The following is a 115343-nucleotide window of genomic DNA, read 5'->3' on the forward strand; positions in this document are numbered from 1 at the left end:
TAGATCCTTACGCGTGGAAAGCGCCTGACCGAATTTAATGAAAATAGGCCCCAACTCTTCCAAAGCAAGACGAATGCGTTCGCCGCGAGGTGCTTTGGAGCGTGAACGCCAGTTCCACGGCAGGATGCCGTTGATAAGCGTGAACCATTCGTATTTCGTGTTGGCAAACAGTAAATGGTCTATACGGTAATAGGTTAAGACGCGATTGATTTTAATCAGTCGTTTGAACTGTTTGAAAGGTGTTTTGATAAAAGAAAGCATACGAAAAGTTTATTTTGGGGTTGAATGGATTAGCGCATCGACTCTTGCAGACAGAGCGTCAACGTCATCGGCAAGGTCTTCCACTTCCTGATTGAAGTGACAAACTTGGAGTTTGGTCGGTAGCAGGTTGATTTCAAATTGCAGGTATTCTTTCAGCGTGACGCCAGCTTTCTGCTTTGCCGCTTTGAAGTTTTGCTTGGTACTGCGTGCAGTTTGGCTGATGTTGAAAGCGATGAAGTCTCCAGTGAAATGGGAAAGTTGTTCTTCCCAGTCGATGTCGATGGTGTAGAGCGCTGCCAGGAACGCGGAACCAAGAGGGCTTTCTGTTTCTGTGGTACGGCGTAGCCAGTCAACCAAGGTGGTTTTGATATGTGTATCGGCACTGCCCATTAAATGAGCCTGCACGGTGAAGTGCCCCAACCTGGTAGATTTTTCATCTTTTGCCGCATCCAGTTGGTAAATGATAAAGAAGGTCAATTTCAAGTCGGTGAAAGTCAGCTGGATCACTTTTTCATCCAGCATTTGAAAGCCGATGCCCTGCATTTCATCCATGGCGACCGATTGGTTCAAGATGGTTTCAAAAATCTTGGCAAGCGTGGTGGATGTCCATTGCTTGGTCGCATCGATACCTTGTGTGTTGTCTTGCAGGTTTTCCGTGCTCATGTGTGTGACCTCTTCAATATTTCCAGCCGCGATGGAGTGCGACAATACCTTCACTCATGTTCAAGTATTCAGCTTTATCGAAGCCGGCATCCAGCATCATTTGTTTTAAGGTTTCCTGGTCAGGATGCATACGAATGGATTCGGCAAGATATTGGTAACTGGCTTCATCCTTGGCGATCCATTTCCCCATTTTAGGCAGAATATTGAAGGAATAGAAGTCATAAGCTTTCGCCATCATCGGTTGTGTGACTTTAGAAAATTCCAATACCATCATTTGCCCACCGGGCTTCAGCACACGGTAGATTTCTGCCAAAGCCTTATCTTTGTTGGTGACGTTACGTAGACCGAAAGCCATGGTGACAAGGTCGAAAGTGTTGTCTGGAAAAGTCAGGGCTTCGGCATTGGTGATGGCATATTCGACATTGCCGATAATGCCTTCGTTGGTTAAGCGATCACGGCCGACACGCACCATGTTTTCGTTGATGTCTGCCAGCACAACTTTACCGCTTTTACCGACACGTTTTGCAAAGGCTTTGGTGAGGTCGCCGGTGCCGCCAGCCAAATCTAGAACGGTTTTGCCGGGGCGAATGCCGCTTAGTTCGATGGTATGTTTTTTCCACAGGCGATGGACGCCGAAAGACATGACATCGTTCATTAAATCATAGTTTTCTGCAACGGAGTCGAACACGCCTTTGACGTGTTTGACCTTTTCCTCAAGAGGCACTTTGCTGAAGCCGAAATCAATGGTGCGTTCCGATTGAGAGCTGTTAGTGTTGTTCATAAGTTTTGCCTCTAAGTGTTTTTACAGCAAGTCTGAAACATGGGTTTCCATGTCTGGATGCTTATGCCCGGCGGCAAGCAGTTTTTGTAAATAAGTCTGCCAATAGCTATCGTAGTTTTTGCCTAGGTCGTAAAGGGTTTCCCAGCTGTAAATACCGGTATCATGCCCATCGTCAAAATGCAGTTTGACGGCATAGTTGCCTACCGGCGTAATGGCGTCGATATTGACGTTTTGTTTGCCGACTTGCAAGACTTCCTGCCCCGGGCCATGTCCTGTCACTTCCGCCGACTGCGAATAGACGCGCAAGTATTCGCACGGCAGTTCAAACGTCTCGCCAGTGTTGAAGGTGATGACCAACTTGCGAGATTTTTGCTGCAGTTTGATTTCTATCGGCTGATGCATTGGCGCTACTGGTTTCTATTGAGTCGTAATACCGGACATTCTATAGGATATATTGCGACAAGTCTTGGTCTTGTGCCAAGTCGCCCAAACGCGCTTCAACGAAATCTCGGTCAATCATGATTTGCTGACCATTGTTGTCCGGCGCATTAAAGGAAACTTCTTCCAATAAATGTTCCATAACGGTATGTAAACGACGCGCACCGATGTTTTCGGTGGTTTCATTCACTTGGAAAGCGATTTCCGCCAAACGCTGAATGCCGGATTCGGAAAACTCGATGTTCACCCCTTCGGTCTGTAGCAAAGCAATCGCCTGTTTTGTCAGTGCGGCTTTAGGTTCCGTCAGGATGCGGACGAAGTCTTCCACTTTCAAAGATTGCAATTCAACGCGAATCGGCAAGCGCCCTTGCAGTTCAGGAATCAAATCGGATGGCTTTGACAAATGGAATGCGCCGGATGCAATGAACAGAATATGATCTGTTTTCACCATGCCGTATTTTGTAGAAACGGTTGACCCCTCAATCAAAGGTAACAGGTCTCTTTGAACCCCTTCGCGAGAGACATCACCGCCTGAACCGCTTTCATGACGCTTGGCAACTTTATCAATTTCGTCGATGAAGACGATGCCTTGCTGTTCAACACTTTCTACCGCTTTGGCTTTAATGTCTTCCAAATCAATCAGGTGTGAAGCCGCTTCTTCGGTAAGGATACGCATGGCTTGTTTAATGGGCAGTTTGCGCTTTTGTTTTTTGCCTCGGTTCATGCCTTCGAGCATGTCCTGAAGTTGGCTAGTCATTTCTTCCATACCTGGCGCGCCCATGATTTCTACATGAGGAGAGCGGGCTTCCAAGTCGATTTCTATTTCTTTGTCATTTAGCTCACCTTCGCGCAAACGCTTGCGGAACTTTTGACGGGTTTCTGCCATATTGTCATAGCTTTCAGATTCGTGTCCGCGAGCTGGGGGCAACAAGGTGTCCAGAATTTGGTTTTCGGCAATGTCGGCAGCTTGGCTTTGAACACATACCATTTCTTGTTCGCGAACCATCTTGACGGCACTTTCAACCAAGTCTTTGATAATGGAATCCACTTCGCGACCAACATAGCCGACTTCCGTGTATTTGGTTGCTTCAACCTTGATAAAAGGCGCATTCGCCAGTTTTGCAAGGCGACGAGCGATTTCGGTTTTACCGACACCCGTCGGTCCAATCATCAGGATGTTTTTCGGAGTCACTTCCTGACGAAGCTCTTCCGAAAGTTGCGAGCGTCTCCAACGATTACGCAATGCGATGGCGACGGATTTCTTGGCATCATTTTGCCCGATAATGTGGTGATCTAACTCATGGACGATTTCTTTTGGTGTCATCATTTTGCTTGAAGCTTCCTTCATTCATTATCTTGAGGTTGATTTATGCTTAGCCATCGTTGGCAACCGACATCTGTAGACTCAGTTTGCAGAAGTCATTTAGTTTGGCGTTATTATAAAGGAAATTGACGGCAAACGGACAGTTGCTGTGATGGTTGAATTTATTCGTGACGCAGAGCGTCTATCGGGTTCAGCCTTGCCGCATTTCTTGCCGGAAAATAACCGAAAACCACGCCCACCATTGCTGAAAACGCAAAGGCGATACCCATCATGTCGAAGTCAAGTATGTAGGGCACTGACATGACGTGGCTCAGTCCGGCGGAGGCGAGAATGGCGAGAATGATACCGATAATTCCTCCCAAAGAGGAGAGCACTACGGCCTCAACCAAAAACTGTAACAACACCTCTCTTTCCAGTGCGCCGATTGCCATACGAATACCAATTTCCCGAGTACGTTCCGTCACCGAAACGAGCATGATGTTCATAATACCGATTCCACCCACAATCAAACTAACGGCGGCAACCGCGCCCAACAGCATGGTCATGACTTTGGTACTGCCGGTCAATGCCTTGGTGATTTCACGGGTATCCAGTACAGAGAAGTCGTTTTTTTCACGGTCGCTCAGGTGACGGCGGTCTCTTAGTAGAAGCGTGATCGCACGGTTGACGACACCGGTATCAATATTCGGTTTGACCGAGATGCGAATCATTTTGACATCCTGGTCGCCAATCAAACGTCGTTGCACGGTTTTGATGGGCATGACAATGGTGTCGTCCTGATCGTTCCCCATCATGGATTGGCCTTTAGAATCAAGCACGCCGATGATATGGCAGGAAAAAGTCTTCAAACGGATATTCTGACCCACGACGGATTCGGGTGAACGAAGGTCTGGAAACAACTGCTTGATAATGGTTTGTCCAATAATACAGCTGGTTTTGCCAGCCTTGAGTTCCGCATTGGAGAAAAAGCGTCCAGACGACAGCGTCCAGTTACCGGTGGTGAAATAGTCGTTGTCACTACCCACGACAGTTGTTGTCCAGTTGTTGTTGCCGAACACTGCGGTGACACTGGCGGTGGCTGTCGGCGCGACAGCGATGATGGAACTGACATCCTGTTTAATGGCTTTGACGTCATCCATCGTGAAGGCTTTGGCATTGGAGTTGCCTCGTCCCGGGCCAAAGTGTTGTCCGGGTCTAACCATTAAAAGATTGCTTCCCAAGGTGGAAATCTCTTTAGCGATTTTTGCTGTGGCACCATTACCGACGGTTACCATGGTCACCACCGCCGCAACACCGATAATGATGCCGAGCATGGTAAGAATTGAGCGCATCAGGTTGCGGCGGATTTCGCGGATGGCGAGTAAAAAGGCATTCCAAATCATCCGGCGCGCTCCGATTGTGGCATATCTGTTTCCACCAAACCGTCTACAAAATGAATCAGGCGGGAAGCGTAGGCTGCCATTTCCGATTCATGTGTCACCATGATAACGGTGATGCCCAACTCCTGATTCAGTTGAGTGAGAAGCTCCATAATCTCTTTGCTGCGTTGGGTGTCCAAGTTTCCTGTTGGTTCATCTGCCAATAGAACTTTTGGGTGCGTGACGAGTGCTCGGGCAATGGCAACACGCTGTTGTTGCCCACCTGATAGCTCGCTTGGCGCGTGGTTTTCCCAACCATCAAGTCCCACCAATGCCAGTGCTTTGCGGGCTTCTTCACGGCGCTCCGCTGTTTTCATGCCTCGATAAAGTAATGGCAACTCGACATTCTCTATAGCGGAAGTCCGTGCTAACAGGTTGAAGCCCTGAAACACAAAACCCAAGTAATGGCGGCGCAAAATAGCGCGTTGGTCATGGGTTAAGGTTTCAACGGCGACGCCCTGAAAGTAGTAGTGTCCAGAAGTTGGGGTGTCAAGGCAGCCGAGAGTATTCATCACCGTGGACTTGCCCGAACCACTGGGACCCATGATGGCAACAAACTCACCTGCGTCAATCTGAAAATTCACGCCTTTCAATGCGGTGAAAGCGGAAGCGCCTTGTCCGTAGGTTTTGGTGATGTTTTCAAAGGCGATTAGAGGCGCTTCTTTGCCGGAAGTCTGCTCTAAAGGTTCGGCGGCTGTCATTTTAAGCGTACCTCTGCCCCAATGATGACTTTGTCTCCGGGTTTTAAATCTCCCTCTAGAACTTCAACGCGATTGCCGTTGGATTCGCCAGGTTTGATTAGAACCGGTACGGGTTGTTTGTTGACCAGTTTCCAAACGCGTGCATAGCCCTTTTTCACTTTTTCAGCTTTGATGTTTAGGCTATGTCGGATGCGGCCTGGCCCCGGCATTAAAGAGTCCATGATGCTGGTCGATTTGGCCTTTGTGGCGTCGCCCAATATTTCAGGTGTAAAGCGCGTGGCGGCAACGGGAACTGTCAGCACATCGCGCTTTTCCTTGACTAGAATTTCAGCGGTGGCGGTCATGCCAGGGCGTAGTTTCAAGTCAGGGTTGTTGACTTCCAATAGCGTGGTATAAGTGACAACGCCATCCGTGGTTTGTGCGCCGAAACGTACTTGCTTAATGACGGCAGGGAACAAACGATTCGGGTAAGCGTCAACGGTAAAAGTCGCTTTTTGACCTGCTTTTACCTGACCAACATCGGCCTCATCGACATCGACTTGCAGTTCCATATTGGTCAGATCTTGAGCGAGTGTAAACAGCACCGGCGCAGACATGGCAGCGGCAACGGTTTGCCCCGGTTCGATGGAGCGAACCAGTACCACACCATCAATCGGTGAAATGATTTTGGTTTTGGATAAGTCGGTCAGGTTTTGGTCAAGATTAGCCTGAGCCTGTTCGACTTTTGCGATAGCTGTGTTTTTGGCGGCGATGGCGCGTTTCTCAGCGGCTTCAGCAGAAATGAAATCCGCCTGAGAAGGTAGTTTGCCGTTGGTGAGTTTACGCACATGTTCCAAGCGTTTAAGTTGCGCATCCGACTCTTCAAGTGTCGCTTGTGCCTCAATGACACCCGCTTTGGCGACGGCCAAGGCGGCTTTGGTTTGCAATACTTGTGCATTAATCTTGTCGGTATTCAGTTGTGCCAACAGTTGGCCTTTTTTCACTTGGTCGTTGTAGTCGACAAAAACCTTGTCGATGGTACCGGAAAGTTCACTCCCGACATCTACTTCATTCGTCGGTTGTAGAGTTCCGGTTGCTGAAACCGTCGCTAGAATATCGGCTTTTTTCACTTCATCGGTTTTGAAAATGGGGGCATTGGCTTGTGCCGGCATCCACCAACGCCAGCCAAGAAAAAGGACGCCTGCTAATAATAAAACGGGAATCAATACCTTGAGGTAGCGGTGGTGTTTTTTATCGCCCTGTTTGAGTAGTTGTTCAAACTCAGTTTGGGAGGAGGCTTTGTTGTCTTGATTCATGACGATGTTCCAGTTGATGTGGTTGGTTGCGGTGCTTGAGTGTCCGCATCGTTTACCGTTTTATTCTGTGTTGTTTGTTGAATCGCCCAGTTGCCGGAAATGGCTTTGGACAAGGTGATCAGTTTTGCCAACTCAGTCGCCTTGGCCTGAATGCTTTGTTGTTTCAGCGTGAGCTGTGTGCGCTGAGCATTCAAGACATCGGTAAAGCTGGTTTGACCCGCTTGGTATTGCATCAAGGCCAGTTTCTCTTCATTTTTTGAGGCATCCAGGGCTCGGTTTAACGCTGCATAGCTTTCCCGGCTGTTATAAAGCCCAGCAAGCGCGTTTTCCGTTTCCTGTAGGGCGCTCAACACCGTTTTCTTATAGCTGTACATGGCCTGTTTTTCTTGCTCGGTTTGGATGTCCACTTGCGCATCCAATGCGCCGCCGTCAAACAAGGTGTGGCTGACTGCCGCGCTTAAAGTGGTGATCAGGGTGTCAGTGTCCAAGAGTTTTCCTAAGGTTGCGGAAGTCAGTCCCAGAGAACCGCCCAAAGTGAAGGAAGGCCAGCGATTCGCTTTTGCAGAATCTGTTTTGGACATCGCCACCAACACATTTTGTTCGGCAGCTCTGACATCTGGACGTTGTCTCAAAACCTCAGTTGGAATGGGTAAAAACACCGTTTTTGGAGAGCTGGGCAGATCGGCGATTTTGGTCAAGCTTGGGGGTAAGTTTTCCGGTGTACGCCCCAACAGGATTGCCAGTTGGTTTTGGGTTTCGAGGATGTTTTGTTTCAGTGTGGGTACTGATGCGGCAGTTTGCTCGTAGCTGCGTTTTGCTTGCTCGACATCCAGCTCGGTGACCATACCTGCCTGATGTTGCCATTGCGTTAATTGCAGGGTTTCCAACCAACTTTTCAGAGAAGCCTGTGTGACATTTAATTGTGCCTGATAGCCTCGCAGAGCAACATAATTGGTGGCGACTTCTGCACTTAGGCTGACCAAAACGTCTGCATAACTGGCTTCGGCAGCTTTGACCTTTGCTTCGGCGGCGGCAAGCGCATGCTGTTGTGTGCCGAAAATGTCAGGTTCCCAACTGGCATCCAGTACCGCAGAATAGGTATCTGTTGTGGCATCGGTACTTTTCAGATAAGTGCTTTTCGCGCTACCGCCGATGGTCACTTTCGGCAATAACCCTGCTCTGGCCTGTACTCGGTAAGCTCTGGATTCACGAATGACCGATTCCGCCGACAGAACGTCAGGGTTAGCTTTAATCGCTTCGTTGATCAGTTGGTTGAGATCCTTGTCATGCAGTTCCTGCCACCAGGGAGTCGCTTGCTTTTGGCTTTGCATTTGAGCGACTTGCTGGCTCCATTGCTTAGGAAAAGTTTGCTTGGGGAAAGAACGTGTTTCTATCGTGGAGCAGCTCGAAAGGACGGGAACCACTATGACAAAAATTAGCCAAAAATACCGCATTTAGTTCTCCGTGTGATTTTCATTGATACGAATGAAACAGCAAAAGTCTTCGTTTTTTAGGCGATAAAAATAGTAGTTACACCTGTTCAGGCTAGGGTTTAGAGGGTGTTTGGTTTATCATAAACGAAATCGGCCGAGTGAAGCAGTGTAAAATCTTGGCAATAGTATGAAAGTTTTTAAGAGGACAATTATGGGCGCTAAGCTCCACTTCAGCAAAATGCATGGACTTGGAAACGACTTTATGGTGATTGATGCCATTGCTCAGGACGTTTCATTGTCTGCAGAACAAATTCGAGGATGGGCGGATCGACACTTTGGCGTGGGGTTCGATCAGTTATTATTGGTTGAAGCAACCGATACCGACGGGGTGGATTTTCGTTACCGCATTTTCAATGCGGATGGTTCCGAGGTACAGCAGTGCGGTAACGGGGCACGTTGTTTTGCGAAGTTTGTGTATGACAAAGGGTTGACCGATAAAACCGAGATTACAGTCGAGACGGCTTCGGGAGTGATTGTGCTTTATATCACTGAAAACGGAGAAGTAAGAGTCAACATGGGGGCGCCGAACTTCGCACCCAACAGCTTGCCTTTTGCGGTACCGGGTGAGTCTGATGTCTACCAGTTGGAAGTAGATGGTGAGTTTTACCAGATCGGTGCAGTCTCTATGGGTAACCCGCATGCGGTTTTGCGTGTCACCGATTTGGGAGCAGCCCCGGTAGCAGAGTTAGGGGCGAAAATAGAATCCCATGCCCATTTCCCGGAAAGGGTGAATGTCGGTTTTGCGGAGCGCATTGATTCAAACCATATTAAGTTGCGCGTCTATGAACGTGGCGCAGCTGAAACGCTTGCTTGCGGGACAGGGGCTTGTGCCGCCATGGTGACTTTGCGTAAGCTGGGAGAAGTGGCCGACGAGGTGAAGGTTTCTTTAGCGGGTGGTGATTTGACCATCGCCTGGGATGGCGATGCGTCGCATCCTGTTTGGATGACTGGGCCGGCGGTGATGGTGTTTGATGCCGAAATAGCGTTATAAGCCGTTTTGGGCTGCTTTTATTAAACTAAAAATTTGAATAATAAAATAGAGTGTGTACTGGGGAGAGGTGTAAGTGTCGAGTTTAATCAATGATATCCATGCGGAAGATGTGGCGAATTATTTGAATCAAAACCGCCAGTTTTTTCATGTGTTTCCGAATTTGCTGGATGAACTCAGCTTACCTCACCCGAAGACCGGACAAGAGATCTCTTTGCTGGAACGCCAAGTTTACCAATTGCGTGAGCAGCGCGATCGTTTGCAAGTCGAGATAGCGACCCTAAAAGATATTGCAGGTGAGAACGGTAAACTACTGCACAATGTCTATACACTGTCCAATGCCTTGTTGTCGGCACAAAGCGAACAGGATGCCGTAGATGTCGTTTATCGAGTGATGCAAGAGACTTTTCAGGTAGAGTTTGTCTCCTTAATGTCTTGGGAACTGCCAAACCAAAGCTTGAAAGGTATGAATCAATTAGGCATCAGTCAGCAATGGGCGGAAACCCTTAAATCAACTTTAAGAGTCGGGCGTCCTGCTTGTGGTTTAGTAGAAAACGAGTGGCAAAAAGGTTTGTTCGCTACCTCTGAAAAAATGGAATCGGTTTGCGTGATTCCACTTGGTAACCATCGCATTTGGGGCGTGTTGGCGCTGGGAAGCCCGGTTGATCGTTTCAAACCGGACCTTGGGACTTACTTTTTGGAAGTCATGGGGGAGATGATTACCCAGCGCTTACAGCGTTTGTTTTAACGCTAATCAAAGAAGCGGGTGAAGTCATTCACCGCTTCGCGCTCTGTTCGGTAACTGTTGACCGGATGTTCTTTATCTTCATAGCCGAGTGCCATCCCACCCAGTAAGATCATGTCATTGTCATAACCAAGATGCTGCTTGATGATGGTAGGATACTCTCCCAGAGCGCCTTGTGGACAAGTCGCCAATCCCTTTTCAACTGCCAGTAGCATAATGTTCTGCGCGAACATACCATAGTCGAAATAAGATCCAGTTTCCAAGCTGGGGTCCATAAAGAAGAACAAACTCACCGGCGCGTCAAAAGAGCGATAGTTTGCAGCCCATTGTGCAAGTCTTGCAGCTTTGTCTTCGCGTTCTATCTTTAAGGCGTTATAAAGAGCCACTCCCGTTGTCACACGTCTTTGCTTGAAAGGTGCGACCCAATTTTTCGGATAGTATTGATAGTCCATTTGTCCGGTTTCGCCAGCCTCGAATGCCGCCACCATTTTGTTTTGTAGTTGGGTTTTGGTTTCGCCTGAAACCACCGCGACTTGCCATGGTTGGGTATTGACGCCGGAAGGTGCGAAACGCGCATCATCCAGAATGTCATGAATAAGTTTTTCTTCAACAGAGGTTGGTAAAAACGCGCGTACCGAGTGGCGTTGTCTGATGGCGTCTGAAACGGAAGTTGAAGCAGATGTCATAAAATCTCCTGAGTAGTGTTGAAAATACAGTGGCGTAATTATCGCGTTTTTGCGGCAATAATTGCATTAAAATAGTCTTAATGTTTTTTCGAGAATGACCGTCTAGATGAGCAAAAAACAATTCAGCGAGTTTGTCGCGGAGTTAACGCGCCTTAACCGTTCACCGGAAACGATAGCGAATTACGAGCGGGATATGGTCGCTTTTTTGCGTTTCTTTCAAGGGGATTTTCTTGCGGAAGAAATTGAAAATGCTTTGCATGATTATCGGCAATTTCTCGATGACTTTCACGGCTGGCAGTCAGTGTCGGTGGAAGCCATTCAGGCGTTTGTCGCCAGCAGAATGGAAGCCGGTATTCATCCTCGAACACTGTCACGAAACCTATCGGCTTTGCGAACTTTTTATCAATTTCTCATTGAACATAATTGGGCATTCGCCAACCCGGCGAAAAGTGTCAAAGCGCCTAAACAGCCCAAGCCTTTACCCAAAAGTCTCGATATTGATTTAACCCAACAACTGCTTGAACAACCTTTAAAGACTTGGCAAGACATTCGAGATCAGGCGATGTTCGAGTGTCTGTATTCCGCAGGATTGCGTGTTTCCGAGCTGGCGGACTTGGACTTGTCCCCCGGATTGGATCAGATGAATGAGGGCTGGGTAAAAGTTTTGGGAAAAGGCAGCAAAGAAAGAATCTCGCCTCTTGGCGGCAAAGCGATTGCGGCATTGCAACGCTGGTTGTCGATTCGAGGTGAGCATGCCAAGAGCGATGAACAAGCGGTTTTCGTTAATAAATTTGGCAATAGGTTGAGTGTCAGAAGTATCCAGCAACACTTGGATCAACGCACTTTACAGGCGGGGTTGCCGACCAAAATGTCCCCTCATAGATTGCGCCATGCCTGTGCAACGCATGTGTTAGAATCTAGCGGAGATTTAAGAGCCGTACAGGACTTGCTAGGGCACGCCAATTTGTCGACAACGCAAATCTACACCAAGTTGGATTTGCAGCACCTGGCAAAAGTTTACGATACGGCGCATCCGCGAGCAAAAAAGCGCGGACAGACCGAATAAACAATCGAATGAATATTGTGAGAAAAACATGAGTGAACAAACTTTTCACGGAACCACGATTTTATGTGCCAAACGTGCAGGCAAAATGGTTATCGGCGGTGATGGTCAAGTCACCTTAGGACATGTTGTGATGAAAGGCAACGCTCGTAAGGTTCGTCGTCTTCACAATGGCAAGATACTGGCGGGGTTTGCGGGTGCCACGGCTGATGCTTTTACCCTGTTTGAACGCTTCGAAGGCAAATTGCAAAGCCATAATGGACAATTGATGCGTGCGGCCGTTGAGATGGCGAAAGACTGGCGTACCGATCGTGCGTTACGCAAGCTTGAAGCGATGATGCTGGTGGCGGATGAAGAAAACATGTTGCTGATTTCCGGTACGGGAGATGTTATCGAACCGGCACATGATTTTATTGCCATCGGTTCTGGCGGTAACTATGCCCACTCTGCGGCACAAGCCCTGATGGAAAACACAGAATTAAGTGCGCGTGATATTGTTGAGAAATCACTCAATATTGCCGCCGATTTATGCATTTACACCAACCATAACTTAACAATTGAAGAGCTATCTAAATAAGCTCAGCACTAAGGGGATTAGAATGGAACATCCAAAGCAAGATTCAGCGCAGCCAAGTGAAGAGTTGATTTGCGTACCTGCCAACCGTTCAAGAGCGGAAGACTGGTTTGAATCGTTTTTGTGGAACAGCCGGTTCATTGTCTTGTTCGCGGTTGTTGCCAGTTTGCTGATGGCATTTGGTATTTTTTATGTGACCTCAATTGATGTTTACTATACCTTGTCGCATCTGAGTCATTATGCACAGTTAGATGATGCTGCCAGAGCAGATTTGAAAGCGAAGACCGTTGCCCATGTGGTCGGTTCGGTAGATGGCTTCCTGTTGGGAACCATTATGCTGATTTTCTCTTTGGGTCTATATGAGTTGTTTATCTCAAAAATTGACGCAGCGGAAGGCAATAAAACGTCCAGTAAGATTTTAATGATTCATTCTTTGGATGATCTGAAAGACAAGCTGGCGAAAGTGATTCTGATGATTTTGGTGGTGATGTTCTTTGAACAGGCATTGTTCCTGAAACCAACGGCACCACTTGAGTTGCTTTATTACTCCTTGGCAATTATGCTGGTTGCCTTGGCGCTGTATCTTTCGCACAAAGCCTACCAGCACTGATTTCTCATAAAATCTGCCAGGTTGGGGTATCTGTACCTAACCCCAACCTGGCAGATTTTTTATTTTCTAGGCTTTCGAAACCGATAGTTGGCGGCGGATAAAAAGGTTGTTGGCAATCAATGCACTGATGACCAGCAGGGCGCCAATGACTTCATAGTGCGTAAAGCTGTGACCTTGTAATACGCCAACGGTAAAAGCGGTAATCGGCACTAGATTGATAAACAGCACACCGTTTACCGGGCCGACAGCTTTAATCCCCGCATTCCAGCTTAAGACGGCAATCACCGCGCCTAGAATGATCAGATAGGCAAATTCCCAGCCTAGATTAGAAACCACATTTATGGAAGGAATTTGCGTAATGCCTACCGGTATTAATGCCAGTGTTATCGCTAAAATGGATAGCGTCCCCAAAGCACAGCTTAAGGTGGTGTAACGCAGTGCCGACCAGCTTGGGAACTGGCTGGCTCCTAAAGTGTAGATGACCCAGCAAAGTGCACCGGTTAGTAACATCAGGTCGCCGGATGCTTCGCCATTTTGTAAAGCTTTGGCGGGGTTGCCGTTGGTGACCACTAGGAATACTCCGCTAAAAGCAATCGCTACCGTCATTAAGGTAAATCCAGCAGGTCGCTTTCCGCTTTTTAACCAGGTAATCAGGACGGTAATCATTGGCATCATTGCCATGATAATAGCGGCATGTTCCGGTTGCGAAAAGCCCAGACCAACAAAGGCAAGGATATTGAATCCAGCAAAGCCAATGGTGCCGTATAGCCATAGCTTGAGTGTATTTTCCTCAAGTTTTAGCGCGTTGTTCCCCTCTAGAAAAGCAAGAATCACCAGTAGCATCAATGCGCCTAAGCCATAGCGAATCGCAGTGGTCGTAATGCCGTCAACCGAGGGCAGTATCAGTTCTGCGACCGGGAACATACCGCCCCAAATCACAGGGGCAGTAATCAGTAATCCCAGGCCGATCAGGTAGTTAGATTGGTTCATAATAGACACTCCGTCGTAAATATGTATCGTTCAGGTTGCTATTGTAAATGTTTCCAATTTTTTTATAATCTAGGTAAATTGAATAATATTGTTTCTATATGTTTAGTAATAAAGATAAGACCTTACCTTCGTTGATTGCCATGGTCGCCTTTGCGCGTGTTGTTGAGGCGGGGAGTTTTACTGCCGCTGCACGAGACTTAGGGCTGTCCACGCCGGTAGTTAGTAAGCGGGTGGCATCACTTGAGCATGAACTTGGCACCCGCTTGTTGCATAGAACTACCCGCAAGCTCAGCCTGACCGAAGCGGGTTCGGCACTTTATCAGCATTGTGTCAGATTGATTGAAGAAGCCAAAATGGCGGAAATGGCTGTAGCGCGTTTAAATGAAGCGCCTCGGGGCTTATTGCGGATTACGGCACCGTTCAGTTTCGGCTCAAATCAAATAGCGCCGGCAATTCCCGAATTCTTAGAACGTTATCCGGAAGTTAGTGTTGAAATGGTGCTGAGTGATCGCATTATCGATTTGGCTGAAGATGGATTTGATTTGGCAGTACGTCAAACCGATGACCCTCAGCCCAACTTGGTCGCCAAACGTTTGACCTCCACCCGCAAACTGATCTGTGCTTCTCCCGAGTACTGGCGTAAGCATGGAAAACCGCTCAAACCAGCAGACTTAGAAAGTCACAACTGCATTCTATATGGTTCTTTGTCTAGCAACAGCGAGTGGGTTTTTAATAGCAAGGAAAGGGAAGAGCGAGTCAGAGTGAAAGGAAATTTCGTAGTCAATGGTCCAGAAGCACTTCGCGAAGCCGCAGTTGGAGGATTAGGAGTGATTCGCTTGACTTCCATTGCTATCTTGCAGGAAGTTAAGGCGGGGCGGCTGGAAACAGCTCTAGATGAATATGCTTCCGCTGATACCGACATCTACCTGATGTATTTACCGAACCGGTACTTATCCAAGAAAACCCGGGTGTTTATTGACTTCTACATGGAGTGGTACGCAAAGCGTAACCCTAAAACGCTTTGCTTATAGCAAGCGCAACAACCCCAACCTGGCAGATTTTAGTCCGTTTGCGGTGCTTTCCACCATTTCACAATCGTGAAACATAATCATGTCGCCAACAGAAACATTACCCAGTGCGGTCACATGTAAGATCTCCGTTAAGGCAAAATAGCCAACCATGCTAAAAGGCTATCCATTAACCCAAAAAATAATTTACACATTTCAGCTTTCTCATAAAGTTAAGGCAAGTGGTGCCAGAATCGAACCGGATAAGAACTAAGTTTCTATCTTGGAACACTTATTGCGAACCACTCCATCGCTTGCACATTTATTTATAAGCCGAGAGTTCTATGATTCATCTAGCCTTATAGAAAATCATCTATCATCCTGAGAAAAGTATTCATCATATTGAGTGGCCAAATTTACTTGACCACAATAAAGTTGTGATTAGTAATTCGGCTCTAGTCGGTTACAATACTTTTTTCTATGCGGATCCTCCTTATTGGGTTGTGATTAGCAGTTCGGCTCTAGTCGGTTACAATGTGGCGCATTGATTCTTGGTCAACTTGAAGGTTGTGATTAGCAGTTCGGCTCTAGTCGGTTACAATGCGACAGGTTTTGCAATCTACGACATGATTGTTGTGATTAGCAGTTCGGCTCTAGTCGGTTACAATGTGGCGCATTGATTCTTGGTCAACTTGAAGGTTGTGATTAGCAGTTCGGCTCTAGTCGGTTACAATGCCTAGCTAAACAACAATAGATTTCTTTCAGTTGTGATTAGCAGTTCGGCTCTAGTCGGTTACAATTAAACGGTTACATTTCCAGCATCAGGGAAGGTTGTGATTAGCAGTTCGGCTCTAGTCGGTTACAATATCTTTGGTCTCCATGTGAAGGCCATCGAAGTTGTGATTAGCAGTTCGGCTCTAGTCGGTTACAATTATGCTCACTTAGATTCAGAGCATTTAAGAGTTGTGATTAGCAGTTCGGCTCTAGTCGGTTACAATCCATTATCTGATCAGGCGCGCACTGATATGGTTGTGATTAGCAGTTCGGCTCTAGTCGGTTACAATGGTGTTGAATACGAAGTCACTGCAGAAACAGTTGTGATTAGCAGTTCGGCTCTAGTCGGTTACAATTTTTCCCATTGCTTTTACGCTTTCCAATATGTTGTGATTAGCAGTTCGGCTCTAGTCGGTTACAATAAAACTTCATACATAGCCAAAGCCATACAGTTGTGATTAGCAGTTCGGCTCTAGTCGGTTACAATTGACGGTTTTTATTGGTATCGAGCATTCTAGTTGTGATTAGCAGTTCGGCTCTAGTCGGTTACAATTGAACATAAGTAAGATTGAACTCGCTTCATGTTGTGATTAGCAGTTCGGCTCTAGTCGGTTACAATGCTTTCCTTATCTAAAGCAGGGCTTGGAGAGTTGTGATTAGCAGTTCGGCTCTAGTCGGTTACAATTGGATACTTGCCCACGCCAACTGCCGGAGAGTTGTGATTAGCAGTTCGGCTCTAGTCGGTTACAATAAAGGAAAAATTTGGGGCCTTCAACTAATAGTTGTGATTAGCAGTTCGGCTCTAGTCGGTTACAATATTGGATTTGCAACCTACTGAAAAAGTTAAGAAAAGTGGTGTTTTCAGCTCAGAAAAACTGGAGTTGTTCTGGCGCTTTTTCAGTGGGTTTGCGAATTTTTCCATAAAAAGTTTGTACTTTTGAAAACTGTTTGTCGGTAAGGGTGAGTATTCTGACCTCGCCATCGTCAGGCAATGCGCCTTTGGTTCTATTGATATGCACTTGTGCATTTTCATCAGTGCCGCAGTGTCTGGCATAGACTGAATATTGCATCATTATAAACCCATCTGTGATCAGTTGCTTTCTAAACTGAGTGTAGGCACGCCGTGCCGCTTTGGTATCGGTTGGTAAATCAAACATAACGACTATCCACATACTATCCAGTCCTCCAAACACCATATCGTGCCTCCTGAAAATTATGATTTATAGGATGCGTTCAGGAAAAATCGGGTCGTGAGTATTGCCAAGCAATATGTGTTCCTTAATGCTGTTGGCATAGGTAGATAAGGCATTGATAAAAGGTGATTTTTTGTTTTGGGAAAGGCAGTTTTGATTTAGAAAGGAGAGAATATCGGCTTTAAAGGCTTGGGTTGGATGTGGCGTTTCGTCTGTTGGTAATGACTTTATCCAATTCACGACTTGCGTATCGACCCAGGGGCGTAAGGGTTCCATTAAGTCGTCTGCCAAGCAATAGGCGTTATATTGGTTTTGGTGGTTGATGCCGAGTGAAGGATGTAGCCCGGTGCCGACCAAGGCGCGCGCGGTGGCAGCGCGGGCAATGGCATAGCCGTAGTTGAGCAGAGCGTTGATTTCTTCACCATCAGGGTCACGTTTGAATGGGGCTTGAAAGATGTGTTTCCAGTAGTATTGTGCGGCTTGTGCTTCGATATTGGTGGGATCACCGTTTTTGACTTTTTCAACCAATCTTGTCAGAGCCTGAGTGGGTTTGTTTTCAAGTTCTAGACTGGTGATTTGTTCTTGTATTTTTCTTTTGACGACCAGCTTCCAGAGTTTGCCCTTTCTGGCTTCGGAAAAGTTGGCTTGGGCATCAATGATTTTGCTGTGCAGGCTGTGACCTGAAAGAGGGAGATGAAGCCCTGTGGGTAGGTGTTTTTGGTCGGTGGTAATGAGCGCGACTTTATTTTGTGCCAAGGCATTGATAATGCCTTGGGTGAGTAAAATTTGCGGGTGATCTATGACGACAAAGCCTATGTCTTCGATGGGAATACTGGCAATAATTTCTTTGTCTCTTTCCAGCACCAGTTGTTTTTGCTGTAAGTGCAAATAGGTGGGGTCGCCGATAAAAAGCGTTCGCTTAATCATAAGCGTTTCCCTAGACGATTAATGCTTACTTTTTGCATTTGATAGTCTTTGATGAGTGTTGGTACGGCTTTTCTAATAACCGAGTTATTTTTTTCGGTAGTGGCGTCAGTGTGTAACCTTAGAGTTAATGCTGCGGAGGATTTGTCTCGTTCAAGTTTTTGCACTCGGTATATTTGAAGAGTTTCATCAATAGTAAGTTCAACCATATCATTAATGGCTAGCGTCATGATGAGGTTGTCTGTGTCGCTACCTGTTATCTTGTGAAGTCGCACTTTTTCAGCCTGTTTAAACATCGGCGTGACAGTGGCTTTGATCTTGCCATTCTCTTGTTGATAGATGGCGACATGGTGCATATTGCCATAAGGGATATATTTAAACGTTTTGCCAAAACGGTCCTTGGCGGCGTATTGGTTTTGTTCGACTTGTTCGCGTGTGGCTTTTGAGCGCTGTACTCTAATGCGGTAGATGCGGTTGCCATTGGGATGGAAAACAGGGTTGTCCGGTGCAAAAGCTTGTTTGGCGTTTTGGTTGTGTGCGTTAAAGTGGGCTAGCACCGTGTCTTTAATAACGGGGTCGATAATGCTGTCGATTTGTTTTTCGGTTTTGAAATTTTCCTCATTTAATGCTTTCCGATAAACGGTGCCAATGCCTTCAATAAACCCTGAACCTGTGTCCTCGTGAAGTGCGTCGTAGAGTTTGTTGCGTACGTCATGAGAGACAATCATCTCGTCTAGAATATGCTGGGTTTGTTGTTGAATATTATCTAAAGGCGAGTCCAGGTGCAGGTCTCTCCACTCTAGCTTTTGGTGTTTTTCGACTTCTTTGGCGAGTGAGACAAGGGTTCGGTAAAGTTTGTGATCGACCAATGCCGTGACAATGGCATCAATGGTATGGTGACGATGGTCTTTACGTTCTTTGTGGTCGTCTTTTGAGCCAAGTAAGTGGTTGAGTCCCCACATATGTCGCAGCTTGGCGGTGAGGATGCCTTTGCTGACCTCAACTCTGCAACCCAGTTGTTTAACATAGTGGAAAACTTCACGGCTAAGGTAGCGGGTGTCGTTAAGTTGTGAGCTGATCATGCCTTCGATTTCATCAGTGGTTTTTGTGAGGAAACGATTTTTCTTGGCAGTGATGGCATGTTTGTTTTCTTTATCTATCGCAAGCATATTGGCGACAAGTTGTTCCCATTTGATGGGTTGACTCGCCCAAGCTCCATAGGGGGGGCGATTGCCTTTTTCGCGATTGGTGTCGGTAAAGCATAGCACTTTGTTCATATAGCTGTCGTCAAGTGATTGTGAGTAAGGCAGAATATGGTCGATTTCGGTTTCTGCGGAAAACACTTGTTGAAGACTGATGCTTTTTAGGCTGTAAGGGCAACGGCATCCTTGTTCTTTCCAAAGGCGATAACGAAGTTTGTCGTCTTTAGATGGGTATTTTCTTAAACCAAGGTGAGGGGAGGATTGTCGAGTAATGTCATATTGCTCTTCGGCTTCTTTGTTTTTTTGCAGATTGTCTCGGTTGACTTTATTCACCCTTGTCTTGTCTTTGTTAGATAGGGTAAGATCTCTTGCCATTTCTATGCGAATAATGTCTGGTTTGCCATAAGTGGCGATGATGGCATTTATCAACTTGCGGGCTTCATGAAGCCCTTTGTTGACAATAGGGTTGCGTAGGTTTGGCGGTGCTGGCAGTTTGTCAAATACAGTTATCTCTTTTGTTTCATAGCCATAACCTGCTGCAATTCTGGCATCAGAATAGATATGCCCTTGTTTTAAAAAGGGCAGCAGTTTGTTGATGGCTTTTAGGCTTAGATCGCTATGCCCTGGTTCAAACTCTTCTGAGGCTAGGTAAATGGCCTGTTGAAGGGGTAATCTCCAATAATTCACTAGACGGTTTTTGAGTGTGGTTTTCTTTTTAATGGTGAGCAAGTCTTCAATCAGTTGTCTTTGCTGTTGTTCCGATAACTGTTGCCAAGTGTCACCAATAATTTGCTGAATGGCGTACCCTGTGCGGTTGCCAACCAGGTCTTTGGTGCCGGATTTTTCTAGATTAAAAAGATAACTTTTTTCCAGCCCCAATAATTTACGCGCTTGCGGCCAAGTCAGTCTGGTTTTGGTTTCCAGTGTATCGGCAAGCTTTTGTTTTTGTTCCATTGAGAGTGAAACATCGCTTTGGGTGTAGGGTTCAAAGTAGGTTAAGTGATTGATGTCTTGCCAGTAGCGAAACTGTTGGAACTCTAAGCGTGCTTTAGCACATCGGTATCGATTGGGCTCCAGTGAACATTTACCGATACGCCCTTTTTTGAGTTTTAAAGGACGTTGGAAAAATAAAATATGCTCTACTTTAGACCAAAAATCATCACTCAAATCAAAGTGTTGTTTTTGTATGGATTGAACCAGCTCAAATTCTTCTTGGTACATTTTTCTATCGGTACGTAGCAGTCCGCCTTGGTGCTGGCGGTTACGTTTGCACTGGTGTTCCGGTCTTTGTGATAAATATTCGCCAAGCGTTCTGGCGCCGGATTTTTTGATTTGATTTCGGAGTTCCGAAATGTCTTTTTTGAAGGCGGTTTCTTCAGCATCGTCGGATTGATCTAATTCGGGTAGTAAATCTTGGGCATCCGGGTCATCCAGCAAATCGCCCATAAAAATTTTACGGTTGCTCAAAAACCCTCTACGAGCTGAAAGATGATATAAAACGCGACCCAATTCATGATGTGTTAGTGTAGTGTCTAAAGCTTTGGCTCGGAGTTGATATGGATCGCCAATTAAGTTGAGTTCTTGCTCACGGGATTGAGAATCTAGGTTGGCTTGTGTGGGTAAAAGATGGTGTTCAATGAGTAGGTTAAGTAATTTCTTTCGCCGTCTGGCTCTGCGTTGAATCAGGCGTCTTGCAAGGCGAGCATTTCTTCGAGCAACATTTTTAGGGGTGGGGGTTTTGTCTTCAACTGCTTTGATAAATATACGACTACCAGCGTCAATGAGCTTGGTTGGGTCACCTTGTGAATCGGATTCCAGTAAAGCCCAACCAATAGAGTTGGTTCCCAAGTCTAATGCCAGAGTTGTCTTCATACCATCCTCATGCTTGTTTTTATTTTCGTTATTCGCTTATAATCCAGAACAGTCTTGTAACCGACTAGAGCCTGAATTAGTTTTGCTTTTCATACCAAGAAAGTTTACTTTCGCAGGCACTTGCCTTTTATGGCAACCTCACGCGCTCACATTGGGCGCGTTTTCGTTTATGCCCCACCTCTACTCTTTTTGAGCGGCGAGTTCTTTGATTCCATTCTGCTCTAAGCTATTTTACGGAAGCCCGGTCTTTAAGCAATTTTTCATTTACCCTAAAACGCCAGATGAGTGATGAAAATTTGCCAGGTTGGGGGAGGCGTCATAGCACCAACCTGGCAGATTTTAGCTAATCACCTTGCTGCGTATTTGGTAGCCAAGCAGAAGTTTTTCCCGTGAGGTAATAGACGGTTAAACCAATCCATTCACGCCAGGCAGGTTCTAAAGTTTTAAGGTGATCAAAAAAATCGAAGTCCCAGCTACGGATGCTAGCGCTATTAGAGCGGAAATCAACCGGGTAGGGGATGACATGGAGACCAAATTTTCGTGCAATACCGACAGCGCGAGGCATATGAAAGGCGGAAGTTACCAATAAATAGGTGCCATCAGGTTTCGGTAAGAGTTGTTTGGTGTATTTGAAGTTTTCGTAGGTGTTTCTGGAGTTGGGTTCAATAATCAGTCTTTTTGGAGAAATCCCCATGATGGTCAGTAACTGCTTAGCGAGAGAAGCTTCGGTTCCCATATGCTGTAGTTTGATTTGACCGCTACCGCCGGTAAATATGACAGGGGCATTTGGATAGTGGTCGGCTAGCAGTTTTGTACCAAAATAACGGTCTGCACCATTGCCCACTTCAGGATGATGCCAACTTAAGGTTCGCGGTAAATCTTCTCCGCCGCCCAGCACAATAATGCCGTCAATATTTTTGGGAAGTTCAGCGATGGTCGGGACGGGAAAGCGTTTTTCCAACGGGCGAATGAGATAATCCCCAACGGGGTAACCCAGTACGATAAAAGCAATAATGGCATCAATGACCAATAGTCGTTTTGCCAGAGACCGAAATCCCATCACCAGTAGCAAAGTACCGAGAATAAAGCCGAAAATGATAAGGTTTCCTGGGCTTAAAAATGCCCACGCCAGCTTTGAAAGTACGAAGAAAGCTTGATCCAAAGGTCAGCTCCTATGAAAGTGAAAATTAGCTTTTTTCAGCGAAAACGGTTTGATTCCGTCCTTGCTCTTTTGCAAGGTAAACAGCAGTATCCGCGCTCTTTATTAAGACATCAAAATCCGCGTTTAAACATGGAAGACAGGAAATTCCCATACTAAACGTCATGGGGGTGACGCCAATGTCTTCCCATGCTGCCGCCTGAAAACTTGCGTGCAGCTTTGTGGAGATTTGTTTTGCCTGCTCGACGGTGGTGTTTGGGAAAATAATAACGAATTCCTCACCTCCCCAACGGTAAATCAAATCGGTTGAGCGTAATGTCTTTTGAAAACGTTCAGACACGAAAACGAGTACATCGTCTCCTTTTTGGTGTCCGAACAGGTCATTGATGCTTTTGAAGTGATCCAAGTCGATGATTGCCAAGCAAAGTGGTTGTTGGTTGCGTTTGCTTAAGGCGACTTGCAATCTTGCCTGTTTTTCCCCCTCACGGCGATTTGGTAGGTTGGTGAGGACATCATTTGCCGCCAGCGCTTCTAATTGGAATTGCATGAATTTCTGGTCGGTAATGTTTTGTACCATACCCACGGCATGAGTTGGGTTGCCTTGTTCATCACGTCTGTATACCTTGCCGCGGTCGTGTACCCATATGTAATGCCCATTGCGGTTTTGTAAGCGGTATTCGGCATCGTATTTCGCGCGCAAGCCATGAATATGTTCGTTGAGGACTTTGATGACATGCGTTCTGTCATCCGGGTGGACGTTTTCAGACCAAGTCGTGATATGCGGATCCATTTCATCTGGCCCGTAACCGAGTAGGGTTTTCAATTGTTGACTGAAAAAGACTTTACCAGTGCAGATCTCCCATTCCCAAATACCATCACTGGCTTCATTCAATGCAAACCAGATGCTTTGGTTGTGGGTGATGATTTCCTGTTCGATCGTGACACGTTTGTTTACATTTCTAGCAACGGAAAGGAAATAGTCTTCATTGTTGAACTCAAAGTGTGTGGTGACAACCTCTACCGAGATTTCGCCGCCGGATTTATGGACATGTCTGCCGATAAAAGTGTATGGGGATTGATTACGAATGACTTGAGCGATTTCCTGCCATTGAGGCATGCCGGCCATGTCTTTTTGAAGGCTTAGAACCGAGTGGTGGAGCACTTCATCGCGCTCAAAGCCAAGCTCCTGATGGGCTGCTTTATTGCACCAAACGATATTTGATGTTTCAGGGTCAATCAAATAGACGCCATCAGCGACATATTCAAATAGCACGTCCAATTGAGGCAATTTATCTGCCGTAATTTCTTCCATGCCTTCCTCGGTTAACAGCGTTTTTAAGCGCCAAACAAAATTAGAAATAAGGTGCCATTTCGTATCAATTTGCTCCCCATTATAAACTTAACAATATTGCCGTGTGTACAAAACTCGACATAATTTGTTGATTTGCTTCAAGGAAATAAACATTTGATATTACAACAAGAAATATTTTTTCTAGGGGGAGACTTTAAAACAAAAAAAACACCCATATTAGTTGAAGTAACAAACCATATATTTTGTAGGAGTTTTTCATGATTGATAAGTTTACCTCACATTTTCAGTCGATCTTGTCACAAGCGCAATCGCTTGCGGTGAGAGGTGGGCAACAATTTATCGAACCGATGCATATTTTGGCAGCTTTGTTACAAGAGCCAGGTCATTTGCTTCAGTTAGCAGGGATAAATGTTGCACAACTAAAAACAACGGTTGAGCAAAAAGTAGCAGGTTTACCGAAGGTTTCCGGTACTGGCGGCGATGTCCAATTGTCGCAAAACGCGGGACGTGTGCTCAACCTAATGGATCAGCTGGCGCAGAAAAAGGGCGACACTTATATTGCCAGTGAACTGTTCTATCTGGCAGCACTGCAGTCTAACGATGCGGTGAAAGAGGTTTTAAAACAAGCGGGTGCCACAGAACAAAATATCGAAGCGGCTATTCAGCAGGTAAGAGGAGGCGAGAGCGTGCAAGATCAAAATGCAGAAGAAAACAGACAGGCGTTGGATAAATATACCTTGGATTTAACGGCACGTGCGGAAGCCGGCAAGTTAGATCCTGTTATTGGACGTGATGATGAAATCCGTCGTGCCATTCAAGTGCTACAACGCCGTACCAAAAACAACCCGGTGCTAATCGGTGAGCCTGGAGTAGGTAAGACCGCGATTGTCGAAGGCTTGGCACAACGTATTGTTAACGGAGAAGTGCCAGAAGGGCTTAAAAACAAACGTCTGCTGTCTCTGGACTTAGCAGGCTTACTGGCGGGCGCCAAATACCGCGGTGAATTTGAAGAACGTTTGAAAGCCCTGTTGAAAGACTTGGAAAAACAAGAAGGCTCGGTCATTCTGTTTATCGACGAAATTCACACCATGGTCGGTGCCGGAAAAACCGAAGGTTCAATGGATGCCGGTAACATGTTGAAACCTGCGTTGGCGCGTGGTGAACTTCACTGTATCGGAGCGACCACTTTGGACGAGTACCGTGAAAATATCGAGAAAGATGCCGCATTGGAGCGTCGTTTCCAAAAAGTGCTGGTGGATGAGCCGACGGAAGAAGATACCATTGCCATTTTGCGTGGTCTGAAAGAGCGTTATGAAGTGCACCATGGGGTGGCGATTAGTGACCCTGCGATTATCGCAGCGGCGCATTTGTCTCAGCGTTATATCACGGATCGTCAGTTGCCGGATAAGGCAATCGATTTGATTGACGAGGCGGCATCGCGTATTCGTATGGAAATCGACTCCAAGCCGGAAGAGATGGATAGGCTTGATCGTCGTCTGATTCAATTGAAAATCGAACGTGAAGCCTTGAAAAAAGAGAAAGATGAAGCGACCAAAAAACGTTTGGTTGAGCTGAACGAGCGTATTTCCGAAATGGAAAAAGAGTACGCGGATTTAGAAGAAATCTGGAAAAAAGACAAGGCCGCCTTGCAAGGTGCGAAACAGTTCAAAGAAGAATTGGACAGAGCACGTATCGATATGGAAGCGGCACGTCGTGAAGGAAACTTGGCGAAAATGTCCGAGTTGCAATATGGCGTGATTCCTGACTTGGAAGCCAAAATTCAGGCTGCCGAAGCGGCGGAAAATGAAAATGCCGATGGCGAAATGCATCTGTTGCGTAACAAAGTAACAGAAGAAGAAATCGCCGAGGTGGTTGCCCGTTGGACGGGTATTCCGGTTTCCCGTATGTTGGAAGGTGAGCGCGACAAGTTGTTGCGCATGGAAGAAGCGATTGGTGCCAAAGTCATTGGACAGCAAGAAGCGCTTAAAGCGGTGTCGGATGCCATTCGTCGTTCGCGTGCCGGGTTGTCTGATCCGAATCGCCCGAATGGTTCTTTCCTGTTCCTTGGGCCAACAGGGGTTGGTAAAACCGAGTTGACCAAAGCCTTGGCGGATTTCCTATTCGATACGCAGGATGCCATTGTGCGCTTGGATATGTCTGAGTTCATGGAGAAACATTCTGTTGCGCGTTTGATTGGTGCACCTCCAGGGTATGTCGGCTATGAGCAAGGGGGCTATTTGACTGAAGCGGTTCGCCGCAAACCTTACTCCGTGATTTTGTTGGATGAGGTGGAAAAAGCGCATCCTGATGTCTTCAATATCTTGTTGCAGGTGTTGGATGATGGGCGTTTGACCGATGGTCAGGGGCGCACGGTGGACTTCAAGAACACGGTGATTGTCATGACCTCGAACTTGGGTTCACATATCATTCAGGAAAAAGCGGCGACAGCCACTTACGAAGAGATGAAGCAGGATGTCATGGAAGTGGTCGGTGGTCATTTCCGTCCTGAGTTCATCAACCGTATCGATGATATCGTGGTGTTCCATCCGTTGAACCAGGCTCAGATTCGTTCGATTGCCAATATTCAGCTGAACCATTTGCGTCGCCGTTTGGCAGACAACGATTTGCAGCTTGAAGTGGCGGAAAATGTCTTGGATTTGATTGGCGAAGCCGGTTTCGATCCAGTATATGGCGCAAGGCCTTTGAAACGTTCTGTACAGCAAATGGTGGAAAACCCATTGGCACAACGCTTGTTGAAAGGCGAGTTTGCACCAGGCGACACAATCCATATCGGATTAACGGATGGTGTTATAGACTTTCACTAAAAAACGGTTAAAACCCGCCGGTGCGTTGTTGGGAGAACTTGGCAATAGTGAGTCTATGGCCTGCGCTCTCCCGCCTAGCCCTGGCGAGTTTTTCCTCGTTTTTATCTGCCGGTTAATCCGCCAGTGCGTTGTTGGGAGAACTTGGCAATAGTGAGTCTATGACCAGTGCTCTCCCGCCTAGCTCGGGTCAGTTTTTCGTCGTTTTTGTCTAAGTTTTTAGTTGTTTAATGCATTTAACCCGCAAGCCTGACTGGCTTAGCGGGTTTTTTTATGCCCAAAATACGCGTTCTATGACAGGATTAAATATTCCCGCTTTATGTTTGAGCTGTTTTTGATTAGACTTCGCCAAAGTTTTCCTATTCTAAGAAAAACAATATTTAAAAAAGAGGAGCGGGTGAGCTTTGAGTCCTCACCTAAAATGAGTCAAAGGAGTTTGTGTAATGAATAAAAATAGATGGCTGATGGCCTTAGCCGCCGTGGGCGTTCATATCTGTATTGGGTCGGTGTATGCCTGGAGTGTGTACGTTAACCCGATCAAGGACACCATGCATTGGACGCTGACTGATGTCACCATTGCGTTTAGTATCGCGATTTTCTTCTTGGGGTTGTCTGCCGCTTTGATGGGCAAGTTCGTTGAAAAAAATGGACCAAAAGTTTCGGCAATCATCGCCGCGGTGTTGTTCGGCTTGGGAACGGCTGGCTCCGGTTTGGCAATTTTGATGGAATCCAAGTTGTTGCTGTACTTTTTCTACGGCGTCTTGGGGGGATGCGGTTTAGGGATTGGCTACATCTCGCCTGTTTCCACACTGGTGAAATGGTTCCCGGATAAGCGCGGTTTGGCGACCGGTTTGGCGATTATGGGCTTTGGATTTGCCTCCGCGATTTGGGGGCCAACGATTAAAGTGTTGATTTCTGAAGTGGGCATTGCATCGACATTTATTATTTTGGGTGCCGTCTATTTTGTGGTGATGTTTGCCTCGGCAATGTATTTGGAAAAACCGGAAGAAGGGTATTTGCCTGAAGGCTTCAAGAAGAAAGTGGAAGCCGGTCATAAAACACTGAAAACCGACTTGGCGATGCTAGGCGTACATGAAGCGGTGAAAACGCCAAGATTCTATGGTTTGTGGCTGATGTTATTCATCAACGTCACCTGCGGTATCGCCATTATCGGGGTAGCATCGCCTCTGTTGCAGGAAGTACTTGGGGTTTCTGCATTGGTTGCGGCGGCAGCGGTTGGTTTGATGGGGATTTTCAATGGTGCGGGTAGAATTTTCTGGGCATCTTTGTCGGATTATCTGACCAGACCAGTGGTTTACATTATTTTCTTCGCAACGCAAGCAGTGGCATTTTATGTATTGCCTTCAATCACTGAGATTTTGATTTTCCAAGTGATTTTGTATTTCATCATGTCCTGCTACGGCGGAGGGTTTGCTTCTATTCCTGCGTATATCGGTGACATTTTCGGTACCAAAGAATTGGGCGCGATTCATGGTTATATCTTGACTGCATGGGCTGCCGCTGGACTGGTTGGACCGTTGATTATTTCCCGTGTAAAAGATTTAACGGGCTCTTATGCAGAGACGCTTTATGTGTTTTCCGGTTTCTTTGTGGTGGCCTTGGTGATTTCAATTGCCATGTTGGTTAACATCAAAGCACATGAGAAAAAACAGGCGATTGCCGAATAAAACCTGATACGGTTTTATAAAGCAGAAAACCCGCCAGCTGGTAATGGCTGAGCGGGTTTTTTTGTGCTAATATCCCTGTTATTGATTTAAATACTTTTTTACAGGATGGGCTTATTTTGACTGCCATAATTGAAGTGAAGGCCTTGCGAAAAGAATACCCCAAACTCATCGCGGTAGATGGGATTGATTTCGCCATAGAGAAAGGATGTTGTTTCGGATTGCTGGGACCTAACGGTGCAGGCAAATCGACGACTATTGAAATGATTGAGGGCTTGAAAAAGCCGACTTCAGGTGAGATTCTGTTTAACGGCGTTCCCATGAATTCAGATTTCAAGAAGGTCGCCGGTATTCAGTTTCAAAGCACGGCTTTGCAGGATTTTCTCAGTGTGTCGGATAACCTGACGTTGTTCCGCAGTTTTTATGACCGACATGCAGACTTGCAGGATTTGATTGCCGACTGTGATTTGTCGAGCTTTTTAGAGCAGGATGCCTCCAAGCTTTCGGGTGGCCAACGTCAAAGACTGTTATTGGCTTTGGCATTGGTTCATGACCCGGAAGTGATTTTTTTGGATGAACCGACAACAGGGCTTGACCCTAATGCGCGGCGACAATTTTGGGCGTTGATTCAGAAAATCAAGGCAGGCAATAAAACCATTATCCTCACCACGCATTACATGGAGGAAGCTTATTTGCTGTGCGACGAGATTGCAATTATGGCAAAGGGTAAGTTGATTGCTCGCGGCACACCAGACACTTTGTTGGCGCAGCACTTCGGTGACAATATTCTTGAATTACCGACTGCGGCACTTGGCGCATATCAGCCAAAGGAGACACACTTCCATAAAGGTGAAAAGACCGAAATCTACACTAAGGATATGAACCAAGCCCTGCGAGGTTTGATCGATAGTGGTATTGATTTGACCCATTTGAAAATCCGCTCACGTACCTTGGATGACTTGTTCCTTGAGTTGACTAACAAAGACACAGAGGAGAAGGTTCATGTTTAGTCGAATTAGAACGTTGATTCATGCCCGTAATCTGGAGTTCTTCCGAGACAGGGCATCCTTGGGCTGGAGCGTGGCGATGCCATTCTTTTTGGTGTTTGCTTTGGCACTGGCTTTTTATGGCGACAACAAGCCCCTGTTTAAGGTGGCGGTGTATCAACCTTCGGCAGAGATGACGGCAAAGTTGAATCCGATTTTTGGTTTAGAGCATGTGCATTTCTACACCACGGACAACTTGCAGAGAGCGATAGATAAGGTGGCACGTCACCAAACGGATTTGTTGATTAACCTTAATCCATCAACGGCTAGTGCCGAGCAGGGCTATTGGGTGAATATCGATTCGCCGAATGGCTATTTTATGGAAAAGTTGCTGAAGCAAGTGGACCCTAATCTCAAACGTCATGACACTGAAAATCATCCAATCCGTTATATCGACTGGGTGATTCCAGGCGTGATTGGCATGAACATTATGTTCGGTGCCTTGTTTGGTGTAGGGTTTGTCATAGTCCGTTACCGGAAAAGTGGTTATTTAAAACGACTCAATGCAACGCCTTTGAGACCCGTTGAATTTATTTTGGCGCAGCTGGTTTCGAGATTGTTCATCGTGGTCTTTTTGGCGGTGGTGATTTTCATGATTTCCAAGTGGATTTTAGGCTTTGCCATGAACGGTAGTTATTGGCTGTTGCTGTTGGTGACCATTCTTGGCAGTTTGTCGATGATTGCCATGAGTCTGATGGTGACGGCGAGGGTGAGTTCGGAAGAGCTGGCAGGCGGGTTGCTCAATATGGTCAGTTGGCCAATGATGCTATTGTCCGGTGTGTGGTTTTCATTGGAAGGTGCTTATCCACCATTGAAATACCTGGCACAGCTCTTTCCACTCACCCATATGTTAGATGCGGTTCGTGCTATAACTATCGATGGCGCAGGGCTGGCAGATTTAACGCAACCCATACTGGTATTGAGTTTGATGACGTTGGTGTTTATCGTTATCGGTGCCTATGCTTTCAAATGGTCTGACGACTAATAGGTGAGTTACGCTAGTACCCAACCTGGCAGATTTTGTTCAAACAGGTTCAGGGTAGCGCTTTTTGGTTGTGTTTTGCCCATTCTCGCGGCGAAAGGTGAAACCGTTTCTTAAAATATTTCGTGAAGTGACTTGGGTTTGAGTAGCCTGTTGCCAGCGCGGTGTCCGTCACTTTCACGCCGTTACGCAACATTTCTTTGGCGGCGAGGAGCCGAGTTTTTTCCAAGTAGTCATGTATTGTGGTGTGAATGAGCGTTCTGAAGCCTTGTTTGAGTTTTTTTTCGTTCAAGCCGACTTTTTTTGACAGTTCAGCAATTGTCCAAGAGTGATGAAAGGTTTTATCTATAAGTTTGGCAGCTTGGTAGACGCGTTTTTTGTCGGATTGGCTTAATGGCTGGTCGTAACTGAGGTTTTCTTCCAGAAATGCCATTAATAAAGACAGGCTTTCCAAGGATTTTGCTTGCAGGAACAGTTGGCGAGCTATGCCTTGAGGCAGGTCGCAATTGAATATGTCCATGGCGATGTTTTTTAGGACACCATTCATGGGGATGGATGCCAAAAAGGCGTCTTGAGTGCTGGCATTGGCTTTGAGGGCAGGCGAGAGTAAATGGGCGATAAACCGGGTGAAGTCGGTTGATTGGTTGGATGGAAAGCGCAGGTGAAGGCAATGTAACTTGGTGTTTTTGCAAAGATGATCTGTTCCTTCGCAAGTATTTGGCGAGCAATAGAGAAAGATAGTATTGGCTTCAATGGCAATCGGCAGTCCGTTTTTCATGGAGAAGTGTCCTTTTCCATCAAAGAAAAAGGTTATGCAGAAGGCTGGCGGGCCTGATCCGATATTGATGATGTCCTTTTCAATAAAGCGATCACTTTTGGCAATCCAGATGTCTCCGGCTGCCTTTTCCTTTTCGATCAAGTGATTCAGGTCTTCTACACTGGAACCACGTTTGTATTGGATAAGGTCAAAAGGAGAAGGGGGTGATATGTCCATAGTCAGCTTGAGCCACGCGCACGCATTTATTATTTGTTTAGACTATTAATGATATTACTAATAATAATTATTATCAAATAAAATCCTTATATGAATAGTTTTGAACCGATAGTGTTAGTTTTTGTTTTATGGTCGCTTTAGTATCGTTCCGGTGAGCTTTTTAGACGTTTTCTGAGGACGATAAGATGAAAAAGAAATTAACACTTGGCATTTTTGCGGCGATGGCTGTTTCTCCCGCATACGCCAAGGAAGAGGTAACCCAGTTAAAACCTTTAACGGTAACGGCAAATAAACAGTCTCAATCTTTGGATACCGTTAAGGGTACAGTTTTGGTAAAAACCGCAGAGGAATTGCAGCAGGCTGGGGTAGAAACGGTGGAAGATTTGGAAAAAGTGTTTCCCGGCCTGTTGATTCGAACCAGAGGAAATAGAGCCTATGCCGGTTCAACAATTCGTGGTATTTCATCGCCGGATTATTACAACCCTTCGGTTATGCTTTATGTCGACGGCGTACCTCAAGATTCGGCTTTCCTGACGCAGCCTTTAGTCAATGTGGAAAGAGTGGAGTTGCTGAAAGGCCCACAAGGAACGCTTTACGGGCGTAATGCGGAAGCAGGGGTGATTAATATCATCACCAAACAGGCGACTGATAAATCTCAGGCAGATGTAGGCGTGACCTATGCGGGGTTAACGCGTGAGGCCAAATTGTCGGCATCCGGTGCTTTGGTCAAGCATACGCTTTATGGCAATATTTCTTTGAAGCGAAATGATAACGTCGGTCAGATTAAGGATATCGGAACTGGTAAAAAGAATATTGATGATAGTACCGATTTCATGGGGATGGCACGTTTACAGTATGCACCTGAAAACAGTCGATTCAGTGCTGGTTTAAGTGTCTCTCATGAAGATTTGGACTCAAACGAAGAAATTTATCTGCGGGAAGCCAACTTAAAAGATCTGGAGTACAACAGTCTAACGGATGGGAAATATCATCTGGATAGAGAGGTGACCAGTTATGCGCTGAAGATGGATTATGAGCTGGATCATTCCAGCTTGTCGAGCGTAACATCTTATCAAGATCGCAAGCTGGGTCGGGTTATCAGCAGTCAAGATTATCCTGAGAAACAAGCCAGTCTTTCACAGGAATTCAAGTTGATAACGGATTATAGTGCACGTTTGAACAGTCTTGTGGGGGCATTTTTTCAAACCACTGATTTCACGCGCAATCAGCCAGGGTATCCCGGTTATTACGGTGATTCCGAAAACAAGTTGAAAACGAATTCATATGGACTGTTTGGTGAGTTGAATTATCAATTTTCATCTAAATGGGATTCGACTTTCGGACTGCGTTGGTCTCAAGACGAATCGAAAATCAATTATGCCCGTGAAACGCCAAATGCGTTTGGGTTCGATAACCAGAAAACGTTTAACGAGATTTCACCTAAATTCAGTGTCGGTTGGAACTATGCCGGCGATAACCGTATTTATTATACAGCGGCAGAAGGTTATAAACCGGGTGGGTTTAACCATGCCGTCACCTCGTCAAGCGATGCGACGCCTTTTGATTCGCAAACTTCGTTCAATAACGAATTGGGGTGGCGCAGTTATTGGTTGAATCGAACCCTATCTTTGAATGCAGCACTGTATCTGATCAACACATCTAATACCCAAATTTATGTAGGCCCGGTAGGTCAGCAAGTTATTCGTAATGCGGGAGATGCACAAAGTTACGGTTTGGATATGGATGCAAAATGGTCCGTTACCCGGAAGTTATTGCTGTCTATGGGGTTGACGCAAGGCAGATCCGAATTCAAAAACGTGAAAGATCCGCAGACAAATGCGGATTATGACGGCAAGCTGTTGCCCTATGCACCGCAAACTACTGCCAGCTTGTCAGGGCGTTACGAATTAACGCCGTCATGGGTGACAGGAAAACTGTTTGTGAATGCCGGGGTACGTTATTATTCCGACATCTACTTTAATGAAGCGAATACCTTAAAACAGCCAAGCTACTCGACAGTAGATGCTTCCATGATGCTTCAAATGAAAAACGGTCTGAAATTGCGGGCATTTGTCGATAACGCCACGGATGAAATTTATCGTACTTCCAGTTTCGTTTTCGGCGCAAACGATGTGCGGAGCACGGTTGGTCAAGGGCGCAATGTCGGACTGACCGCAGAAATGGCGTTTTAAATATGTCGGGTAAAAGTATGACAACCTTTGCCCCCGGCAAAACGGTTGGTTTCTGGCGGCGTTTGCATTGTTGGTTGGCTTATACTCTTGGAGCGGTTTTTGTAATACAGGGGTTGTCTGGAAGTATGATGGTGTTGGGCGAACCAATAGATGCATGGATTAACCCGGAGTTGACGCCAGGTAAACATAGCGTGCCCTTGGTTGAGATGGCCGATGCACTGGATCGGCAGTACCCAAATGCCGTGGGACTTGGCGTTAAGCGTCAGGACAAAACAGGGCAACTGGTATTGGGTTTTTGGCCGGAACCAGACCCTCTGATTCCGTCAGAACGCAATTATCGACTGGCTCGAATGAACATTTCTACGGGAAAAGTAGTTTCGGTCAATACCTACGGTTCTTTTCCGCACTCCCGTTACGATGTACTGGCTTACCTGTATGCCATCCATACCAATCTTACTCTGGGGGCGGTGGGGCGATTTCTTTTGATCTTTACGACCTTGGGATTATTGCTGCTATTGGTAGCCGGTATTATTAATTGGCGCAATCGTCGAAAGTGGTTGAAATATAAAAAGCAAGCAGACATTGTCGATACGCCTTGGGCAAAATGGCATCGAAAGCTTGGATTATCCAGTGTCGCTGTGCTCATAGTGCTGTTATCCAGTGGGTTGGCATTGCAATATGAAACTTTGTTGGACCCTTCTTTTTCCTATCAATCCAAAGACCGTGTTGGGCAAGAACACCGTTTGCCTTTGCGTAAAGCCTGGCAGGCTGCAACACGGAAATACCCCGATGCAAAAGCCATGTTGATTATGTCACCTTTTTGGGAAGGGGGGACATTTCGGATCGACCTGATTCCGAAATCGGGTAAAGAGGCTGGCAAAACCGTAGAGCTTTTTCTGGATGCCTATTCCGCCAGAATTTTGCATGAAAGAACCAGTGACGACAGAAAGGGGTTGGCTTACTGGGTTGGCCTGTTGGAGCCTTTGCATGGAGGAAGTATTTTGGGTGTTCCCGGCGAAATTTTGGCTTTTCTAGCCGGTCTGGTGCCCTTGATGATGCTACTTTTGGGGAGGGCAGGTGCCCGAAAGTTGCGTCATAAGCTTTAGCGAGGCTTTTGGGGGTTCAAATATTTTGTTTCATAGAGAAATTATTGGAGACCCAACCTGGTAGATTTTTGGCTGTAATCGGTGTGATGTGGAGAAGGAAAAAAGAAAAGATTTCACAAGGGTGTGAAATCTTTTCAGCTCAGGAGGATTATCGGGTTGAAAGATTGCTGGTCTATCAACAAGATGGGTTCATCATATAGGGATGTTAATTAGATTTCAATATAAATAATAATAACTATTATTTATATTATTGATATAATAGATTTGCAGAACAGAAACAAGGAGGCGCATATGAACCCTAAAGTTAGACTGAATTCTTTGGGAACAAAGAAGCCTGAAGTTGCTATTGGAATCTCAACAGACAAATTATTTGAGTTAATGCGTTTGGGCGTTTTATGCGGTGCCGACATAAAAGCGCTGGATAGTGAAACCAAACAACTGGTACAGCAGGCGTGTCTACACACTTGTGCTGAAAAAGTTTGCAGAGAGTGCGATTTCAGTGATGTTTGCGGTTTGGAATTCGTTTCCCAGGATTGTCAGCAATGCGTGAAGCCTCGTTCTTCGGATCAGCAGATCGTTCATTGGCAAAAGCATTAATGTTTAACACTAAATATTAATTTATATCAGGTATTTTTATATTAAAGCTTAAATGGGTCGTTTTCGTCGCAAAGTAATGACGAGAGCATTGCCGGCCAAAGCGGAAACGGCCCATAACCAACCATGTAGGCTTCCCGATCCAATACCACTGAAAAAAGCACCGATATTGCAGCCAAATGCAATGACCGCACCATAACCCATCAACAACCCACCTATTATTGCCATAAAATGTTCGTTCACTGGCGTTGCCGCAGCAACGGAACTCTGGTTTTGGAATTTATCGAATAAAGTGACCCAAGCCGCACCGAAAATAACGCCCCAGGTTGTCAGACTGACGGTATCATGCCACACCGGAGTTTCCAGACGCTGGGAATAGGTGATGCTGTAATCCCAGAATGAGAAGTCAAAAGGCAGCCCCATTTGAGTGCCGATTTTTACGCCCCAGATTGGGAGTACACTGGCAATAGACCACGGCTGGCCGCTGGTAATGAGAAGCAGGGTGTTGAACACTGCAAGCGTTAAGCCAGCCAGCAACCAAGGGTGCCAATCACGCAAGGTTCCGCGTTTTGGAAAAAGTGGTTCGACGGATTGGTGGCGGTTTCTTTCACGTTGAAACATCAGAAAATAAAGTGTTCCCAAAATACCGAGTTGAACCAACAGGGCATTGAATATACCAAGGCTATGGATGATTGATACAGCAGGTAAAGCGGGAAGTTCTCGCCAGAAACTAATGTTGTAGGCTGCGAGCGTACCGCCAACAATTAAAAAGACCAATGCGGTTATGGACAGCGGTTGTAATTGCCCCAGCTTGTTGAAGGTGCCTGAAGTACAACCGTTTGAAAGCTGCATACCGATGCCGAAAATAAATGCACCAAAGACAACGGATAAACTTAAGGGTTCAACCAGACCTCTTAAAGGCTGTGTGCCGAAGTGGCCGGTATAGAGCAGTGGAAAAAACAATAGTGTGGTGACCGCCAGCATAACGATGATGGCGCGAATACCAAGTGTTTTACCCTGAACCAGTAATTGTTGCGAACAAGTACGGAAGCCAAATTGGAAATAATTTAATCCGGCACCGAGAAGTGAACCAATCAAGAAATACGTGAGATAATTGTTTTTGAATAGGGTCGCGGCGATTAAGAAAACCACCAAAAAAATCATACTTAACGGGCGCAGTTTGAAAACGGTCATTTTTGTGTTTGTACTAGCTGTAAAAAGGGCAAGTATAGCTTGTTGGGTTACATAAGCTAAATTATGATTTTCAATGGAGTTATTGTTTAAAGTTATTTAAAAAAACGCTGATATAAGCATGTTTTAATGCCTTAGCGAGTTAGCCTAACAAAAATAAGATTAAATAATGGATAGAAAGATGAAAGCAAGCATTGTGGCAAAGGTTCCCTTCCATTTTCGAGGTGAGTTGCACGAACCTTCAGCAGTAATAGATTTGGAAGATTGGGCGCGTAGAAATCTGGATAAATTTGCGGACTTATATGGCTTGGTGGCAGAAGCAAGCGGTATGAATCCTTACGGTTATGAACTGGAAGTAATGGAAGTTTCTGAAATGGTGTTCGAGTCGCCTACCGGACGAGCAGTCGATTTCTATGATAGCGAAAATCAGCAGTTTGATTTTGATGGGTTTCGACAAGATTGGCGATTGGAGTTATCGTTCCAAGGATTAAACAGAATTTCCGAACAGTATTTGTCCGAGCCTCTGGTTAAAGGCTCGGAAATGCATCAAGCGCTTCAGGCGGCTTATCAACTAGGCCAAAATGCTTAGGTATCTATAAAATCTGCCAGGTTGGGGGATTGGCTTTAGCAAAGTTCTCTAAGGACGGCTTTTTCTGCTGTTTCAATATTGTCGATGGTGACGTTCATGTTATGTAAACGACCATCTTTGATGTCATAGATAAAGCCGTGAATAGCCAGCTCCTGACCTTTTTCCCAAGCGTGACGAACAGCCGGGATGTGGGCGATATTTCGAACTTGTTCAACCACATTGATTTCACATAAGCGGTTTACCTTGGCCTTTTGACCCTTTTCTTCCCCAATGGTTTCCAGCTCTTTTCTGTTGTGGTGGTAGTACTTACGAATGGGGCGAATCCAGTGGTCGATTAAATCGGGGTTGGATTGTTGTAAGGCTGCCATAACGCCACCGCAACCATAGTGACCATTGACGATAATGTGTTTGACTTTGAGTACTTCGACAGCATATTGGATAACGGTTAATACGTTCATATCGCTGGAGTTGACAAGGTTGGCAATGTTTCGGTGGACGAAAATGGTACCAGGATCCATTTTCACAAGTTCGTTTGCGGGGACTCGGCTATCTGAGCATCCTATCCAGAGGTATTCAGGAGATTGTTGAGCAACAAGGCTTGAAAAAAAGCCGGGACGCTCGGCATTCATTTCTTTTATCCATTCCTCGTTGTTTTCAAAAAGTTGATCTATCGCCGAGTTACAATCACATTTTTCGCACATTCTCTTCCCCATAATATGTCTTAAAAAGGCATAAAAAATGCCCAAGAGATGGGCATTGAGATTCGTCTATGACAGTAATTATAGCGGATAGATGAAATTAATGGGTTAATTTCATAAACACTTGCGGTAGCTGCTCCGGCAATTTTTCCACTTGATCAATGACGGTATACTGGTTGCCGAAGATGGTTTCGACATACTCATCGGCGTTCGGGTCAAGCGTAATACAGTAGGAGTAGATACCTTCTGATTTGAGCTCTTCCACCGCCTTATGGGTGTCGTAGATAAGTGTTTGCGGATCTTTGCTGTCAATATCTGCCGGTTCACCGTCAGTTAATATCAGCATCAACTTTTTCTCAGCCTGTTGCGCACTTAGGTAATGCGCGGCATGACGCATGGCGGCGCCCATACGGGTTGAGTAGGATGCTTCCATCGCAGCAATACGTGCTTTCACTTCACTAGTGTAACCTTCCGAATAGCCTTTGATGTGCTGGTAACGCACTTCATGACGTGTATCCGAGCAGAACCCGGCAATCGCAAATTTATCGCCTAGTTGTTCAACTGTCCACGAGGTGATAGCCAAGGCTTCCTCGGAAAGCTCCAGTAAGGTTTGTCCGGTTTCCTGGTTGCGTTCGTTCAGTGATTGTGACGTATCAACCAACAACATCACTGCAATATTGCGGCTGTCTGTGGTGTGGCTGTAATTGATACGCGGATCAGGTGCTTGACCGCTCTTGAAATCAATGACAGAACGCAACGCAATATCTAGATCCAGCTCTTCACCTTCTTCTTGGAAACGAATACGTTTTTTGTTTTGTGGTTTTAGCATTTCAATCATCTTTTTCAAACGATTGGCCAAGTCACTGTGTTTTTCCATTAAGCGGTCAACTTTGCCCGCGTCTCCTGATGGGTGAAGACGCTCGTAGACGGTTGTCCAGTCAGGGCGATAGCCTTCGGAAATATAGTCCCATTCATCGTAATGACGTGGCGGCAAGCCCCCTTCATTTTCGACAACTTTTTCTTCGTTCTCATATTCGTTAGGGAGAATTTCGTCTGGCTCGTCGTACTCCTCGTAGAAAAACCAGATACAACGGTTGTCGTCACGATAAGAGATTTCAGTATCGTCAAAGAACATGCTCGGCATACTGTCCGATGATTGCTTGCGGGATTTAACATAGAAATCAATGCCAAGTTCCGCCATATCGGCAGTGGTCGAGTTCTCACCCTTTTCAGCCATGAGCGTGTGAAAACGTTGACGGAAGTCTTCCAATAATGGGTTTTCTGGATCAAAGCTCTCATCCAAAAGGGCGCGAGACATACGAGTAGCACGGTAGCGCAAACAGGATTGTTTTGTGTCGTCGCAGGCGCCTTTTTCCGGGTAAGGGTGAAGCGCCAAGAACAATTTTTTTAGACCAGGGTATTTTTGTATCGCCAGATACTCAACGCGACTGTCTTCGAATATGGAAATAAACAACTGCATATGTGGCGCATAGTTGTCCGCCATGAGTTGTGTTGACCATTTATGGTGCGCCATCATGTGCGCTAGGGTGGCTCGATAGCGGTCAATACCGGAAATGCCATTCTCTTTGTCGTACACGTCTGGAATAGCAATCAAGGTGTCGTCAAGGTAAGGCACTGGTTTACGTAACTGATCGAATGCGGTAGAAAATGTTTGGAACGGCAAGTCGCACTCCCACAAACACTCTTTTAGCATATCCATGTGGCGTTCAACATCCTTAAAGGTTGTGCCTTTACGCTCACGGGTAATAATACTTTTGGCGTCATGCGATTCTAACTTGAAATACGCAATTTGTTCTTCTGGAGCATTCAGATAATTGCGCGCACCGTAATCGATAAAGTTGCGAATGCCATCCAGACACAATTTAGAAATCAGTTGTGGCATGGATTCAAGCAATGCCACCATTCCAGGACTTTCATATAAAGAATGATGACCATGGATCACGGTTTGGGTTTTATCGACATATTCATCGATGATATCCAGATAGTGCTGAAGATCCTCAACCGTATCAATGCGGCGGCAAACAGTGCTCAGAGAATTCAAAAAGGGAATCAGGGCTTTTTTGTTAGGGCTACGTGCCAACAGGTATCCGTAGTCCGCAATCATTTTGTTGGTGCCTTGTCCGAAATGGGAGGCGATATCCGGCATGACTTCCATAAACACCAAAACAGGCTCGACACCCTGACCGATTTTGCAAAGGAAGTTTGCGCTGTCTAAATAAGCCTCGACACCTTGTGGCGATAGCTTAGACGCTGCATTTTCGATTAGGTCGGGAAATAGCTCGATTGCCTTCGGAAATTTACAGGTAAACTTTTCTTGATATTCAGCAAATAATTCTTCATTCATACTTAAACGCTCACGTTTAATTGGAAAGTATTCTATTTAAAATAGAAATCATTGAATTTAGGTGGGCTGACTTTGAGTGCTGCGTCAAACTTGTCGAAGGCGTATACAAAGCGTATAGACCCGAAACCAGTTGTGTGCAGCGCAAAAAGCAGCCAGCTAAAACAATGAATTAGCCGAAAATCATCTCGATGGTGTTGTCTAGTGTTTGGCGAATATCTGCATCATCAGTGATTGGACGAACCAAAGCCATTTTACAAGCTTCAACAGGTGTAATACCTTGGTTGATCAGCATGGCTGCATAGACCATCAAACGAGTTGAAATTCCTTCATCCAAACCGTGACCTTTAAGGTTACGAGCCGCTTCACCGATTTGTACCAATTTTTTAGCGACATCCGCATCGACTTGACCTTCTTTTTGCAAGATATGGGCTTCAACATCGGGAGCAGCATAGTCAAAGTCCAAAGCGCAGAAACGTTGTTTCGTCGACTGCTTGAGGTCTTTCATTAAAGATTGGTAGCCAGGGTTGTAGGAAATAACCAATTGGAAGTCAGGGTGCGCTTTGATCAACTCTCCTTTTTTATCCAAAGAAAGTTCGCGGCGGTGGTCAGTCAATGCATGGATAACAACCATCGTATCTTGGCGCGCTTCAACGATTTCATCCAAGTAGCAGATTGCGCCATAGCGGGCAGCAAGGGTTAGAGGACCATCAACCCAACGCGTGCCGTTGGCATCCAATAAGTAACGGCCTACCAAGTCAGAAGCGGTAATGTCTTCGTTACAAGATACGGTGATGATTGGTTTGCCAAGTTTCCATGCCATATGTTCGACAAAACGAGATTTACCACAACCAGTCGGGCCTTTAACCATGACAGGTAGTCTTTGCGCATAAGCGGCTTCATATAACTCAACTTCATTAGATTGAGCATCGTAAAAAGGTTCGTTATCAATTTTGTATTGTGAAATGTCCATATTTGTTCCCCGTAACATTTATGGTTGATAAATTTGAACGGCAAGCTATGTTTTCAAGCCGCACTTGGTCGTGGTTTATAAAGTTATTTAGGCTTGTGATCTTAAAAAGATGGCAGGCCCAAATAACCTTTAAAATTAGTAGGTTTTTGTCTAGAAGGTTAAAAAAACCCCTGCCGAAGCAGAGGTTTTTTTGAGTGTTAAATAATTCTTCCCTGCGGAATGGATTATTTATGTACCCCCAATTTTTCTCTCCAGCCTGGGAAGATTTTGTCTGCATCACCAGGGAAAGATTCAAATGCGCGAGCGAATTCTGGGTGCTCTTTCGCGTATTCGATTGGGTCCGCACCAGTTTTCCAACAGTCATAAGCTTGACCTAGTGAGATACCACCAGCTGCTGGAGAATCGATGTGACCGAATGAACCACCACCACAAGTGTTGATAACGTTACCGTGACCTAGGTTTTCGAAGAAACCAGGAAGACGTAGCGCGTTCATACCACCAGAGATGATTGGTGTAGTAGGCTTCATGCCGTACCACTTCTGATAGAAGTAAGGTCCTTGACACTCGTCACGCTCAAGCATGTAAGCTAGTACGCGCTCGTCATTGTGACCTTCCATTTTACCGTAACCCATAGTACCTGTGTGGATACCAGAAGCACCCATCAAACGAGCAAGCTTCATGTAACATAGTGGATCCATACCCATAGGTGACTTATAAGAAGTTACCGCACCATGACCTGCACGGTGGAAGTGTAGGTAAGTATCAGGGAAAGCACGACGTGAAGTTGTTACACCAGCTGGACCAGTTACGAAACCGTCAACTAGGAATGCAACGTGCTTTTCGTTACCGTACTTAGCGAATTCACTAAGAACATACTCACCACGCTTGATCATTTCTTCGTGGAAGTCAGCAGTTACGTTAGCAGAGAAAAGTTTTGCTTGACCAGTAGCTTGTTGAGCACGGTCCATAGCTTCTGCAACTTTAGGAATAACAACTTCCATTGGACAGAAGTTTTGGTTAGCTTGTGGTTCATCGTTCTTGATGAAGTCACCACCTAGCCAGAAGTCATAACATGCTTTCGCGAATGGCTCAGGACGTAGACCTAGTTTTGGCTTGATGATTGTACCAGCGATGTAACCACCATCAACTTCTGGACGACCTAGAACTTTCCATAGGTCAGAAATGTCAGTTGCTGGACCGTCGAAACGTTTAACCATTTTCTCAGGAACCAAGAAGTCCAACATACGTAGACCTTCGTGGTCACCCATCCCTTGGTTGTTACCAAGAATCAAAGACCACATGTGAGAAACATTGTAGTGACCGTCGATTAGGTTAGGGTCAAATAGGTCAACAGGGTAAGCGATCTTCATCAGACCACCTTTGTCACCAAATGCCGCTTCGTCGATTTCATAAACCAATGCATCAACACCACGAGTGAAGTCATCAGTTGTAGAAACTTCTACGTTAGTACCAGTTGAAGATTCAGCAGCAACGTGAGCAGCTACTTCAAGGAAGCCATAACCAGCAGCAGGTTTTAGACGGTATGCAACTAGCAGGTGGTTACCATCAGCAACCAATTTCTCTTCAGTTAGAGTTAAGTCAGCGTAACGATTAGACTGATCCATTTTTCTTACCTCTTATGTTTAGGCGGTGATCACAAAGGTCAACAGGCCCGTTTTTTTTATTGGCTCAGATGGTACTTAATTGATTTCTATAAAAAATTAAGTTTCAAGTGAACCAATCCCGAAATTTGAAGTGCCATTATAGGGAAAGAGTAGGATAAGTTAAAATCAATAATTTTGATTATTAGTATAGTTCTTAAGCTATATCAGGAAAAGAGGGAAAATGCTTTGTCGCTCATTTTTTGCCCCTCGACTTTGAGAAGCTCAATCATCTTTTCAGCGGCGATAGAGAGGTCTTTGCCCTTGGGGTAAGTGAGATACCAGTGACGGTTAATGGGGAAACCTTTAACATTGAGGATTGAGATTTCACCTGTTTCGATTTCTTTCATGAGGGTTGGAATAGAGGCGACAGTAATACCCAGGTTTTGCAATAACCCTAGACGAATCGCTTCATTTCCGCCTAACACCATTTTGATTTTAGGTTGAAAATCAAATTGTTTAAAGACATTGTCGATTTGTGCGCGGATACCTGATCCCGTTTCTCTCATCAAGAATGCTTCATCGGTTAAATCTTGAATGCGCAGTTTCTTGCCAACTAAAGGGTGGCTACTGTTGGCGACAAAAGCAAGAGGGTTTAGTGCAATTCGAGATGAATTGACGTTCAGGTCTTCAGGCGGTTGACCCAAAAGGTAGAAGTCATCTTTGTTCTCATTGAGCCTTTCCAGTAGGTTTTCTTTGTTACCAACGCGCATTAATACGGTGACATCAGGATAGGCTTGCGAGAATTTATGAATGACTTCCGGTACGAAGTATTGGGCAGTTGAAATGACCGACATCTTAACACTACCGCCGGAGAAGCCTTTGAGGTGGTTTATCTTTTGTTCAACGGTCGATAATTGTGACAAAATCACGTTACAGGCATCGTAAAGAATTTTGCCGGCTTCAGTCAGATAGACTTTGCGACCTATTTGTTCGAATAGGGGAACTTCAAGAATATCGGATAGCTTTTTCACCTGCATGGAAACCGTTGGTTGTGTCAGGTGAAGTTGCTCGGCAGCCTTAGAAAAGCTTTGATTGTTAGCGATACACTCAAAAACTTGAAGTTGTCTTAGAGTGGCATTTCGGGCAAGCTGAGCAATTTTTTCAGGCATAGTGAATGAGCTTATTCTTCGATATCATCTAGTTTTCTGATTTTTTTGTAAGCTTTTTTGACGGCTTGTTTCACGCGTTCTTCGACTTCATGATGCTCTTGTCCGGACATGTAAAAAGACATATCAATATCGTAGCGAATATATTTGGGTGGAATACGGTTGAGAGCGATGCAAGCCATATCGGCCAATTGGTTTTCCGTCAGACCGGATCTTAGATAATTCTCATTGATTTCGTCGAATACTTTTTTTTCATAAAAGTTGTGAACACTTTCCAAATCAGACATCGAAACCTCCAGTGGCATAGATTGCATGCATTGCTTTCAAAACATCATAATGAATTTTTGCAAGCTAAGGAAGGGATTTATCCAATATAAGCGAAAAGCGCCTTGGTCTGAGTGTAAATTGAGGCGATAGCTTGCTTCTTGCTGGGTAAGTGATGATAATCGGTTACAACAAGTGGTGAATGTGGCGCCACTGATTTCAGCACTATTTTGAAAGAGACCTTACATCATGCAATTTCTATATAGTTTGGCCAGTTTCGCGCATTTGCTTGCTGCCATTTTGTGGGTTGGCGGTATTTTTTTAGTTTATATGGTATTTCGCCCGGTGGCGATGCAGTTGGAACCACCCCAAAGATTGACGATGTTCTTGGGGATTTTCAACAAATTCTTTCCTTGGGTTTGGGGATTTATCTTTGTATTGATTGTCTCTGGCTATGCGGATTGGATTTTAAAACTGGGTGGCTTTGATCGTGCGCAGCTCTATGTCATCGCAATGGAAGTGATAGGCTGGATCATGGTTATTCTGTTTGCTTGGCTTTACTTCGTATTTTTTAGGCGTTTTAAAAAATACGTTGAAGAAGAGAATTTTGCCGAGGCAGGAAAGGTGCTGAATACCAAAATGCGTCCGATTATCGTGACAAATCTTTGGTTAGGAATATTGGAAGCCTTTATAGGTGTGTCAGGTGCTTACTTTTGAAGGCAGGGGTTTGACCAAAAGAAAAGGCAACCAGTAGGTTGCCTTTTTTGTTTCTAGCGTTGATTCGCTTAAGTAAGATTGAAACCAGATTTACTTAACTGACGGATTCTCGGCTAATGGCTCTATGGCCGATATCGGTGCGGAAGTAAACATCATCCCACTGGATTTGGTTTAAACCGATATAGGCACGTTTTTGAGCCTCAGTCACGTTTTCACCTAATGCTGTTACACATAAGACACGACCGCCCGCGGTGACCACCTCACCATTTTCATTGGTGGTTGTGCCCGCATGGAAGACTTTGATGTCTGCGGCATTTTTGATCACGTCAGAATCCAGTCCCTTGATAACATCCCCTTTACGGTAGTCATCAGGGTAACCGCCTGCCGCCATGACAACGCCAAGTGCTGCGCGGAAATCCCATTTTGCCGTTACTTCGTTCAAACGCTTGTCTAATGCAGCAAGACAAAGTTCATTTAGGTCAGACTGAAGACGCATCATAATAGGTTGTGTTTCAGGGTCTCCAAAACGACAGTTGAATTCCAATACTTTTGGCGCACCATCAGGTGAGATCATCACGCCCGCATATAAAAAACCTGTGTAAGGCAAGCCGTCTTTTGCCATGCCTTCAATCGTAGGCTCAATGACTTCTTTCATAATGCGGTCATGTACGTCACGAGTCACGACTGGCGCAGGTGTGTAAGCCCCCATCCCGCCAGTATTTGGACCTGTGTCACCATTGTCACGCGCTTTATGATCCTGAGAGGTTGCCATTGGCAGAATATTTTTGCCATCTGCCATGACGATAAAGCTGGCTTCTTCACCAAATAGGAATTCTTCGATAACAACACGAGCGCCCGCATCACCAAACTTGTTGCCAGCCAGCATATCTTCAACAGCGGCAATGGCTTCTTCATTGGTTTGCGCAAGGATAACACCTTTACCGGCTGCCAAGCCGTCTGCCTTGATGACGATTGGCGCGCCCATTTTCTCGATATATTCGATAGCAGGCGGGATTTCAGTGAAGACTTGGTAATCCGCGGTTGGGATATTGTGCTTCGCTAGGAAATCTTTGGAGAAAGCTTTTGAGCCTTCCAGCTGCGCAGCGCCTTTTGATGGACCGAAACATTTCAAGCCAGCCGCTTCAAAAGCATCAACCACTCCCAGTACCAATGGCACTTCAGGTCCGACAATCGTTAAAGCGATATCATTATTTTGTGCAAAATCTACCAGGTTGGGGATGTCTTCAACAGCAATATTGACGTTTTCCAACTTAGGTTCAAGTGCGGTTCCGGCATTGCCAGGTGCAACAAAGACTTTAGTTACTTTGCTTGATTGCGCCGATTTCCATGCCAGTGCGTGTTCACGACCACCACTTCCGATAACTAATACATTCATTATTTTTGACTCTCTCTTCCGAGTTAGAAATTTGTTTATTTTTCTATTTTAAAACTAGCGCTTTGCACTACATCAGGGTAATGAGCGTTTTGCTTGCGTTCGAGGCGGGCAGTAAAACCGGAGCGGAGTGTACTTAGAGTACATGAGCACCGGAAGTTTACTGCTCAACGAAGAAATCAAGTAAATAAACCCCTTTAATGTTTGAAGTGGCGCATCCCTGTAAACACCATCGCAATACCATGTTCGTTAGCGGCATCGATGACTTCCTGATCGCGCATCGATCCGCCTGGGTGGATGACCGCAGTAATCCCTGCCGCTGCTGCCGCATCAATACCGTCTCGGAAAGGGAAGAAAGCATCAGAAGCCATGACTGAACCAGGGACTTCCAAACCTTCGTCCGCTGCTTTGATACCTGCGATTTTAGCAGAGTAAACGCGGCTCATTTGTCCTGCGCCCACACCGATCGTCATGCCGTCTTTGACATAAACAATGGCGTTCGACTTAACGTATTTGGCGACTTTCCAAGCAAAGAGTAGGTCTGCCATTTCTTTTGCAGAAGGTGTACGCTCAGTAACAACCTTTAAGTCTGCTTCGGTTACGCTACCTAGGTCACGATCTTGAACCAATAAGCCGCCAGTCACACGTTTGTAATCATAAGCTGCTTGCTGTTCTCCGAGTTCGCCGCAAGCTAAAAGACGCACGTTTTGTTTGCTGGCAACGACCGCTTCGGCTTCCTTGGAAACACTTGGTGCAATGATGACTTCAACGAACTGACGATCAACAATCGCTTGTGCTGTTTCTGCATCCAATTCACGGTTAAAAGCGATAATGCCACCGAATGCGGAAGTTGGATCGGTTTTGTAAGCACGGTCATAAGCTTCAAATAAACTGGCGCCAATAGAAACCCCGCAAGGATTAGCGTGTTTAACGATAACACAAGCCGTGTCGTCAAAGGTTTTTACCAACTCCAGCGCCGCATCTGTATCTGCGATATTGTTGAAAGAAAGCTCTTTTCCTTGAATTTGGGTTGCAGTGGAAATAGAGGCTTCAGTTGGGTTGCGCTCAGTATAGAAAGCCGCTGCTTGGTGAGGGTTCTCGCCATAACGCATACTTTGCTTCTTAACGAATTGTGTTGAGTAGGTGCGTGGGAATTTGTCTTCAGCATTGTCGGTAAACATGGTGCCGAAATAGTTTGCAATTGCACCGTCATAACGAGCCGTTTGCTCAAACGTTTTGATTGCCAAATCAAAACGGGTTGCATGGCTAAGTTGACCATTGTTTGCAGACAGTTCTTCAAGGATGCGTGAGTAGTCAGCAGGGTCTGTTACCACCGCAACGTCTTTATGGTTTTTAGCGGCAGAGCGCAACATGGTTGGACCACCGATGTCGATGTTTTCAACAGCGTCTTCCAAAGAGCAATCGGCTTTCGCAACCGTTGCTTCAAAAGGGTAAAGGTTGACAACCACCATGTCGATTGGGTCAATGCCATGCTCGTTCATGATGGCATCGTCCGTACCGCGACGGCCTAGCAATCCACCGTGAATTTTAGGGTGTAATGTCTTAACACGACCATCCATCATTTCTGGAAAGCCGGTATATTCGGAAACTTCTGTAACAGGTAAGCCTGCTTCCGACAGAACTTTATAAGTTCCTCCTGTAGACAGGATGGCAACCCCCATAGAGCTGAGTGATTGGGCAAATTCCAAAATGCCGGTTTTGTCGGACACACTGATAAGCGCGCGGCGAACAGGTTTCATAGTTTTTCTCCGAAGTTAAATAACATAAAATTTGGTTTTTAAGGTTTTGAAATCTGGTAGGTTTGAATCTTTTTTCTCAAGGTGTTTCGGTTGATGCCGAGAATATCTGCCGCCTTGCTCTGATTGTATTCAGTGTGATTCAAAATATATTCGATCATCGGTTTTTCAACTTGTCCGATGACGAGCTGGTAAACATCTGAAGGCACTTCTTCTTGCAGAGTTTTGAAATAAGCATCTAGTGTCGTGGTGACGTGATCGCTTAAAGAGCTATGCTGTTTTTCATTAAATGAAGTCATGGTTTAAAAAACTCTTTTACTAACTCAAGCTGTGCTTGAGCGCTACTTAGTTGGTTAAATTGTTTTCTAAGTTCGGTGCCGTTTGTAAGATGTTGGCTGTACCAGCCTATATGTTTTCTGGCTATGCGGTGCCCTTGTATTTCTCCATAGAGCTGATAAAGACCGTTCAAATGTTGCATGACGACCGCTTCTATTTCAGCTGGGGAAGGCTTTTCCAATAGCGTTTGCGTGTCAAGATAGTGGGAAATCTGCTTAAATAACCAAGGGTTACCTTGGGCAGCGCGCCCTATCATGATGCCATCGCAAGCTGTATATTTTAATACAAAATCCGCATCCTCGGGGGTGCAAATATCACCATTTGCAATGACCGGAATTGAGACAGAAGCCTTTACATCTCGAATGGTGTCATATTCGGCTTTGCCATTGAATTTGTCCACACGCGTGCGACCATGAATAGTGATGGCAGAAAGTCCGCAGGCTTCCGCCAGTTTGGCGATTTCCAGTGCGTTTTTGTTTTCCGGTGAGGTGCCGGTACGAATTTTGACGGTTACCGGTAGATCGACTGATTTTTGTACGGTCTCAAAAATGGCTTGTACGCGTTCAGGGTAAGCCAATAATGCTGAACCGGCGGCCACGTCGCAAACCTTCTTCGCAGGGCAGCCCATATTGAGGTCAATGACTTGAGCACCTTTGTCTTGTTGCCATTTTGCCGCTTCTGACAATTCTTCCGGGTCTGTTCCCAGCAGTTGAACGATACGCGGTGATTCTTCGCTTTCGTCAGCATGACGGCTGGAGGATTTGGCAGACTGCCAAAGTTCTTTTTTGGACGCCACCATTTCCGAAACGGCATAGTCCGCACCTAATGCACGAGCAATATCCCTAAACACTCTGTCGGTTACACCCGCCATCGGTGCTAGCGCAAGCGTTGGCTTGTTGGTGTTTTGAGTGCTGTTAAGGGATGCGTATGAAAAGGCCATGTTTTAGTTTGTAACACTTTTGGGTTTAGTGCTTCTGAAATGTTAGTTGAGTCCACTCATCCAGCTGATTATGCTCAAGCAGATCAAACCCTTGGGTTTGATAGTGAGAAATCAGATCCTGCGCTTGGGTGGTCAAGATGCCTGACAATACCAGCGTACCTTGAGGTTTCGTTAAACGATGAAACTCTGGGGACAGTTCCTTAAGCGGACCAGCAAGGATGTTGGCAATCAGAACATCAGCAGGATCGGATTTAAAGCTCTCTACCAGAGCGAACGCGATCTGGGCATTATTTCGTTCAGCGTTTTGTTCACTGGCAATAATGGCTTGAGGGTCAATGTCGGTACCCTTCACTTTTGTCGCGCCAAGCTTGGACGCAGCTAGAGCTAAAATGCCGGAGCCACAGCCATAATCAATCACCGTTTTGCCGGCAGGAGGGTTGGCATCCAGCCAAGTTAAACACATGGCAGTGGTGGGGTGAGTGCCTGTGCCAAATGCCATTCCTGGATCCAGCATTAAGTTGGCGGCATCGGGCTGCGGCGCTTCGCACCAGCTAGGAACAATCCATAGTTTGTCGCCAAATTGCATTGGCTGGAATTGATCCATCCAAGCACGAATCCAATCTTTATCTTCAAGGGCTTCGACTTTGAAAGTTGCATCTTTGAGTTCTGGAACGATGGAAGTCACCAAGTCTAAGATGGGCTGGACTTCAACCTCGGCATCAAATAGCGCCTGTACGGTTGTGTGTTGCCAAATCGGCGTGGTGCCGAGCTCCGGCTCATAAATCGGACGATCTTCAGCATCGATAAAAGTCACTGAAGCGGCATTGGCTTCCATAAAAGCATCCGATAAAGGTTCAGCCAATTTTTCTTCGACGGTGAGGTTGATTTGTATCCAAGCCATGTATATTTCCTAAAATATCTTTTTAAGATTTCTAAAACGAAAAAACCACGGGTAAGGGCAAGCAGCACCTTCCGTGGTTATTGAAATCAATCGTGAGAACTTAAACTAGGTGTTCTAATCTATGCTCTAAGTAGTGGATGTTTTGTCCGCCTTCGCAGAAGCCAGCATCGTTCATGATTTCGCGTTGCATGTGAATGTTGGTTTCAATCCCTTTGATAATCAGTTCTTGAAGAGCAACATCCATTTTGCTGATGGCTGTCTTGCGGTCATTACCATAGCAAATCAGTTTCCCGATCATGGAATCGTAATTTGGTGGAACCGGATAGCCTGTATAAATGTGAGAATCCCATCGAACACCCAATCCACCAGCCAAGTGCAATCTGTCGATTGTGCCTGGAGAAGGAATGAAGTTTTTCGCAGGGTTTTCCGCGTTGATACGGCACTCAATCGCATGGCCACGAATTTCAATGTCTTCTTGTTTGAGAGACAAAGGTTCCCCCATGGCTATTTTGATTTGTTCTTTAACCAAGTCGACACCGGTGACTTGTTCTGTTACCGGGTGCTCTACCTGAAGGCGGGTGTTCATTTCGATGAAGTAAAACTCGCCATTTTCATATAGGAACTCAAAGGTTCCGGCACCACGGTAGCCGATTTCAATACAAGCGTTGACACAAGCCGTACCGATTCTGTTGCGTTGCTCATCGGTAATGCCTGGTGCAGGGGCTTCTTCGACCACTTTTTGGTGACGACGCTGCATAGAGCAATCACGTTCACCAAGGTGGACTGCATTGCCTTGACCATCAGCCAATACCTGAATTTCGATATGGCGAGGGTTTTCAAGGAATTTCTCCATATAAACTTCTGGGTTGCCGAAGAAGCTACCCGCTTCTGATTTGGTCAACTGGATGGATTTAATCAGGTTGGCTTCAGTATGAACCACGCGCATACCACGTCCACCGCCACCACCGGATGCTTTGATGATGATTGGGTAGCCAATTTCTTTTGCCATGCGTTTGTTTTCGTCATCATTGTCACCCAAAGGTCCGCCTGAACCAGGAACAGTAGGAACGCCAGCTGCGACCATTGCTTTAATGGCAGAAACCTTGTCACCCATGATGCGGATAGTTTCGGCTTTAGGGCCGATGAAAACAAAACCACTTTCTTCGACGCGCTCCGCAAAGTCGGCGTTTTCAGATAAGAAACCATAACCAGGATGGATGGCTTCGGCATCGGTAATCTCTGCCGCTGCAATGATGGCAGGAACATTCAAATAACTTTCAGAAGAAGGCGCAGGTCCGATACAGACTGATTCGTCTGCAAGAAGAACATGTTTTAAGTTAGCGTCAGCGGTGGAATGAACCGCAACGGTCTTAATGCCCATTTCTTTACAGGCACGTAAGACGCGAAGGGCGATTTCACCACGGTTCGCGATTAGTATTTTTTCAATCATAGCTTCTCCGCGGAGTCTGATTATTCAATAACGAATAGGGTTTGACCAAACTCAACTGGTTCAGCGTTCTGAACCAATACTTGCTTGATGGTTCCAGACTTATCCGCTTCGATTGGGTTCATGATTTTCATTGCTTCGATAATACAAAGCGTATCGCCTTCGGAAACTTTGTCGCCGACTTTAACGAAAGCCGCGGCATCCGGTGAAGGTGCTGAGTAGAAAGTCCCGACCATTGGAGACGCTACCTTGTGACCAGAAACTTCTGGCGCAGCGGCAGGAGCAGAAGGCTCTTGTACTGGTGCAGCAGCAGGAGCTGGAGCGTGCATCATCGCTTGAGGCGCCATAGTTGGTGCTTGCATATAAACAGGCTCCTGGCTACGCGTAATACGAATGTTGTGTTCGCCTTCTTTGATTTCGATTTCGGCAATATCGGATTGTTCTACGATTTCGATAAGCTTGCGAATTGATCGAATGTCCATCTTCGGAGTACCTCTAATTAATATTTAAAATTAAATTCATGTGATTCTGTTGTCATTTCAGTTTTTCAACTGCAGCAGCGAGTGCCAATTGATAGCCGATTGGCCCTAGGCCAGCAATAACCCCTTCCGCTAGGTCTGAAAAGAAGGAGTGCTGACGAAAATCTTCACGTTTGTGAATATTTGACAGGTGTATTTCAATAAATGGGATTTTGACAGTTGCCATGGCGTCACGAAGGGCAACGCTCGTGTGCGTGAAAGCAGCGGGGTTAATCAATATGAAATCAATTTTCTCATCCAATGCTTCTTGGACGCGTTCAACCAGTTCGTGTTCCGCATTGCTTTGGAAATGATGTAGACGAACTTCATACTCATCCGCCAAGGTTTCAAGTTCTTCGATAATGTCGGATAGGGTTTGTCTACCGTAATGTTCAGGTTCACGCTTGCCAAGCATATTAAGGTTGGGACCGTTCAGTACCAAAATGTTTGCCATGAATACACCCTAGGATTTTGAAGAATAAAGTTGTTTATAAATTTTTGAAATTATACCTAAATATCAATAAAAACGATACCGAAACTCGTTAAAAGTCTATTGAAAATGCGTGAAATGTTTTGAAAGTGGCGCTTGAGTGCAAGAAGAGGGGTTTTGACGTTAAAAAGCATGTCCCCAACCTGGCAGATTATTGAAAATCTACCAGGTTGGGGGTGTTTTAGTTGAATGAAGCCTGGATGTTTTTAGAGAACTGCTCAGGCTTTTGAAAGCCAATGACGCGGCTTTGTCTGGCTTCCTGACCATCCTTGAAGAATAGGATGGCTGGTGGCCCGATAATGCCAAATGCTTTCATTAGGGCTTTATCGTTCTCGTTGTTGGCGGTTACATCTACCTGAAGCAGTGTTACGCCTTTAAGTTGTTGCATGATGCCAGGATCGGAAAACGTGAATTTCTCCATTTCCTTACAGCTAACGCACCAGTCTGCATAGAAGTCGAGCATAACGGGCTTGCCTTTGGCGACTTCTGCTTTCAGTTCATCAAGTGTGGTGATTTTCTTGAAAGCCAGGTGTTGTTCAGCGGCAGCAGAAGAGCCACCGGCACCACCTTGATAAACTTTTAAAGGCTGCAATGCGTCTTTACTGCCACCCGCTAAACCGATAAATAGGATCACGCCGTAAGTCAGAAGGATAAATCCGATGGATTTAGCCAATTTCGACCAGCCGGATTTTTCACCGATTGGCTCAAGCGCGCCAAGGTAGATAGCAGAACCAATCAGAAGCGTTGCCCAAAGCACCATCGTGACGGTGTCTGGTAGGATTCGCGCTGCCATCCAAATAGCAACGCCCAACATCAATACCCCGAATACGGCTTTGACATTTTCCATCCACATACCTGCTTTCGGTAATAGTTTCCCGGCAGAGGTTCCAAGTAGCAATAGCGGCACACCCATACCAATACTCATGGCAAATAGTGCCGTTCCGCCCAGTAGAGCATCACCGGTTTGACCGATATAGATTAACGCTCCGGCCAGTGGTGGTGCAACACAAGGACCCACGATCAACGCGGACAAGAAGCCCATAATCGCGACACCGGTTAGCGTACCGCCTTGTTGTTTATTAGATAGGTTGGTGATTTTGGACTGTAGGGCGCTTGGGAGTTGTAGTTCGTAGAAACCAAACATCGAAAATGACAGTAGCACGAAGATTAGGGCGAAACTGCCGATAATCCATGGGTTTTGGAACATGACCTGTAGGTTCTCACCAAACAATCCGGCCAAAACGCCCGCCACTGTGTAGGTAACAGACATTGCCAACACATAAACCAGTGACATGATGAATGCTTTACGAGTGGTTAAACTGTCGCCTTGCCCAACAATGATGCTTGATAGAATCGGAATCATCGGGAAGACACATGGCGTTAGAGATAGTAGTAGTCCAAACAGGAAGAAAGTTCCGACAACAATCCATACCGAGCTGTGTTGCAGCGTTTGGGTGATCTGATCAGTTTCGGAGATGGGTGCAGTAGAATTGCTGGTTGCCGGAGATGCAGTTGTCGCATTTGCTGAGCTGGCAGAAAGACTAACTTGTTTCTTTTCCGGTGGGTAGCATACGCCAGCTAAGTCAGAACAACCTTGATAGGTGATTTGAACTGTGCTGTTTGCTGTTAAGTTTGAGATAGGAAGCTTGGCTTCGAAATCCGTTTTGTAAACCAGTGTATCGCCAAACACTGGGTCATTACTTGGCTCTGCCTTTGGTAGCACTAGTGTGCCGAGTTGAGCAGGGCCGTTTAACACGGATGCTTTGATCTTGTCTTGGTAAAGGTGGTAACCGTTCGCCACTTTAAAGGTAAGAATCAAGTTGCCATTGTTGTCTTGATGGCTGGAGAAGGCAAAGGCCTTATCTGCTGGAAGTAGGCCGCCATCATCATTGCTGTCTGCCAGCATATCGTTCAGACTACCCAAGCTGTTCGGGCTGTTAGAACTGCTTGCGGCAGGGATGTCAATCGAGATTTGACGCGTTTGCGGTGGATAACACACGCCAAGCTTATCGGCACACCCTTGGTATTTCACGGTGATGGTTGCTTTTGAAAGCTTAGTCGCTTCGAAAGGTTGTTGGATATCCAGTTTATTTAAGAAAACTTCTGTCTTACCAAAAACAGCATCATCTTTGGTGACGGCGGCGCTGAAAGTGGGGGGGGCCAGTTTTAAGTCGTTTGAGGAAATGGAGACGCGTTGTTTGTATAGGTGATAATCCTTGGCAATTGTCCAGTGAAGATGGATTTCGCCACTTTTAACTTCTGGCGTTGCCAGCTGAAATGCTTGGTTTACATCTAAAAGTTCATCATCGGCGCTTGCGTTTGCCGAGAGAGTGAATAATCCAAAAGACAACAAAAGCAGTCTTAATATCGAACGAAAAGTGGAATTTATCATAGTGGCGCCTTGAAAATATCTATTTTGTTATTATCTTAAAAATTAGGAAAGATGCTATCTAAGTTGATAGTCTTTCATAATGTTTCAAACGTATTCTTATTATTGTAGAGCTGAACCCAATTCTATCCTAAATTTTGTTCAAACCCAAAGTCGCTATAAAGCGATTTGCTTTGTTGAGTAAATGAACCCTAAAAAGAGACCGGTATGTTTAGATTTTTCTTCCTGATGTTTTTGTTGGTACCCTTGGTGGAGCTCTATGTTCTGATTAAGGTTGGAAGCGTGATAGGCGCATTGCCTACCATTTTGTTAACGATATTTACCGCTATTGCAGGTGCTTGGCTGATGAAGAGCCAAGGTATTGCAACCATGCAGAGAGCACAACAAAACTTGGCGGCTGGGCAAGTGCCAGAAACGGAAATGATGGAAGGGTTGTTTATTTTCCTGGGCGGCTTGTTTTTGCTGATACCCGGATTTATTACCGATACCATTGGACTGTTGCTATTGATTCCACCTGTCAGAAGATTTTTTGCCAAGCGATTTATTATGCAACGCCAATCAAGCTATGCACGTTATCACGGTCAAGATGGTAATGTTTATGAAGCCGAGTGGTCGGAAGCCCAAAACGGGCATGTTAAGCAAGTGCATGTTACCTACCATACAAATCAGTCCGATGTGATTGAGGGTGAGGTGATTGATTCTGATGACTCGTCAAAGAAACACGATAAGTAAATGATGATTTTGCGGCAAGTGAGATGCTTGCCGCGAGGCCTGTTTGTTGATGTTAGATTAATAGAGCTTTGCATGAGTGAATTCACGGCTAAAAAATGGTTAAAATTCATCTGAATCGCGTTAAAAAACTTGCTAATAGCTAGCTATTAGCTGCGTTTTCTGCCTTATTCAGTCAAATTTTTCCTCATTTTTAGCTCACGCCTCACTCGTGCAAAGCTCTCTAATAGTTTTCTAACATTTCTCCATACCCTTCTCTATAAGAAGGGTATTTAAAGTCATAGCCCGTTGCACGAATTTTGGCGTTTGATAAACGCTTGTTGCTTCTTTGTGCACGACTGTTTTCTGTTGGTTCAAGGTGTTCAATGTCTTGAGGAACGGAAAGTTGATCAGCCAACCATTCATAGACATCACAGGTTAGTGTCGGTTCGTCATCAACGCCGATGTATAAATCTTCAACCTGATCATAATTCATCAAATGCGCCAACATCCCCACGCAATCTTCAGAGTGGATGCGGTTGCTATAAACGCCTTCCATGCAATGTGCCTTGCCTTTAAGCACTAAATCTATCAAGTGCGTTCGCCCCGGACCATAAATACCGCCGAAGCGAATTACGGTTGCAGGAAATGGCGCGTTGAAGGCAAGTTCTTCGCCTTCCAGAAGGCGTTGGCTGGTAAAGTGTTTACCTTCCGTTGTGCTTTCTTCCGTGACCACTTCGCCATCATTCTGTCCAAACACAGAGGTGCTGGAAACAAAGAATAAGCGTTTGACGTTTTGCACGCTTAAAGACTGAATAACGTTTTTTAGGCCTAAGACATAAGCTTGATAGTAAGCAATGTCTTTATGACTGCTGGCTGAGACGATATAAAAAGCGTAATCAATGTTTTCCGGTATTTCCGGTGGCTGAGAAAAAAGATCTGCCGCAATTGGAGAAATGCTATCAGGAAGTGTGTCGACATTGCGTCGAATACCGAAAATTTCATGCCCATCAGCCGTTAGGGTATCTGCCAAACGACAGCCTAAATCACCACATCCTGCTATTAAAACTCTTGCCACTTTTGAAACTCCGTGAGTGAAAACTGAATTTTTTCGCAGTATGCACTAATTTCAAAAAATAATAAATGACAAATTGTTTACAACCACCGAATTTATTTAAAAATCTGCCAGGTTGGGGTTGAATAGGTTTTACAGATATAAAAAAACCGCCCGAAGGCGGTTTTGGTCTAAATATCTAACGATATTAGAACTTGTAGCCAACTTGCACAGTGTAGCCAACTTGTGAGTGTGTTGTTGAGCTAGTACTGCCAGCTTGTTTTTGTGAGCCAGCCATTCCTGATGCAAAGGCAGAAGACACTCCGCTTGTGTTAACAGTAACCTTTTTTTCAGGCGCATAAACGATAGATGCGTCTAGCGAAACATGTTTGGTTAAGCTGTAGCCACCACCAAGAGTGAAGTGTGACTCTGTAATCGCAGGGAAGAAGGTGTTGTTGAACATATTGATTACAGCACCTTTATAGGTGTTTCCATCTTGTTTCTTGATAGGGTTGCTTCCATAGTTATAACCAGCGCCAACCCAGAAGTTAGAAGCCTGGAACTTACCACCTAGAGAGTAAACGTCTTGGTCTTCCCATCCAAAGTCTTTATAGCCTTTAGCAGAACCCCAACCGACCTTTTTATAGTCAGCATTGACTTCAAAGTTACCAAAGGTGTAGGAAGCTCCGACTTTGATTTCAGATGGTTGTTCTAGGTGATCTCCAAAAGCAGTTTTGAAATCACTATTTGGGTTAACAAAAGCTTGAGAAGCCGTTGAAAGCTGATTTTTGTACTTCATATCAACTGGAGAAAGATATGATGCAGCAAGAGTTAAAGCATTAGTTACATTGAAGTAACCACCAATGTTGTAGCCCATGCCTAGATCAGATGCCATACCATTACCAACGGTTTTTATAGCTGGTGTAGTGGTTTGAGCAGTAGTAATGGTTCCGTCTGCTTGAACGTACATCGGGCTACCATTGTTATTAGTCATTTGAGTTTTGAAGTTGATGTCCAGTGAACCGTATTGCAAGATTGGTGATAGACCAAAACCAAATTTAGATGTGTTGTACGCCAATGTTGGCGCAAACTTCATAATCTGCATGTTTGTTTGTGCGTTAAATAGCATGTCGTTATCTTGGTAGTCCACACCCATACCAGAAGTACCAAACATACCGATACCAAATGTCAATTGGTCGTTGATGCGACTTGAAACGGCTACTGCAGGAATTACATTTGTATCTGCTTTGCTTGTGGCTGAACCAATTGGTGCTTGTGAGTCAGCAGTAGCCTGGCTTCCTGTTGCAACGGCGACTGCGCTGTTTTTGATATTGTTGGTAGTTTTAACGGATGGTTTGAATAAAGTCCCTCCGAAAACCATTTCTGTTCCAGAACTTTTACCAATCATTGATGGGTTGGCAATAACAGTTTCAGCACCGTAGTTAGCGGCAACACCTGTTCCACCAGTTGCGTTTGACATAGCGCCTAGGCCAATCATGTTTGTTCCGTTAGTAGCAAATGCAGAAGTTGCTAGTAGTGTTGAGGAAACTGCTAATGCAATGCGAGTCATCTTCATTTTTTCATTACTCTCTTGTAGTTGAATTTTTTTGTAGCTCTAATTCTCTTCCGTGAGAAATGGGCGTTCATCCTTTGAGCGCGGGGCTACGTGCTTGTCGGAGACTACTATGCCTAAGAGTTTTGTGGGTTGATAATCAAAAAAATTTTATCTTGTATTAGTGGCATTAATTGAAAGTCTTGAGAAAGGATGGTTTTGTTTGGTTAAGGCTGAGATATGATGGTAACCTATTGATTTTAAATAAAATAAGTGTTTATTAATATAAGAATTTACTGTTATTTTTAAATTTTGTGAAGGCGTTTAAAATAATTTTATGGTGAGAGTGCTTTTTTTTATCACTAGTTATTAATATGTTAATTTCCGAATATTAGAGAGAGGTTAACTTGTGTTGCTTTCGACTTAATCTGTGACGAGCACGCTATAAGGCGGAATGCGAAGGTAGTTATGGAGATTGGGTTTAAAGTAGATAAAGAGGATAAAGTACTTGAGGATAGAAATAAAAAAGCCCGAACAAGTCGGGCTTTTGAATCGCTACTTTTTGTATTGAGTATAGTGAGTTCTTAGAAAGAGCCTGACTTACCTTTTTGTAGCATTTCCCAGATAGTATCACGTACTTTTGTGGTAGCTTTTAGCAACTCTGGAGGCATTTTACGGCCCATTTTAATTGCCATATCCATGTTCATTGAGTAGATGTGAAGACCATCTTTTTCACCAACGATTGTGACACGACATGGAAGGAAACCAGCCATTGCTGGAGAGAAGTCTAGCATTTTACGTGCAGTTTCTGGGTTACAGAAAGACATAACGTAAACAGTGTCCGACTTGATGCCACGAGCATTCAATTCTTTTGAAAGAGGAAGTTCACCAACGTTTTTAATATTATTATTGATTCCCACGTTGTTGATTGCGTCGATAACATCCTGTAGTTCAACACCATCATCTACTTTTACTTCCCACATGGTTGCTTCAGCGATGTCACCATCGTGTTTAACCCATTTATCCCAGATTTGCATGAAAGTTTCGCCAGCACCTGGTGCTAGGTTGTTAATTGCATTAATTGTTCCGCAACCTGAAAGGGTAGAAATCGCTGCTGCAACTAAGGCAACTTTGAAAAGGTTTACTAATTTCATTAAGGTATCTCCATTGAGTTGTCGAATTGATATGTATCAATTTTTCAGGTAGCAAGGTTACTCTTGTCATCTATAAAAGAAAAATTAAATTTTTTGTGAAGGAATAACTATATTTTATAGTTAATAAACGAATTCTAATATTTAGGAATTACTAAATAATTATTTGCTTATATTAGTTTAACCTTGAAGCCAAGGGCTCTCAAACGGTTATTTTCAGCTTCGATGCGGTTGCTTTTAACCGTGAATTCCGTCCATTCGTGATGGATGGGATAGTGGCGTCTGTAATATTCAAATTTTTTATGAACCTTATCAATCTCATTTGATCGCATGGCGAGATCGTCAATGTGTGGGTCGTAGCACTGATGTACTAGTTTGAATAACATGGATTGAAAACTGCCATCGGAGCCTGTGTTTAAAGTATCTGTTGGATGAGGGACTTGCTCTTTCCATTTCGTCAGAATGGGCTGATTCCAATGCTTGCATAAAACTTCATAAACCATGCTGCTGCCTTTGATTTTTGCCTCTAGCGCATGGCCTGCTATATGAGGCGTGGCAATGTCTGCTTTTTTGTATAAAAGAGGGTCAATGTTCGGCTCATTCTCCCAACAGTCAATGATGTTGATGTCAGTTTCTGTTTTCGACCAGATGGTTTCGTCGATAATTCCACCCCTAGCTGCATTGATGACAATAGCTGAAGGACGGATTAAATGAAAATTGCTTTGGTTTAACAAGTGGTAAGAAGGATGCTTGCCTTCCCTGGTTAATGGGGTGTGGAAGCTAATGATGTCAGCAGATAAAGCTTTTTCTAATTCAACAAAATGAGGTAAATCTTCTTTTTCCTGCCGAGGTGGGTCGTTCAAGAAAACAGTCATGCCTAGAGCGTTGGCTTTTTGCTCCAATAGTTTGCCAACATTTCCGACGCCAATAATACCTAGAGATTTTTCACTAAGCTCAAATCCGCGCTCTTCTGCATAGTGTAATAAAGCGCTGATAACATATTCAGATACCGAGTTTGCATTACACCCCTGAGCAGAATAAAAATGGATGTCTTTTGAGGCTAAGTAGTTTTGATCAATATGGTCCAGTCCAACGACAGTACTTCCTACAAATTCCACCGTGGAGTTTTCTAGAAGAGTTTGGTTGACTTGGGTGCGAGAGCGGACAATCAGTGCATCGGCATTTTTTACGGTTTCTGCATTGATTTCACGGCCTGGAACCAATGTTACTTCCCCTAAGTGGGAAAAAATGTCTTTTGCATATGGAACGGCGTCATCAATAATCAATTTTTTCATGGTATGTTTTCTATTAGAGTCAAATCTCATTGTTATTATATAGAGTCAAGCAAAGCGACTAAATAAATCTTATGAATGAACATTCAGAGGTTCCCTAGGGTAAAGAAGTTATGTCAAAAACAGTTATGGGAGATGTTGGGCAATTAGAAGTTCGTCTAACATTGCCGGGTGCTAAAAAGTCTGATGCCAATCAAAAACATGATCACTGTGCAAAACATTGGGTGGTTCTGAGCCATCCACACCCGAAATTTGGTGGCACTATGGATAACAAGGTCATAACCACTTTGGAAAGAACTTTTCAGTCTTTGGGGTATGGCACCCTAGCCTATAACTTTAGAGGGGTGGGCGCCTCTGATGGTGAATATGATGGTGGGGACGGTGAACAACGTGATTTGGCTGCCATTGTGAGCTGGCTAAGAGAAACTCATGAAATCGAACACTTAACCTTGGCAGGATTTTCGTTTGGCAGTTATGTCAGTTTAAAGCAATGCTCTTCGCTAAAGGCTGATGCGATTTGTACGGTGGCCCCGGCAGTAGGTATGTATGATTTTTCAGGTATCAATATCGATGTTCCTTGGGTGTTGGTGCAGGGTGGTGAGGATGAAGTGGTTTCGGCTCAGGAGGTGATGGATTGGGCGATGAAACAATTTCATGTGCCAAGTATTTATTACCGTCGGCAAGCCAGTCATTTCTTTCATCGACAATTAGTTTGGTTAAAACAGGTGATATTACTGGAATATTAGAATTTTCTTATATATAATTTGCCGCAATATAAGTATTTACTAATATCTTAATAAGATTGATTTATAAAGTGTGATTCATATAGTCTAACATCGGATTAGCTTTTGTCTGTTATGCTTTAAGATGTGCCTATTCTTTGTTTAAAAAGGTCTGCATACTTTAGAAGTTGAGATAGGAACCAAGGAATGATTATGCCTTTTAAACCGAAAAAAGTCGTGTTGTCGGTATCGGCGATTCTTGCCAGTACAATGTTGATGAGCTTTTCTGTGCAAGCTCAAGAATACAGTTTTGGTCAGTGTGTTGACTTGACCCTAACACAAAACCCGGAAATCGGTGCCAGCCGTTATCGTTTGCAACAAGCGGAGTCAGCCTTGAAAGAGTCTAATGCTCACCGCTTGCCTCAAGTGACACTGTCTGCGACGGCGATGAATTCAGATGATGCATTGAGTGTTTTTGGAATGAAGCTCAGTCAGCGTCAGGCAACCTTTAGAGATTTTGGGTTAGCCGACTACACCGGCGCATCTGCAATTGATAATCAGCCAAATGATTTAAATAAACCAGGTTCCCATACCGATTTTAATACTAGGTTGGAAGTGATGATTCCTGTCTGGAATGGTGGGCGAGTATCCAGTTACCAAGAACAGGCGAAAGCAATGATTCAAGCCGCGCAGCATGGTGATGAAGCGGTTAAGCAAATGCTGACATACAATGTCTATCAAGCTTATGAAGGTGTGCATACTGCCAAGTCGTTCGTACAAGTGGCGGAGCAAGCGGTGAAAGCGGCGCAATCCTATGTTGAAACCACCAAAAACATGGTTGAGCAGGGGATTGTCGTGAAGAGCGAATTGCTGAGCGCCAATGTGCATCTGTCTCAAGCGATGACCGCACTTGAAAAGGCGCAGACACAAGAGCAGATTGCCAAGGATAACTTGAGAATGTTGATGAATATCGACGATCATTCTCCTTTGACAGTTGGGCCGCGAGTTGATTTGACCGTGCCATCGAAAGATCTTCAGAAACTTTTGGATATGGCAAGCAATGCCAACCCCCAACTTGAGGCGTCACGTCAAGTGGTACGTTCGTCTGTTGCAGCTATTGATGCCAGTAAGGCAGATAACTATCCAAGCTTCAATATCATGGCGCGTGGTGATACACACGATGAAAACCTAGCCTTTGGTGCGCAGTCATATACGGTTGCTGGGGTTGTGTCTTGGAAGTTGACAGACTTTGGTTTGACATCCAGCAAGATAGACCAAGCAAATGCGATTGCGAATGAAAAGCAGGCAGCACTGCAATCCAAAGAAAACCAAACAAAATTAATGGTGTTAAAGGCTTGGCGATCATTACAGGTTGCCGAAAAGCAACGTGATTCTAACAGGCTAGCGGTTGGTCAAGCAGAAGAAGCTCAGCGCTTGATTATGAAGCGTTATAAAAATGGTGTGGCTACTATGACAGAAGTGCTAGCCAGTCAGGCTCAGCTTGACCAATCAAGAGCGGACTTGGTTCGTTCGACATTTGAAATCAATATTCAAAAAGCACAGCTTCGCTTGGCGACTGGCACGATGGATATGCATGATTTACAAACAAAAAACATGGTGAACTGAGTTTGTTGTTTGCAGAATTTACCGTATTAAAAGTTTCGATTTAGGGATGGGAACACATGAAAGTATTAGCTAAAGCGATTGTATTAGGGGTGATGTCGGTTTCGATGGTTGCCTGCCAATCAGAAAATTCGGCTGAAAAAACGCCACCGGTTCAAAACGTGAAGGTAGATGTCGAGACGGTCTCGTTAGGCGCGATCCCCTTAAAAGTGGTGGTGCCGGGTGCGATTGTTCCTGATCAGAAGGCGATGATTTCTTCCCGTTTGATGGGCTATATCAAAGATTTGAATGTCAAAGTTGGTCAATCCGTTAAACAAGGGCAAGAGCTTTTTTCTATTGATTCCTCTGATGTCAAGAGTGGCATTTTAAAAGCCAAGTCGGGTTATCAGCAAGCAGAAGCCGCGTTGTTGGATGCAAAGCTGGACTATGATCGTTTTAAAAAGCTTTATGAAGAAGAGTCAGCTTCTAAACAGCAATTCGATAAGATCAGTTTGCAATATAAGGTCGCACAGGAAAACTTGGTTGCGGCGAAAACCAATCTGGATCAAGCGAAATCTCAGCTTCAATATTCCAATGTTAAAGCGCCATTTAACGGGGTGGTGGTTCAAAAAATGGCGGTAGCAGGTGATTTGGCAGCGCCAGGTAATCCGGTACTGGCATTGGAAAATAGGGATTCTTTGAGTGTGCAAACTCAGGTTTCTCAAGATCTTTATTCTGTATTACGCATTGGCGATACGGCTGAAGTGCTTATCGACGGTCAAGATAAGCCAATGATCGGTACTATTTACACGCTAGTCAGTGCGGCAGATCCTAAGACCCGTACTCATACAGTTAAGTTGAGCTTGCCGACCTCTTCGATTGACGTCAACAGTGGAACTTTTACCCATGTTGGGTTTAAGCGTGGAGACAGACAAACGATTATGGTGCCTAAGTCAGCAATTGTTGTACGTTCCGGTATTCAAGGTGTTTTCGTAGACGAAAACAATCAAGCGAATTTTAGAATGGTTCGTTTGGGAGAGTCGATTGGTAACAATATCGAAGTAAAAGCCGGTTTAAATCTGGGTGATGTTATTGTGGTAAAAAATAACGAAAGTTTGTTGAATGGCGACCACTTGGTTGTGGAAAACAAGCCTGCCGATGTTAAAGCCACTGATAAATAACTGAGAGCCGAGTCATGTCAGAACAACAAAAAATTGAACAAACCCATAGCGGTACGCCGGAAAACGAAGCGCCGCTAAACATGGCAGGGAAACTTGCCAAGATGTTTATTCACTCAAAAATCACAATGATGATTATGATCGCTATTATGTTGGCGGGGGTATTGGCATACTTGATTACCCCGAGAGAATATAACCCTCAAATCGTGGTTCCTGCCGCCAATATCATTGTGCCGAAAGGGGGTGCTACGCCTGAAGAAGTACAAAATATGGTCGTCAAGCCGTTGGAGACGATTTTAAGTGCTTTGCCAGGGGTAGATCATACTTTCGGTTATGCCAGTGAAGATTATGGCGTGGTGACGGTACAGTTTAAGGTTGGCGAAAACCAAGTAGAGAGCTTGGTAAAATTGTACAACCAGATCATGCAGAACATGGATAAGATGCCGCCGGATACCCAGCAGCCGATTATCAAACCAATCAATGTTGATGATGTGCCGATTATGACATTGGCAATCACATCTAATGATTTGTCAGGTTACGACCTGCGCGATGTGTCGTTGAAGTTGATTGAAAACCTTCGCAATATTCCTGGGGTGTCTTTCACTAATGTTGTTGGCGGAAAAACCCGCGCCATTAATGTGCTACTGGATGCGCAAAAGATTTCATTAACTGGGCTGTCTCTTGAACAAATCAGCAAAATGTTGACGGGTAATAACGTTTCATTACCTGTAGGAAATCTTGTTAACAACAATAAAACCTATCCAGTCAGAGTGAACGGTTATCTTGGTAATGCTCAACAAGTGGGTAATATCATTATCGGTATTGTCAAAGGGCAACCTATTTATTTGAAGGATATTGCCAAAATTACCGACGGCCCGATGGAGACGGATACGGATACTCGTATCGGTTACGGTATGGCATCACCTAAGTATGCGAATGTCGAAAAACCTGCGGTCACCATTACCATTGCTAAAAAACCGGGAACCAATGCGGTAACCGTGGCGGATGCAGTGCAAGCCAAACTTGCCGAGCTTAAGAAAAGTGTATTGCCAGCGAACGTTCATGTTGATATCACTCGAGATGATGGTAAAAAAGCGAATGCGGCTGTTAACTTGTTGATGGAACATTTAGCGATTGCGGTAGGTTCCGTGGTGGTGATTTTGATTATTTTCTTGGGGTGGCGCGAAGCGGGTATCGTTACCCTGACTGTGCCTTTGATTCTGTTTGTGGTGTTGTTTGTCGGTTATGTTTCAGGGCAGACCATTAACCGTATTACGTTGTTCGCATTGATTCTATCTTTGGGGTTGCTGGTGGATGCCGCCATCGTGGTTATAGAGAACATTCACCGGCATATCCATCATGGCTTTGATCCGAAGGAGTTTGATCAGGTTTTGATTCGTGCCACCAATGAAATCGGAAACCCGACCAACGTTGCAACTTTTGCGGTAATTTTGGCTTTCATTCCAATGTTGTTCGTAACCGGGATGATGGGGCCGTTCATGGCACCAATTCCGTTTAATGTGCCGGTGGCGATGATTGCTTCTTTGGTGATTGCCTATATTTTGGTGCCTTATGCCTCCTACCGTTTTCTAGGAAAGAGTGCTATTGCCAATATGAAGGCACGTCTTAGTACTGAAGCACACCACGTGCAGGAAGAAGACTGGATGCAAAAGCTTTATGGTAAGACGATTGTTCCTTTATTGGATAGTCGTACCAAGCGTAATGTATTCTTGGCTGCTGTTTTGGTGTCGTTAATTGCCGCGATGATACAGCCCGCATTACAGTTCATTCGCTCGGATGGCATGAATCATCCGCTTCATGCCGGTGGTGTCGAAGTGAAGATGTTGCCTTATGACAATACCAGTACTTTCCTTGTGCAAGTGGATATGCCGGAAGGTACGGCACTTGAGGCGACGGATGTGGTGGTGCGTCGTGTCGGTGAAGTTTTGAGACATACACCTTTTGTGACAAATTACAGTGTCTATCTTGGTGAGCATGCACCTATTGATTTTGCTGCGTTGGTTCGTGGTGACTTGATCAAGAAGGGCGCTAACTTTGCGCAGATTCGTGTGAATCTGGTGAATAAGCATGACCGTGATAAATCGTCACATGAGATTGTTCAGTCTTTCAATAAGGCATTGAAATCTGTTCGAATCAGCTTCCCTTCGGCGAATATCAAAATTTATGAAACGCCTCCAGGGCCACCGGTGACGACACAAATTTTGGCAGAGCTTTATGGGCCTGATTACGATAAGTTGCGCGAAGCGGCGAAAGAAATCAACGCCAAAATGCATCAGGTTTACGGCATGATTAATATTGATGACACAGTGACAGCGACCACGCAAAGCTATCAAATCAATATAGATCGTACCCAAGCCAACCTGTTGGGCGTTGTTCCCGCGAAGGTTTCGAAGATGCTGCGTGATTATATCAATGGGTTCGAGCTAGGCTATATGCACTTGGATAATGTGCGTGAACCTGTGAATATCATTGTACGTTTGCCTCGTTCGGAAAGAACTGTTCCGCAGCAATTGCTGTCACTGATGGTGACTTCTCGTTCTGGGCAATCGGTTCCGATTTCGGCATTTGCGACGATTAAAAAAGTTGAGAAAGCCAAACCCATCATGGGAAGAGATCAGCATCAAATGGTGATGGTCGGCGGCGAGTTGTTAAGATCCAGCCCAGTTTATGCAGTTTTGACGCTGGATAAAATGCTGGATGGCGTTAAGTTGCCTGGTTCCGGCGTGACTTTCCATACTGGAAACCTTGGTTTTATCAACGCCCAGCCAAAAGATGTGATGACTTACAGCCTATTGTGGGGCGGTGAGATGCGTTTGACGCTAGATGTGTTCCGAGATATGGGAAGTGCATTTATCGTGGCGCTGATCTTTATTTATTTGGTTTTAGTAGGTTATTACCGCTCATTTATGATGCCGGTGATCGTTATGGGAGCGATTCCGTTAACCATGATTGGTGTTTTCCCAGGGCACTGGCTGACAGGTCAGGCGTTTACGGCGACTTCAATGATCGGGGTCATTGCCCTTGCCGGGATAGTGGTGCGGAACTCCTTGTTGTTGATTGACTTTATACTTGAATACCGTCGAGAAGGTTATAGTCTTCATGATGCGGTTATTCAAGCTGGTAAGGTGCGTTTCAGACCGATCCTGTTGACAGCATTAGCGATTATGTTCGGTTCCATGATTATGATTACCGATCCGGTATTTGGTGGATTGGCGGTTTCGTTGATTTTTGGGACGCTGTCTTCGACCGTATTGACCTTGCTGGTGATTCCATTGCTGTACTTTATCTGGCAATGGCACAGTGGCGTGAAGTACACAGAAGGTGGTTTGCCGCGCCCTCAAAAATAAACAGTAAGCACTGTTTGAAACAAAAAAGCCCGTCACCATTTGGTAGCGGGCTTTTTTATTGGCATTTTTTAATCTACTCAATCTACCCCAACCTGGTAGATTTTCTTACATTAACGGAACTTGATGGCGGAGTCGAGTGCACGTTCGAAAGCATGAAAGTCAAACATGGCGTCTTCGGTGAGTAACAATTCTATTCGGCTATCTTTTCGGTAAGCAATGATTTCCCTTGTGGCGGTTTGAGAGACGTATTGGAATAGCATGCGTGGGTTGCCGACACGGAAAATCCCTTTTGCTCTCAGAACGGTAGGGGTGTGTTGAAACTGTTCGAATAAATCAAAAATCTTTTTCCAGTCAAACACTAAGCTGGCATCAAATATCCACCCAATCGATTGAGCGTGCGGGCTTTTTTGGTAAGCACGTTCAATCACGCCTTCTATAGTGAGAGGCTCAAAAGGGAGGGTGTGAATTGATGGAGCCGCGTTTTCAATCATTAGTGGGTAATTGTTTGGGCTTTCAGTTTGTAAGGAAAAGCGAAAGTGTTCCGAAATGAAATGCTCGCCGTAGATTTCGGCAATATCCACTTCGGCATTCTTGGTTTTCAGTATGCTACGTTTGCTGGGGAAGATATGGTCACGGCAATATGCCTCTAAAGCGTCTGTTCGAGAGTCTTCAGCTAAATCTGTTTTATTCAACAGGATAATGTCTGCCATGTTCAATAGGCTTTGAAAAATAGCTTTGTCGTGAAGGTCCTCTGGCGTAATGCGGCTGGCATCAAACACTGAGAAAAGGGTTTGGATGTCGAAAAGAGGTGCGCACTCTACTGAGTTGAGTACATCTACCACGGTTTCAGGTTCGCCTAGGCCTGTCGGTTCGATAATCAAGCGATCCGGGCGGTACTTTTTGGCGATGTCCACCAAGTTTTGTTTCAGCTCCCCTTTAGCAGTACAGCAAATACAGCCACCGGGAATTTCATGTGTGGACACCTTGGCATCGGCAAGGCTTTCTGGTGCGAGAATGGCTCCGTCTATGCCCACAACGCCGAATTCATTGATTAGGAGTGCCCAGCGTTCTTCTGGTGGTTTTTGTGACACTAAGTGGCGAATCAAGGTGGTTTTTCCCGATCCCAAAGCGCCCGAAATCAAGTTGACGGCAATGCGAGGCTTCATCGTGTCTGTTTAGCTGAGAGTTCGTCTTTGGTTGTTCAAAGCATATTCAATGAAGTCATTGAATGGCAGGGGTTGGCTATAGTAGAAACCTTGTACTTCCTGACAGTTTAATTGCTCCAGCATTTCTTTTTGCGTAAGGGTTTCTACCCCTTCGGCAATAGAACGAATATTCATGGCGTTAGCCATTTCGATAATGGAACGAACGATTGCGAGGTCTTTGGGCTTGTCAATATCATCAATGAAGGATTTATCGATCTTCAATTTATTGACCGGAAAATGTTTGATGTAAGCCAAAGATGAATAGCCTGTGCCGAAGTCGTCAATCGCGATTTTGGTACCATGCTTGGAAAGCTTTTCTAAAATCTCGGTGACAGCAGTGTGATTTTCCATCAGGATGCTTTCAGTTACTTCCAGCTCCAGACACTCTGGGAGGCAGTTATTTCGTTTGATGGCATCTTCTATAAAATCTGCCAGGTTGGGGTCTTTGAACTGCAATGCAGATAAGTTCACGGCGATGAGTAATGGCTGTTCAAACTGCTCCTGGAAAGGTTGAACGTCTGAAAGCGCTTGCTGGATGAGCCACTGCCCTAGAGGGATGATTAAATTTGAGCTTTCTAGTGTTGGGATGAACTCAAGTGGTGGAATCAGAGAGCCATCCTCTTTTTGCCAACGAACCAATACTTCCGCACCAATGACTCTTCCTGTTTTGAGTTCTACCTGCGGTTGATAATAAAGTACGAATTCTTCTTTTTCCAAAGCGCGTGCTAAGTCAATTTCAAGGTTGCGCTCTTGAATGGCTCGCTCTTGCATTTCTCTTTGATAGAACTCAAAGTTGTTCTGGTCATTTTTTCGAGCACGGTTAAGCGCAGTGAGTGCCTGTTGGATAATTTCTTCCGGCGTATTTTGACTCTTAGTGTCGAAAAGCGTGACACCTAGTGAGATTTGGATGTTTATTTGTTCGTTAGCCAGTTGGAATGGCAGTTCAAAACGCTGATTAATCGCATTCATCGTATGATTGACTTGTTGATTGAGGCTGACCGTTTTACTGTTGTTGAGCTGGCATAAGATGGTGAACTCATCACTACCGATGCGGCTGATAGAGGTATTGATGGAATCTTTGAGTTGAATATTTTTTAAGCGATTTGCTGTCTCAATCAGGATTTCGTCGCCTGCCAAGTGTCCTAGCGTTTCATTCAGAGTCTTGAAGCGCTTGATGTTTACAATGACCAATATGACGTTAAAGGAAACGTTGGCTTGCTGTTCTTGCTGTAGGAACTGTTCGATTTTCTGCTTAAGGAATGAACGGTTCGCCAACCCGGTTAGATCATCATGGTTTTTTAAGTACGAAATTTCGGACTCTGCTTGCTTGCTTTGCGTGATGTCTATGCGATGCAGAATATAGTTTGTGATTCTCTGGTGCTCGTCAAAAACAGCGGTGATTGTCTGGTAAATTTGAAACTCGCTGCCATCTTTACGTCGGCTCCAAGTTTCACCATTCCAGCGACCCGTTTTATTGACAGTTGTCCAGATGTCATCGTAAAAAGAAACCGGGTGTTTGCTTGATCTAAGCATATCGGGGCGTTGACCCAAAACCTCACTTTCGGTATAGCCGGTCATTTCCGTGAATGCTTGGTTTGTTTTTAGAATCCTAACATCTTTATCGGTAATGATAATGGACTCTTGAGATTCGAATGCAATCGCAGAAATATTCTGAGAAGTTTGGTGAGCCTGTTCCGCCTCTCTAAATCTTAAGCGTTCAAGCGCCAGTCCGACTTCATCAATCAGTTCCTGAATGATTTTAACGATTTTTTCATTGAAAAAACGAGGTTTGAGGGCATAGAAAACAATGACAGCTTCCACTTCCGTACCACGCATAATTGGAAATGCCGCTAGAGAATGAACGCCCCATTTCATGGCTTCATTAAACCAAGGTTTTGAGGTTTCGGTTAGTGAATAGTCATTTTGAATGACCGCATTTTTTTTGCGGTAGGCAATACCCACAGCGCCTTGACCCTCAGGAAGTGTTGGGTCAACTGAAACCTGGATGTTGCCCAAAATATCTTGGCCAATGCCTGACATGGCGATAGGTTCTACCCAGTTGCTATTGGGCTGTTTTACCGCAACCCAGCATGATGGAATTTGGATATAGCGAATAATGATGTCGGTAATCGCTTGGTAGATTTCTTCTTTAGTTGCCAAAGCTGAAGCAGCATGGTTGGCTTCACTTAAGGCATGGTAAATGTTCTTTTGTTGTTCTAGGTCCTCGAGGGTTTGGATTAAGTTTTTATTCACATGGAACAGTCTGTACAAGGATAAGGAAATAAAAGTCAGGAACAACAAGCTGATGATGACTAATGTCAGGTTGTACCAGAAGCTCAGTTCAACATCTTGGCTGGTTTTAGTCTGGTAAAGTGCATGAATATTTAAAATATTTTCTTTAAGTGGCAGGTTAATAATCTGATGGTAAACGCCAGACAGTCTTTGCTGTAGATCAATGAGTTGTCTGCTTTGGAAGATTAAAGGTTTGCAGGCATCGATGGTAACCGTATTTTCAAATCTGTTTGTAATGTTTTCAAAATGATCAATAGTGCCTGTTTTGACAGACAATAAGGATAACTGGTTGGCATGAATTAGATCCGACAAGGCAATACGCTGAGCATTGGTGCTTAAATGACTCTGGCATTGCTCAAGCTCTTTTTGGAATTGAATGCGGCTTTGAGAAATTTGATGGAATAAAGGATTGAACTCTGACATCAAGCTTTTGAGTGTGCTGACAGTTTGTTCCAGTTTAAAAAGTGAATTGTTGAGTTGTGGGGTGTCATGGTCGTATGACTGAATTTCTGTGAGAAGCCTTTGAATGTTTTGCGCGTGCTTTGTGAGAGCCTGTGAGTTAAGTCTATGATCTTCAGAAAAGAAAATAACCGACTTTGAGAAATCGATTTCTTCGCCAATTAGTTCAATAGCGTTGTTAAGGATTAAATCTCTGTGTTTGATTTGGTTTGTTTTGTGAAAAAGGAAAGTTGCCAGCGTCAATAATGAAATGGCAAAAATCAGAATAAAGTATTTTCCATATTTGATAAAACGGTCGTTATAGAGTTTTTTCTTTTGGCTTAGTATCATGCACTACTCGGTGTTGACGATAATGTCGCGGTATGGAAATCGACGGTGTCTCTTTGTTTACGTAATGTGGCTCACATTTTCATTAATTTTTAGTGGAATTGCAAATTCCTTTCTTTTTAAAAGGTAATTGAATTGTGCCTTTACCTTGGAATAGTGAAAATATTGTGACCTGATAGCTATGTTAAGCATAAATCCGAGCGATGCAAGTATCCTTTTATATTTGCAACAATAATTTAATTGGCATTCAAAAGACAACTCAAGAGCAGCAACCGAAGAGATTGCTGTGTGAGGTTTGAAAAGTTTTTCAAACCTCTGACGAGTTTTTATTTAGTCTTTATAATAGTTGTGTACTGATCTTGAATAAAAAAGGAAAGGTTATGCCGGGAGAACGTTATTCGAATAACATTTCAGCAAGGTTTTGGTTGACTGGAAAGGATGACGCCTATGTGGGAATTGGAAGAATAACCTTACTGGAAAAAATTCAGCAACTGGGTTCAATTAATGCCGCGGCTAAAGATATGCAGATGTCATATAAAAAAGCATGGCGGCTTATTGAGGAGATGAATCAATTTTTTGATGAGCCATTAGTCGTTAAAGAGCAAGGCGGTAAGTCTGGTGGTGGTACGCAGTTGACTGAAAAAGGCAAGAATTTAGTCAAAGAATTTCGAAGAATCGAAAAAGGCTTGGTCGCGTTTTTGCAGAAAGAATCTTCACAATGTTCATTTTAGATTTAAAAAACTTAAATCTTTAATGAAATCAAACGAATTACAGCTTGACATTGTCTCAATAATCCATAAAATTCCACTTCTTTAATCCTTACCCTTATTGCCCGTTAAACAGTAAGTGTCTCGTTGAGGTGAAAACCTTGACGGTTAATTTGGATTACAATCATATTTTAGGACAAAGTTATGAAAACATTTGTTGCAAAACCAGCAGAAGTAAAACGTGACTGGTACGTTATTGATGCAGAAGGTAAGACCCTAGGTCGTATGGCTTCTGAAATTGCTGCGCGTTTGCGTGGGAAGCACAAGCCAGAATATACACCTCATGTTGATTGTGGTGACTATATCGTTGTTATCAATGCGGACAAAGTTGCTGTTACTGGTAACAAGCGTACAGATAAAATGTATCACCACGTGACTGGTTATGTTGGTAACCTAAAATCAACTAACTTCCAGAAGTTGGTGACTGAAAAGCCTGCTCGTCCAATTGAATTGGCAGTAAAAGGTATGTTGCCTCGTGGTCCTTTGGGTCGTGCGATGATGAAAAAATTGAAAGTTTATGCGGGTGTTGATCATCCTCATACTGCTCAACAACCTACAGCACTAGATATCTAAGAAGGAAAACATAATGGCAACAGAACAATATTACGGAACAGGTCGTCGTAAAAGCTCAGTCGCTCGTGTATTCTTGCGTGCTGGTTCAGGAAAAATGACTGTTAACGGTCGTGATATCAATGAGTACTTTGCTCGTGATACAGATCTTATGGTAATTAATCAACCATTTGCTGCAACTGAAAACATGGATAAGTTTGATGTTTATGTGACAGTGACTGGTGGTGGTACAACAGGACAAGCCGGTGCAGTTCGTCATGGTATTGCACGTGCATTGGTTAGCTATGAAGAAGCTAATCGTTCTGCGTTGCGTCAACGTGGTTTGTTGACTCGTGATGCCCGTCGTGTTGAGCGTAAGAAAGTTGGTTTGCGCAAAGCTCGTCGTCGTCCACAGTTCTCAAAACGTTAATATCTATTTTCGTTTTACAAGAAACCCGCCTAGTGCGGGTTTTTTTGTGTCTGCAATAATGGAGAAAGGATTGCACCAATATGGAGGTTGTTTTGTCCAAGTTGGAATTTATCGCTGTCTCAAAAAGGGTTGTGTTAAGTGTTGTTTGTATCTAAGTTATTGAAATTTAAGTTTATTATGATAATTGGCATCTTGATTTCTATGTGGTGTGTGAGTTTATGATTAACTTATCAAAAAATAAGGAAGCAAAATGAAAAAAACAGCACAATTAAAATCATTGGTTATGGCAATGGCTGTAGCAGGTTCAACAGTTGCAGCTCTAGCACCAGCTACTTCACAAGCAGGGGCTTCTGCAAATATCGGTGCAGTAACTAAGTATTACTTCCGCGGGTTGGCTCAAACTGATAGTGCAGCAGCTCAAGGTGGTCTAGATTATGACTTTGGTGATAGTGGCTTTTCAGTTGGGACTTGGGAGTCAAGCTTGTCTAATGGCGGTACAAACCAAGGCTTAGAGTATGATTTGTATGGTGGTTGGTCTGGATCTTTCTCTGGTCTTGATGTTGGTGTTAACTTAACTAGATATGGTTATACAAAAGACTTTAAAAAAGATGCAAATGCATTTGATTCATCATACTTAGAAGCTTCAGCGTCATTGGGTTACAAGTTTTTGTCTCTAGATGTTGCTACTGGTAGCCATGAAGGTGCGAGTCACAAAACTTCTGGAAGCGATTATAAAGATCAAACATATATGACGTATGCATTGACAGCAACTTATGCTGGTATTTCTGCAACTTATGGTGTGGGTGATAAATTCCTAGGAACAACAGATGGAAATGGAAGTCAAAACCATAACTGGATTGATGTATCTTATAGTACAGAAATTGCTAAAGGCACAGATGTAAGCATTAGTTATATTTCTATGCACAAAGATAAAAACAACTATGGCGCATCAAAAGGCTCTGATGAATCAATGATTGTTGGTATTACCAAGTCATTTGATCTATAAGTCTTAAGCTTAATAGTTAGTTAGTTAAAAGCGGGCATAGCCCGCTTTTTTTATGTCAAAAATCTACCAGGTTGGGGTGCTATTCTTTTTAATGTCTTGGTTGGGAAAGTTATTCTGGAAATAAATTATGCCAGAGTTGAATAGCGAAGATATGCTGTGCGATAAAAAAATAGGTGACAAAACAGCAAGGATAATAGTTTTAGAAGGTTCATTGAATGAGTTTTGAGTGAAAGCTTGGCGTATTAATGGAATTAAGCAGAAGTTTGTCTGAGAGGCGAGTTTTAGAGGTGGGTGAGGACTTCGTTTAATCGCACAGTAGGGTTGATGCTGAGTTGTACGAGGTTGAGGGGTAAATAATAGGTAATAAAAAAGGGCGATATCGCCCTTTTTTATTATGAGTAAACTTTAGAGTTTACATGCGCCGCCTGCGCATCCGTCATCTTCCTCGGCGTCTTTGGCGCCGTCACGGGTGTTGTGGTAGTAAAGCGTTTTAAGTCCCATTTTGTAAGCGTATAAAATGTCTTGTAATACGACTTTGATTGGAACTTTATCTTCGTCAAATTTTGCAGGATCATAGTTAGTGTTAGCCGAAATGGCTTGGTCAACAAACTTCTGCATAATCCCAACTAGCTGCAAATAGCCTTTGTTATCGGGAATTTGCCATAAAAGCTCATAGTCATTTTTATGTTCCTTAAAGCCCGGGACAACTTGTTTTAAGATGCCGTCTTTTGATGCTTTGACTGAAACATAACCTCGTGGCGGCTCAATACCATTGGTTGAGTTGGTAATTTGTGAAGAGGTTTCACAAGGCATAAGTGCAGTCAGGGTTGAGTTGCGCAAGCCGTGGGTTTTGATTTCTTCGCGAAGGGCTTCCCAGTCGTAATGAAGCTTTTCGTTACAGATTTCATCTAGGTCTGACTTGTAAGTGTCAATTGGTAAGATGCCTTGAGCATATTTGGTGTCATCAAACTGGCTACATTTTCCGACTTCTTTTGCTAACCCTAGAGAGGCTTTCAATAAATAGTACTGAATGGCTTCAAAAGTTTTGTGGACCAATGGATTTGCGGAACCATTAGAATATTTAACATGATTTTTTGCCAGATAGTAGGCAAGGTTTGTTACCCCTACCCCAAGCGTTCTGCGGCCAAGGCTAGCATGTTCTGCGGCAACCACTGGGTAGTCTTGATAATCCAGCAGGCTGTCTAATGCACGAACAATCAGATCCGATAGCTCTTCGAGCTCATCCAGATTTTCAATTGCCCCTAGGTTGAAGGCAGATAGCGTACATAGCGCGATTTCACCATTAGGGTCGTCGGCGGAATTTAGTGGTTTAGTTGGAAGAGTGATTTCCAGGCATAAGTTCGATTGATGAATTGGCGCTTTTTTGGCATCAAAGGAACTGTGTGTGTTGGAGTGGTCAACATTCTGAATGTAGATTCGGCCTGTTTGAGCTCGCTCTTGCGCGACTGTAGTTAACAGGTCTAGTGCTTTCACTTTTTTCTTGCGAATCTTTTCATCTGCTTCATAGATTTTATACAGGCGTTCAAATTCATCTTGATCGTTAAAGAAGGCATCGTATAGACCTGGAGCATCTGATGGGCTGAATAAGGTGATCTCGCCGCCTTCAATCATGCGCTGGTACATCAGCTTATTCATTTGTACGCCATAATCCAAGTGGCGAGCTCTATTTTCCTCAACCCCACGGTTGTTTTTCAGTACAACAAGAGATTCGATTTCAAGATGCCAGATTGGGAAGAATAGGGTTGCTGCACCGCCGCGCACGCCACCTTGCGAACAGGATTTAACGGCTGTCTGGAAGTGCTTGATGAACGGTATCATTCCCGTATGGTAGGCTTCACCACCACGAATTTCTGAACCAATGGCTCGTATGCGACCAACATTGACCCCGATACCGGCACGTTGAGAAACATATTTAACAATGGATGAAGACGTTGCGTTAATTGAGTCAAGCGAGTCTCCACACTCGATTAATACACAAGAGCTGAATTGTCGTGTTGGGGTGCGCACGCCTGACATGATAGGTGTCGGTAACGATAGCTTAAAGGTGGAGGCTGCGTCATAGAAGCGCTTGATGTAATCCAGTCGGGTTTTGCCTTCTTCCGCATCATTTGAATAATGAGCAAATAAACTCATAGGGATGAGCATATAAATAAATTGCGGGCTCTCAAATATTTGTCCTGTTACGCGGTTTTGAACTAGGTATTTTCCTTCTAGTTGTTTAACGGCTGCGTAACTGAAATCCATGTCGCGTTCGTGCTTGATGTAGGCATCAAGTTCGTCAAACTCGGCCTTTGTATAATCTTCAAGTAACTGTACGTCATACATGCCGCGTCGTATCATCTTATTGACGTGCTCAAACAGTGTTGGTGGTGTGAAGCGTTCAAATGCCTTCTTGCGTAAATGGAAGATTGCCAGTCTTGCTGCTAGGTGTTGGTAGTCTGGTGAGCTTTCTGAAATAAGATCGGCGGCAGATTTGATAATGGTTTCATGAATATCTGAGCTGCTGATGCCATCATAAAATTGTATATGAGACTTTAATTCAACTTCCGAAACGGAAACGTTTTCTAATCCTTCGGCTGCCCAAGTAATTACACGGTGAATTTTTTCTAAGTCAATCGGTTCTTTTGAACCGTCGCGCTTGGTGACAAGTAAATTTTCGTTCGACATGGCTACAATCTTTAATAAATTCAGAAGGTTAATAAAATGAGTGAGTTTTCTTGTTAAGAGAGTGCTTTATTTTATTGTGTGTAGAATGAGCATTTCTACTATATATAGTTTTTTTTGCACTGCTAAGCTCAAAATATAGTGGAAATGAAAAATGAATGCAACTGATAGAAATCAATTTATGGATAAAAATTTTTGTGTGTAAAAATGAAAAAAATTAATACAAAAAAAGCTTGAAAAAAAAGCATTTAAGGGGGTGCTTATTTGTTGTTAAGGTGTGTATAAATTAATAATACATAGGAGTCTTTTATAGAGGGGGTTGATGTTTGTGTTGTTGTAAAAAAACTACACTTTCAAATTTTGTTGTTTTTTTCTTAAAAAAAGTTGCATGACCATATAAAACTAAATATAGTTGCTCTCAAGTTCACGGTGACGTGGGCATACTAACTAACTATTTATAGGGTATAAATGATGAAAAAGAACATTATCGCTCTAGCAGTTGCTTCTGCTATCGCTGCGCCAGTTGCTATGGCTGACGCTCCTACAGTTTATGGTCAAATCAACCAAGCTTTCCAAGTAAGTAAAGAAGTTAAAAATCAAGGAACTAAGTCTAAAAAAGATTCTGGTATGTTCCTAAAGTCTTATGCTTCACGTTTGGGTGTAAAAGGTTCTGAAGATCTAGGTAACGGCTTGAAAGCAGTTTATGGTATTGAGTTCGGTGTAGGTATGGTTGATGGTTCTACTATCTCTAACCGTAACCAATTTGCTGGTATTGCTGGTGGGTTCGGTACTGTTATCATCGGTCGTCATGACACGCCTTTCAAAATGGCTCAAGGTTATGATGCATTTAACGATAAAGAATTCGATAACAACTGGTCTAAGCTAGGCGTTACTAAAAACTCTGGTGAACTTCGTACAAACAATGCTTTAGCATATGTTTCACCTTCTTTTAGTGGTGTTAAAGTTATTGCTGCATTTGTTCCAAAAGAAACTGGTGGTGACACTTCTAAAGAATCTTCAATTACTGATGTAATTTCTGCAGCAGTAACTTATGGTTCTAAAAAGAAAGGTTTGTACCTATCTGGTGCAATGAACTCTTTCTCTAAAGCGTTCAATGGTTCATCTACTTCTACAGGTGAAGCTGCAACTGAAATGCGTTTGGTTGCACAGTATGCTGTTGCTGGGTTGACTGCAAACGTAACTTACTCTGACTTCTCTGGTAAAGCTATAAAAGATACTTCTCAGGAAGGTAGTGAGATTGCTATTAATGCGGCGTACAAAATGGGTGCGTTCACACCTCGTTTGAAGTACTCAATGGTTGATCGTAAGGCTAAGAACTTTAACGGAACTGAAAAAGACTCAGCTGGTAACGTAATTGCAGCTTCAACTGCAATGAAAGATGGTACTGGTATGGGTGTAGGTGTTGATTATGCTCTAGCTAAATCTACTAAAGTTTACGCTGACTATATGTCATTGTCTAACATTCAAGGGCTTAAGAAAACTGACACTTCTGTAGTTAACGTTGGTTTCCAAGTTAAGTTCTAATTTAATGCTGTCTTAGGGCAGTTTAGTTAGAATAAGAAAACCCCGCTTCGGCGGGGTTTTTGTTATCTAGAATTCTGTTTTGTTAAGGGTATACTGAAACGTATCTTTGACAAAGCGGAATGCGTAAAACAGGTATTTGAAATGAAAAACAGAAGTTGCCAACCTTGTACAGCCTGTTGTGATGGTTGGGTGCAAATAGAAGTGAAAGGCTGTGAGGCTTACCCAGGTCATCCATGTCCACATAGCACAGGAAAAGGCTGTGATGACTATGAGAATAGGCCGGTGAATCCGTGTCAAAATTTTGAGTGTGCCTGGGTAAAATCTGGTAGCTTTTTACCAGATGATTTTCGCCCTAATGAGTGTGGTGCATTGGTAATTGATAATGTGCTGGTTTGGCAAGGGCTAAAAGTGGATTTGGCGGTTCCTGTTGGTAGGGAGATTCCTCAGGACACGTTAGCTTGGTTAATGCAAAATGCCGAGCGAACCATGCGGCCATTGATTTATCAAATGCAAGATCCTGAAGATGAGGAAACACAGAAGGATCCGCTTACCTTGGCATATGGTCCGCCTGCTTTCCAGCAGTGGGTTGTTGAGCAACAGCAGGCTGGTAACAAGCTGTGGTAGCAAAATCCATATTATTTGCGTAAACTGACGTATAATTCATCATATTTCTGTCGGGTTGGAGAAGACAGTTCTTTATGATGTTTAAAAGGTTTGAGTCACTATCGAGTCAGTCGTTATCCTGTTTGGAGAAGCGCTTTCCATCAATTCGAAACCATTCAAAACAATCCGGTTTTATTTTGATGGTGATGCTGATTTTGATGTTGCTCGGTGCCGCGGCCTATTTTGGTAATTATGCAAAAAACTATGGGTTTACTCATCGCCAGCATGATGTTCAAAAGAGCCTTCAAGAGCTTAATTTTATTAAGCAACAACTTTTGACTTACGCTGTTTTTCAACCTGAGCTTTTCCAAAGTAATCTGGTCTCTAATACTGTAACAAATACTGAAATTTCAGCTATTCCCTCTCCTGGTTATTTTCCTTGTCCTGACATGGATGGAGATGGTGCTTTGTCTGGAGCGGAAAGTCCATGTAGTAATCCCAGGGTGACTGGGAATGATGCCACAGGTTTTGACTATGGCTTTTTACCTGTGCAGTTCAAGACACGTAATTTCTTTTTAAAAGACATCTCCCCTAAGGAATTCTATTACGTCGTCGCAGATCGTTTTGTAAATGCATCTGGCGACTACAACAATACCACAACACATCGCTATGCGCCTCTGAACGCAGCTCTAACACCATCCAGTGGCCCTGATTTAGGAAGCCCTACAGCATTGCCCGACAATACTTTGCCTTGGTTACAGGTAAATGGTTCTGGTAACTATGTTGTGCTGATTATTGCGCCGGGTGTACCGCAAACATTTCCAGATGGAACGTCTCAAGATAGAACCTTGTCAGGCGATGCAAAAACAGTTGTTAGGCAGTATTTGGATATGCGTTTTGATGCTTCAGGCAACAAAATAGATAATGGGAACGCAGCCGGCGCTCGGTTTTTCTACTCTGGACAGCAATCAAGTCCTACGGTCAATGATATGGTTGTAGGCATTACGTTTGATGAATGGAAAGCAGCGATGGAGGCCAGAATTAAGGTGCAAAAATCTGCTTTGTGCAGCTTGTCTCCAAGCATTGCACACTGGTTTAATGATTACAGTGCGGTGAGTAACCCGGCGGGAAGCAATTGGCGAGACCAATTTATTGATGGTCAGGCGGTATGTCCATGAGGAAGGCGCGCTATTCCTGCATGAAAGGCTTTTCATTGATTGAAATTGCTTTGGCGTTGCTTTTGGTAGGGATTTTCTTTACCAGTATGTTTGCCTCTACTTCTGCTCTTACGCTGGTTGAAAAACAACAGAAACAAGAGAATGAGATGTCTGATATTCATCAGGCAATGTTGACCTATTTAAAGGTGAATCATCATTTGCCTTGCCCAGATACCGATGGTGATGGAAAAGAGAATAGAAAGATTACTTCTGGCGTGGCAGTTTGTAAAAGTCGTTCAGGCACGTTGCCTTATCTTGATCTTTCTGTTGGTGGAAAGGATGTTTGGGGAAGTGCCTATTATTACCAAGTGAATGCAAGGGCTGAAAATAAGAAATATGTGAACGATATGTGCCAAACATCCAGTGTATTTGGTTCTGAGGGGGCGGTAACGGTATCCAATAAACTGGCGTATTGTTCGAGTGCCCATGTTTATTACTGTCAGGGCTGTGATAGCGTTTGCAGTTCGGCGTGTAAAACAGGTGGTAGTATTGACGTGTCCAGCTTTAATGCACCACCTTATATGCAATTAGGGACACCTCCTATTGGGTCTGATAAAGCTGGGAGTGGTACAAACTCTCACAAAAACCTATGGCTAGAAGATGCCTCTGGAAATGAAATAGAAAACGCCTTGGTTTACGTGGTCGCGTCGTTTGGTGCCGATGGGTTGGTGACTTGGGATAATTGTCAAAAAGCGAGTAGCGCACGCCAAAAAGAGAATTGCGATGGTGATGAAGTGTTTAGTGAGACCAAAGGCGATAATCAAGATTTTTTGGATGCTATGACGGTGCTTGATGCCAAACGAGCCTTGCTAGAAGTGGGGGCAATAAAGTGAATCGAAAAAGTGTGGATTACAGTCAATCATATCGCAAGCAATCTGGTTTTAACTTGGTTGAGTTGGCATTGGTGCTGGTGATTATCGGTATTTTGAGTGTCGGTGGGTTTCAAATGATACAATCGCAGCGCGACAGCGCAAAATACAGTAGCTCAAAGCAAAGCTTGCAGCAGGTTAAACAAGCTTTGTTAGCGTATGCATTGGTGAATCAATATTTGCCTTGTCCAGACACTAATCAAGACGGTAGAGAGAATCGTAACGGTTCAAGGTGTACGGCAGCTACCGGGCGACTACCCTATATTGATTTAGGGTTGAATAAAGCCAATGTATCTGATGGCTGGGGGAATCCTATTCGGTATGCAGTCAATCAAGAAGCGGCATCGGGTAATATTTGCGCGCAAAGTGCATCGCCGCCAGCAGGAAGAGCAGCAAACTATTTCTGCAATACGCCAACGGCGCCCCAAACCGCATTACCGCAGTTTGATCTAAACACTTTACCTACTCAGGTGGTGCCAAGTACGGGGGACTATTCCGTTTGTGATGCCTCTGTCAATAATTGTACGGCAGCATCCAGCATGGCTGCGGATAATCAATCGGTTGTATTGGTTGCTTTCAACAAAGATGGCTATATCTCTAACTGTAATTCGCTGAGTACTCAAGAGCGTGAGAATTGTGATACAGATACGCTTTACTGGGCAGCAAGGTTTAATAACAGTAGCACAGCATTTTTTGATGACACGATTGAAACCATTTCTGGTTACGATATTAAAAAAGCTTTTCTGGAAAACAATCCGATGGCATTGCAGTGATAGGGGGGAGTCTGGGCAAAATATTTATATTTAAAGGCGTTATTATTTATTAAAATACAGTATTATTTACGTAAATTGCCTTAAAGATATAAGTTTGTAGAATAAGTGAGGAGAGATACATGTCGCAAACAAATAAAATGCAGTCGCAAAAAGGTTTTACACTGGTTGAGATTGCAATCGTATTGGTAATCATCGGATTATTGCTGGGTGGTGTTTTGAAAGGACAAGAGTTGATTCAGAATGCCAGAATCAAGGCAACGCAATCTGAAGTGCAGCAATGGGGCGCAGCTGTCGCTTCCTATCAGGAAAGGCATGAAAATAGATTGCCAGGGGATGATAATACTGCGACAACCAATGCTGGTAACGGTAACGGGCAAATCACCGGTGGTGAGCGCACCGTGGTGTTTCAACATTTGGCGCTTGATGGGTTGATTAAAGGGAACTATACCGGAACAAATTACCCATCCAATAAATGGGGTGGTGAAGTTCAGATTTTGACTAATACTCCAAATGGAGTCTTTGCCTTGGCGGTTTGTTATACAGGCTTAGATCAAGAGACAGCGACAGAATTGGACACCAAAATGGATGACGGTAACGGTGCAACTGGTGATGTGCGTCGCAACAACTCTGCTGCCTATACAGCAACCAACAACACAGTTTGTTTCAGAATGTAATCAAAGCTATTGTTGTGATGAAACCCGGCTTAGTCCGGGTTTTTTGTTTTATGGGGTTTGTTTTATTGTGTGGTAAGGCGTTTAAACATTGACCCAACCTGGCAGATTTTGCTAGAATACGCGCCCTAAAAATGGATATTTATCAATAACTTCTGTTTGCTTTGAACGGCATTTATCCATGCATTTTTTAGGGTTTCTTGTTACGTTTTTGCTGTTTTCCTTTACTTGGACTTAGGTTTTTTATGTCAGACACTTCACACGAAGAACTCGCCGCCCGAAGGGGTAAGGCGAGAAATGCTTCTCCATTCACTGGCGGTTTGTTTATCAAGACTTACGGATGTCAGATGAATGAATACGACTCTGATCGTATGGCGAAATTGCTGGAAAAAACCTACGGGCTTGGAGCGGTTGAAATGCCTGAGCAAGCGGATATGCTGATTCTCAATACTTGTTCGGTGCGTGAAAAAGCACAAGAAAAAGTGTTTGACGAATTGGGGCGCTGGAAAAAATGGAAAGCCGAAAAGCCTAATCGTATTATTGCGGTAGGGGGCTGTGTTGCTTCACAGGAAGGGGAGGAGATTCGTAAGCGCTCACCCTTGGTGGATGTGATTTTTGGCCCTCAGACTTTGCACCGTTTACCGGCAATGATCGACGAGGCCTTATCGATGCGCGATGAAGCTGCACAGGATAAGAAGTTCAAAAAACGCGCCGTTATCGACATTTCCTTCCCAGAAATCGAGAAGTTCGATAACTTGGCTGCACCAGAGTCTAACGGCGTGTCCGCCTTCGTTTCTGTGATGGAAGGGTGTTCTAAATATTGTACTTTCTGCGTGGTGCCTTACACCCGTGGAGAAGAGTTCAGTCGTCCATTTGCTGATGTGATGGCAGAAATTGAAACGTTGGCAGAGCAAGGTGTGCGCGAAGTCAATCTTCTTGGGCAAAACGTTAACGCCTATCGTGGTGTCATGCCGGATGGAGAGATTGCTGACCTAGCGGTGTTGATTCATGCCGTAAGAGCCGTAGAAGGCATTGATCGTATTCGTTACACCACATCGCACCCAAATGAAATGACGCAAAGTCTGATTGATTGTTATGCGGAAGTGCCAGAGCTGGTGTCACATTTACACTTGCCGATTCAGTCTGGCGCGGACCGCGTGCTGGCGATGATGAAGCGTAATCATATGGCAATCGAATATAAAGCAACTATTCGCAAGATTCGCAAATTGCGTCCTAATCTGAGCTTGTCCGGTGACTTTATCATTGGTTTCCCGGGAGAAACTTGTGATGACTTTAAAGAGACCTTAGCGCTGGTTAAAGAGTTGAACTATGACCGTTCTTTCAGCTTCATCTATAGCCCACGTCCAGGAACCCCTGCGGCAAGTTTGCCGGATGATGTTGAAATGCATACCAAAAAACGACGTCTTCAAGCCTTGCAAGATATGCTGAATGAACAAACGGCAGCAATCAGTAAGTCGATGGAAGGAAGTGTTCAGCGCGTATTGGTTGAAAGTCTGTCGCGCAATTCAACAACGGAAGTTTCTGGTCGCACGGAAAATAACCGTGTCGTGAATTTTGAAGGTTCGCCGGAACTCATTGGACAATTTGTCGACGTAGAAATCCTTGAGGCTTATGCCAATTCGCTTAAAGGCAAGCTTATTGCCACGCCAGAAGCTGAGAAGTTTGCGCAGCGCCAATACTACGCAGTGTGAGTTTTAGCGAGCACTCATAGACGATCGGTTAAAGGGCACCTCGAATAACCCCCGATGGATTCTGGCAACGCCAAATTTGACAGGACAAGGCGAGAAGTTGAAGCAATGTCTAGACCTTGTGAGACTTCGCAACGCAGGGCTGTCGAACTTGGCTAAGCCCCTTCGGGCGAGATTTAAAGGTCACTTCTTCGTTGTTGTGCGCTTTGACCTTAGAATGACTAAACTCGGCAACGCTCGTCTAGAAGAAGTGGCCTTTAAGTCTCGCAGAATCTCATTGGTGTTTTTTCGAGATGCCCTAAATTCTTCATTGTATTTATATCAGTAATTCATTAAGATTTTGTAATCGATTTCAAATAAGGCAATATCAGGCTTTTGACAACCCTTCATACCATACAGTTCCAACTCTCTCCCGAACAGAATGATGCTTTGGTGAATCTTTGCGGCTGGCAAAGTGAGCACATCGCTCAAGTTGAGTTACGCCTAGGGGTTGAGATCAACCATCTTGGCTTTAAATTCAGTGTCACCGGGCTTCCTGAAAGATTGGTGAAAACGGAAAGCTTTCTGCGTGATTTGTACGCGCAAGCTTTAAAAGAGCCGCTTGATCCTGAAAAAATACACATGGCGTTGCAGTCCGTTGGTTATGACGAAGCCAAAACGGTGGATGACTCTGAAGTCCTCATCAAAACCCGTAAGAAAACCATCAAGACCCGTAACCCGAATCAATCGAACTATCTCAAATCCATCCAGCAGTATGATGTGAACTTCGGTATTGGTCCTGCAGGAACGGGTAAGACTTATCTGGCGGTTGCAGCGGCAGTTGAAGCGCTGGAAAGGGAAGATGTTCGTCGTATTATCCTGACGCGTCCAGCGGTTGAAGCGGGTGAGAAGCTTGGTTTTCTTCCTGGAGATTTGAATCAAAAGGTGGATCCTTATTTGCGCCCACTATTTGATGCACTGTTTGAGATGCTCGGTTTTGAACAGGTTGAGCGTATGATCGAACGCCATATTATAGAAATTGCCCCTCTGGCGTTTATGCGTGGACGCACCTTGAATGAAGCCTTCATTATTCTGGATGAGGCGCAAAACACCACCACCGAGCAAATGAAAATGTTTTTGACGCGTATCGGTTTTGGCTCGAAAGCGGTTATCACCGGAGATATTACCCAGTGTGATTTGCCGAAAAGTCAAAAATCAGGGTTACGTCATGTCATAGAAGTATTAGAAGGCGTGCCGGAGATTGGCTTTACCTTTTATCAATCCAAAGACGTTGTTCGCCATACCCTTGTACAAAAGATTGTTCAGGCTTACGATGTCTTCGATAGAAGGCAGTCTGAAGGAGCGGCAGGATGATTCATATAGATTATCAAGTCGAATTGGTTTCCGGCGAATCCATTGAACTACCGACACTGGAGCAATGTGAGTCTTGGGTGGCCGCCTCATTGATGCAGGATTGGGCTTCCGGTGAAGTTGAGATGGTGATTCGTATTGTCGAAGAAAACGAAAGCCAGACTTTGAACCGAGATTATCGCGGGAAAGATTGCCCGACGAATGTACTGTCTTTTCCGTTTGAAAACCCACCGGGATTGTTGGAGCTGGAAGAAGAGTTGCCTTATTTGGGTGATTTGATCATTTGCGCACCAGTTGTAGCGCGCGAAGCGGCGGAACAACATAAGCCGATTATTGCCCATTGGGCACACATGATTGTGCATGGTTGCTTGCATTTGCAAGGGTATGACCATATGAATGATGCTGAGGCCGAGGAAATGGAAGCGCTGGAAACGGAGATTTTGACGGGACTGGGCTTTGACTCGCCGTATCAACCAATTGAAGAATAGGTTTTAAACACTTGCCATTAAAATGTCATTTTTAGTGGCTAAGATAAATTGCAGATTGAGAGCTTTGCATGAGTAGGGCGCGAGGGAAAAATGAGATTTCAGTCATTTTTATTCGTGAACCCATCTCGTGCAAAGCTCTCATATTAAGGAGAAAACAGCTCGCATGAGTAGTGACACTAGTAGCGGCTCTTCGTGGCTTGAAAGATTTGCAAAGATTTTTTCAGGCGAACCGGAGAGTCGGGAAGATTTAGAAACCCTTTTGGAAGAAGCAGAAGCTCAAGATCTGATTGAGCACGATGCCTTGATGATGATTAAGGGGGTGTTAAATGTGTTCGAAACCCGTGTGCGGGATGTCATGGTGCCCAAGGTTCAGCTGAGCTTTGTCGATGAGGCTGACCCAATCGAAGTGATTTTGGATAAGATTCTGGAGTCTGCCCATTCCCGTTATCCCGTTTTTTCTGCGGATACCGATGAAGTCGTTGGTATCTTGCTGGCAAAAGATGTATTGCAAGCTGTGACCAAACATAGTTTGACAGAATTGTCTCAGTTGAGAGAGTTGTATCGTGCGCCGGTCATGGTGTCGGAAAGTAAACGATTGAATATACTGTTGAAGGAATTCAAGAAAAGCCGTAACCACATGGCGCTCGTCGTTGACGAGTATGGTGAGCTTGCAGGTCTGGTAACGATTGAAGATGTGTTGGAAGAAATCGTTGGTGACATCGAAGATGAACACGACGAAAGTGAAGATAACATTCAAAAGCACATCTCAGGCGGTTACTTAGTGGAGGCGATTACGTCCCTTGAAGACTTTAACAAGTTTTTCAAAACTGATTTGGAAGATGAGCAGTTGGAAACGATAGGTGGTTTGATTTCAAAAGACCTGGGGCGCATTCCTTCCGAAGAGGAAGAGTTTGAGTTTGCAGGCCTGATGTTTAAGGTTTTGAAAGCCGACGGACGTCGTGTTGATTGCTTTATCGTTTCACCATTGGAAACCGGTGAAGGCGTCTCGCAACCGGCGGATTAATTTGTTTATCACACTCTTGCGGTGTTAATAATGATAAAAATGGAAGGAGCAGTGTTGCTCCTTTTTTATGTTAACTTGAAGAACTGTTCATGAAATTTTTTAAAGCGATTGCAAAGCCTTTTACTGTTTTTAATCCTGACCGTTCTGCCCTCTATGCATTGGTATTGGGAGCGGCAAGTGTCCTGGGGTTTGCGCCCTTTAATATTTCGCCGGCCATGTTGGCAGCTTTGATGGGGTTGTTTTTCTTATGGCAAAAAGCTGAAACCAGTTTTGAAGCCATGCGTATCGGCTTATGGTTCGGGTTGGGTATGTTCGGTTTAGGGACTAGCTGGCTATTTTCCAGTATGTACTTCTACTCTGGCATGAACATCATAACTTCCGCTTTGGCGACCTTTGTTTTTGTTCTGTTCCTGTCGCTTTATCTCTTAATCGCCGGGTTAATCGTTGCGAAACTCAAGCAAACCAATCCAGACAGACAATGGATCGATCTGGCGATAATGATGCCGTTGGTTTGGGTGTTGATGGAATGGATTCGTGGTTCTTGGTTTACCGGTTTTCCTTTTCTCTTGGCGGGTAACACGCACCTAGGTACTTGGTTAGATGGTTATGCGCCGGTGTTTGGTGTGTTGGGTGTTAGTTGGGCGATAGCGACTTCCGCAGGGTTGTTTGTGTTGTTGCTCAAGTCGAGACTATGGCTACCCATCAGTGCAGCATTTGCTTGTATTTGGTTGTTGGGTGCTGGCCTGAAACAAATCACTTGGGTGCATCCAGAAGGAAAACCTATCAAGGTGGCGTTGGTTCAAGGCAATATTCCGCAAGATAAAAAATGGCTTGCATCCGAGTTCATGCCTTCGATGAAAACCTATGTCAGTTTGACGAAAAAGAGCATGGATGCGGATGTCATTGTCTGGCCAGAAACCGCGATTCCTGCCTACTTCGATTTGGTACAAGAGGGTGTTTTAAATTCCTTTATTCGTGATGCTAAATTACTTGAGAAAGATATTTTGCTCGGTGTGATTGCCCGAACAGACGACCATGAAAAATATTACAACGCGCTGGTGAACGCTCGTAATCCTCAAGAGTTTTATTACAAAAAACACTTGGTGCCATTCAGCGAATATTTCCCATTTTCCAATTTCTTCAAGGCATTGAGCTTGTTGTTCAATATTCCATTCTCCGAGTTTAGCGAAGGCGATGTGGTGAATAAGCCCATGAAGTTGGGGGGGCAAATGGCAGGTGTGACCATTTGCTATGAAATTGCGTTTGGCGATGAGATGGCAAAAACCGTCGCGAAGACGCGTTACCTGATTACGGTGAGTAACGATGCGTGGTTTGCCCATACTTTCGAGCCTGCACAACAGGTGCAGGACGTACAAATGCGCGCGCTGGAGTTGGGGCGTGAAATTGCTCGTAGTACCAATACCGGCTATACCATGATTGTCGGTGTGGATGGTCAAATCAAAGCCAAAATTCCTGCCTATAAAGCCGGCGTATTGAAAGGCGATGTACAGCCTTATGTTGGCGAAACTTTCTTTGCTAAGTGGAAACTGCTACCGATTCAGATATTGATGGCGATTGGGTTGGTGTTTGTACTAGGGGCAAGACTTTATAAGTCACGGAAAAAGGCTGTTTCCGCTGAGTGAGACGTTCTACCCAACCTGGTAGATTTTCACTAAAATCTGCCAGGTTGGGTATTGAGCGTTTTGGCTTAGTGGCCTTTGTGCATGGCAGCGTTCATGCGCAAACGCAACAACATCAGGTCTGTCGGGTCAGCAAGACTGAGTGCTTTTTCTTCCAAGTAACTTTCCAAAATCGGCAGTTCCATTTCCAGGAAATTCTCTACGCCTTGTTGGTACTCAGACAGGTTTTCGGCAACGGCTTCCAAGTCTGCTTTCAGGTCTTTGCGAACCTGTTCCATTTCTTCATCCGTCAACTCTTCCAGAATCGATTCTTTTTCTTCAATATTTTCGACAGCTTGCCCGAGAAGTTCCCAGGTTTTCATGTCTGCTTTGATCAGCTCTTCTTTCGCTTTTTCCAAAAGGTAGCGATAGGCTTCAAGCATTTTATTGTCGGCCATTTTATTTCTCCAAATCTGTTATAATTTTTGTCTTATTTTTAACGCATCTTATCATAAAAGAACGAAGTCAATGGCTGAAGAAATTTATAACGATTATCAACCCCAAAACATCGAAGCGGAGATTCAAAAACGCTGGGACGACCATCAGGTATTTGTTGCTAAAGAAGACGACAGTAAAGAGAAATTTTACTGCCTGTCGATGTTCCCATATCCAAGTGGAAAGCTACATATGGGGCACGTGCGCAACTATACCATCGGGGATGTGATTTCTCGTTACCAACGCATGCAAGGCAAAAACGTATTGCAGCCAATGGGATGGGATGCATTTGGGTTGCCTGCGGAAAACGCGGCCATGCAGAACAATGTCGCGCCAGCCAAATGGACTTACGAAAACATTGATTACATGCGTAACCAGTTAAAGGCGTTGGGGCTTGGTTACGATTGGTCGCGTGAAGTCGCGACTTGTCACCCGGAATACTACCGTTGGGAACAATGGTTGTTCACGCGCTTGATGGCAAAAGGATTGGTTTACCGCAAGATGTCGGTTGTTAACTGGGACCCAATTGACCAAACGGTATTGGCGAATGAACAGGTTATCGACGGTAAAGGTTGGCGCTCTGGTGCGCCGGTTGAGCGTAAAGAAATCGCGCAATGGTTTTTGAAGATTACCGATTATGCGGATGAATTGCTAAGAGATTTAGATCAACTGGAAGGTTGGCCTGAGCAGGTCAAAACCATGCAGAAGAACTGGATTGGTAAATCAACAGGTTTGGAAATCCAATTCCCGTTAGCGTCAGGCCTAGAAGCGGGTGCGGAGAATCTAAAAGTCTATACCACGCGTCCGGATACCTTGATGGGGGTGACTTATGTTGCGGTGGCGGCAGATCATCCTTGGTCGAAAAAAGCGGCGATTAATAACGAGCCTTTAGAGCGTTTTATTGAAGAGTGTTCTCACGTTTCCACTGCGGAAGCGGATATCGAAACCATGGAGAAGAAAGGGGTCGATACCGGTATTCGCGTTAAACACCCAATCACGGGCGAGACTGTTCCGGTATGGGCGGCGAACTTCGTGTTGATGGGTTACGGAACCGGTGCGGTGATGTCAGTACCTGCACATGACCAGCGCGATTACGAGTTCGCGAAAAAAAATGATTTGCCGATTAAGTTGGTTATTCGCCCGAAAGATGCGGACGATGTGGATGTTTCTGAAGCCGCTTACCCTGAAAAAGGGGTGTTGTTTAATTCCGGTCAGTTCGATGGTTTGAGCTCGAAACAAGCCTTGAACGAGATGGCAAAAGTCTTGGGTGAACTTGGTTTGGGTGAAAAGCAAACCAACTTCCGTCTACGTGACTGGGGGATTTCTCGCCAGCGTTATTGGGGTTGTCCAATTCCGGTCATTTATTGTCCGGCTTGTGGTGCGTTGCCGGTCCCTGAAAAAGATTTACCAGTACGCTTGCCGGAAGATGTGGTGCCGGATGGTGCAGGTTCGCCATTGGCGAAACTGGACAGCTTTAAGAACTGCTCGTGTCCACAGTGTGGTGGCCCAGCGAAACGTGAAACTGATACGTTCGATACCTTCTTCGAGTCCTCTTGGTACCACGCGCGTTATACATCAAGAAACTCGAATGATGCGATGTTGGATAAAGCAGCGGCAGATCATTGGTTGCCGGTCGATCAATATATCGGTGGAATCGAGCATGCGATTTTGCATTTGTTGTACGCGCGTTTCTTCCACAAGTTGATGCGAGATGAAGGTTTGGTTTTATCCGACGAACCGTTTAAAAACTTATTGACGCAAGGAATGGTTCTTGCCGGAAGCTGGTATCAACAAGATGCCTCCGGCAAGCAAACTTGGTATTCTCCGCTGGATGTCGAGCCGGTCTCTGATGAGAAGGGCGGTATTGTCTCCGGTAAGTTGAAAGCAACGGGTGAAGAAGTGCGCTACGGTGGCGTGATTAAAATGTCCAAGTCGAAGAACAATGGTATCGACCCGCAAACGTTGATCGACCAGTATGGTGCGGACACTTTGAGACTGTATATCATGTTTGCTTCGCCGCCAGAACAAACGCTGGAGTGGTCTGACTCGGCAGTGGATGGCGCTTACCGCTTCTTGAACAGAGTTTGGCGTCAGGTGGTAGCACATGTTGACGGTGGAAACACATCGGCATGTCACTCACAAGATGGTCTGAACAAAACGCAAAAAGCCTTGCGTTTGAAACTGCATGCAACCTTGCAGAAAGTGTCTGATGACATTGGGCGCAGAATGCACTTCAATACGGCGATTGCGGCAACCATGGAATTGATGAACGAACTTTCCCGTTATCAAGTTGAGAGTGAGGAAGATAAGGCAGTCATGCAAGAAGCACTGGAGATGCTGGTGCTGATGTTGTCACCAATGACCCCGCATATTTCTCAGCAGCTTTGGGAAATGTTGGGGCATGATGGTTTGGTGTTGAATGTTGCTTGGCCTGAAGTCGATGAAAACGCTTTGGTGAAAGATGAAATCGAGATTATGGTTCAGGTCAACGGTAAGCTGCGTGGTAAGATTGAAGTCGCGGCCGATGCCGATAAAGATTCAATTATCGCCGCCGCAAAAGCCAATGAACAGGCCGCCAAGTTTATTGAAGGGTTTGAAATCGTTAAAGAAATCGTAGTGCCGGGACGATTAGTTAATATCGTTGTTAAGGGATAGAAAATGACAAGAGTCGCAACAAAAATCTGCCAGGTTGGGGGTATCAAGCCTATTGCCTTCGCGGGATTGCTTGCGGCGACTTTGTTGTTGTCTGCCTGTGGTTTCCATTTGAAAGGCATGGGTGATGCAGCCACGGCGACTTATCAAAGCATCAAGATTGTACAAAATCCTGGCGTAAGAAGTGATGTCGCACAGGTGCTGAGTCAGCAATTGCAGGCCATGGGTATTAAGGTTGTCGATAACTTGGCCGATGCCGAGCTGGTGCTGAATTTGCAGGCGACTCAAATGAGCACTTCCGTTACCGCTAGAGATGGTAAAGGGGATGTGTCCGGTGAGTTGCTGAAAATGATTCAGCCGTTCAACGCCCAAGTTGTGGCGACTGAAGAAAGTGTTATCCAGGCACAAGCCGTGGCTTATCGTGATCGCAGTGTGAATGCCGCACAAGCACAGGCTTCCAGCCGTGAATTACAATCGATTCAACGCCAAATGGCGTCTGAAGTTGCTTTGCAAGTATTGGATCGGTTGAACCGTGCTTATGCCTTGATGCATCCTGCTAAACAACAAGAGAAGAAAGCGACAGATTCGTGATTACCGCACCGGCATTTATCAGGCAGGCTCAACAACCGGGTTTTCAGATAAAGCCTCTGGTGTTGATCTATGGTGAAGAGCCGCTTTATGTTCGCTTATCTCTGGATGCGTTGCGAGAAGCACTGAAAGCGCAAGGCTTTATGCAGCGCGATCGTTATGATGTTGAAGGCCAGTTTAACTGGCAGGATTTGCAAATGGATACTCAGGCAATGAGTCTGTTTGCGGACAAACGCATTATCGAGCTGGATATGCCAAAAGGCACGCCCGGAAAGGAAGGCGGTGAGTTTATCCGTAACTGGCTGAATCAACAGCAGCAAGTGATGGATTTGGAAACCGTTGTGGTGATTACCTGTGAAAAACTGGATAGCCGCCAAACCAAAGCCAAGTGGTATCAAGCAATTGAAGCCCAGGGGCTGGTGGTGCAATCCAAGCCGATAGAAGGCAATGCATTGATTCAATGGTGCCAGAAGCGTGCAGCTGACATCGGTTTACAGTTGGATGGCGAAGCGGCCGCGGAGTTGGCGCAACGCGTGGAAGGGAACTTGCTGGCGGCAGATCAAGAGTTGGAGAAGCTTGGGCTGTTGTTTCCACAGGGCGCACAGTTGACGGTTGATAATATTCGTCAATCGGTCGCTGACCAAGCGCATTATCAATTGTTTGCACTGAGCACGGCGATGTTGTTGGGTAAAACGCAATATGCCTTGCAGATATTGCATCGGTTGCAGCAAGAGGGCTTGGAAGCGCCGATTGTTTTGTGGTTGTTGTCCAAAGAATTGCGCTCGTTGATTGCCGTCAGTCAAAAGCAACAAACGATGAATTTGGCGCAAGCCTACAAGCAATTGAATATTTGGTCTTCAAAGCAAAATGAATTCAATGCCGCTTTGAGAAGGCATAATTTAAGTTATTGGCAATCGTTGTTGGGGTTGGCAATGCAGATAGATTTTCAGATAAAGGGATTGAGCCAAGGGGATGAGTGGGTGAACCTGTCGAACTTGGTGTTTAAAATCTCGCAATAAAGCCTATTGCGAAACCTAAATTCTGCGTTGCATCCTCGAAAATTTTTTGCCTATCTTTATGATATGTCTTCAAAATTTTCTCCGGAGCGCCTTGACTTTAGATTTCTCATGACGGCTTTAGTTCTGTGTGAAACTATTAAGAAAACAAAGAGATAAAAGAAATGAGCAATGATATTCAGCAAATGATGCAAACCCTCGGGCAAAAGGCGCGCAAGGCTTCCCGTGAGTTGGCGGTGGCGACCACTGAGCAGAAAAACCGTGCATTATTGAGTATTGCTGACGCTTTGCTGGCGCAAGCGGAAACGCTGAAAGCGGAAAACAAAAAAGATTTGGAAGCCGGTAAAGCGAAAGGGCTGGATGACGCCATGCTTGATCGCCTGACCATGACAGACAAAACGATTGCAGGCATGGCCGAAGGGCTACGCCAGATTGCAGGTTTGAAAGATCCAATCGGCGAAATTGAGCACATGACTTATTTGCCTTCGGGCATTCAGGTCGGCAAGATGCGCGTGCCTTTAGGGGTGGTGGGTATCATTTATGAGTCGCGTCCGAATGTGACCATTGATGCAGCGGCTTTGTGCTTGAAGTCGGGTAATGCCACTGTTTTGCGAGGCGGTTCAGAAGCCTATTTCTCGAACCATGCTTTGGCGGCATGTATTCAACAGGCGTTGAAACAGGCAAGTTTGCCGGAAGCGGCGGTGCAAGTGGTGGAAACCACTGATCGTGAAGCGGTGGGCGAGATGATTGCCATGCCTGACTATATTGATGTCATTATCCCTCGTGGCGGCAAAAGTCTGATTGAACGTATCAGCCAAGGTGCCCGTGTACCGGTTATCAAACATTTGGATGGTATCTGTCATGTCTATATTGATGATGATGCTAATACCGACAAAGCGGTAAAAATCGCCATTAATGCAAAAACGCATCGTTACGGCGTGTGTAATGCAATGGAAACCCTGTTGGTTGCCGAAAGTCGCGCTCAGGAAATACTACCGATTCTGGCTAAAGCTTATGCCGAGAAAGGGGTTGAGCTTCGTGGGTGTGAAAAGTCTCGTGCGATTGTCGAGATGAAAGCGGCAACCGACGAAGATTGGGCAACCGAATATCTGGCGCCTATTTTATCGATCAAAGTGGTTGCGGACGTGGATGAGGCGATGGATCACATTGCTCAATACAGTTCCGGTCATACCGAATCGATTATTACAGAAAACATCACCACGTCACGCCGCTTCTTGGCGCAAGTGGATTCCAGCTCGGTAATGGTGAATGCTTCAACGCGCTTTGCTGACGGATTTGAGTATGGCTTGGGCGCGGAAATCGGCATTAGTACCGATAAGTTCCATGCAAGAGGGCCTGTTGGGTTGGAGGGACTGACTTCTCAAAAATATATCGTATTGGGTGACGGGCACATTCGTCAGTAATCCACATTTCTATCCCAACCTGGCAGATTTTCAATACAAAATCTACCAGGTTGGGTCTTTCTAAATTTCCCTTTTCAATCTATCACGCGCTTCGCATAATTTTCTAAAGTCTTCCGGCTGGCCGCCTTTATCCGGGTGGTGGATTTGCGACAGTTTTCTGAATTGTCGGTTGATCGTCTCGGCGCTCAAGTCGTCATTGATTTGCAGGATGGTGATAGATTCCTCAATGCTGATATGGGTAGAGGGCATGGATGGTAATTTGCCAAAACTTTGCCAGAAGCTATCCAATAGTTCGATGACTTCCTTTTCTTGCGTCTTGATAAATGTTTCATAGTCTAAGTAATAGTCTTTCACTTCTTCTGGTGTCTCACCAAAATCTGCCAGGTTTGCTAGATCGTTATTGGAAGCGTTATCCATAGAAAGTAAACGGATTTCCAAGCTGTGAATGGCAAGCGTGCCTTTTTCTTCTTGAATCCATTTGTCCTGCAAGCGATAGAGTAGGTGGAAGAGTAGGAAATGGGCGCGGAAAAGTTCCAGTGGTTCGAGCGAAGGCGTGAATTGCGCAAAGCCCTGTTCAACCAGTATGCGCATCAAGTCATATTCTTTATAGCGAGCGCCGCTGGAAAGGCGTTGCCACAGAGCTTGTTCTAAAGCGTCTGGTATGGTGGGATTAGCGTTATGATTTTGGGTCATAATTGTTATAATAACAACAAAGAGAGCTTTGCATGAGGTGGATGCACTGCTAAAAATGGCTAAAATTCTCCTGAATGTCGTTGAAAACTTCGCCAATAGCTAGCTATTAGCTTCCCTTTTCGCCTAATTCAGAAAAATTTTATCTCTTTTTTAACATGTGCCCCACTCGTGCAAAGCTCTCAAAGCCAAAAAAGAGATGGTTATTTGCAACTTAAACGTTTAATCGGCATTAACGGCGGCACTTTTGACCCGATTCATTTTGGTCATCTTCGCCCTGCGCTCGAAGCTTTGAATGCACTTCATTTAGACGAGGTGCGGTTTATTCCTGCTTATCGTCCTGTCCATAGAGATACGCCTCAAGTTTCTGCCGAGCAACGGTGCGAAATGATTGAGTTGGCGATTCACAATCAACCCAAGTTCAAACTGGATCGAATAGAAATCGAGCTGGGTGGGCCGTCTTATACGGTGAATACTCTGCGTGCGCTCAAAGCCCGCGAACCGGATGCAACTTTTGTGCTGATGATGGGGTCGGATGCCTTTTCGAAATTTGACACTTGGCATGACTGGCAAGGTATTTTGGCGCTGGCAAACTTGGTGGTGACGCACCGTCCGGGAGAGCCGATGCCGTCCGAAGGTGAAATCGGTCGATTGTTTCATCAGCGGTGGGTACCGAATTTAACGCAGGACGCAGGGCAAATATTGGATTTGCCGATTACACAACTGGATTTAAGTGCAACCGCCTTACGCTCCTACTTGAGTCATGGCGATTCGGTGGACTATCTGATGCCGGAATCTGTTGCGCACTATATTAAAGAACACCAACTTTACCAATAAGAGGGACTACGCAAAAAAATGGATATCAAAAACGTTGAAGACTTGGTTGTCAAAACCTTAGAAGACAGCAAAGCCAGAGACATTCAGGTTTTGGATGTGACAGAGCTTTGTTCTTTTACTGACCGAATGATTGTAGCGACAGGAACTTCCTCCACGCATGTGCGTTCAACGGGTGATGCTGTTGCTCAAGCTTTTAAGGACATCAACGAAGCGCCGTTAGGTGTGGAAGCGGGTCCTGAACCTGATTGGGTGCTGGTTGACCTCGGAAATGCCGTGGTTCATGTGATGACGGAATCTGCCCGTGCGCATTACCAGCTTGAAAAGTTGTGGCAAGCGCCTTCAGCCCAGGAAATGGTCAGCTCAGCAAAAGCTTGATGCGGTAAAGTTTTGCTCAGGTTAGCCTAAAAGGTTGTTTTGGGTTTTCAGGAGTGTGTCCGCTGAAAATTGATTGTTTATGATTATTCATTTTATTGTGGTTGGGCAAAAAATGCCCAAGTGGGTTCAGGAAGGCTACCAAGAATACGTGAAACGCCTGCCGAAGTCCTGTTCTTTGAAGTTGGTGGAACTGCCGATGGCGACTCGTGGCAAAACGGGTAGTGTCGATGGTTACAAAGAAGACGAGGCAAAACGTATCTTGGCAGCCGTGCCTAAAAATGCTCAACTGGTCGTATTGGATGAGCATGGTGAGCAGCCGACGACTTTAAAACTGTCACAAAAACTGGATGAGTGGTTGAGTTCCGGTCAGGATGTAGCGTTGATTGTGGGCGGGCCAGATGGTTTACAGGCAGATTTGATTGCGAGTGCCAGATGGAAGTGGAGCCTGTCGAAACTCACGCTGCCGCATCCGTTGGTCAGGGTAGTGGTGGCTGAGCAGATTTACCGAGCTTGGTCGGTATTGCAAAACCATCCATATCACCGAGAGTAGTGCATAGACACCTTCTTTTTTGACTAAGCGACGACCCATTGTCCTTTTCCTCTTCGTTTTGCTTCATACATGGCGTTGTCCGCATCCTTTAAAATGGAGTCAACAGACACATTTGATTTTTCATCGAATATTTTCAATCCAATAGAAGCACTGACATGGCCGGAAATCTCATCCGTCAATGTCATAGGTTCTTGCAATACCTCAATAATTTTTTCAGCGACCTGCGCAGCAAAACTATCGTTCTGAATGTTTTCCAGCAAAATCACGAATTCGTCGCCGCCAAACCTTGAAGCAAGATCGGACTTTCTAATGGACGACAGAATTCTCTCGGCAGCGGTTTTTAGCACAATGTCTCCCGCATCATGTCCATATTGGTCGTTGATATTTTTAAAACCATCGAGGTCGACGAAGAGTAACGCGTTGGCTTGTGACTGGCGCTCCATTCTTAATAGTGTTCGGCTCAATGTGTCTGATAATACATTGCGCTTCGCGAGGCCAGTCAGCAGGTCGTAATGAGCCATTTTGTAGGTTTCTTCAAGCAAGGCTTCCTTCTCGGAGCTAAGCTGGTTGAAGGCCTGGGTTACGTGGTTGTAATAGGTCGCAATTAAATAGGCATCTGATTGAGGCTCCACCAAAATCTTTTTAGAGAAGTCCTGTTCTTTAGCCTGAATGTTCATGGCGCTTGCCAAGTCATACATGGAAGTTGAAGCTTTGTGTTCGGTGACATTGAGGCCGAGGATTTCATCCGTTTCCGATACCCGTAGTTTGAAAAAGTGGTTGATGGTACTCAATAGAAGGTAAGTGACACCAAACGATAGGGCGCCAATCGCGATAATGCCGGTTAACTGATATTCCAGTTGTTGAAGCATTTGTTCCGGCGGGACAAGAAAGGCCACGGCGAGTGTTCCGGTGATGCCGGCAAACAGATGTACCGGAACGGCATCAATGGCATCGTCGATACGCAGTTTAATCAATACGGCCTTACCGATTAAATAGGCAATGCTACCGAGTGCGCCAATAATCATTGCCGAAGAGCTAGTGGCAATATGAGCGCAGGCAGTGATGGCAACCAATCCCGATAAGACGCCGTTCATAATATCGTTGACCTGGTAATATCGGGTAGACAGCCTGCCCAATACTAAACCAACCAGTCCGCCAGAACACCCTGCGATTAGCGTATTGAGTATGACTAAACCAGTTACGGCATTCAGCGCCAAAACACTACCACCATTGAATCCAATCCAACCCAGCCAGATTAGGAACACACCCAGTGCGCTAAAAGCGAGATTGGATTGGTCAAAGCTATGCACTCCATCATCAAAACGGCCAATGCGTGGACCGATGATTAAGATTGCTGCCAGGGCCGCCCAGCCACCAACCGAGTGCACAACGGTGGAACCGGCAAAGTCAATGAAGCCGAGTTGCGCTAACCAGCCTTCGGCGTTCCATGCCCAATGCGCTTGAATCGGGTAAATAAACAAGGAAACGATCACGGCAATCACTAAGTATGACGAGTATTTAGTCCTTTCAGCAATGGCACCTGAAATAATGGTGACAGCAGTCGAGGCAAACATGGCGTGAAATAACATTAGAGTGGTATTGGATAGGCTGCTCTCGTAAAAGAAAGCAGGGCTCCAGCCGAACCAACCATCATGACTTTTGCCGAGCATAATGCTAGCACCGACGATGGCAAAAATCATGAAAGCGATTAGAAAATCACTAAAGTTCTTGATGGCGGTTGAGATGGAGTTTTTCGTTCGGGTGGCGCCAGCTTCAAGCGCAGTGAAGCCTGGTTGCATGATTGCGACCAGAACTGCACTGAATAGAACCCATAGAATGTCGACAGGTTGTTCACTCATTTGCCTTGCGCCTATCTTGGAATAGCTTGTAGAGGAAAATACAACGACTGAGTTGCGCCCTTTATGAAATAGTAAGCAAGATTAACACCATAATTATTAATGTTTTATTTTCAAAATAGTTGGTGTATTTAAGTGTGCTGAGGAGAAGGTTTTTTTGCAATGTGTTAAGAGAATGGTCAGTTTTGTTTGTTAATGGTGCATTACAACCTCCATGTCGTAATGCAATTCTTTATCATTTGAAGCCGGGTGGTGGTGGAAGATGTTCAAGTTCTTCCACCAACTGTTGCCTTTTTTCTAGAGACAGTTTAGATGCTGTTTGAAAAAGGGCTTCAGTTATGTTCTTAAATTTCTGGTTGTGTAGGTTGGTTAACTCGGTTGTCAGCTTCTCAAATTGAGCATGGTCGATTTCTTTAGCGGATAAAAGCGTATTTATCTTATGCCTTGTTTCCATGATCTGAAGATCAATAGGGCGGTTTTCATGCATGCTCTTTTCCATAATTACTCTCAGTTCCGAGTCTTTATTAAATATGCTAGGTGGTGGAAATCTGGGAAAAGCTGGTGAGGTTGCTTTTCCTATCAAAACGCCAATTAGAAGCACGTTCAGTAAAACAGAAAAGCCAATGATGTATTTCCAACGTTGTGTCATGGTGTATATCCGTATTGGTATGCTTGGTTAAAGTAGCTGCTTATAGTTTGTGGCGTGGTATCTTGTGCACCCAAGCCGCCAATTAATATGCCCACCACAAAAACAGGCAGAGCGATTTTTGCTGGAGACAATGAAAAACAAGACTGCCAGATAAAAGTAATCTCAGACCATATGGTCAACCATGTTGGTTCGGATTGAGGGACGGTTTCTGCTTTTTCAATGATGCGTTTCGAGAAGCTTTCTGAAACATTGGGAAGTTTTCGATCCTGTAAAATCGCATCAATATGAGCATCGGTAAAAGGTGTTTGTTCTGGTTTCATTTCTATTGTCCTCAATTTGAAATATTGCTATTGAGTCTATTTTTTATATTGTTTTTACCTCGCATGATAAGTGATTGCAAGGCTTTAAGGCTTAAATTCATAATATCCGCGGCTTCTTGGTTGCTCATGTCTTCAAAAAAACATAGGTTGAGCGCAACTCTTTGCCGAGAGGGTAATTCATTAATAAGGGTTTCCAATTGGACTTGCATTTCGAGATGCACCAATTGCTCTTCGTGAGAAGAGTGGTTGGCGGGCAAGTTTATCTCATTAATGGATTCGATTTGAAAGTGTGGTTTTTTTCTTTTCAAATCCAAGCATCGGTTAATGATGACTTGATAGAACCAAGTTGTAAATTGTGTCTGTTTATTTTCGTTCCATAGTTTCGGGCGTTCCCATAGTTTTATGAATGCATCCTGCACAATATCTTCGGCCTGCTGGTTGTCATTGGTAAAACGAAACGCAAGTCTGTAGTAACTCTCGGAATGGCGTTCCACCAATTCGGCGAAGGCCAGATGGCTTCCTTGCTGTATGAGTGAGAGGAGTTCTTTATCGGTTAGTTTGTGCATAGTTTTATATTAAGTGTACCTTGGAAAAAGTACACTTAAAATCAGTGCTATCCTGAAGGCCATTTAGCAGCCGTTTAGGCGGTTGTTGAAAAAATATTGCCAGTAGTGCTACTGGAGTTGGCTTTGATCGAGTTGATGAAAGCTTCAAAGTCACTTTGTGTTGCCGTGCCGTTTTCATAAGAGGTCAGCAAATCGCTTAGTTGTTGGCTATAAGAATCATCGGAATCTGAATCGGAACTTGATGATTGTTGTGGCGGAGGAGGAGGCATTCTGCCGCCAGGAGGTTGCATGCCGTTAGCTTGCATTTCTGCTTGAATGTTGGATGAGAAATCAAATCCCTCAGATTCAACCGTGCTTTTTAGACTGTCTCCCATTGGGATGCCTGCTTGTTGGAACTGTTGGAAGATGGACTCGAAGTCACTTTGTGTGATGTTGCTGGAGTCGTAGTTGGATAGGGTGTCTTTGACCTGCTGTTTTTGGTCATCCGTCAAGGTTTGTTGGTTTTGTTGTCCATTTTGTGTCGCTTGGCTGACTGTCGCAGACATCATTTGACTCACGGTGCTAGAGATATTCATTGTCGTATTCTCCTTAGGGTTTTCTGTGTGTGGTTTTAAAGTGATTAGAGAAGGGCTCTATCAACTTTATTACGCTTTAGCAGCAAAAAGTCTTCGCACAAAAAATTAATTGTTTATATATAGGGGTTTTCAGCAAAATAAGTTTGACAGAGGGTGGTTCGGTGTGGATAATTTCGCAATCCTTTCAAACATTTATAGTTGTTGCAGAAAGATTTAGCCCTTTCAAAGCAATGACTTGTCGATGCGTATCGATATTAAACGATTGAAATAACCAAATTTTGGAGACAAATTTAAATGGCAAACTCAGTACAAGCTAGAAAAAGAGCGCGTCAAGCCGAAGCGCATCGTCAACATAACGCTAGCATGCGTTCTGCAATGCGTACAACTGTAAAGAAAGTTCTTCACGCAGTTGAAGCTGGTGACAAGGAAGCTGCAACTGCTGCATTCCGTGTTGCTCAATCAAGCTTAGATGGTATGGCTCGTAAAGGCATTATCGCTAAGAATAAAGCTTCTCGTAGCAAGAGCCGTCTAAACGCTCGTATCAAAGCTATGGCGTAATTGCTAACGCAATTATAAAGAAACCGGGTATATCCCGGTTTTTTTGTGCCTGAAATTCGTCAAAATCGAAATTCCAAAGATATGTACGCTTTTATTGGGTTTTCGGTTTATCACTTAGCGAACTACTGCTATGATTTTGCAAAGCATCTTTTAAGGATGTTGTTTCGTTTTCATAACAAAGGAATTTTGTGAAAAGGTTGATAAAAGCCACTGCTACCGTGGGTAGCATGACCATGATTTCCCGTGTACTTGGCTTTGTCCGAGATATGGTGATTGCTCGCTATTTTGGGGCGTCCACCGGCGCGGACGCATTTTTTGTGGCCTTTAAGATCCCTAATTTCTTTCGACGACTATTTGCAGAGGGTGCATTTTCGCAGGCGTTTGTGCCGGTTCTCGCAGAGGCAAAAGAAAAAAAAGGACTGGATGCTGTTAGGCATTTGGTGAATGCAATCAGTTTCCGACTAGGTAGTATATTGCTGGCACTGACGGTGTTGGGTGTTTTCGGTTCCGGCATCTGGATGATGGTGTTTGCCCCTGGGTTTATTGATGATCCAGTTAAATTCAAGCTAGCGTCCGATATGCTTTCCATTACTTTTCCTTACTTACTGTTGATTTCGTTTGTAGCACTCTCCTCTGCGATACTTAACACTTATAACCAGTTTGCCGTTCCGGCGTTCACGCCAGTGTTTTTGAATCTGGTGCTGATTTCTTTCGCTATATGGGTGGCACCTTTGTTGTCGGTGCCTGTTATGGCGTTGGCTTGGGGGGTGTTGGTTGCAGGTGTCGTTCAACTCTTGTTCCATGTACCTTTTTTGATGAAGCTCGGTTTGTTACCAAAACCGAGACGATATGACGACCCGGGTGTACATGAAGTGAAGCGCTTGATGTTGCCGGCGCTGTTTGGGGTATCGGTTGCGCAGATCAATTTATTGATCGACACCGTACTGGCATCTTTTCTGGTCACCGGCTCAGTCTCATGGCTTTATTATTCCGACCGCTTGATGGAATTTCCCTTGGGGGTATTTGGGGTTGCACTGGCGACAGTTGTGTTGCCGGGGTTATCTAAAAAAGCGGCGAATGATGATTGGGAAGGATTTAGAGAGGATCTGGATGGCGCACTTAGATTGGTCTTTATTTTAGGGGTGCCAGCGACCTTAGGGTTGGTCATGCTGGCGCAGCCATTGTTGGTGAGTTTATTCAACTATGGTGCCTTTAGTGATCATGATGTCATGATGGCAAGTAAGAGTTTGGTTGCCTATGGTTTTGGATTGCTTGGTTTTATTTTGGTGAAAATTTTAGCCCCGGCGTTCTACGCGAGAAAAGAGATGAAAATCCCTGTCAAAATCGCCGTCATTGCATTGGTTGTGAATACTACCTTGAATCTGATTTTAATTGGTCCCTTTGCACACGTCGGTTTGGCTGCGGCCACTTCTATTGCTGCTTTCGTCAATGCTGGGTTGCTTTATTACCATTTGAGAAAGTCCGGCGTGTTTTTTCATCAACCGGGCTGGTCTAAGTTTGGGGTTCAGGTGTTGGTCGCTAATCTATTGCTGATTTTATTTTTATATGGTTTGACGCCTGCTGATAATGTTTGGTTGGCGTTTGATGCTTGGGATCGTTTGGGGTGGCTGGCTGCGCTGGTAGTGGGCGCTGTAGCAGTGTATTTTTTGACCTTGCTAATACTGGGTCTGCGCCCGTCACAATGGAAAAGAAATTCAGCGTAATTGTCATAGTTTGAAACACTCGTAAAAGTATAAATTCCTTGAATATTAGCAAAATCATGTTAGATGGAATGAGCTATAATTTCAGGCTTACAGTTTGATTTAGTGATTGATGAAAACAAGGTTGAAAACACTGCTGCTATGCAATTGATTCGCGGCTTGCATAATTTGGATCGAGTAAGTCATGCCTTCCAAAAAGGCTGCGTGCTGACGATTGGAAATTTCGATGGTGTTCATCTTGGACATCAGCAGATTTTAGATCAGGTTGCGGCTGATGCTGCAGCGGCTGGTCTGCCTAGTATCGTGATGTTGTTTGAACCCTTGCCAATCGAGTTTTTTGCGCCGGAAAAAGCGCCGGTAAGATTGATGAATCTTCGTGAAAAACTGGATGCTTTTGGCAATACCCACGTTGATTATGTTCTGGTGTGCCGGTTCGACGAACGTTTTGCTCAGATGAGTGCCAATGCATTTGTCGAGGAGCTGTTGCTGGAGAGGCTGAATGTAAAGCAACTGGTGGTTGGAGACGACTTTCGTTTTGCCAAGAACCGTGAAGGCTCATTCCAAACTTTGGTGGACAGCGGGAAAAAGCATGGCTTTGTGGTCGACGATATGTCTACGCTGCTGCATCAGGGAGAGAGAGTCAGCAGCACTCGTATTCGACAAGCACTGGCCGCACATGACTTGGACTTGGTTCAGCATTTGTTGAACAAGCCTTTTTACTTTAAGGGCCGAGTGATCCACGGCAAACAACTGGGACGACAGCTGGGCTTTAGAACGCTGAACTTGAACCCTAAGCGGTTGCAAATGCCTGTAGAGGGCGTTTATACCGTTTATGTTTCAGGCTTGGCAGATGAAGATTGGCCGGGTATTGCTAATATTGGCGTGCGTCCAACAGTTGATGGGCTTCGCCCTTCGATAGAAGTGCATTTGTTTAACTGGACAAAAGACATCTACGGCTGTCACGTTGGCGTGAAGTTGCATCAGTTCATTCGTTCTGAAATGAAGTTTGATTCGCTGGATGCGTTGAAAGACCAGATATCGAAAGATGTGCAACAAGCCAAACAGATTTTAAACCTAAATTAAACGCTTAGAAATTAACCGAAACGAAACCGAATTTTCAAAATTTGATTTAACGACTTAACGAAACTTAGAAGCAGATTATGGCCAAAGACTATAAACCGACTTTAAACCTTCCTGAAACGGATTTTCCGATGCGCGGTAACCTACCGAATCGTGAGCCGAATCAAGTGGAACAATGGGAAACTCAAGCACTCTATCAAACCGTGCGTGATGCTATGAAAGGGCGTCCGAAGTTTATCCTGCATGATGGCCCTCCATACGCAAATGGCGATATTCACACTGGGCATGCGATCAATAAAGTTTTGAAGGACATCATTGTTAAGTCAAAAGGCTTAAGCGGTTTTGATGCGCCTTATGTTCCGGGTTGGGACTGTCATGGTTTGCCGATTGAGCTGAATGTCGAGAAGAAAAAGGGCAAAGTTGGTCAGAAGATCAACGCTACAGAATTCCGTCAAGCGTGCCGCGACTACGCTCAGAAACAAGTTGAAGGGCAAATGAAGGATTTCAAGCGTTTGGGGATTATGGCAGATTGGCAAAATCCTTATCTGACGAAAGATTTCAAGTACGAAGCGGATGAGATTCGTGCCCTCGCGAAAATGATTGAAAACGGTCATTTGGTTAAGGGTACCAAGCCTGTTTACTGGAGTGTTGGTGGGCATTCTGCATTGGCGGAAGCTGAAGTAGAGTACGAAAATAAGCGTTCACATGCGATTGATGTGCGCTTCAAAGTGCTAGATGAAGAAGCATTCTTTAAACGTTGCCATCATGTCGAAGATCATTTGGGTGAAGGGCCATTATCGGTTGTTATCTGGACAACCACGCCTTGGACACTGCCTGCTAACCAAGCGGTCTCTATTAACCCAGAGTTGGAATATGTTGTCGTACAAGTGACCGGTGAGCACGGACCAGAAAGATTGTTTGTGGCCGAAGCCTTATTGAAAGACGTGATGGACAAATGGGACTTCGAAACTTATCGTGTGATTGCTTACGGTCGTGGTGACCAGTTTGACCTTATTCGTCTACAGCATCCATTTTATGACAGAGTTGTGCCAATTATTTTGGGTGACCACGTCACGACTGATGCGGGTACCGGGTGTGTACACACCGCACCTGGTCACGGTCAGGAAGACTATGCCGTTGGTTTGAAGTATGACCTGGAAGTCGATTGTCCGGTTGATGGCAATGGTAATTTCGTTGCCGGAACTCCTTTGTTTGAAGGTGAGAACGTTCTTAAAGTTGATGATCATGTCATTGAAGTGTTGCAAGAACATAAGACGTTGGTTCATCACGAAGTGATTACTCACAGTTATCCGCATTGCTGGCGAACTAAGACACCATTGATTTTCCGTGCAACGCCTCAGTGGTTTATCAGTATGACCCAAGCAGGTTTGCGTGACGATGCTTTGAAGGAAATCAAACAAGTTCAATGGATGCCAGATTGGGGGCAAAATCGAATCGAAGGCATGGTTGAAGACCGTCCAGATTGGTGTATTTCCAGACAACGTTTCTGGGGTGTGCCTATCACTATTTTCGTACACAAAGTCACGGGAGAAATGCACCCGGACACCTTAGCGTTGATGGAAAAAGTCGCTCAAATGGTTGAAGAAAACTCTATCGATGCTTGGTATGACCTAGACGTTACCACTTTGCTAGGGGATGAAGCCGATGATTATGAGCAAGTCACCGATATTCTGGATGTTTGGTTTGACTCTGGTGTTTCCCACTATGCAGTACTGGATCAACGAGACGGATTGCACTCGCCAGCAGACTTGTATCTGGAAGGGTCGGATCAACATAGAGGTTGGTTCCAGTCTTCGATGCTGACCTCCTTAGCGATTCACGGTCGTGCGCCATACAAGCAAGTATTGACTCATGGTTTCACTGTCGACAAAGATGGTAAGAAAATGTCTAAGTCTATGGGGAATGGTATTGCGCCACAGGATATTTCTAATCAATATGGTGCGGACATCTTGCGCTTATGGATTTCTGCGGTGGACTATCGTTATGAAATGACGGTAACAGGTGAAGTCTTTAGCCGTACGGCAGATGCATATCGCCGTATTCGTAATACCTCAAGATTCCTGTTGGCGAACATCAATGGCTTCAATCCAGAGACGGACCAAGTAGCTTATGCTGACTTATTGCCATTGGATCAATGGGTTATTGGTCGTGCGTACAACTTGCAGCAAGAAATTATCGCGGCTTATGAAGCTTATAATTTCCATGCAATTTATCAGGCGGTAACCCACTTCTGTTCTATGGACTTGGGGGCGTTCTATCTGGATGTCATCAAAGATAGACAATACACCTGTAAGCCAGATGGCTTGCCAAGACGTTCAGCACAAACAGCGCTGTACCATATTGTGGAAGCACTGACGCGTTGGATTGCACCGATTTTGAGCTTTACCGCAGAAGAAATCTGGGCAACCTTGCCGGGAGATCGCAGTAAGACAATTTTTGTCGAGCAGTGGTATGAAGGTTTGACGGCTCTGGACGAAAGTCAGACGATGAATTCAGAGTTCTGGAATACAGTAATGTTGGTGCGTTCAGATGTAGCAAGAGAACTGGAAAAACTTCGCAATAAAGGTGAAATAAAAGGATCTTTAACAGCAAAGGTGACTTTAGCATGTAATGATGTTTTGCATGAGAAGCTAGCCTTGCTGAGGGATGAATTGCGTTTTGTTTTAATTACATCGGAAGCAACTCTTAAAAACTATGGTGATGATGACATTATTGCGGTGCCTGGATTTGTGCAAGGGACTGACTGTGATGATGTGTTTGTTAAAGTAGAACCAACAAATGCACCGAAGTGTGGTCGCTGCTGGCATCACCGAGAAGATGTCGGTACGCATTCTGAAGATGAAGAGCTTTGCCAGCGTTGTATTGATAACGTTCATGGTGACGGCGAAACGCGCCATTTTGCATAGGGTTTAGATTTGACAAACTCAATGAATGGATGGCGCTCAACCGGACTAGTCACTTTGTGGCTAGCGCTGTTGGTAATTGTGTTGGATCAGCTCACTAAGTACTGGGCGAATAGCGCGCTGGAGTTTGGTGTGCCGGTTGCGGTATTGCCACATTTAAACTTTACGTTGGTGTATAACGAAGGTGCGGCATTCAGCTTCTTGGCAGATATGGGCGGCTGGCAACGCTGGTTGTTTTCTGCTTTAGCGGTGGCAGTGAGTTTGGTGCTTATCTTCTGGTTAAAACGTTTGCCAAGCAAATGGACCTTGGAAGTCGTGGGTATCAATTTGGTGCTAAGCGGTGCGTTGGGCAATGTGATTGACCGCTTGATTGAAGGCAGAGTGACAGACTTTGTCGATTTCTATATCGGGCTGTGGCACTATGCGACCTTTAATGTCGCGGATATCGCTATTTCGATTGGCGCGGTTATTCTTCTCTGGTCAGAGTTCTTTTCTAAGAAGTCAAAAGAAACCGAATAACAAGGTTCTTTGATGTTTTTCATCGTGAAAATCTGCCAGGTTGGGGGTATGAAACTATCCCCAACCTGGCAGATTTTTTTGTTTTAAGGCTGAGTATCTGAGGCTTTGAGGGCGAAAGAACGCTTTTGCTTCACTTCCTCATTATTGAGTTTGGTGAGCTTGCACATCAACTTCCAAAACTGATAGGCGCTGGGATAGGCCGCAGACGATTGGTTCGTTGACCGAATGTCTGTATCAATAGTGGATGTGTCGAAAGATGGCATGGATGTCATTTGTGACCAATTCTTATTATTTATCGTTAAAGCATTAAATCTCGTTAATGCCTATTTTAACCTTTTTAATTCAATAGGTTAAATTCGAAAATAAGCTTATAAAAAGCGTTATCCCGGTAAAGGGAAAGACGCTTAATTATCTCCCTGATTTTTTCTCAGGATTTCCAGCATTCGATAGGAAGGGTAGCCGTCCGGCGGTAGGTTGTGGTCGATTTGATAATTGCGAACCGCTTGGCGAGTTTTTCCACCAATAATGCCGTCCAAAACCTGAATGTCATAGTGATCCCGTTTGAGGCGATCTTGTAGTTCGATGATTTGTTGATGCGAAAGCGAGCGATCATCTTTAGGTTGTGTTTTGGTCAGCTCCGGGCGGCCAACAAGGCGGTCAGCCAAATGTGCAACGGCGAGGGCGTAGCTATCCGAACGGTTCCAGCGCTTGATGACGAAGTAGTTGTCATACACTAGGAATGCAGGGCCACGGTAGTCGTAAGGCAAGACAAGGGCTGCATCCATGACTTCGTTCGGTAAAGGTCGACCATCTGCTAGCTTGATTCCAAGCTTTTGCCAGTAGGCAAGAGGATGTTTGGTTTTGCCATCCGCAAGGGTTAGATCAAAGCCTTTCGGTAGTTCAACTTCTCTTCCCCAGTTTTCACCGCGTTGCCAGCCCAGTTGCTCAAGGAAGTTGCCCATGGAGTTGAAGACATCAGGCAAGCTGTTCCATAGATCTTTGGTACCTGAGTTGTCACCGTCCACGGCGTATTTCAGGTAGTTGCTTGGCATGAACTGGCATTGCCCCATGGCACCTGCCCAAGAGCCTTTCATTTCATCGACCGTTACATTGCCTTGGTCGAGGATTTCTAAAGCGCTAATTAACTCCTTGGTGAAAAAGCTGGAGCGGCGGTCGTCGTAGGATAGTGTCGCTAACGACTCGATAATAGGCGTGTTGCCGGTATAACCACCAAAGTTGGTTTCCATACCCCAGAAGGCGACCAGAAAACGCTCCGGTACGCCATATTTCTTTGTGACTTCAGAGAGCTCTGCTTGGTATTTTTTTAGGAAGAATTTTCCTTTCACGATACGCCAGTTAGTGACGGCACGATTGAAGTATTGCCAAAAAGTTTGGGCGAACTCAGGCTGTCTTCTATCTAACTCCAATACACGTAAATTCAAATGGACGTCTTTGAAAGCAATATTTAATGTTTTCTGCGAAATACCCTGCTTGAGTGCTTGCTTTTTAAAGTCAGTCACCCACTTCTGGAAGTCAGCTTCATTTTGCGTTGGTGGTGGCGTGTAAGTGCTGGCAGTAGCAGGTTGTAGTATGAATAGTACCGCAAAAAAACTGAGTAGGGTTCTCAGTGCCAGCGATGTCAGTCGAGAGTGTTTTGTGCCCAAAGTCATGCGTCCAAAGTGGTGAGTGTTATAGAGAGATTTGCACGAGATGGGTTCACGAATAAAAATGGTTAAAATTCGCCTGATTTGCGTTGCAAAACTTGCTGATAGCCAGCTATTAGCTGCGTTTCGCGCCTTAATCAGAAAAATTTTTCCTCACTTTTCTTTCGCACCCCACTCGGGCAAAGCTCTCTAGGTTTTATTCTTTGTATGAACGTTTTATTTTACTAAGAGGACAGTCCGAATGCAGTAAAATAACGCTTATTTCCCGAGAATATTTTCATGTGTCGTTTTTTTGCTACCTCCCCTAAAGGCCTTTCCGAACTACTAAGAGAAGAGTTGTTGTCTTTTGGGGCAGACAGTCCAAAAGTTCAACCGACGGGCGTAACCTTTGAAGGGAGCCTAGAAGTCGGTTATCGCACGTGTTTGTGGTCTCGTTTGGCGAACCGCGTATATAAAGTCATTTTGCAAACCAAGCTGGATAATCAGGATGATTTAACTGAGCAGGTTGCAACAATCGATTGGCGTAAGCACTTAGTGGCAAATGGAACCTTCGCCGTTTCTTTTTCCGGGCAAGGCATGGGGGTTACCCATAGCCATTACGGTGCGCTAAAAGTCAAAGATGGCATTGTCGATTTTTTCCAAAATCGTGGGCATCAGCGCCCAGTGGTAGATACCGAAAACCCCGATTTACGCATTCACGCCCACTTAAATCGTAATGAGTTGACGCTAAGTATCGATTTGATTGGTTATTCATTGCACCAGCGCGGTTATCGTGAAGGGCAGCAAGTCAAAGCGCCCCTAAAAGAGAACGTTGCTGCGGCAATATTGATGCGTAGCCAATGGCCGGAAATCGCCAAGTCTGGTGGTTGTTTATATGATCCTATGTGCGGTTCAGGAACCTTTTTGATCGAAGCCGCGATGATGGCTTCCGATTGCGCGCCGGGATTATTCAAAGCAGAACATATGTTGTTGACCCGTTGGAAGGGACATGATGCGTCTTTATGGCAGACGCTGGTTGCCGAGGCCGAAACACGAGAAGCAGATGGCTTACAAAACCTGCCGAACATCTATGGCTCTGATGTCTCTCATCGTTCTTTGGATATTGCACGTGAAGCGGTGATGGCTGCGGGCTATGACGATGTGATTGAAATCAAGCAAATGTCTGTTGAACAAGGTAGACGATGGGGCGACTGGACGCCGGGCTTGGTGGTTAGTAATCCGCCTTATGGTGAGCGTTTGGGAGATGAAGAAACCGTTAAACAGATCTATCAGGCACTGGGTCAATACCTGAAAGCAGAATTTGTTGGTTGGCAGGCTTCTGTTTTGACGTGTCATTCCGAACTTGGTTTGTATATCGGTATCAAAGCCAAGCGGTCGCATGATTTCTTCAACGGCGCTATGCCTTGCCGCTTGTTCCGTTTTGATGTTGAAGAAACCTGGTTCCGTGAACCGGCACTGGAAATCAGCACAGATTTAGCCACACAAGTTCAAAGACACTTTCCTGAGTTGTCGACTTCTGAAAACGCTGTGATGATTGCCAACCGTATTAAGAAAAACCTTAAAGGATTGAAGTCTTGGTTAAAGAAAGAAGAGGTGCAAGCCTACCGTGTTTATGATGCGGATATTCCTGAGTATGCATTGGCAATAGACGTTTATGAAACCGAAGAGGCAGGACGGCATTTGGTGGTGGCGGAATATGCGCCACCGAAAACAGTGAATCCTGCAAAGGCCAAAAAACGTCTTTATGAAGCCATGTCGGTGCTACCGGAAGTTTTTGAGATTGATTCAAGCGACATCCACTTCAAAGTTCGTGAACGTCAAAAAGGCAGTGCTCAGTACGAACGTATGGATGAGCAAAAGCGCTACTATACCATTACCGAAAATCAGGCAAAAATCCGTGTTAATTTTACCGATTATCTTGATACGGGTTTGTTTTTGGATCACCGTTATGTACGTCAGAAAGTGGCTGAACTGAGTCACGGCAAAAGTCTGTTGAATCTATTTTGCTATACTGCAACCGCTACTGCTGAAGCGGCAGTAGTCGGGTGTAAATCCAGCCTGAGTATTGATATGTCTAAAACCTATCTCTATTGGGCAACGCACAACTTCATGTGCAATGGCATTGATGAGAAGCGTCATGTGTTGTTGCAGGAAAACGTCCTTGAGTGGCTGGATAAAGAAGCCGAAAAGCCGAGCCAAGTTTATGATGTTATTTTTATCGATCCGCCCTCTTTTTCGACTTCAAAACGCATGGAAGGTACGCTCGACATTCAACGTGATCATGTTGATATATTAGAAAAAACCTTGAAATTGTTGAGCCAAAGTGGCAAGCTGATTTTCTCGAACAATTTGCGTAAATTTAAATTGGAACGATCCGCTTTTGATGCAATGTGGCATATTGAAGACATTACGCAATCAACCATGCCTCAGGACTTTAAGCGTAACCCTAAAATACATCAAGCTTGGATTTTTTCACGGCGATAGGGCGGTAAAAAGTCATGTTTCAGCTATTTCATGAAAACCCAGAGCAGTATTTGTCTTTTTTGGATAAGCTGGAAATTGAAGTCTTCAAGACGCAATTATCCGAGAGGGAATCGGACTTCAATGCGGCCTTGCCAGGATGGAAAAAACAACTGGAAATAACGCATGCAGATGATGCGTTGTTGATGGAGGGCTTTTATCCTAATATCTTTGCTGACGTCCTTTATGATGGCTTTTATACCGTGTTTTATCGCCAAGCTATTTTTTGGTTAGATAGCGGTCTCAGCCAAAATAAAGCACTGAGGCTTTTGGACTTCATTCGTTCCGAGCTTCTAAAATATGCCGATGACATGGATAGCCCGGCGTTGGCTTCCGCCTTGTCGAACTTTTGCCAAATCGGCGCATTGATGGTGCGTCTAGTCTATGACCTCTCTTCTTCATTGGAACAAATCAAGCAACGTTCAACCAATGAAATTCGACGTTTGAGAAATTTCTACGAGATCTTGGCGCACCCAATGGCTGAAGATATTTTTGATGTGTGTCTCCAGCATCAAACATGGAAGGAACTGGCATTTGAATTGGCGCTGGGCAGAAATGCTGACCTTCAAGCGTTTGAACCCAGCCACTTGAAATGCAGAGTGGCGGAGTGGCTTGAAGCCGATGGGAAAAAGAAAATTCCAGAAAGGGAAATTCGCCAATTCATTCAAGCTCATGAAAAAGTCCATTTGCTCGGCATTATGGCAGTGGATGCCTCCAGGAATAACCGCTCCAGGGACATTATCGCGCTGTTGTATGAAATGGAGCGTAACTCTCAAATTGTTATGGATACGCTACTGGACATCCTGGAGAGAGAACTGGTCAGTAACGTCAATGACGATGCGCTTAAAGGGTTCTTGAACGGCAATTTGCTGGAAATTGAGATGGAAAGAACCAGTGCCTTCGCAAAAAGGCACGACTTCTGGCTGGACTTGATTGTTGTCGGACTTGGAAATTATAAAGCGTCTCGTGTTGCGCTGGATCATATCGCTCAAGCCATTAAGTTGCTGGCAAGAACCGAAGACATGTTGTTCTATGTTGAAGAACAGCAGATTTTCGTGATTTTATCGCTGGGTAAAGAAACCGAAGGTGCTCACACCTTTGCCAACAGGGTGTTTAATTCCATTGAGCATGATCAGGTGATTTTAGAAGATGGTCGTGGGGTGAAAATCGATATTCCCTGCGGTGCACTGAGCTATTGGGCGGGCTTGAACTTACCGATAGAAGATGTCATGGAAGCACTTATGCACCAACTGCACTTGGCAGAGAGTTCTCCAAAAGCATCAGTTAAATATACGGTGTTGGATGTCATTAAGCATCCCCTTCAAGAGAATAAGTCTGGGAGCCAAAGTCAGGATCCTGAAGAGGATGCGGATGACGTCTGGTGCTAGTTTATTGACCTAGATCATTTTAAAGAAATTAATGATTTCTTCTGCGCTCGGGTGAGCGATAATGTGCGCCAATCCTGTGTCTGAAGAAATAAATCAAGGGAAATGTTGTGGAACAAACTATCCGATTTGATGAAGAATTAATAAAACGTTACAACCAAACTGGACCAAGATACACGTCCTACCCAACGGCACTTCAGTTTGAAAGCGATTTCGGTATTGCCGACTATGAAGCTGCCGCTGAGCGTAGCAATGCTTCCGGTCGAAACCTGTCTTTGTATTTCCACATACCATTCTGCGACACTGTTTGTTTCTTCTGCGCCTGTAATAAGGTCTGGACACGAGATCGTTCAAAAACCACACCTTACCTACAACGTTTGTATAAAGAAATCGAGATGCAATCAAAGCTGTTCGACCCAAGCAGAAAAGTTGATCAACTGCATTGGGGTGGTGGAACGCCTACTTTTATCAATATGGATGAAATGTCTGAGTTGATGGAAACCACACGACGTTTCTTTAATCTGCATGACGATGACACCGGCGAATACTCAATAGAAATTGATCCGCGTGAAGCCAGTAAAGAGTCAGTAAAACTATTGCGCCAGTTGGGCTTCAATCGTATGAGTCTTGGGGTGCAGGACTTTGATGAAAAGGTTCAGAAGGCGGTCAATCGTATCCAAACGCAGGAACAAACGTTTGCTGTGTTGGAAGGTGCTCGCGAGTCTGGCTTTATGTCGGTGAACGTCGATTTGATTTACGGTCTGCCTTTCCAGACAGAAGCTGGGTTTATGCGTACGTTGGATCGTGTGTTGGAAGCAGAGCCAGACCGTTTTTCCATCTTTAACTATGCGCATATGCCGAGCCTTTTCCCAACGCAGAAAAAAATGAACGAAGCGGATATGCCGTCTCCAGATGAGAAGTTGGCGATTCTTCATGCCACTACTAGCCGTCTGTTGGAAGCAGGGTATGTTTATATCGGTATGGATCACTTTGCTAAGCCGGATGATGAATTGGCGATTGCCCAACGAAATGAAACGCTATACCGTAACTTCCAAGGCTATTCGACGCATGCGGAATGTGACTTGATTGGGATGGGCGCAACTTCCATCTCTTTGATAGATAATACCTATGCACAAAATTACAAAGGTTTGGAAGAGTATTATCAGGCGATAGATGCAGGCCATTTGGCAACTTTCAGAGGGGTGCACCTAACAGAAGATGACGAGTTGCGTCGTGATGTGATTACCCGTTTGATTAGTCACTTCCACTTGAACTTCGATAAGCTTGATCAGCACTGGGGCATTCATTTCGGGGAATATTTCGCCAAAGAATTGCAGGCATTGAAACCGATGGTAGAAGATGGTTTGATTCAGTTAACGGATAAAGACATTTTCGTGACGCCAGCAGGGCGCTTGTTGATTCGCAACATCTGTATGGTGTTTGATGCTTACATGAAGCCGGAAGTGCAAAATCGTTTTTCTAAGGTGATTTAAGAGCCTTCACAAGACAAAAATCTGCCAGGTTGGGGTTGCTCG

Annotated in this window: 100 protein-coding genes and 1 CRISPR repeat array (1 of these 101 only partly in view); of the genes, 50 read left to right on the forward strand and 50 right to left on the reverse strand. The window is 44.8% G+C overall.

All coding sequences use genetic code 11. The features are described 5' to 3' along the window. The 9 genes from ubiB to F8R13_RS06635 all read right to left on the reverse strand — a co-directional run. Positions 1-261 carry the 5' end (the start) of a ubiquinone biosynthesis regulatory protein kinase UbiB gene (gene ubiB / locus F8R13_RS06595; RefSeq protein ID WP_152832847.1) on the reverse strand. The gene continues 1380 nt to the left of window position 1, outside the view, so 261 of the gene's 1641 nt are visible here — the first part of the coding sequence; it begins with the start codon at positions 259-261; the stop codon falls past the left edge of the window. Positions 262-270: 9 nt separating this feature from the next. Continuing rightward, entirely contained in the window at positions 271-924 is a 654-nt protein-coding gene (locus tag F8R13_RS06600) for an SCP2 domain-containing protein (RefSeq protein ID WP_152832848.1), read from the reverse strand. 13 nt (positions 925-937) lie between these two features. Continuing rightward, on the reverse strand, positions 938-1705 hold the full coding sequence (gene ubiE / locus F8R13_RS06605; RefSeq protein WP_152832850.1) for a bifunctional demethylmenaquinone methyltransferase/2-methoxy-6-polyprenyl-1,4-benzoquinol methylase UbiE: 768 nt from the start codon (positions 1703-1705) through the stop codon (positions 938-940). A gap of 21 nt (positions 1706-1726) precedes the next feature. Continuing rightward, entirely contained in the window at positions 1727-2107 is a 381-nt protein-coding gene (locus F8R13_RS06610; RefSeq protein ID WP_152832852.1) for a gamma-butyrobetaine hydroxylase-like domain-containing protein, read from the reverse strand. A gap of 40 nt (positions 2108-2147) precedes the next feature. Then, entirely contained in the window at positions 2148-3470 is a 1323-nt protein-coding gene (hslU, locus tag F8R13_RS06615) for an ATP-dependent protease ATPase subunit HslU (RefSeq protein ID WP_152833267.1), read from the reverse strand. Positions 3471-3628: 158 nt separating this feature from the next. Then, positions 3629-4849, reverse strand: a complete 1221-nt coding sequence (locus F8R13_RS06620) for an ABC transporter permease (protein ID WP_152832854.1) — start codon at positions 4847-4849, stop codon at positions 3629-3631. Beyond that, positions 4846-5586 (reverse strand): ABC transporter ATP-binding protein, encoded by a 741-nt coding sequence (locus F8R13_RS06625; RefSeq protein WP_152832856.1) that lies wholly within the window; start codon positions 5584-5586, stop codon positions 4846-4848. The genes F8R13_RS06620 and F8R13_RS06625 overlap by 4 nt, the downstream gene beginning before the upstream one ends. Continuing rightward, complete coding sequence (locus tag F8R13_RS06630; protein ID WP_152832859.1) at positions 5583-6881, reverse strand: efflux RND transporter periplasmic adaptor subunit; 1299 nt, start codon at positions 6879-6881, stop codon at positions 5583-5585. Before F8R13_RS06630 ends, F8R13_RS06625 begins: the two co-directional genes overlap by 4 nt. Beyond that, entirely contained in the window at positions 6878-8335 is a 1458-nt protein-coding gene (locus F8R13_RS06635) for an efflux transporter outer membrane subunit (RefSeq protein ID WP_152832861.1), read from the reverse strand. Before F8R13_RS06635 ends, F8R13_RS06630 begins: the two co-directional genes overlap by 4 nt. Before the next feature lie 190 nt (positions 8336-8525). Here F8R13_RS06635 and dapF point away from each other — a divergent pair, with 190 nt between their 5' ends. Both dapF and F8R13_RS06645 read left to right on the forward strand, forming a co-directional pair. Then, positions 8526-9365, forward strand: a complete 840-nt coding sequence (gene dapF, locus F8R13_RS06640) for a diaminopimelate epimerase (RefSeq protein WP_152832863.1) — start codon at positions 8526-8528, stop codon at positions 9363-9365. A 73-nt stretch (positions 9366-9438) separates the two neighbouring features. Further along, complete coding sequence (locus F8R13_RS06645) at positions 9439-10110, forward strand: DUF484 family protein (protein ID WP_371414914.1); 672 nt, start codon at positions 9439-9441, stop codon at positions 10108-10110. Positions 10111-10112: 2 nt separating this feature from the next. Here the strand turns inward: F8R13_RS06645 and F8R13_RS06650 are convergent, their stop codons facing one another. After that, positions 10113-10793 (reverse strand): nitroreductase, encoded by a 681-nt coding sequence (locus F8R13_RS06650; RefSeq protein WP_152832865.1) that lies wholly within the window; start codon positions 10791-10793, stop codon positions 10113-10115. Positions 10794-10899: 106 nt separating this feature from the next. Between F8R13_RS06650 and F8R13_RS06655 the strand changes: the two genes are divergently transcribed. Genes F8R13_RS06655 through F8R13_RS06665 form a run of 3 tightly spaced genes read left to right on the forward strand, consistent with a single transcriptional unit; the run spans position 10900 to position 13040 of the window. Further along, positions 10900-11859, forward strand: coding sequence for a tyrosine-type recombinase/integrase (locus F8R13_RS06655; RefSeq protein ID WP_152832867.1), 960 nt, complete (start codon positions 10900-10902; stop codon positions 11857-11859). 28 nt (positions 11860-11887) lie between these two features. Continuing rightward, positions 11888-12433 carry an ATP-dependent protease subunit HslV gene (gene hslV / locus F8R13_RS06660; RefSeq protein ID WP_029912560.1) on the forward strand — a complete coding sequence of 182 codons (546 nt, stop codon included), beginning with the start codon at positions 11888-11890 and terminating at the stop codon, positions 12431-12433. 22 nt (positions 12434-12455) lie between these two features. Then, on the forward strand, positions 12456-13040 hold the full coding sequence (locus tag F8R13_RS06665; protein ID WP_152832869.1) for a YqhA family protein: 585 nt from the start codon (positions 12456-12458) through the stop codon (positions 13038-13040). 66 nt (positions 13041-13106) lie between these two features. Here F8R13_RS06665 and F8R13_RS06670 read toward each other — a convergent pair whose 3' ends face one another. Next, positions 13107-14030 (reverse strand): DMT family transporter, encoded by a 924-nt coding sequence (locus F8R13_RS06670; RefSeq protein ID WP_152832871.1) that lies wholly within the window; start codon positions 14028-14030, stop codon positions 13107-13109. Positions 14031-14128: 98 nt separating this feature from the next. Here F8R13_RS06670 and F8R13_RS06675 point away from each other — a divergent pair, with 98 nt between their 5' ends. Beyond that, positions 14129-15061: a LysR family transcriptional regulator gene (locus tag F8R13_RS06675; protein ID WP_172967721.1), complete on the forward strand. Its 933-nt coding sequence runs from the start codon at positions 14129-14131 to the stop codon at positions 15059-15061. On the opposite strand, the gene F8R13_RS11470 is transcribed toward F8R13_RS06675, so the two are convergent. From F8R13_RS11470 to F8R13_RS06700, 6 genes are all read right to left on the reverse strand, one after another. Further along, the gene (locus F8R13_RS11470; protein WP_172967722.1) at positions 15056-15211 is read right to left on the reverse strand and encodes a hypothetical protein; all 156 of its coding nucleotides are present in this window, start codon (positions 15209-15211) and stop codon (positions 15056-15058) included. The genes F8R13_RS06675 and F8R13_RS11470 overlap by 6 nt on opposite strands. A gap of 260 nt (positions 15212-15471) precedes the next feature. Beyond that, a CRISPR array of direct repeats spans positions 15472-16628; the repeat unit is 36 nt; unit sequence GTTGTGATTAGCAGTTCGGCTCTAGTCGGTTACAAT. A gap of 49 nt (positions 16629-16677) precedes the next feature. Further along, complete coding sequence (cas2, locus tag F8R13_RS06680; protein ID WP_216642608.1) at positions 16678-17007, reverse strand: CRISPR-associated endonuclease Cas2; 330 nt, start codon at positions 17005-17007, stop codon at positions 16678-16680. Between the two features lie 24 nt (positions 17008-17031). Beyond that, a complete protein-coding gene (gene cas1, locus F8R13_RS06685) occupies positions 17032-17931 on the reverse strand; it encodes a type II CRISPR-associated endonuclease Cas1 (protein ID WP_152832873.1) in 900 nt (299 codons plus the stop codon). Next, positions 17928-21002 carry a type II CRISPR RNA-guided endonuclease Cas9 gene (gene cas9 / locus F8R13_RS06690; protein ID WP_152832875.1) on the reverse strand — a complete coding sequence of 1025 codons (3075 nt, stop codon included), beginning with the start codon at positions 21000-21002 and terminating at the stop codon, positions 17928-17930. Before cas9 ends, cas1 begins: the two co-directional genes overlap by 4 nt. 343 nt (positions 21003-21345) lie before the next feature. After that, positions 21346-22164, reverse strand: coding sequence for a YdcF family protein (locus F8R13_RS06695; RefSeq protein ID WP_152832877.1), 819 nt, complete (start codon positions 22162-22164; stop codon positions 21346-21348). Between the two features lie 25 nt (positions 22165-22189). After that, a complete protein-coding gene (locus F8R13_RS06700; protein ID WP_152832878.1) occupies positions 22190-23473 on the reverse strand; it encodes a sensor domain-containing diguanylate cyclase in 1284 nt (427 codons plus the stop codon). A gap of 257 nt (positions 23474-23730) precedes the next feature. On the opposite strand from F8R13_RS06700, the gene clpB reads away from it, so the two are divergent. From clpB to F8R13_RS06720, 4 genes are all read left to right on the forward strand, one after another. After that, complete coding sequence (gene clpB / locus F8R13_RS06705; RefSeq protein WP_152832880.1) at positions 23731-26298, forward strand: ATP-dependent chaperone ClpB; 2568 nt, start codon at positions 23731-23733, stop codon at positions 26296-26298. A gap of 440 nt (positions 26299-26738) precedes the next feature. After that, entirely contained in the window at positions 26739-27983 is a 1245-nt protein-coding gene (locus F8R13_RS06710) for an OFA family MFS transporter (protein WP_152832882.1), read from the forward strand. A gap of 116 nt (positions 27984-28099) precedes the next feature. Next, the gene (locus F8R13_RS06715) at positions 28100-28990 is read left to right on the forward strand and encodes an ABC transporter ATP-binding protein (protein WP_152832884.1); all 891 of its coding nucleotides are present in this window, start codon (positions 28100-28102) and stop codon (positions 28988-28990) included. Then, positions 28983-30011 carry an ABC transporter permease gene (locus F8R13_RS06720; protein WP_152832886.1) on the forward strand — a complete coding sequence of 343 codons (1029 nt, stop codon included), beginning with the start codon at positions 28983-28985 and terminating at the stop codon, positions 30009-30011. The genes F8R13_RS06715 and F8R13_RS06720 overlap by 8 nt, the downstream gene beginning before the upstream one ends. A 49-nt stretch (positions 30012-30060) precedes the next feature. On the opposite strand, the gene F8R13_RS06725 is transcribed toward F8R13_RS06720, so the two are convergent. Beyond that, entirely contained in the window at positions 30061-31002 is a 942-nt protein-coding gene (locus F8R13_RS06725; protein ID WP_152832888.1) for an AraC family transcriptional regulator, read from the reverse strand. A 185-nt stretch (positions 31003-31187) separates the two neighbouring features. On the opposite strand from F8R13_RS06725, the gene F8R13_RS06730 reads away from it, so the two are divergent. The 3 genes from F8R13_RS06730 to F8R13_RS06740 all read left to right on the forward strand — a co-directional run bounded on the left by F8R13_RS06730 (position 31188) and on the right by F8R13_RS06740 (position 34897). Further along, complete coding sequence (locus F8R13_RS06730; protein ID WP_152832890.1) at positions 31188-33194, forward strand: TonB-dependent receptor; 2007 nt, start codon at positions 31188-31190, stop codon at positions 33192-33194. Between the two features lie 17 nt (positions 33195-33211). Further along, positions 33212-34300 (forward strand): PepSY domain-containing protein, encoded by a 1089-nt coding sequence (locus F8R13_RS06735; RefSeq protein ID WP_172967723.1) that lies wholly within the window; start codon positions 33212-33214, stop codon positions 34298-34300. Between the two features lie 291 nt (positions 34301-34591). Then, positions 34592-34897, forward strand: a complete 306-nt coding sequence (locus F8R13_RS06740) for a hypothetical protein (RefSeq protein WP_152832894.1) — start codon at positions 34592-34594, stop codon at positions 34895-34897. 48 nt (positions 34898-34945) lie between these two features. On the opposite strand, the gene F8R13_RS06745 is transcribed toward F8R13_RS06740, so the two are convergent. Then, positions 34946-36058: a YeeE/YedE family protein gene (locus F8R13_RS06745; RefSeq protein ID WP_152832896.1), complete on the reverse strand. Its 1113-nt coding sequence runs from the start codon at positions 36056-36058 to the stop codon at positions 34946-34948. Positions 36059-36266: 208 nt separating this feature from the next. On the opposite strand from F8R13_RS06745, the gene F8R13_RS06750 reads away from it, so the two are divergent. Next, complete coding sequence (locus F8R13_RS06750) at positions 36267-36674, forward strand: hypothetical protein (RefSeq protein WP_152832899.1); 408 nt, start codon at positions 36267-36269, stop codon at positions 36672-36674. A gap of 35 nt (positions 36675-36709) precedes the next feature. On the opposite strand, the gene F8R13_RS06755 is transcribed toward F8R13_RS06750, so the two are convergent. The 6 genes from F8R13_RS06755 to F8R13_RS06780 form a co-directional block, all read right to left on the reverse strand. Further along, positions 36710-37375: a carbonic anhydrase gene (locus tag F8R13_RS06755; protein WP_152832902.1), complete on the reverse strand. Its 666-nt coding sequence runs from the start codon at positions 37373-37375 to the stop codon at positions 36710-36712. Positions 37376-37472: 97 nt separating this feature from the next. Continuing rightward, on the reverse strand, positions 37473-39737 hold the full coding sequence (locus F8R13_RS06760) for a nitric oxide reductase activation protein NorD (RefSeq protein ID WP_152832904.1): 2265 nt from the start codon (positions 39735-39737) through the stop codon (positions 37473-37475). Between the two features lie 169 nt (positions 39738-39906). Beyond that, a complete protein-coding gene (locus F8R13_RS06765) occupies positions 39907-40707 on the reverse strand; it encodes a CbbQ/NirQ/NorQ/GpvN family protein (protein WP_029912622.1) in 801 nt (266 codons plus the stop codon). Between the two features lie 224 nt (positions 40708-40931). Continuing rightward, a complete protein-coding gene (locus tag F8R13_RS06770) occupies positions 40932-42332 on the reverse strand; it encodes a ribulose-bisphosphate carboxylase (RefSeq protein ID WP_152832907.1) in 1401 nt (466 codons plus the stop codon). A gap of 203 nt (positions 42333-42535) precedes the next feature. Continuing rightward, positions 42536-43480: a LysR family transcriptional regulator gene (locus tag F8R13_RS06775; RefSeq protein ID WP_152832909.1), complete on the reverse strand. Its 945-nt coding sequence runs from the start codon at positions 43478-43480 to the stop codon at positions 42536-42538. Between the two features lie 11 nt (positions 43481-43491). After that, positions 43492-43764, reverse strand: a complete 273-nt coding sequence (locus F8R13_RS06780; protein WP_152832911.1) for a late competence development ComFB family protein — start codon at positions 43762-43764, stop codon at positions 43492-43494. 226 nt (positions 43765-43990) lie between these two features. Between F8R13_RS06780 and F8R13_RS06785 the strand changes: the two genes are divergently transcribed. After that, the gene (locus F8R13_RS06785; RefSeq protein WP_152832913.1) at positions 43991-44458 is read left to right on the forward strand and encodes a hypothetical protein; all 468 of its coding nucleotides are present in this window, start codon (positions 43991-43993) and stop codon (positions 44456-44458) included. A 94-nt stretch (positions 44459-44552) separates the two neighbouring features. On the opposite strand, the gene purD is transcribed toward F8R13_RS06785, so the two are convergent. From purD to F8R13_RS06830, 9 genes are all read right to left on the reverse strand, one after another. Next, entirely contained in the window at positions 44553-45854 is a 1302-nt protein-coding gene (gene purD / locus F8R13_RS06790; protein ID WP_152832915.1) for a phosphoribosylamine--glycine ligase, read from the reverse strand. A gap of 194 nt (positions 45855-46048) precedes the next feature. Then, on the reverse strand, positions 46049-47611 hold the full coding sequence (purH, locus tag F8R13_RS06795; RefSeq protein ID WP_152832917.1) for a bifunctional phosphoribosylaminoimidazolecarboxamide formyltransferase/IMP cyclohydrolase: 1563 nt from the start codon (positions 47609-47611) through the stop codon (positions 46049-46051). 38 nt (positions 47612-47649) lie between these two features. Beyond that, positions 47650-47907, reverse strand: a complete 258-nt coding sequence (locus tag F8R13_RS11765; RefSeq protein WP_152832919.1) for a helix-turn-helix domain-containing protein — start codon at positions 47905-47907, stop codon at positions 47650-47652. Beyond that, complete coding sequence (dusB, locus tag F8R13_RS06805; protein ID WP_152832921.1) at positions 47904-48884, reverse strand: tRNA dihydrouridine synthase DusB; 981 nt, start codon at positions 48882-48884, stop codon at positions 47904-47906. Before dusB ends, F8R13_RS11765 begins: the two co-directional genes overlap by 4 nt. A gap of 25 nt (positions 48885-48909) precedes the next feature. Then, the gene (gene prmA / locus F8R13_RS06810) at positions 48910-49785 is read right to left on the reverse strand and encodes a 50S ribosomal protein L11 methyltransferase (RefSeq protein ID WP_152832923.1); all 876 of its coding nucleotides are present in this window, start codon (positions 49783-49785) and stop codon (positions 48910-48912) included. 100 nt (positions 49786-49885) lie between these two features. Next, positions 49886-51235: an acetyl-CoA carboxylase biotin carboxylase subunit gene (gene accC, locus F8R13_RS06815; RefSeq protein WP_152832925.1), complete on the reverse strand. Its 1350-nt coding sequence runs from the start codon at positions 51233-51235 to the stop codon at positions 49886-49888. Positions 51236-51255: 20 nt separating this feature from the next. Further along, positions 51256-51714, reverse strand: a complete 459-nt coding sequence (accB, locus tag F8R13_RS06820; RefSeq protein WP_152832927.1) for an acetyl-CoA carboxylase biotin carboxyl carrier protein — start codon at positions 51712-51714, stop codon at positions 51256-51258. 52 nt (positions 51715-51766) lie between these two features. Beyond that, complete coding sequence (gene aroQ, locus F8R13_RS06825; protein ID WP_152832929.1) at positions 51767-52204, reverse strand: type II 3-dehydroquinate dehydratase; 438 nt, start codon at positions 52202-52204, stop codon at positions 51767-51769. Between the two features lie 217 nt (positions 52205-52421). Further along, positions 52422-54632, reverse strand: coding sequence for a protein-disulfide reductase DsbD (locus F8R13_RS06830; RefSeq protein WP_152832931.1), 2211 nt, complete (start codon positions 54630-54632; stop codon positions 52422-52424). A 204-nt stretch (positions 54633-54836) separates the two neighbouring features. Between F8R13_RS06830 and F8R13_RS06835 the strand changes: the two genes are divergently transcribed. Continuing rightward, positions 54837-55361: an FxsA family protein gene (locus F8R13_RS06835; RefSeq protein ID WP_152832933.1), complete on the forward strand. Its 525-nt coding sequence runs from the start codon at positions 54837-54839 to the stop codon at positions 55359-55361. 220 nt (positions 55362-55581) lie between these two features. On the opposite strand, the gene F8R13_RS06840 is transcribed toward F8R13_RS06835, so the two are convergent. From F8R13_RS06840 to F8R13_RS06855, 4 genes are all read right to left on the reverse strand, one after another. Beyond that, a complete protein-coding gene (locus F8R13_RS06840; RefSeq protein ID WP_371414915.1) occupies positions 55582-56415 on the reverse strand; it encodes an NAD-dependent epimerase/dehydratase family protein in 834 nt (277 codons plus the stop codon). Between the two features lie 184 nt (positions 56416-56599). After that, complete coding sequence (locus F8R13_RS06845) at positions 56600-57961, reverse strand: OmpP1/FadL family transporter (protein WP_253806382.1); 1362 nt, start codon at positions 57959-57961, stop codon at positions 56600-56602. A 566-nt stretch (positions 57962-58527) separates the two neighbouring features. Next, entirely contained in the window at positions 58528-59097 is a 570-nt protein-coding gene (locus tag F8R13_RS06850; protein ID WP_152832939.1) for a DUF302 domain-containing protein, read from the reverse strand. 167 nt (positions 59098-59264) lie between these two features. Next, positions 59265-60389, reverse strand: a complete 1125-nt coding sequence (locus tag F8R13_RS06855; RefSeq protein ID WP_152832941.1) for a 4-phosphoerythronate dehydrogenase — start codon at positions 60387-60389, stop codon at positions 59265-59267. A 110-nt stretch (positions 60390-60499) separates the two neighbouring features. On the opposite strand from F8R13_RS06855, the gene F8R13_RS06860 reads away from it, so the two are divergent. The 4 genes from F8R13_RS06860 (at position 60500) to F8R13_RS06875 (ending at position 67256) form a co-directional block, all read left to right on the forward strand. Further along, positions 60500-61132 carry an alpha/beta hydrolase gene (locus tag F8R13_RS06860; protein ID WP_152832943.1) on the forward strand — a complete coding sequence of 211 codons (633 nt, stop codon included), beginning with the start codon at positions 60500-60502 and terminating at the stop codon, positions 61130-61132. A gap of 183 nt (positions 61133-61315) precedes the next feature. Beyond that, complete coding sequence (locus F8R13_RS06865; RefSeq protein ID WP_152832945.1) at positions 61316-62734, forward strand: TolC family protein; 1419 nt, start codon at positions 61316-61318, stop codon at positions 62732-62734. 56 nt (positions 62735-62790) lie between these two features. After that, positions 62791-63891 (forward strand): efflux RND transporter periplasmic adaptor subunit, encoded by a 1101-nt coding sequence (locus F8R13_RS06870; RefSeq protein WP_152832947.1) that lies wholly within the window; start codon positions 62791-62793, stop codon positions 63889-63891. 14 nt (positions 63892-63905) lie between these two features. After that, entirely contained in the window at positions 63906-67256 is a 3351-nt protein-coding gene (locus F8R13_RS06875; protein ID WP_152832949.1) for an efflux RND transporter permease subunit, read from the forward strand. A gap of 110 nt (positions 67257-67366) precedes the next feature. Here F8R13_RS06875 and F8R13_RS06880 read toward each other — a convergent pair whose 3' ends face one another. Together F8R13_RS06880 and F8R13_RS06885 are read right to left on the reverse strand one after the other, a co-directional pair. After that, complete coding sequence (locus F8R13_RS06880; RefSeq protein WP_152832951.1) at positions 67367-68422, reverse strand: GTP-binding protein; 1056 nt, start codon at positions 68420-68422, stop codon at positions 67367-67369. 9 nt (positions 68423-68431) lie between these two features. Further along, complete coding sequence (locus tag F8R13_RS06885; RefSeq protein ID WP_152832952.1) at positions 68432-71542, reverse strand: EAL domain-containing protein; 3111 nt, start codon at positions 71540-71542, stop codon at positions 68432-68434. Between the two features lie 377 nt (positions 71543-71919). Here F8R13_RS06885 and F8R13_RS06890 point away from each other — a divergent pair, with 377 nt between their 5' ends. The 4 genes from F8R13_RS06890 to F8R13_RS06905 all read left to right on the forward strand — a co-directional run bounded on the left by F8R13_RS06890 (position 71920) and on the right by F8R13_RS06905 (position 74291). After that, on the forward strand, positions 71920-72270 hold the full coding sequence (locus tag F8R13_RS06890; protein ID WP_152832954.1) for a winged helix-turn-helix domain-containing protein: 351 nt from the start codon (positions 71920-71922) through the stop codon (positions 72268-72270). A gap of 180 nt (positions 72271-72450) precedes the next feature. Further along, positions 72451-72879, forward strand: a complete 429-nt coding sequence (gene rplM / locus F8R13_RS06895; RefSeq protein ID WP_029912699.1) for a 50S ribosomal protein L13 — start codon at positions 72451-72453, stop codon at positions 72877-72879. Between the two features lie 13 nt (positions 72880-72892). Continuing rightward, positions 72893-73285, forward strand: coding sequence for a 30S ribosomal protein S9 (gene rpsI / locus F8R13_RS06900; protein ID WP_152832956.1), 393 nt, complete (start codon positions 72893-72895; stop codon positions 73283-73285). 250 nt (positions 73286-73535) lie between these two features. Further along, positions 73536-74291: a TorF family putative porin gene (locus F8R13_RS06905; protein WP_152832958.1), complete on the forward strand. Its 756-nt coding sequence runs from the start codon at positions 73536-73538 to the stop codon at positions 74289-74291. Between the two features lie 405 nt (positions 74292-74696). Here the strand turns inward: F8R13_RS06905 and nrdA are convergent, their stop codons facing one another. After that, positions 74697-76979, reverse strand: coding sequence for a class 1a ribonucleoside-diphosphate reductase subunit alpha (gene nrdA / locus F8R13_RS06910; protein WP_152832960.1), 2283 nt, complete (start codon positions 76977-76979; stop codon positions 74697-74699). A 468-nt stretch (positions 76980-77447) separates the two neighbouring features. On the opposite strand from nrdA, the gene F8R13_RS06915 reads away from it, so the two are divergent. From F8R13_RS06915 to lnt, 11 genes are all read left to right on the forward strand, one after another. Further along, positions 77448-78521, forward strand: coding sequence for a porin (locus tag F8R13_RS06915; protein ID WP_216642609.1), 1074 nt, complete (start codon positions 77448-77450; stop codon positions 78519-78521). A gap of 141 nt (positions 78522-78662) precedes the next feature. Beyond that, entirely contained in the window at positions 78663-79145 is a 483-nt protein-coding gene (locus F8R13_RS06920; RefSeq protein ID WP_152832963.1) for a hypothetical protein, read from the forward strand. 74 nt (positions 79146-79219) lie between these two features. Then, the gene (locus F8R13_RS06925; protein WP_152832965.1) at positions 79220-80302 is read left to right on the forward strand and encodes a hypothetical protein; all 1083 of its coding nucleotides are present in this window, start codon (positions 79220-79222) and stop codon (positions 80300-80302) included. Further along, positions 80293-81174, forward strand: a complete 882-nt coding sequence (locus F8R13_RS06930; protein ID WP_152832967.1) for a hypothetical protein — start codon at positions 80293-80295, stop codon at positions 81172-81174. Before F8R13_RS06925 ends, F8R13_RS06930 begins: the two co-directional genes overlap by 10 nt. Beyond that, positions 81171-81983 (forward strand): type II secretion system protein, encoded by an 813-nt coding sequence (locus F8R13_RS06935; RefSeq protein ID WP_152832969.1) that lies wholly within the window; start codon positions 81171-81173, stop codon positions 81981-81983. The genes F8R13_RS06930 and F8R13_RS06935 overlap by 4 nt, the downstream gene beginning before the upstream one ends. A 119-nt stretch (positions 81984-82102) precedes the next feature. Beyond that, the gene (locus tag F8R13_RS06940; protein ID WP_216642610.1) at positions 82103-82657 is read left to right on the forward strand and encodes a type II secretion system protein; all 555 of its coding nucleotides are present in this window, start codon (positions 82103-82105) and stop codon (positions 82655-82657) included. A 242-nt stretch (positions 82658-82899) separates the two neighbouring features. Further along, on the forward strand, positions 82900-84366 hold the full coding sequence (miaB, locus tag F8R13_RS06945) for a tRNA (N6-isopentenyl adenosine(37)-C2)-methylthiotransferase MiaB (RefSeq protein ID WP_152832971.1): 1467 nt from the start codon (positions 82900-82902) through the stop codon (positions 84364-84366). Positions 84367-84738: 372 nt separating this feature from the next. Further along, positions 84739-85716 (forward strand): PhoH family protein, encoded by a 978-nt coding sequence (locus tag F8R13_RS06950; RefSeq protein WP_152832973.1) that lies wholly within the window; start codon positions 84739-84741, stop codon positions 85714-85716. Continuing rightward, positions 85713-86201 (forward strand): rRNA maturation RNase YbeY, encoded by a 489-nt coding sequence (ybeY, locus tag F8R13_RS06955; RefSeq protein ID WP_152832974.1) that lies wholly within the window; start codon positions 85713-85715, stop codon positions 86199-86201. Before F8R13_RS06950 ends, ybeY begins: the two co-directional genes overlap by 4 nt. Positions 86202-86364: 163 nt before the next feature. Beyond that, positions 86365-87225: an HlyC/CorC family transporter gene (locus tag F8R13_RS06960; RefSeq protein ID WP_152832976.1), complete on the forward strand. Its 861-nt coding sequence runs from the start codon at positions 86365-86367 to the stop codon at positions 87223-87225. 89 nt (positions 87226-87314) lie between these two features. Then, on the forward strand, positions 87315-88868 hold the full coding sequence (gene lnt, locus F8R13_RS06965; RefSeq protein WP_152832978.1) for an apolipoprotein N-acyltransferase: 1554 nt from the start codon (positions 87315-87317) through the stop codon (positions 88866-88868). Between the two features lie 65 nt (positions 88869-88933). Here lnt and F8R13_RS06970 read toward each other — a convergent pair whose 3' ends face one another. Next, a complete protein-coding gene (locus F8R13_RS06970) occupies positions 88934-89302 on the reverse strand; it encodes a hypothetical protein (protein WP_029912739.1) in 369 nt (122 codons plus the stop codon). A 70-nt stretch (positions 89303-89372) separates the two neighbouring features. On the opposite strand from F8R13_RS06970, the gene leuS reads away from it, so the two are divergent. From leuS to F8R13_RS06990, 4 genes are all read left to right on the forward strand, one after another. After that, a complete protein-coding gene (gene leuS / locus F8R13_RS06975) occupies positions 89373-91994 on the forward strand; it encodes a leucine--tRNA ligase (protein WP_152832980.1) in 2622 nt (873 codons plus the stop codon). Positions 91995-91997: 3 nt separating this feature from the next. Beyond that, positions 91998-92582, forward strand: coding sequence for a hypothetical protein (locus F8R13_RS06980; protein ID WP_152832982.1), 585 nt, complete (start codon positions 91998-92000; stop codon positions 92580-92582). Next, the gene (gene holA, locus F8R13_RS06985; RefSeq protein WP_371414916.1) at positions 92579-93598 is read left to right on the forward strand and encodes a DNA polymerase III subunit delta; all 1020 of its coding nucleotides are present in this window, start codon (positions 92579-92581) and stop codon (positions 93596-93598) included. The genes F8R13_RS06980 and holA overlap by 4 nt, the downstream gene beginning before the upstream one ends. 152 nt (positions 93599-93750) lie before the next feature. Then, positions 93751-95019, forward strand: coding sequence for a glutamate-5-semialdehyde dehydrogenase (locus F8R13_RS06990; protein WP_371414927.1), 1269 nt, complete (start codon positions 93751-93753; stop codon positions 95017-95019). A gap of 60 nt (positions 95020-95079) precedes the next feature. Here F8R13_RS06990 and F8R13_RS06995 read toward each other — a convergent pair whose 3' ends face one another. Continuing rightward, a complete protein-coding gene (locus tag F8R13_RS06995; RefSeq protein WP_152832986.1) occupies positions 95080-95712 on the reverse strand; it encodes a DNA-J related domain-containing protein in 633 nt (210 codons plus the stop codon). A 204-nt stretch (positions 95713-95916) separates the two neighbouring features. On the opposite strand from F8R13_RS06995, the gene nadD reads away from it, so the two are divergent. The 3 genes from nadD (at position 95917) to rlmH (ending at position 97471) form a co-directional block, all read left to right on the forward strand. Further along, complete coding sequence (gene nadD / locus F8R13_RS07000; protein WP_152832988.1) at positions 95917-96546, forward strand: nicotinate-nucleotide adenylyltransferase; 630 nt, start codon at positions 95917-95919, stop codon at positions 96544-96546. 18 nt (positions 96547-96564) lie between these two features. Next, positions 96565-96921, forward strand: coding sequence for a ribosome silencing factor (gene rsfS, locus F8R13_RS07005; protein WP_152832990.1), 357 nt, complete (start codon positions 96565-96567; stop codon positions 96919-96921). A 79-nt stretch (positions 96922-97000) separates the two neighbouring features. Then, positions 97001-97471, forward strand: a complete 471-nt coding sequence (gene rlmH, locus F8R13_RS07010; protein WP_152832992.1) for a 23S rRNA (pseudouridine(1915)-N(3))-methyltransferase RlmH — start codon at positions 97001-97003, stop codon at positions 97469-97471. Positions 97472-97494: 23 nt separating this feature from the next. Here the strand turns inward: rlmH and amt are convergent, their stop codons facing one another. From amt to F8R13_RS07035, 5 genes are all read right to left on the reverse strand, one after another. Continuing rightward, on the reverse strand, positions 97495-99330 hold the full coding sequence (amt, locus tag F8R13_RS07015; RefSeq protein WP_152832994.1) for an ammonium transporter: 1836 nt from the start codon (positions 99328-99330) through the stop codon (positions 97495-97497). Positions 99331-99562: 232 nt separating this feature from the next. Next, complete coding sequence (locus F8R13_RS11570; protein WP_152832996.1) at positions 99563-99976, reverse strand: periplasmic heavy metal sensor; 414 nt, start codon at positions 99974-99976, stop codon at positions 99563-99565. Further along, the gene (locus F8R13_RS07025) at positions 99973-100296 is read right to left on the reverse strand and encodes a hypothetical protein (protein WP_152832998.1); all 324 of its coding nucleotides are present in this window, start codon (positions 100294-100296) and stop codon (positions 99973-99975) included. Before F8R13_RS07025 ends, F8R13_RS11570 begins: the two co-directional genes overlap by 4 nt. An 11-nt stretch (positions 100297-100307) precedes the next feature. Then, positions 100308-100862 (reverse strand): RNA polymerase sigma factor, encoded by a 555-nt coding sequence (locus tag F8R13_RS07030; protein WP_152833000.1) that lies wholly within the window; start codon positions 100860-100862, stop codon positions 100308-100310. Positions 100863-100936: 74 nt separating this feature from the next. Next, entirely contained in the window at positions 100937-101437 is a 501-nt protein-coding gene (locus F8R13_RS07035; RefSeq protein WP_152833002.1) for a hypothetical protein, read from the reverse strand. A 294-nt stretch (positions 101438-101731) separates the two neighbouring features. On the opposite strand from F8R13_RS07035, the gene rpsT reads away from it, so the two are divergent. The 5 genes from rpsT to lspA all read left to right on the forward strand — a co-directional run bounded on the left by rpsT (position 101732) and on the right by lspA (position 108239). Beyond that, the gene (gene rpsT, locus F8R13_RS07040) at positions 101732-101995 is read left to right on the forward strand and encodes a 30S ribosomal protein S20 (RefSeq protein ID WP_152833004.1); all 264 of its coding nucleotides are present in this window, start codon (positions 101732-101734) and stop codon (positions 101993-101995) included. A 188-nt stretch (positions 101996-102183) separates the two neighbouring features. Then, positions 102184-103719 (forward strand): murein biosynthesis integral membrane protein MurJ, encoded by a 1536-nt coding sequence (gene murJ / locus F8R13_RS07045; RefSeq protein WP_371414917.1) that lies wholly within the window; start codon positions 102184-102186, stop codon positions 103717-103719. 102 nt (positions 103720-103821) lie between these two features. Further along, complete coding sequence (gene ribF, locus F8R13_RS07050; RefSeq protein ID WP_371414918.1) at positions 103822-104799, forward strand: bifunctional riboflavin kinase/FAD synthetase; 978 nt, start codon at positions 103822-103824, stop codon at positions 104797-104799. A 77-nt stretch (positions 104800-104876) separates the two neighbouring features. Continuing rightward, the gene (gene ileS / locus F8R13_RS07055; RefSeq protein ID WP_152833006.1) at positions 104877-107723 is read left to right on the forward strand and encodes an isoleucine--tRNA ligase; all 2847 of its coding nucleotides are present in this window, start codon (positions 104877-104879) and stop codon (positions 107721-107723) included. Between the two features lie 21 nt (positions 107724-107744). Continuing rightward, positions 107745-108239, forward strand: a complete 495-nt coding sequence (gene lspA / locus F8R13_RS07060) for a signal peptidase II (RefSeq protein ID WP_152833283.1) — start codon at positions 107745-107747, stop codon at positions 108237-108239. A gap of 83 nt (positions 108240-108322) precedes the next feature. Here the strand turns inward: lspA and F8R13_RS07065 are convergent, their stop codons facing one another. Together F8R13_RS07065 and F8R13_RS07070 are read right to left on the reverse strand one after the other, a co-directional pair. Continuing rightward, positions 108323-108511 carry a hypothetical protein gene (locus F8R13_RS07065; protein ID WP_152833008.1) on the reverse strand — a complete coding sequence of 63 codons (189 nt, stop codon included), beginning with the start codon at positions 108509-108511 and terminating at the stop codon, positions 108323-108325. Between the two features lie 132 nt (positions 108512-108643). Then, entirely contained in the window at positions 108644-109909 is a 1266-nt protein-coding gene (locus F8R13_RS07070) for a lytic murein transglycosylase (protein ID WP_152833010.1), read from the reverse strand. A 273-nt stretch (positions 109910-110182) separates the two neighbouring features. Here F8R13_RS07070 and rlmKL point away from each other — a divergent pair, with 273 nt between their 5' ends. The 3 genes from rlmKL to hemN all read left to right on the forward strand — a co-directional run bounded on the left by rlmKL (position 110183) and on the right by hemN (position 115301). After that, complete coding sequence (rlmKL, locus tag F8R13_RS07075) at positions 110183-112387, forward strand: bifunctional 23S rRNA (guanine(2069)-N(7))-methyltransferase RlmK/23S rRNA (guanine(2445)-N(2))-methyltransferase RlmL (RefSeq protein ID WP_152833012.1); 2205 nt, start codon at positions 110183-110185, stop codon at positions 112385-112387. Between the two features lie 14 nt (positions 112388-112401). After that, a complete protein-coding gene (locus F8R13_RS07080) occupies positions 112402-113811 on the forward strand; it encodes a CZB domain-containing protein (RefSeq protein ID WP_152833014.1) in 1410 nt (469 codons plus the stop codon). Between the two features lie 107 nt (positions 113812-113918). Further along, on the forward strand, positions 113919-115301 hold the full coding sequence (gene hemN, locus F8R13_RS07085) for an oxygen-independent coproporphyrinogen III oxidase (protein WP_371414919.1): 1383 nt from the start codon (positions 113919-113921) through the stop codon (positions 115299-115301). The last annotated feature ends 42 nt before the right edge of the window (positions 115302-115343 follow it).

Origin of the sequence: Hydrogenovibrio sp. JE_KL2 (assembly GCF_009296185.1) — a bacterium.
In the GTDB taxonomy this organism is placed as follows: Bacteria; Pseudomonadota; Gammaproteobacteria; order Thiomicrospirales; family Thiomicrospiraceae; genus Hydrogenovibrio.

What these genes read in the sequence shown, in the direction of transcription:
- F8R13_RS07065 (WP_152833008.1), bottom strand. Translation starts at nt 108,511, where the DNA reads ATGACATCCATGCCATCTTTCGACACATCCACTATTGATACAGACATT.
- F8R13_RS07080 (WP_152833014.1), top strand. Translation starts at nt 112,402, where the DNA reads ATGTTTCAGCTATTTCATGAAAACCCAGAGCAGTATTTGTCTTTTTTG.
- F8R13_RS06775 (WP_152832909.1), bottom strand. Translation starts at nt 43,480, where the DNA reads ATGCCTGAAAAAATTGCTCAGCTTGCCCGAAATGCCACTCTAAGACAA.
- F8R13_RS07030 (WP_152833000.1), bottom strand. Translation starts at nt 100,862, where the DNA reads ATGCACAAACTAACCGATAAAGAACTCCTCTCACTCATACAGCAAGGA.
- F8R13_RS06655 (WP_152832867.1), top strand. Translation starts at nt 10,900, where the DNA reads ATGAGCAAAAAACAATTCAGCGAGTTTGTCGCGGAGTTAACGCGCCTT.
- F8R13_RS11570 (WP_152832996.1), bottom strand. Translation starts at nt 99,976, where the DNA reads ATGACACAACGTTGGAAATACATCATTGGCTTTTCTGTTTTACTGAAC.
- F8R13_RS06600 (WP_152832848.1), bottom strand. Translation starts at nt 924, where the DNA reads ATGAGCACGGAAAACCTGCAAGACAACACACAAGGTATCGATGCGACC.
- F8R13_RS06760 (WP_152832904.1), bottom strand. Translation starts at nt 39,737, where the DNA reads ATGAATGAAGAATTATTTGCTGAATATCAAGAAAAGTTTACCTGTAAA.
- F8R13_RS06620 (WP_152832854.1), bottom strand. Translation starts at nt 4,849, where the DNA reads ATGATTTGGAATGCCTTTTTACTCGCCATCCGCGAAATCCGCCGCAAC.
- F8R13_RS06665 (WP_152832869.1), top strand. Translation starts at nt 12,456, where the DNA reads ATGGAACATCCAAAGCAAGATTCAGCGCAGCCAAGTGAAGAGTTGATT.
- purD (WP_152832915.1), bottom strand. Translation starts at nt 45,854, where the DNA reads ATGAATGTATTAGTTATCGGAAGTGGTGGTCGTGAACACGCACTGGCA.
- amt (WP_152832994.1), bottom strand. Translation starts at nt 99,330, where the DNA reads ATGAGTGAACAACCTGTCGACATTCTATGGGTTCTATTCAGTGCAGTT.
- F8R13_RS06845 (WP_253806382.1), bottom strand. Translation starts at nt 57,961, where the DNA reads ATGACTCGCATTGCATTAGCAGTTTCCTCAACACTACTAGCAACTTCT.
- F8R13_RS06970 (WP_029912739.1), bottom strand. Translation starts at nt 89,302, where the DNA reads ATGGCCGACAATAAAATGCTTGAAGCCTATCGCTACCTTTTGGAAAAA.
- F8R13_RS06875 (WP_152832949.1), top strand. Translation starts at nt 63,906, where the DNA reads ATGTCAGAACAACAAAAAATTGAACAAACCCATAGCGGTACGCCGGAA.
- F8R13_RS06885 (WP_152832952.1), bottom strand. Translation starts at nt 71,542, where the DNA reads ATGATACTAAGCCAAAAGAAAAAACTCTATAACGACCGTTTTATCAAA.
- dapF (WP_152832863.1), top strand. Translation starts at nt 8,526, where the DNA reads ATGGGCGCTAAGCTCCACTTCAGCAAAATGCATGGACTTGGAAACGAC.
- ubiE (WP_152832850.1), bottom strand. Translation starts at nt 1,705, where the DNA reads ATGAACAACACTAACAGCTCTCAATCGGAACGCACCATTGATTTCGGC.
- hslV (WP_029912560.1), top strand. Translation starts at nt 11,888, where the DNA reads ATGAGTGAACAAACTTTTCACGGAACCACGATTTTATGTGCCAAACGT.
- F8R13_RS06830 (WP_152832931.1), bottom strand. Translation starts at nt 54,632, where the DNA reads ATGATAAATTCCACTTTTCGTTCGATATTAAGACTGCTTTTGTTGTCT.
- F8R13_RS06770 (WP_152832907.1), bottom strand. Translation starts at nt 42,332, where the DNA reads ATGGATCAGTCTAATCGTTACGCTGACTTAACTCTAACTGAAGAGAAA.
- miaB (WP_152832971.1), top strand. Translation starts at nt 82,900, where the DNA reads ATGTCAGACACTTCACACGAAGAACTCGCCGCCCGAAGGGGTAAGGCG.
- F8R13_RS06930 (WP_152832967.1), top strand. Translation starts at nt 80,293, where the DNA reads ATGTCCATGAGGAAGGCGCGCTATTCCTGCATGAAAGGCTTTTCATTG.
- F8R13_RS06635 (WP_152832861.1), bottom strand. Translation starts at nt 8,335, where the DNA reads ATGCGGTATTTTTGGCTAATTTTTGTCATAGTGGTTCCCGTCCTTTCG.
- F8R13_RS06740 (WP_152832894.1), top strand. Translation starts at nt 34,592, where the DNA reads ATGAACCCTAAAGTTAGACTGAATTCTTTGGGAACAAAGAAGCCTGAA.
- prmA (WP_152832923.1), bottom strand. Translation starts at nt 49,785, where the DNA reads ATGGCTTGGATACAAATCAACCTCACCGTCGAAGAAAAATTGGCTGAA.
- accB (WP_152832927.1), bottom strand. Translation starts at nt 51,714, where the DNA reads ATGGACATTCGATCAATTCGCAAGCTTATCGAAATCGTAGAACAATCC.
- F8R13_RS07025 (WP_152832998.1), bottom strand. Translation starts at nt 100,296, where the DNA reads ATGAAACCAGAACAAACACCTTTTACCGATGCTCATATTGATGCGATT.
- F8R13_RS06920 (WP_152832963.1), top strand. Translation starts at nt 78,663, where the DNA reads ATGAAAAACAGAAGTTGCCAACCTTGTACAGCCTGTTGTGATGGTTGG.
- F8R13_RS06880 (WP_152832951.1), bottom strand. Translation starts at nt 68,422, where the DNA reads ATGAAGCCTCGCATTGCCGTCAACTTGATTTCGGGCGCTTTGGGATCG.
- F8R13_RS06865 (WP_152832945.1), top strand. Translation starts at nt 61,316, where the DNA reads ATGATTATGCCTTTTAAACCGAAAAAAGTCGTGTTGTCGGTATCGGCG.
- nrdA (WP_152832960.1), bottom strand. Translation starts at nt 76,979, where the DNA reads ATGTCGAACGAAAATTTACTTGTCACCAAGCGCGACGGTTCAAAAGAA.
- accC (WP_152832925.1), bottom strand. Translation starts at nt 51,235, where the DNA reads ATGATTGAAAAAATACTAATCGCGAACCGTGGTGAAATCGCCCTTCGC.
- F8R13_RS06785 (WP_152832913.1), top strand. Translation starts at nt 43,991, where the DNA reads ATGCAATTTCTATATAGTTTGGCCAGTTTCGCGCATTTGCTTGCTGCC.
- F8R13_RS06915 (WP_216642609.1), top strand. Translation starts at nt 77,448, where the DNA reads ATGAAAAAGAACATTATCGCTCTAGCAGTTGCTTCTGCTATCGCTGCG.
- F8R13_RS06980 (WP_152832982.1), top strand. Translation starts at nt 91,998, where the DNA reads ATGACAAGAGTCGCAACAAAAATCTGCCAGGTTGGGGGTATCAAGCCT.
- F8R13_RS06750 (WP_152832899.1), top strand. Translation starts at nt 36,267, where the DNA reads ATGAAAGCAAGCATTGTGGCAAAGGTTCCCTTCCATTTTCGAGGTGAG.
- rpsI (WP_152832956.1), top strand. Translation starts at nt 72,893, where the DNA reads ATGGCAACAGAACAATATTACGGAACAGGTCGTCGTAAAAGCTCAGTC.
- F8R13_RS07070 (WP_152833010.1), bottom strand. Translation starts at nt 109,909, where the DNA reads ATGACTTTGGGCACAAAACACTCTCGACTGACATCGCTGGCACTGAGA.
- rplM (WP_029912699.1), top strand. Translation starts at nt 72,451, where the DNA reads ATGAAAACATTTGTTGCAAAACCAGCAGAAGTAAAACGTGACTGGTAC.
- F8R13_RS06890 (WP_152832954.1), top strand. Translation starts at nt 71,920, where the DNA reads ATGCCGGGAGAACGTTATTCGAATAACATTTCAGCAAGGTTTTGGTTG.
- F8R13_RS06650 (WP_152832865.1), bottom strand. Translation starts at nt 10,793, where the DNA reads ATGACATCTGCTTCAACTTCCGTTTCAGACGCCATCAGACAACGCCAC.
- ileS (WP_152833006.1), top strand. Translation starts at nt 104,877, where the DNA reads ATGGCCAAAGACTATAAACCGACTTTAAACCTTCCTGAAACGGATTTT.
- lnt (WP_152832978.1), top strand. Translation starts at nt 87,315, where the DNA reads ATGAAATTTTTTAAAGCGATTGCAAAGCCTTTTACTGTTTTTAATCCT.
- clpB (WP_152832880.1), top strand. Translation starts at nt 23,731, where the DNA reads ATGATTGATAAGTTTACCTCACATTTTCAGTCGATCTTGTCACAAGCG.
- F8R13_RS06755 (WP_152832902.1), bottom strand. Translation starts at nt 37,375, where the DNA reads ATGTGCGAAAAATGTGATTGTAACTCGGCGATAGATCAACTTTTTGAA.
- lspA (WP_152833283.1), top strand. Translation starts at nt 107,745, where the DNA reads ATGAATGGATGGCGCTCAACCGGACTAGTCACTTTGTGGCTAGCGCTG.
- F8R13_RS07035 (WP_152833002.1), bottom strand. Translation starts at nt 101,437, where the DNA reads ATGAATATCTCTAGCACCGTGAGTCAAATGATGTCTGCGACAGTCAGC.
- F8R13_RS06905 (WP_152832958.1), top strand. Translation starts at nt 73,536, where the DNA reads ATGAAAAAAACAGCACAATTAAAATCATTGGTTATGGCAATGGCTGTA.
- F8R13_RS06675 (WP_172967721.1), top strand. Translation starts at nt 14,129, where the DNA reads ATGTTTAGTAATAAAGATAAGACCTTACCTTCGTTGATTGCCATGGTC.
- F8R13_RS06745 (WP_152832896.1), bottom strand. Translation starts at nt 36,058, where the DNA reads ATGATTTTTTTGGTGGTTTTCTTAATCGCCGCGACCCTATTCAAAAAC.
- aroQ (WP_152832929.1), bottom strand. Translation starts at nt 52,204, where the DNA reads ATGGCAAACATTTTGGTACTGAACGGTCCCAACCTTAATATGCTTGGC.
- cas1 (WP_152832873.1), bottom strand. Translation starts at nt 17,931, where the DNA reads ATGATTAAGCGAACGCTTTTTATCGGCGACCCCACCTATTTGCACTTA.
- F8R13_RS06710 (WP_152832882.1), top strand. Translation starts at nt 26,739, where the DNA reads ATGAATAAAAATAGATGGCTGATGGCCTTAGCCGCCGTGGGCGTTCAT.
- F8R13_RS06870 (WP_152832947.1), top strand. Translation starts at nt 62,791, where the DNA reads ATGAAAGTATTAGCTAAAGCGATTGTATTAGGGGTGATGTCGGTTTCG.
- F8R13_RS06860 (WP_152832943.1), top strand. Translation starts at nt 60,500, where the DNA reads ATGTCAAAAACAGTTATGGGAGATGTTGGGCAATTAGAAGTTCGTCTA.
- F8R13_RS06855 (WP_152832941.1), bottom strand. Translation starts at nt 60,389, where the DNA reads ATGAAAAAATTGATTATTGATGACGCCGTTCCATATGCAAAAGACATT.
- F8R13_RS06995 (WP_152832986.1), bottom strand. Translation starts at nt 95,712, where the DNA reads ATGACCCAAAATCATAACGCTAATCCCACCATACCAGACGCTTTAGAA.
- F8R13_RS06720 (WP_152832886.1), top strand. Translation starts at nt 28,983, where the DNA reads ATGTTTAGTCGAATTAGAACGTTGATTCATGCCCGTAATCTGGAGTTC.
- F8R13_RS06735 (WP_172967723.1), top strand. Translation starts at nt 33,212, where the DNA reads ATGACAACCTTTGCCCCCGGCAAAACGGTTGGTTTCTGGCGGCGTTTG.
- cas9 (WP_152832875.1), bottom strand. Translation starts at nt 21,002, where the DNA reads ATGAAGACAACTCTGGCATTAGACTTGGGAACCAACTCTATTGGTTGG.
- F8R13_RS06940 (WP_216642610.1), top strand. Translation starts at nt 82,103, where the DNA reads ATGTCGCAAACAAATAAAATGCAGTCGCAAAAAGGTTTTACACTGGTT.
- rlmKL (WP_152833012.1), top strand. Translation starts at nt 110,183, where the DNA reads ATGTGTCGTTTTTTTGCTACCTCCCCTAAAGGCCTTTCCGAACTACTA.
- F8R13_RS06835 (WP_152832933.1), top strand. Translation starts at nt 54,837, where the DNA reads ATGTTTAGATTTTTCTTCCTGATGTTTTTGTTGGTACCCTTGGTGGAG.
- F8R13_RS11470 (WP_172967722.1), bottom strand. Translation starts at nt 15,211, where the DNA reads ATGGTTGGCTATTTTGCCTTAACGGAGATCTTACATGTGACCGCACTG.
- dusB (WP_152832921.1), bottom strand. Translation starts at nt 48,884, where the DNA reads ATGGCCTTTTCATACGCATCCCTTAACAGCACTCAAAACACCAACAAG.
- F8R13_RS06925 (WP_152832965.1), top strand. Translation starts at nt 79,220, where the DNA reads ATGATGTTTAAAAGGTTTGAGTCACTATCGAGTCAGTCGTTATCCTGT.
- F8R13_RS11765 (WP_152832919.1), bottom strand. Translation starts at nt 47,907, where the DNA reads ATGACTTCATTTAATGAAAAACAGCATAGCTCTTTAAGCGATCACGTC.
- leuS (WP_152832980.1), top strand. Translation starts at nt 89,373, where the DNA reads ATGGCTGAAGAAATTTATAACGATTATCAACCCCAAAACATCGAAGCG.
- rpsT (WP_152833004.1), top strand. Translation starts at nt 101,732, where the DNA reads ATGGCAAACTCAGTACAAGCTAGAAAAAGAGCGCGTCAAGCCGAAGCG.
- ybeY (WP_152832974.1), top strand. Translation starts at nt 85,713, where the DNA reads ATGATTCATATAGATTATCAAGTCGAATTGGTTTCCGGCGAATCCATT.
- F8R13_RS06850 (WP_152832939.1), bottom strand. Translation starts at nt 59,097, where the DNA reads ATGAAATTAGTAAACCTTTTCAAAGTTGCCTTAGTTGCAGCAGCGATT.
- F8R13_RS06730 (WP_152832890.1), top strand. Translation starts at nt 31,188, where the DNA reads ATGAAAAAGAAATTAACACTTGGCATTTTTGCGGCGATGGCTGTTTCT.
- hslU (WP_152833267.1), bottom strand. Translation starts at nt 3,470, where the DNA reads ATGATGACACCAAAAGAAATCGTCCATGAGTTAGATCACCACATTATC.
- F8R13_RS06630 (WP_152832859.1), bottom strand. Translation starts at nt 6,881, where the DNA reads ATGAATCAAGACAACAAAGCCTCCTCCCAAACTGAGTTTGAACAACTA.
- F8R13_RS06610 (WP_152832852.1), bottom strand. Translation starts at nt 2,107, where the DNA reads ATGCATCAGCCGATAGAAATCAAACTGCAGCAAAAATCTCGCAAGTTG.
- F8R13_RS06960 (WP_152832976.1), top strand. Translation starts at nt 86,365, where the DNA reads ATGAGTAGTGACACTAGTAGCGGCTCTTCGTGGCTTGAAAGATTTGCA.
- rsfS (WP_152832990.1), top strand. Translation starts at nt 96,565, where the DNA reads ATGGATATCAAAAACGTTGAAGACTTGGTTGTCAAAACCTTAGAAGAC.
- F8R13_RS06765 (WP_029912622.1), bottom strand. Translation starts at nt 40,707, where the DNA reads ATGGACATTTCACAATACAAAATTGATAACGAACCTTTTTACGATGCT.
- F8R13_RS06670 (WP_152832871.1), bottom strand. Translation starts at nt 14,030, where the DNA reads ATGAACCAATCTAACTACCTGATCGGCCTGGGATTACTGATTACTGCC.
- rlmH (WP_152832992.1), top strand. Translation starts at nt 97,001, where the DNA reads ATGATTATTCATTTTATTGTGGTTGGGCAAAAAATGCCCAAGTGGGTT.
- cas2 (WP_216642608.1), bottom strand. Translation starts at nt 17,007, where the DNA reads ATGGTGTTTGGAGGACTGGATAGTATGTGGATAGTCGTTATGTTTGAT.
- purH (WP_152832917.1), bottom strand. Translation starts at nt 47,611, where the DNA reads ATGAAACCTGTTCGCCGCGCGCTTATCAGTGTGTCCGACAAAACCGGC.
- F8R13_RS06700 (WP_152832878.1), bottom strand. Translation starts at nt 23,473, where the DNA reads ATGGAAGAAATTACGGCAGATAAATTGCCTCAATTGGACGTGCTATTT.
- F8R13_RS06780 (WP_152832911.1), bottom strand. Translation starts at nt 43,764, where the DNA reads ATGTCTGATTTGGAAAGTGTTCACAACTTTTATGAAAAAAAAGTATTC.
- F8R13_RS06625 (WP_152832856.1), bottom strand. Translation starts at nt 5,586, where the DNA reads ATGACAGCCGCCGAACCTTTAGAGCAGACTTCCGGCAAAGAAGCGCCT.
- F8R13_RS06725 (WP_152832888.1), bottom strand. Translation starts at nt 31,002, where the DNA reads ATGGACATATCACCCCCTTCTCCTTTTGACCTTATCCAATACAAACGT.